The sequence below is a fragment of the Acidovorax sp. LjRoot118 genome (genome assembly GCF_964253575.1).
Taxonomy (GTDB): Bacteria; Pseudomonadota; Gammaproteobacteria; order Burkholderiales; family Burkholderiaceae_C; genus Acidovorax.
Genome location: NZ_CAXURB020000001.1, coordinates 1,493,454 through 1,606,852, shown reverse-complemented (window position 1 = coordinate 1,606,852; position 113,399 = coordinate 1,493,454). Strand labels below are relative to the sequence as shown.

The window sequence follows — 113,399 nt, the reverse complement described above, 5'->3', positions numbered from 1 at the left end:
CACCAGCACCACACCCATGGCGGCCAGCGTCTCGTAGTTGCCCTGCTCGCTCAGGTCCAGCGTGAGCACCGAGACCACGCGCGAGCCCGGCCCGGTGAGGAACACCGCCGTGGACAGCTCCTTGGTGCAGATCACGAACACGAGCACGAATGCACCCAGCAGCGTCTTCTTGAGCAGCGGCGCCACCACCCGGGTGAGCACGGTGATGCGGCTGCCGCCCAGGATGCGCACGGCCTCTTCCAGCTCGGGGTTGAGGGCGCGCACCCCCGCCGAGCTGGCCGCCACCGCGATCGGCAAAAAGCGTGTGGTGAAGGCGATCACGATCAGCACGCCCATGCCGTACAGCGAGAACGGCGGCCCGGCATACGCGGCATAGAGACCGATGGCCAGGATGAGCCCCGGCACGGCCACGGGCGCCAGTGCCAGGAACTGAACGAACACCGGGAACGGCGTGATGCGCCGCTGCGTGGCATAGGCAATGCAGATGCCCATGCCCACGCACACCAGTGCCGTGGCGCCCGAGTACAGCACCGTGTTGAGGATGGCCGCGCGCACGGTGAGCTGCTCGAAGAAGATGCCGTAGAAGTTGTCAAAGGTGAGGTTGTCGAGCGCGAGACCCTTGCCCCATGCCTTGGACACCGATGCCAGCAGGAGGATGGCCAGCGGCATCACCACTGAGAGCAAGGCCACCAGGCCCGAGTAGGCCAGCAGCAGCCACTTCCACCAGCCGATGTCGAAAGGCCGCCGCTCGCCGCCCTTGCCGGACACCGACACATAGCCGCGCCGCGCCAGCAGCCTGCGCTGCAGCATGAGCATGACGATGGTGAGCAGCAGGATGGGCATGGAGAACGCGGCCGCCTGCTCCACCTGCAGCGGGTACTGGAAGAAGGAGACGATCTGCGTGGTGGCCAGGTTGATGCGCGCGGGGATGGCGATCAGCGCGGGCGTGCCGTACAGGGCAATCGCCTCCAGAAAGATCAGGATGGCCGCGCCGATGATGGACGGCAGCACCAAGGGCAAGGTGACGCGCGCCATGGTCTGGAACTTGCCGGCCCCGTGGATCGATGCCGCATCCTCCAGCTCGGTGGACACCAGGTCGAGCGCCGACTTGGTGAACACGTAGATCAGCGGGTAGGTATAGAGCGCGATGACGAAGGCCAGGCCCCAGAAGCTGAAGATGTTGAACGGCCCCTTCTGCAGCCCGGTGAGCTCGACGACCAGGCGGTTGAGCCAGCCGGCGTTCGGCCCGGCCAGCAGGATCCAGGCGATGGCGCCGAGGAAGTTGGGCATGACGAACGCCGCCAGCACGCTCAGGTGCGTGAAGCCGCGGCCCGGCATGTTGGTGCGCGAGACGGCCAGCGCCAGCGGCACGCCCAAGGCCAGCGCGATGGCCGTGACGGCAACACCCAGGTACAGGGAGTTGAGCAGCGCCTGCAGGTTGCGGCCACGGCCCAGTGCCTGCACATAGCTCTGCAGCGACCATTGGCCATCTGCCGTGTGGAAGCTGTCCCACACCAGGCGCAGGATGGGGTTGGCCACCAGCAGGACCAGTACCACGACGAGGGCACCGAACAGCCAGACCGAAGGATCGCCCAGGCGGCCGGAGACCCGGCGCACAGCTGGTGGATGGAGGGCCATGGCGTCAGACACCGAAGGCCTCCCGCCAGGCATCGATCACCTTGGGGATCTGCGCGACCATCTGCGGCGGCGTGGGCGCCAGCAGCGGATTGGCGTCGCCCAGGCCGATCACGCCTGGCGCAGGCTTGGCGTTGGCGCGCAGCGGCACGCTGAACTCCTCGACCGAGATGCGTTCGGTGTCTTCGCTGCCCAGCATCCACTCCATGAACAGCTTGGAGGCATTGGGCCGGCGCGTGTTGGCCAGGATGCCCGTGGGCGAGAGGATCAGCACCGGCCCCTCCTTGGGCACCAGCGTGGCCACCGGGTTGCCCTTGGCGGCTGACCGTGCGGCCAGGCTCATCGGCCCGGCGGAAACAGATGACTCGCCAGAGATCACCGCCGTCACCGCGTCGATGGTCGAGCGGCTCACGTGCGCCTTGTTGGCGGCCAGCTTCTTGAAGAAGTCGTCGCCGTAGAGCTTGCGCATCTCGATGCACCAGGCACCGGCCGCGCCGCTGTAGGCAGGGTGCGCCACCAGGGCAGCACCGCTCCACTTGGGGTCGAGCAGGTCGGCCCAGCTCTTGGGCGCCGCGGCGGCCGACACCTTCTGGGTGTTGTAGACCAGGCCCATCATGAAGCAGCTCGACGCGTGGAAGTAGCCGTCCGGGTCCATGTTCTGCACGCGCTTGTCCTGGCGGGCCACGGCGGCCGGCAGGAACTTGAGCAGCAGGTTGCGGCCCTTGAGGTCCACGTAGTGCGCCAGGTCCGTGGAGGTGAACACGTCGCAGTTGGGCGTGCCGGCTTTGAGGTCCTGGTTGAGCCTCTGGTAGGCCACCTGCGCGGTGGTGCGCACCACGTTGACCCTCACGCCCGGGTAGCGCGCGGTGAAGGTGCGGCCCATCTTCTCGGCCACCTCGGAGGTCTGGGGCACCGTGTACCAGGTGAGCTCGCCCTCCTTGCGGGCGGCATCGTGCAGGGCTGCCAGGGCGGGGGCCTGTGCCCGGACTATCGCGGGAAAGGCCAGCGCGCTGGCCGCCATCACACCGAACTCTCGTCTGCGCAAGAACATGGGTTGTCTCCTGATCGTTGGTGACCGATCGGTGTCGGCCTTTTTTCAGTATGCACAGAAGATTTATAAAAATACACTAATGGTTTGTATGTATTTTTTACAACCGATTCAAAAGCTCTAATGGCGCTGCCATGACAAAAAGCCCCTCCATCCATTTCCACCGCCACGGCGAGGCCGACGTGCTTGAAGCCGTGGAAGTCGACGTTCCCGAACCCGCCGCGGGCGAGGTCCAGATCCGCCAGACGGCCATCGGCCTCAATTTCGCGGACATCTACCAGCGGCGCGGCGGCCACGGCCCGCACTCGGCCACGCCCTTCCCCATCACCCCCGGTGCCCAGGGTGCGGGCGTGGTGCAGGCGGTGGGCCCGGGCGTCACGGCCTTCACCCCGGGCCAGGCGGTGGCCTACCTGCACCCGGGCGCCTACCAGGTCACACGCAACGTGCCGGCGCATCGGGTGGTGGCGCTGCCGGACTGGATACCCGAGGACATTGCGGGCGCCAACCTGCTGCGCGGCCTGACGGCCGAGTACCTGCTGCGCCGCCTGTACGTGGTGTGCCCCGGCGAGGCGGTGCTGGTGCATGCGGCTGCAGGCGGCATGGGGCTCATCCTGTGCCAATGGGCGCGCGCGCTGGGCGCCACGGTGATCGGCACCGTGGGTTCGGCCGCCAAGGCCGAGGTGGCGCTGGCGCATGGCTGCCACCACGTGATCGACTACCGCCGCGAGGACTTCGTGGCCCGCACCCTGGAGCTCACCGGCGGTGTGGGAGTGGGCGTGGTGTACGACGCGGTGGGCAAGGACGTCTTTCTGCCCTCGCTGCAGTGCCTGCGCCCGCGCGGGCTGGCGGTCAACTACGGCACGGCATCGGGCGACGTGGAAGCCTTCGACCTGCAGATCCTGCATGCGAAGTCACTCAGCGTGTGCCGCCCCACCCTGCGCAGCTTCGTGGCCGACCCGGCCGAGCTGCGCGCGTCGGCCCAGGCCTTCTTCGATGCCGTGCGCGACGGCCATGTGCGGCTGGGAATAGGCCAGCGCTACCCGCTGGCCGAGGTGCAGCGCGCACACCGCGACCTCGAAAGCCGCGCCACCACCGGCGCCCCCGTCCTCATCCCCTGACGCACTGGACCCTTCCCATGAGACTCTTCCATGCCTGGCTGTCGAGCGCCTCGCGCCGCGTGCGCCTGTGCCTTGCCGAAAAGAACATCCCCTACGAGAGCGTGGCCGTGGACCTGAGCAAACAGGAACAGCACGCACCCGAATTCCTGGCCATGAACCCCAATGGGGTGGTGCCGGCGCTTGAAATATCGCCCGGCCGCTTCCTGCACGAAAGCTCGACCCTCTGCGAGTACCTGGACGACATTGCCCCAGAGCCCCCGCTGCGCCCCGCCGATCCTTACGAACTGGCACAGATGCGCAACTTCGTGCGCTGGACCGACGAGAAGTCGCTGCCCCACCTGCTGATCCTGAACTGGAGCCTGATGCTGCAGTCCACCGCACAGCAGTGGAGCGATCAGGAACTGCAGGACAAGCTGGCACGCATCCCCACCGCCGAGCGGCGCGAGGCCTGGGTGCGCATTGCCCGCAAGCCTTATACCGAGGAGGAAAAGGCCGAGGCCCTGCGCAAGCTGCTGCTGCTGGTGGACCGCATGGAAGGCATGCTGGCGCCCTCTTCGCCGTGGCTGATGGGCGCAAATTACTCGCTGGCGGACATTGCCGCCGCGCCCTTCATCGCGCGCATTGCGGAGATCGAGCCCGCGGCCCTGGCCGAATCTTCCCACCCGCTCGTGCACCGCTGGTGGCAGGCCATGCAGCAGCGCCCGGCGTTTGCCGCAGCGCGCCTGCAATTGTTTGGCGATGTGCTGCAGGAGCGGCAACGCGCGGCCACCATAAGCACCTGAGCCAGGCCAAGATGCGGCCGCCCGCGCATTATCATTCGGCCTCTACGAACATGGCCACCACTACCACAACACCGCCCCGCGTCAACCTCAGCGACAAGATCCGCGAGGCCCTGGAGGAAGAGATCATCTCCGGCAAGCTCTATGCCGGCTGCAGCATCGACGAGCAGGAGCTGATGGAGCGCTTCGAGGTCTCGCGCACCCCGGCACGCGAGGCCATCCAGCAGTTGGCCACCGCCGGCCTGGTGGAGATGGTGCCGCGCCACGGCGCGGTGGTCGCGACCCTTTCACTGACCGAGTACGTGGCCATGCTGGAGATGCTCACCGAGCTCGAAGGCCTGGCCGCGCGCCTGTCCGCGCGGCGCATGCCGGCGGCGCTGCGCCGGGACCTGCAGGCCTCCTTCCAGGCCTGCGAGACTGCAGCCGCCAAAGACGACTCCGTGGCCTATGAAGAGGCCAACCGCTGGTTCCACCAGACCATCTACGACGGCAGCCTCAACGAGGTGCTGTCGCGCCAGCTGCGCCAGATGCGCCTGCGCATGCGGCACCCGCAGCGCTCGCTGTTCGACCGGCCCAACCGGGTGCGCAACTCGCTGGCCGAGCACCAGGACATCATGAAGGCCATCCTCGATGGCGACGAAGATGCGGCCGACCGCCATATGTGCCGGCACATCTCGAGCGGCGGCAACGTCTACGTGGATGCCGTGGCCCGGGGCAGCGTGCCGCGCGGCTGATCAATCCAGTGTATTGAGCTGCAGCCGGCTGGCGAATTGCCGGCCATCGCCCGTGAGCGGATCGGTGAATGCCAGCGAGCGTGCCAGCAGCTGCAGCGGGCGTGAGTAATCGCCCTCGGGCGGGTCGTTCACCACCGGGTAGAACGGGTCGTTGCGCAGGGGCAGACCCAGCGCCGCCATGTGTACGCGCAGCTGGTGGCGCTTGCCGGTGATGGGCGACAGGCGGTACAGCGCCCAGTCGCCCCTCCTCTCCAATACTTCCATGTGGGTTTGGCTGTTGGGCTCGCCCGGCACCTCGTGCATGCGAAAGAACTGGGGGCTTTCTTCCATGCGGCTTCGGTGCTCGCGCGGAAAGACCAGGTCGTCGCGCCAGGGCGCCACCGCCTCGTAGTGCTTGGTGATGGTGCGGTCACGGAACAGGGCCTGGTAGGCGCCGCGCGTGCGCTGCTGCACCGAGAACAGCACCAGCCCGGCCGTGTCGCGGTCGATGCGGTGCAGGGGCGACAGTTCGGGCAGGCCCAGGCGGCGCTTGAGGCGCACCAGCAGCGTGTGCTGCAGGTAGCGGCCCGAGGGCGTGACGGGCATGAAGTGCGGCTTGTCGGCCACGAGCAGGTGCTCGTCCTGGTAGAGCACGGTTTCTGTGAACGGCACCTCGGGCTCGTCGTCGAGGTGGCGGTAGTAGTACACGCGCAGCCCGCCTTCGAAGGGGCGGGCGGGTTCGACCGGGGCACCGCGCTCGTCCACCACGTCGCCGGCCTGCATGCGGGCCTGCCATGCGGCGCGGTCCACCGCGGGCAGGCGCTCGGCCAGGAAGTCGAGCATGCTGCCTTGCCCGTGGGTGGGCAGCACCACGCAACTCGCACCCACGCCGTCGCGCATGGGCGGGGCGAAATGATGGCGGGGGCTGTGCATGGTGGCGCATTCTAGAAGGCCTTCCCCACCGCCGGCCCGTTACAGCCGCCAGCCTTTTCACGCCATCCAGGCGGAGGCTCGCAGCAGCAAGGCGTCCACGGCCCGCGCAGCCAGCGCCGCGCCAGGGCTGTAGGACAAGGGCTGCAGTTGGTTACACGGGCGCCCTGGCAGGGCTGTTGCGGGCTAGCATCGGCCAAACCGCACCCAACAGGCCGATGGCCTGCAGCAAGTGCTCCGATCTTCGCGCTTTTGGATGACACCTGCCCCCCCATGTCCGCTATGCCATCGACCGACATGCCCACCCCGCCCCCGGCGGGCGGCCGCCCTGCCCGCAAGCCTTTGCACCGGGCGGTGAAGTGGGTGCTTGTGCTGGCAGGTCTGCTCGTGGGCCTGGCCATCCTGATCGGCGTGGTGCTGTCGCTGATGGACTGGAACCGCTACAAGCCTTTGGCCAATGAAAAGGTCAGCGAGGCCACGGGCCGGCGCTTCGAGATCGAAGGCGACCTGTCGGCTGCCTGGCGCTGGCCGCAGCCGCTGGAAGAAGGCTGGCGCCGCTGGGTGCCTGGCGTGACGGTGAAGGCCGAGCGCCTGGTGATGGACAACCCGGCAGGGTTCGAGCCCCCGTTCGGCGGCGATGGCAAGCAGAAAGGCAAGGACAAGGGGGCAAGCACCACTGCGGCACGAGCCCCTGCCAGTGCTGCATCGGAGGGATCGGCATCCACAGCGCCGCCCCCGGCCACCCTGCCCGGCACCGCGACCATGGCCCGCATCGGCAGCGTCAGCGCCTCCATCAGCCTGCTGCCGCTGCTCTCGCGCCACCTGGCCATCGACACCGTGGCCCTCACCGACCCGGAGATCGCCCTGGCCCGCACCAAGGACGGCAGCAACAACTGGACCTTCAAGCACAAGGACGAAGACGCCCCCAAGAGCCGCTGGACCTTTGACGTGGGCCGGCTGGTGGTCAACCAGGGGCTGCTGGCCTATGCCGATGCCCAGAAGGACGTGGACCTGCAGGCGCAGGTGAACACCACGGAGCCGCTTGATCCGGCACATGCAGGCAGCGCTAAGGCGGCCAAGGCATCCATTCTTCCCGCGTCGGCCGCGGCCTCCTCGGCCGAGGCTGCGGCTTCGCGCGATGTGGTAGCCAGCAAAAGCAGTGCGAGCAGCACGGCCGTGCCCTATGGCCTGCAATTCGAGCTGCAGGGCCGCATTGCCAAGGCGCAGGTTAAGGGCCGCGGCCGGGCTGGCCAGGTGATCAGCCTGCGCGACAAGGTGGTCAACTACCCGCTGCAGATCGAAGCCACTGCGGGCAGCGCAGCACTGTCGGCCGAGGGCATCCTGGCCAATCCCGGGGCGCTGTCCGGCATGGACTTCGATGTGATGCTCAAGGCCGACAGCATGGCCGACCTGTACGAGGTAACGGGCCTGGTGCTGCCCAGCACGCCGCCGTTCGAAACGCGCGGGCACCTGACCGGCAGCCTGGAGCCCGAGCGCGCCGTGTGGAGCTACAGCGACTTTCGGGGCAAGGTGGGCCAGAGCGACCTGCAGGGCGACCTCAAGTACACCTCGGGCAAGCCGCGCCCCAAGCTCACGGGCAAGGTCACATCCAGCCAGTTGCGCCTGGCCGACCTGGGGCCGGCGCTGGGAACCGCCAAAGCCAGCAACACCCACCGTGGCAAAACCGATGGCAAGGTGCTGCCGGACGCCAACTTTGCGGCCGAGCGCTGGAGTGCCATGGACATGGACATCGCGTTCAAGGGAGAGCACATCATCCGATCCGAAAGCCTGCCGCTGGAAGACCTGAGCTTGCGGGCGGTGATGGACAACGCGCAACTCAGGCTCGCGCCGCTGACCTTTGGCGTGGCCAAGGGCAAGATCGAATCGGAGGTCATCATCGATGGCCGCACGCCCCCCCTCAAGGCACAGATACGCGGCAAGGTGGAAGGACTTCAGCTGTCCGCACTGTTCCCCAAGGTGGAACTGATGAAAAAAAGCTTTGGTCGCATGGATGGTGCAGTGGCGCTGCGCAGCAGCGGCAACAACGTGGCCGACCTCCTGGGCAAGGGCACGGGAGAGGCGCGCCTGTACGTGCGCGAGGGCACGCTGAGCAAGCAGATGCTGGACCTGGCATCCCTGAACGTGGGCAGCATCGTCGTGGGCAAGCTGTTCGGCGATGACAAGGAGGTACGCCTGCGCTGCGCGGTGGCCGACTTCACCGTGGTCGATGGCCTGGCGCAGACGCGCGTGGTGAAGATGAGCACCGACGACGCGGTGATCGAGGCCACCGGCACCATTGATCTGGGTACGGAAGCGATGAACCTGCGCATCAAGCCCGAGTCGCTGGAGTGGAAGTTTTTCTCGCTGCGCACCCCGCTGTATGTCAAGGGCACCTTTGGCAACCCGGATGTAGGGGTGGAACCCGGACCGCTGCTGCTGCGCGCGGGCGCTGCGGTGGTAGCGGCGGTAGCGGCACCGGTGGCCCTGGCGCTGATACCGGTCACCGTGCCGGCCGCCGATGACGACACCTACTGCAAGCCGCTGCTGGACCTGGCCAAGGAGCCTGTGAAGCCTGGTGCCGAGGGCGCTGCAGGCACGGCATCGCAGCCCGCACGGGATGCCGCCAGCCGGCAGCGACCAGCGCGCTGAGCCAGCCTGCGGTCACTGGACAGGCGCAATGCGGGAATAATCCTCCCTTTTGCCCGCCGGCGCGCTGCATGGTCGATGCGGTGCGCCCCCCTGCATGAAGACTCTCCAATCCGTGGGCCTGGCCCTGCTCGGGCTGTTGCTCATGGGCCTGATCATCCCTGAACGCATCCGCATCCCCGTGGCCGGAGCCTCCACGAAGGACTGGAATGCCCAGTCGTTCTGGTTCGAGCCCTGGGGCACGTCGGGCGTGCACAAGGGCATCGACATCTTCGGCAAGACGGGGACGCCGGTACTCAGCACCACGGACGGCATCGTGCTCTTCACCGGTGAGATCGCCAAAGGCGGCAAGGTGGTGCTGGTGCTCGGCCCCCGCTGGCGGCTTCATTACTTCGCCCACCTGGACCGCATCAGCACCCATGCGCTGGCGCCGGTGGCGTCGGGCAGCCCCATCGGCACAGTGGGCGCCAGCGGCAATGCCCAGGGCAAGCCGCCGCACCTGCACTACTCCATCGTGCGGCTGCTGCCCGCGCCGTGGAAGATCGATGGGGCGACCCAGGGGACCAAGAAGGCCTTTTTCATGGACCCGGGCGCTTATCTGAAAGGGCAGTAGCTGCAGCGCTCATACGGATTTGCATTTGATCGTATGGCAAGGCGAACCAACGACGCTAGACGGTCAAAGGCAAATCCGTCTCAATGGAAGTCCCGGCTGCCATCGAGTGCCCCGGCCATGCGGCCCAGCAGCGGCGTCAGGTCCTTGAAGCGCTGGGCCACCAGGTGGCGCACCACGAAGGCTTCGCCTGCAGCATCCTTTCCTTTTTCTTCATCCTCACCATGCCGGCTGCATTGCCACACCCCCTGCACCGCCAGCAGGCGTGAGCGCAGGATGGCATCGCGCCACTGCTCCACCATCGCTGGCCAGACGATGACGTTGACGGGGCCGGTCTCGTCCTCCAGCGTGACGAACATGGTGCCCTTGGCCGAGCCCGGCCGCTGGCGCACGGTGACGATGCCGCAGGCGCGCACCAGCCGGCCATCGGGCACGTTGCGCAGCTGCAGCGCCGTGAGCAGGCGCCAGCGCGCAAGCCGGTTGCGCAGCAGCGAGAGCGGGTGGCGGCGCAAGGTGAGGTCGGTGGCCGCATAGTCGAACAGAATCTCCTCGCCTTCAGGCGCCTCGGGCAGCTGCAGCGGGACCTCGTGCACGGGCACGTCGCGCAGCAGCGCCGGTGCGGTGTGCTGGGCAGACGCGTCCCACATCTGCTGGCGCCGGTGGCCCGAGAGGCGGGCCAGCGCATCGGCCGCGGCCAGCACCTGCATGTCCTGGTGGTTCAGGCGCGCGCGCAGGGCCAGGTCTTCGGTGCTGGCAAAGGGGCCGCCCTGCACGCGGGCCTCGACCAAACGTTCTGCCGCGGCTGTCTCCAGGCTGCTCACCAGGCGCAGGCCCAGGCGCACTGCGGGCTGGGGCAGCGGTGGTGCGGGCAGGCCTTTGGCGGGTTGCAGCATTTCGGGCGTGCCCTCCAGCGTGCATTCCCAGTCGCTGCAGGTCACGTCGATGGGCAGCACGCGCACGCCATGGCGCCGTGCATCCTGCACCAGTTGCGAGGCGGTGTAGAAGCCCATGGGCAGCGAGTTGAGCAGCGCCGCCAGAAAGCAGGCGGGCTCGTGGCATTTGAGCCAGCTGCTGCTGTAGGCCAGCAGGGCAAAGCTGAAGGCATGGCTTTCGGGAAAGCCGTACTCGCCGAAGCCCAGCATCTGCTTGAAAACGCGCTGGGCGAAATCCAGCTTGTACCCGTTGTCCACCATGCCGTCGATCAGCCGCTTCTCGAAATGGTGTACCCCGCCCGTGCGTTTCCATGCGGCCATGGACCGGCGCAGCGCATCGGCCTCGGATGCGGAAAATTTGGCGGCGATCATCGCGATCTGCATCACCTGCTCCTGGAAGATGGGAATGCCCAGCGTGCGCTCCAATGCCTCACCGAGCTCTTCACTCTCCAGCTTCAAGGGCTCGCCCTTGCGCTGCTTTTCGCGTGCCTGCAGGTAAGGATGCACCATGCCGCCCTGGATGGGTCCCGGCCGCACGATGGCGACCTCCACCACCAGGTCGTAGAACACCTTTGGCCGCAGGCGCGGCAGCATGCTCATCTGGGCGCGACTTTCGATCTGGAAGACTCCCACGGTGTCGGCTGCGCAGATCATGTCGTAGGTGGCAGGGTCTTCGGCCGGCACCTGGGCCAGCGACCAGCGCTCGCCGCGCAGATCGGCGCGCAGGTTCAGGCAGCGGCGCAGGGCGCTGAGCATGCCCAGGGCCAGCACATCCACCTTCATGAGGCCCATGTCGTCCAGGTCGTCCTTGTCCCACTGGATGATGGAGCGGTCGACCATGGCGGCGTTCTCTACCGGCACGATGCGCGTGAGCAACCCCTGCGTGAGCACGAAGCCCCCCACATGCTGGCTCAGGTGGCGCGGAAAGCCCTTGAGCTGCACCGACAACTGCAGCCACAACTCGGCGGTATGCAGGCTGATGGGTTCGCCCATGTCCTGCGCCATCTCCTGCAGGCGGTGCGCCGCGAATTCCTCGTCGAACCAGTGGTGCTCCTTGGCAAACGAATCGACCAGTGCGGCAGGCACGCCCAGGGCCTTGCCCACGTCGCGCAGCACGCTGCGGGTGCGGTAGCTGGTGACCACGGCGGCAATGGCGGCACGGTCGCGGCCGTACTTGGTGTAGACGTACTGGATGACCTCTTCGCGTCGGTTGTGCTCGAAGTCCACGTCGATATCGGGTGGCTCCTTGCGCTCCTTGCTGATGAAGCGCTCGAACAGCAGCTTGGTGCGCTCGGGGTCCACCTCGGTAATGCCCAGGCAGTAGCACACGGCGGAGTTGGCGGCAGAGCCGCGGCCTTGGCACAGGATGCCCTCGCCGCGCGCAAAGCGCACGATGTCGTGCACGGTGAGGAAGTACATCTCGTACTTGCAGTCGGCGATCAGCGCGAGCTCGCGCAATATCTGCGCCACCACCTTGTCCGGCACGCCTTGCGGGTAGCGGCTGCGCGCGCCCTCCCAGGTCAGCCAGGCCAGGCCCTCCGCAGGCGTCATCCCCTCAGGCACAGCCTCCAGCGGGTACTGGTACTTGATCTCGTCGAGGCTGAAGGTGCAGCGCGCCGCAATCTCCAGCGTGGCCGCGAGCAGCTCGGGCGGGTAGATGCCGGCCAGGCGCACGCGCTGGCGCAGGTGGCGTTCGGCATTGGGCTGCAGCGCAAAGCCGCATTCGGCCACGGTGCAGCCCTGGCGCACGGCGGTGATCACGTCCTGCAGCGGCTTGTGCGAGCGCAGGTGCATGTGCACGTCGCCCGCTGCCACCAGGGGCACACCGGTCTGGCGCGACACCTGCTGCAAGGTGGCCAGCCACAGGTCGTCGTCGGGCCCGAGCAGCAGCTCCACCCCCAGCCAGAAGCGCTGGCCGAAGCTCGCCTGCGCCTGTTCCACACAGGCCAGCAGTGCAGCGGTGTCCATCGCATGCTGCACGCTGCGGTCGGGCATGAGCAGCAGCTCGCAGTGCTGCAGCTGGGCCACGTCGGACACCGGCCCCAGCTCGTAGGTGCCCTTGGGCGCGGTGCGCCGCGCGGCGCTGATGAACTCGCACAGATTGCCCCAGCCCTCGATGTTGCGCGGCAGCGCCACCAGCCGAAAGCCGGGGTATACGAACTCGCTGCCCGGTATGAACTGCAGGCCCAGCGCCTTGGCCGGGCCATGGGCCCGTACCACGCCGGCCACCGAGCATTCGTCGGTCAGCGCCAGGGCCCGGTAACCCAGCTCGGCCGCGCGCGCCACCAGATCCTGGGGCTGCGAGGCGCCGCGCTGGAAGCTGAAGTTGGAGATGCAGTGCAGCTCGGCATAGTCCGGCAAGGCCAGCGGTGCGGCGGGACTGACTGGTGGGCGATCAGGAAGGGTATGGGTCATGGTGGGTTTCCATCACGCATACAGGCCTTGCAGGAACCAGCGGTCGCGCGACGCCCCCGCAGGCGCATGCGCCAGCCGTTCGCGAAAGATCCAGACGCGTCCGGCCACAGGGCTCAGGGCCACGAAGTAGTCGCGCTGCACCAGTCCGCTGCGGCTTTCCGGAGGCTGGCTGCCATCGTTCTCACCTGTTGGTTGGGCGCAGGCCCCCTCCTCCCACCAGGCGGCATCGAAGCGGTGCGGCCCGGCCAGCAGGCTCAGCGGGCCCTGGTAGCACGGCCGGTGGCCCCGCATGTCCAGGCGCTGCGGGGTGCGCAGCAGCCAGGTGGGCCACAGCACGGCCTCGGGCGCATGCGCTGCGTGCGGCACCTTGGCCACAGCGGTCCCCGACGCCGTGCTCGCCATGGGCTGCCAGCGCTGCATGCATTCGGGCCGGTGGTCTGCGAGCAGGGTGACGGACTGCACCTGCCCGGCCCCCAGGCGGGCGGAGAGGCGCTCGACCAGTTGGTGCCAGGCCTCGCCCTCCTGGTCACCGGCGGCCGACGATCCGTCGGGCGGCAGCAGGTGGGCACTGGCATGGGGCAAGGGCGCGGTCTCCAGCGCGCGCAGCGTGATCTGGTTGGCCGGCGCAGCCAGGGGCGTGCGCGCCAGGTTCTCGGCCAGCAGGCGGCGCAGGTGGGCCAGTTCGTGCGTGGGCTGGGCGGTGCGCACGGGCAGTGCATGCCAGGGGGCAATGGGCACGCCATCGACCCGGCGCAGGTCGTGCCGCCAGGCCAGCTCCAGCGCCAGCACGCCCTGCTGGCGCGCCTGCAGCCAGGCCTGCAGGGCAGAGAGCAGGCGGCTGGCAGACCACAGCAAGGCGTCGGCCGAGGTGGCGAGCGCGGGCAGCTCGGCCGTCAACTCGAAACGCTCGGGCAACTCCACCCAGGCGTGGTTGTGGGCGATATGGCCGTAAGCCCGGTCCAGCGCCAGCAGCACGGCCGCGCCCAGACGCCGGGCCACGCCGTCGCGCGGCAGCGCGCGCAAGGCGCCCCAGGTGCGGCAGCCCATGCGTGCCAGGCTGGGCAGGTGCGGGTGCAGCGCCGTCAGGGTATGCAGCGGCAGGCCATCGGGCAGGTGCCTGGGCAGGGGCTGGCCTGCCAGCTGCAGGCGCAGCAGGGCCAGGGCCTGCAGCGAGGTGGGCGCCTCGGCAAAAGGGGTTGGGCATCTGGCGGCAGGGCATTCCTGCGGCACAGGTCCATGCGATGGGTTGCCCGTTGCCGCGGGCGGTTCGGCGGGCCATGGCGGGCTGCGCAGCTGCAGTTGTGCCAACAGTGCCTCGCGCCCGCCCCACAGGCGTTCGGTGGCCGAGACCTCCAGCAACAAAGCCTCGCCCTCCACGCTCGCCACGCGCGGCGTGAACTGCAGCGCCCACCAGAGCGCATGCGGGGCCTGCGGCAAGGGCTGGCGCGGCCCGGCTGTGGCCGACAGCAATGCCACGCCAGGGTCGGTATGGCTGTCAGTGGGGGTTGGCGGCAACGGCCATGCGATCCAGTGCATGCTGCACACCTCCTCCTGGCAGGCGATCCCGCCACGCCGCCAATGGCAGCACCACGGCAGGCCGGGCTGGCTGCTGTGGGGCGCGCCGCCCCTCCCCGCGTGCTGCCGACGCGGCCAGCACCCGGGCCAGCGCCGCATGGCTGGCAGGCAGCGCCAGGGGCTGCTCCATGGGCGGCCCACGGCGCTTGAGCACCTGCACCTGCATCTGCGCGCCACCCGAGCCATCGACGGCCTCGACCCACAACCGCAGCGGCGCGGGAGAGGCCTGCTGGCGCGCCCTGGCCGGGCGGAACACCCACAGCAGCTGCCCCATCTGCGCAGCCGCCAGCTGCAGCCGCCTCAGCGATTCGGGTGCCGCCTGGGGCAGCCAGGCCAGCACCGCCTGCACGTCGCGGCAGCGCAGCGCCTGCTCTGCCGCCCACAGGGCCTGCGCTGCAGAGGTGGTCTGCACGCGGCACAGCCGCGCCGCATCCAACCCACCCGCACGCAGGGCCGGTGCAAACGGTTCATAGGGCGGCGCCACCAGCACCACGGCCCCCGGCCGCGCGGCCGTGGCCTGGGCCAGGGCTGGCAGCACCAGTCGCCACACATGCAGGCCCGCCGCCGGCTGCAGCACCTCGGTCATGGCGCCCACAGGCCAGCCCCCGCCCGGCAACTGCGCATCGAGCCCTGCATGCCCCGTGGACTGCACCCGCGCCGCACTGGACGTGCCCAGTTGGTCGGCCAGCCACACGCCTGCCAGGCGCGGCGGTGCGCTGGCAGCCAGGGAACGGAGGGGGACGGCGGACATGAGAGGGGCAAATGAGGGACATGCGCAGAGGTCAGGCGACGGCGGAAAACCGCTGCGGACGCACCAGGGCCCTGGTCAGGGCATGCCTGTGCATGGAGCCCGGGATGAAAGCCGAATACTGTGTTTTCATCCAGTTATCGTACCCGATTCCGGGCCACGTGGTGGCTTTTCAGAGCATTCCTGCAGGTCATTGGCACCCGCCAGAGCTCTGGCCCAGGCTGCGCGGGCTTCATGGCCCACCACGGCAGAAAACTCGGGGGAAAGGATGATGCGGGGGAGATAAGCAATGGCAAGCCGTTGCACCCTCGCTTGCAGCGTCAGCGCGAACACGCTTGCGTGCAATGGCGGCCCGGAAATGACAAAAGGCCTGCAGAATTGCTTCTGCAGGCCCTGCCAATAATGGTCGGAGCGGCGGGATTCGAACTCGCGACCCTCTGCTCCCAAAGCAGATGCGCTACCAGGCTGCGCTACGCTCCGACAGCTCGTATTCTAACCCGGGAAATTTCGGGTTCTGACCAAATGCGCGCTTTTTTTGAATTTTTTGCAGCGACTGCATCGGACCAGGGTTCCATCGGCAGTGCTGTCATGCATCCAGGGCGATGCAAACTGCGGCGATGGGGGAAACTCAATCAATCAACAACCAACGGGAAACTCACAAAGGCGAACCAGCAGCCACCAGCGCACGGCCACCTGCGTGGCCGCATGGCGGCAGGCAATCAACGGCTCGACGGGCCTGGGCCGCGGCCGGCCAGGTGGCGGAAGGTGATGCGGCCCTTGGAGAGGTCGTAAGGCGACATTTCCAGGGAGACCTTGTCGCCCGCCAGGATGCGGATGTGGTGCTTGCGCATCTTGCCGCCGGTGTAGGCAATCAGCTGGTGACCGTTGTCCAGCGTCACGCGAAAGCGCGAGTCGGGCAGCACTTCGGTCACGGAGCCTTGCATTTCAATCAGTTCTTCTTTGGCCATGTTCTCTTGTCTTTTCAAAAATCAAAAAATCTGGTGATCGGCGCCTGAACGCTGGGGCATCCACCACGGCCTATGCAGCGTGGTCGGGCTCGACACACGGTGCATTGCGGGCGGTGGGAGTCGCTGCACCCGGGGCGCAGATCAGGCAGAGGGCCGGGGAGACGGCTTCATACGGATTTGCATTTGACCGTGTAGTCAAGCGGGAGCCGCAGACAGTGCTGTAGCACGGCAAGGCGAACCAACGACGCTACACGGTTAAAGGCAAATCCGTATCAATGGACAGGCAGAGCGCTGTGCATAGCCTGTCGATTGTACCGCGATGTACCGGGGCTTGCCTATGGGACGTGGCGCAGCGGTGTCGCGGGACGGCACCAGAGCCTCTCCAGCGGCCCCCAGAGCCCCTTCAAGCAGCCGTATCCTGGCCCTGCACGGCCACCGCCAGGGTGCGCACCAGGTCGGTCTGGGTGATGATGCCCACCAGGTACCCGCCCTCGTCGACGATGGGGATGTGGTGGTGCCCGCCCTGCGAGAACAGGGGCACCAGGTCCATGGCATGCTGGCCCACCCGGGCCACCTGCACGGGGTGCGACATGATCTCGCCCACGCTGGCGGGCTGGCCGCTGCGGCCCTTGACGAGGGCGCGCAGGCGCTGGCCCAGGCCCTCGTGCAGGTCGAGGTTGGCCAGGCGCATGAAATCGGCCACCGTGACGATGCCAAGCACCTGCCGGCCCGCATCCACCACGGGCAGGGCCTTGATCTTCTCGCTGCGCATCAGGGTCCACGCATCCTTGAGGGAGATGCCCTGCTCCACCGCCATGGCCGGCCGGGACATGATGTCCGCGCAGCGCACCTCGCCCAGCGTGCGCTGGAAGGCCGCGCGGCCCGCCAGTTGCAGCAGGCCTTCCAGGTCGGCGCGGCTCACGTCCAGCACCTGGTTGTAGTGCGCCAGCGCCGCATCCACGTCCGATGCGGCAAAGGCGCCCTTGGCCACGGCGGTGCGCGCAGGCGATTGCTGCGGATGCGGGTAGCTGCGCCCGGTGAGGCTGTTGTAGACCACACCCGCCAACAACAGCACCAGCACATTGAAGAGAACAGGAAACGCCGCCAGGTGCAGGCCGTCGCCCGCCGTGAGCACCACGTACAGCGCCATGGAACCACCGGGCGGGTGCAGGCAGCGCAGCGGCACCATGAGCGCAATGGCAAGGCCCACCGCCAGCGCACCGGCCAGCGCCGGGTCGGGCACCAGTGCGGCACACACCGCCCCCACCATCGCCGACAAGGTGCTGCCGCCCAGCACCGGCCAGGGCTGGGCCAGAGGGCTCGACGGCATGCCGAACACCAGTACGGCACTGGCCCCCAGCGCGCCCAGCATCCAGGGCCCATGGGCATGGCCGCCGCCCGCCCACCAGCGGCTGAGCACCGCCGTCAGGAAGATGCCCAGCACGGCACCCACGATGAAGCGCAGGCGTTCGCGGCCATCGATGCCCAGCGGGGCCGGCCAGAAATGGCGCAGCCAGCGCACGATGCGCACGCGAGGCGGCAACCGTGCCGCCGCGCGCGGAGCGGACGAAGAAGTGGGATCGGGCGCTGGCGCCGGAGATGGGGGGATGGAGGACGGGGGTGGTGCAGACATGCAGCCGGCCATTGTGCCGGGTGGCGATTTGCCGCGCACCAACCGGGTGCAAACCCGCTGCTGCCAAGGTGGGCAAAGGTGTGGACTATGCTCGAAACTACCTAGCGTTCGCCCCCAAACCGCTGCACACAGTCCTAAAAACATGCTCTATACTGCATGTACACCGCATTGAATGCAGTTTACTTCACACTCATTGTCGCCATGGAGGGTCTGAAAACAAGGCCCTCATGGAATACGCCCGCGAGCCCATGAAGGACGCCAGCTGCCAGCGCCGGTACGGGTAAGCCATAGGTTTTCACACGGGGGCTTGGAGTTAAATTACTTTAAGCCTAAACAAAGGAGACACTCCCCATGACCACTCGCCGCCTTGTCATCAGCCGCAGCGCAGCCCTCGTCGGCGCCGCATCCACCGGCCTGCTGCTGCCCTCAATCGTGCGCGCCCAGAGCGGCAAGGTGCGCGTGGGTTTCATGCTCCCCTACACCGGCACCTTTGCCCAACTGGGCGTGGCCATCGAGAACGGCGTGCGCATGGCCATCGACCAGCAGGGCGGCAAGCTCGGCGGGCGCGAGATCGAGTGGTTCAAGGTGGACGATGAGTCCGAGCCCAGCAAGGGCGTCGAAAACGCCAGCAAGCTGGTGCAGCGCGACAAGGTGGACGTGCTGATCGGCACCGTGCACTCGGGCGTGCAGATGGGCATCCAGAAGGTGGCGCGCGACACCGGCGTGCTCAACCTGATCCCCAACGCCGGCGTGCATGCCGCCACCCGTGGGCTGTGCGCGCCCAATGTGTTCCGCACCTCGTTCAGCAACTCCCAGCCCACGCTGGCCCTGGGCAAGGCGATGGTGGACAAGGGCCACAAGAAGGCCGTCTGGATCACCTGGAAGTACGCCGCGGGCGAAGAGGCCTTCGAAGGCTTCAAGCAGAGCTACACCGCGGCCGGCGGCACCATCGTCAAGGAACTGGGCCTGCCCTTCCCGAACGTGGAGTTCCAGGCGCTGCTGACCGAGATCGCCGCGCTCAAGCCCGATGCCGTGGCCTGCTTCTTCGCCGGTGGCGGCGCCGCCAAGTTCATCAAGGACTATGCAGCGGCCGGCCTCAAGGACAAGATCCCGCTGTACGGCTCGGGCTTCCTGACCGAAGGCGTGCTCGATGCGGCCGGCCCTGCGGCCGACGGCATCATCACCACCATGCACTACAGCGATTCGCTGGACACGCCGCGCAACAAGCAGTTCCGACTGGAATACGCCAAGGCCTTCCGCAGCCAGCCCGACGTGTACGCCGTGCAGGGCTATGACACCGGCCTGCTGCTGGTGCAGGGCGCCAACGCCGTCAAGGGCGACCTGGCCGCCAAGCCGGTGCTGTACAAGGCGCTGGAGAGCGCCGTGATCGACAGCCCACGCGGCAAGTGGACCATGAGCAAGGCCCACAACCCGGTGCAAGACATCTACCTGCGCGTGGTCGAGAACAAGGAAAACAAGGTCGTCGGCGTGGCTGCCAAGGCTCTCTCCGACAGCGGCGCCGGCTGCCGCATGGCCTAAGGCCACTACACACCTGGCGCAGCGGCGGGCCCAGGCCTGCCGGGCGGAGCGCTGGCCCTGCTGGTTTTGACACAATGGCAGCGCCTGCCAACGCGGCAGGCCAGTCCTTCGTGCGCCCGGACCTTGCGGCCACCCCCCTTGGATCACCCTCTTCCATGACACTCAGTACCTACTTGCTCTACCTGGCCGCCGTGGCCTTGCTGGTGCTCTCGCCCGGCCCGACCATGCTGATGTGCATGACCACTTCGCTGCAGCACGGCCCGCGCAAGGCCATCGTGGCCGCCGCCGGTAGCCTGACGGCCGTGCTCGGCACCATGCTGCTGTCGGCCCTGGGCCTGGGCGCCCTGCTGGCAGCGTCCGAGACCGCGTTCTGGGTGCTCAAGGCGGCGGGCGCCGCCTACCTGATCTGGCTCGGTATCAAGACCTTCCGCAGCAAGAGCACGGTGTTCGACCAGATGCCCGAGGGCGCCACCGCAGCGCCCGCCGTGCCCGCGCACCGGCTGTTCGTGCAGGGCCTGATCGTGGGCGGCAGCAACCCCAAGGCCATCCTGTTCTTCACGGCCTTCTTCCCGCAGTTCCTGAACCCCACGCTCTCCTTCGCGCCGCAGTTCGCCATCCTGGCCGCGACCTTCGTGGCGTTCGAGTTCACGGTGCTCACTCTGTGCGCTTTGGGCGTGGCGCGCCTGGCCCCGGCCCTGCGCTCGGGCAACCGCATGCGCTGGTTCAACCGCATCTCGGGCGGTCTGTTCACCCTGATGGGCACCCTGCTGCTGGCCACGCGCCGCGCGGCCTGACCCCGCCATATCCACCTGCCGCACGCCATGGACTTCGCCACCTTCCTGATACAGTTGCTCAACGGCGTGCAGTACGGTCTGCTGCTGTTCATGCTGGCGGCCGGCCTCACGCTGATCTTCGGGATCATGGGCGTGGTGAACCTGGCGCACGGCAGCTTCTACATGCTGGGCGCCTACCTGGCGTACTCGCTGTCGGGCTATTTCGGCAGCCTCACGCTGGCCATATTGGGCGGCGCGGTGCTGGCCGTGGCCTTCGGGCTGGCGCTCGAGTGGCTGCTGTTTCGCCACTTCTACCAGCGCGACCACCTGGACCAGGTGCTGCTCACCTTCGGGCTGATCTACATCTTCGAGGAGCTGCGCTCCATCCTCTGGGGCGACGACGTGCACGGCGTGGCCATCCCCCAACTGCTGGACTGGTCGATCCCGCTCACCGACACCCTGTCCTACCCGGTGTACCGCCTGTTCATCTCGGGCGTGTGCATCGTGCTGGCCATCGGCCTGTACCTCCTGATCTCCAAGACCCGGCTGGGCATGAAGATCCGCGCCGGCGCCTTCAACCGTGACATGGCCGAGTCGCTGGGCGTGAACATCAAGCTCATCCACGCCATCGTGTTCGCGCTGGGCGTGGGCCTGGCGGCCATGGCCGGCATGGTGGCGGCGCCGGTCTCCAGCGTCTACCCGAACATGGGCTCCTCGGTGCTCATCATGTGCTTCGTGGTGGTCGTCATCGGCGGCATCGGCTCGGTGCGCGGGGCCCTGATCGCGGCGCTGCTGGTGGGCCTGGTGGACACCTTCGGCAAGGTGCTGCTGCCCTCCGTGGCCGGCATGCTGGTCTACATGCTGATGGCAGCCGTGCTGCTGTGGAAACCCGAAGGTCTTTTCAAACAATGACAGTCGTTCCTGTGATCCTTGCCCTGCCAGCCCCCCGGAGGCCCGCATGAGCGCCCCCCGCACCAACCTGGAGGTGCTGCCGCGCAGCGTGCAGTTCGTGCTGCTGCTCGGGCTGGTGGCGCTGCTGGCGTTTCCGTTCGTGGGCAGCGACTTCTATGTGCAGATGGTCACGCGCATGATGATCATGGCCATCTTCGCGATGAGCCTTGATCTGCTGCAGGGCGTGACCGGCCTGGTCTCGCTGGGCCATGCGGCCTACTTCGGCGTGGCGGGCTATGCGCTGGCCTTCCTGACCCCGGCCGATGCGCCGGTGAGCCTGTGGTGGTCGCTGCCGGCCGCGGTGGCGGGCTCGGCCCTGGTGGCGCTGTTCATCGGCTTCTTCGTGGTGCGCACGCACGGCATCTACTTCATCATGGTGACCATGGCGTTCGCGCAGATGGTGTTCTACCTGTTCTTCGACAACAAGATCCTGGGCGGCTCGGACGGCATCTACATCAACCTGCGCCCCGATGCCTCGGTGTTCGGCTGGCTGCCGTTCGACCTGGAAGGGCGCCGCACCTTCTACTACTTCACGCTGGCGCTGGTGGTGCTGGTCTACGCGGGGCTGCGCCGCCTGCTGTGGAGCCCCCTGGGCCGGGCGCTGGCGGGCATCCGCGTCAACGAGCACCGCATGCGCGCCATGGGCTTTTCCACCCAGGGCTACAAGCTCACGGCCTTCACCGTGGCCGGTGCGCTGGCGGGCCTGGCTGGCTACCTGTGGGGGGCGCAGACGGGCTATGTGAACCCCGAGCTCATGGGCTTTCACATGAGCGCGCACGCCATCATGATGGTCATTCTGGGTGGCATGGGCAATTTCGCGGGGGCCATCGTCGGCGCCTTCGCGTTCGAATATTTGCTGCACGTGTTCAAGGACATCACCAAGCACTGGCAGTTGCTCATGGGCAGCTTCATCGTGCTGGTGGTGCTGGTGGCGCCGCGCGGGCTGCTGGGCATGCTGGTGCGCCTGCGCGCAGCCAAGGGAGGCACGGACCATGGCTGAGCACGAAGTCCTGCTGTCGGCCCACAAGATCACCAAGCGCTTCGGCGGCCTGGCCGCCGTCAACGGCGTCTCGGTGGACCTGTGGCGCGGCCGTATCCATGCGGTGATCGGGCCCAACGGCGCGGGCAAGTCCACGCTGACCAACCTGCTCTCGGGCGACCTGCCCCCTACGGCCGGCCAGATACGGCTGGGTGCCACCGAGGTGACGGGCTGGGCGCCCGAGCGCATCTCGCGCCAGGGCCTGGGCCGCAGCTACCAGAAGACCAACATCTTTCTGCCCTTCACCGTGCACGAGAACGTGCGCCTGGCCGCCCAGTCGCGCGACCCGCAGCAGCCCTGGAACCCGCTGCGCTGGTGGCGCGACACGCGCGACCAGGGTCCGTACAACCGCGCCAGCAGCGAACGCGTGGACCGGGCCATCGAACTGGCAGGCCTGCAGGCGCGGCGCGATGCCGTGGCCGGCACCATGAGCCACGGCGAGCAGCGCCAGCTCGAGATCGCCATGACCCTGGCCACCGAACCCCAGGTGCTGCTGCTCGACGAGCCCCTGGCCGGCATGGGCGTGGCCGAGGCCGAGCGCATGGTGCAGTTGCTGCTGCGCATCAAGCCGGGCCACGCGATGATGCTGGTGGAGCACGACATGGACGCCGTGTTCGCCCTGGCCGACCATCTGACGGTGATGGTCAACGGCGAGGCCATCGCCAGCGGCACGCCGCCCGAAGTGCGCGCCGACGCCAACGTGCAGGCCGCCTACCTGGGTGAGGAACACTGACATGGCACAGCAGCAAAACACTCCCCTCATCGAGGCCCGCGGCCTCAACACCTTCTACGGCGCCAGCCACATCCTGCACGGGGTGGACTTCACCGTGGGCCAGGCCGAGACCATCGGCCTCATGGGCCGCAACGGCATGGGCAAGAGCACGCTGCTCAAGTCGCTCATGGGCTTGGTCAAGCCGCGCTCGGGCAGCGTGGCCGTGGCCGGGCACGACACCACGGGCCGACCACCCTACGAGGTGGCACGCTTGGGGATCGCCTATGTGCCCGAGGGGCGCGGCATCTTCGGCAACCTGAGCGTGGTCGAAAATCTGCAGATGGCCGCCCGCGCCGGCACGCGCGGCCAGCGCGACTGGACCTACGAGCGCGTGCTGGAGACCTTTCCGCGCCTCAAGGAGCGCCTGGGCCACGGCGGACAGCAGCTCAGCGGCGGCGAGCAGCAGATGCTGACCATCGGCCGCGCGCTGATGACGAATCCCGACGTGCTCATCCTCGACGAGGCCACCGAGGGCCTGGCCCCGCTGATCGCGCGCGAGATCTGGCGCATCTGCAGCCTCATCAAGGCCAGCGGCATCAGCAGCGTGATCGTCGACAAGAACTGGAAGCACGTCACCCAGATCACCGACCGCAACGTCATCCTGGTCAAGGGCCAGGTGGTGTTCGAGGGCAGCTCAGAGACCCTGTGCTCCCAGCCGCAGTTGCTGGAGCAGCACCTGGGCGTTTGACACAACCGCCCTCTCCCGGTGCGCGGGACCCGTCTCGTCTTGCCTTAGCATCCGGCGGTCCACCCGCCCCGCCAAGCTGTCCATGTCCCCTGCCCTCGCCGTCTTCCTGTTGCTCCTTGCCGCCCTGGTGCTGACCAACGTCTGGGCCACGCGGCGCGTGCTGCGCAGCCACGAGTTCGGCAACCGCAAGGCGCTGATGGTGATGGGCATCTGGATCCTGCCCTTCCTCGGCGCGTTCATGGCGCGCTACCAGTTTGCGCCGCCAGAGGATTCACGGCCTGCAGCATTGGCCTTGCCGGTCCAGGGCGGCGAACAGCCCCCGGCGCCGCAGGTGCTGCGCATGGCCGGCCTCGAACCCTTCACCGTGCGGGACCACCTGAGCGCCCCCGCCGGCCTGCCCCTGATGGACTGGCAGGCACTCGACCACTGGGCCGGACAAGCCCCCACCCCCGAAGCCACCACAGAGGCCATCGCCCTGGGCCGCCGCGCCTGGCTGCTGCACCTGCGCGATGCGATTGGCCCGCACATGCACCTGCACGAGAGCGCGGACGTGCACATCCTGTCCCCTCTGGAGCCGCCAGTGGCACAGGCCATGGCGGGCTACGTCACCAAAACGCGCCAGCGCATCGCGCGCGTGCTCGATGGCGTGGCCCGCTTCAACCCAGGCGAGAAAAGCGTGCTGCTGGTGCTCGAGAGCGAAGAGCTCTACTACCACTACGTGGGCCAGTTCTACCCCGATGGCGGGGAGTTCGCCTTCAGCGGCGGCATGTTCATCCACAACGGCTGCCCGCACTTCGTGGTGGTGCAGGCCGACCTGTCCACCATCGAGCCCGTGATCGCGCACGAGCTCACGCACAGCGCCCTGTCGTACCTGCGCCTGCCCACCTGGCTCGATGAAGGCTTGGCCGTGAACACCGAGCACCGCCTGACAGGCGCGCGCCGCCCTGCCCAGACGCCGCAGGCCATGCACCAGCGCCACCTGGCATTCTGGAATGCCGAGCGCGTGCAGGAGTTCTGGTCGGGCGACTCGTTCCACCGCACGGACGATGGCAACGCGCTGTCGTATGACCTCGCCCGCATCGCGGTAGAGCAGTTGGCGCGCGACTGGCCCGCATTCAGCCGGTTCGCAACCAGCGCCCGCCGCGGCGATGCAGGCGCCGAGGCTGCGGCCAGCGCACTGGGCATCGACCTGGGCAGTTTCGTCGGCGCCCTGGTGCAGGCATCCGAGGACTGGGCACCGCGCCCCGCTACTTGGCCAACACAGCCCGCACAACAGGCTGCATACCTACATTTTTGAGCGCCCGCCATCAGTAGAATGGCCCGCACCCCTTTCCAAGGATGTTCCCACAGTGTCTGACAGCCTCGCCGTTCTCCCCCAGTACCTGATGCCCAAGCAGGCCATGACCGCCCTGGCGGGAAAATTCGCCTCGGCCCGCCTGGGGGGACTGACCACCGCAGTCATCCGCGGCTTCGTGTCCCACTACCAGGTGAACATGGCGGAGGCGGCCAATCCGGACATCGCGGCCTATGCCTCGTTCAACGACTTCTTCACCAGGGCCCTGCAGCCCGGCGCGCGACCCCTGGCCGATGCCGACCTGGTCTGCCCCGTGGACGGTGCCATCAGCCAGTTCGGCCCCATCCAGAAGGACCAGATCTTCCAGGCCAAGGGCCATTCATACTCCACCACGGCACTGGTGGGCGGCGATTCGTCGCTGGCTGCGCGCTTTGACGATGGCTACTTCGCCACCCTGTACCTGAGCCCGCGCGATTACCACCGCATCCACATGCCCTGCGCAGGCCAGCTCACGCGCATGGTGCATGTGCCCGGCGACCTGTTTTCGGTGAACCCGACCACGGCGCGCGGCGTGCCCGGCCTGTTCGCGCGCAACGAGCGCGTGGTGTGCTTCTTCGATTCGGCCCACGGGCCCTTCGTGCTGGTGCTGGTGGGCGCGACCATCGTGGGCAGCATGGCCACCGTCTGGCATGGCCAGGTGAACCCGCCGCGCACCGGCGTGCTGCGCCACTGGGACTACCCGGCCGGCCAGGTGTCGCTGCAAAAGGGCGAGGAAATGGGCCGTTTCCTGCTCGGCTCCACCGTGGCGATGCTGTTCCCCAAGGGGCCGTTCCAGTTCAACGCCGAATGGGCTCCGGCGCGTCCCGTGCGCCTGGGCGAGGCCATGGCGCAGTACCCAATGGAATAATGCCTCCGCGCAGGCGTGCCTGGCTTGCCCCCAGAGCTGCCGCCTCCTGCGGCTGCACCGGGACGCAAAGCAATCCGGGCAGTGCTTTTCAGATCCTGTCTGGAACGCGCGCGAGATGGAAGGCCGTGGGCGCCAGCCGAAGTGCATCGGGATGCACAGGCGATTCGTGCCCCACAAGGTAGACCATCATGGCGTCGCGGCGCACCACGATGTGGCTCACCGTCTCGCGGCTCAACCCCAGGTGCACGAAGGCGCCGGGCTTGAACAAGGGCATGTAGTAATAGGCCGCTGGGTCCACGAGGGTGCGGCTCCTTCCGCAATGGTGGCCAAGGGGCGCACCTGCGGCCCTGCGAGGACCGCTCGGCCCATGGTAGCACCTATACCCGTTCAACAACGGCCCTGTCGGCGGTAAAGCTGCGCAGCTCAGCCCTTGGCGCGCGCCTGCGCAAAGGCCAGCGCCGCCTCCAGCATGCGTTTCAGGTGCGGCTGCACGCCGGCCGCCACCTCGGGCAGGTAGTCGAAAGGCAGGGCTTCCTGCATGTAGCTGCACTGCGTCATCTCCAGCTGCACCGCATGCACGTTCTGCGCGGGCTGGCCGTAGTGGCGCGTGATGTGTCCGCCCTTGAAGCGGCCGTTGAGCACGGCGGCGTAGCCGGGTGCGGCCTGCGCAATGGCCAGCAGCTCCTGCGCCAGCGCTGGGTCGCAGCTCTCGCCATTGGCCGTGCCCAGGTTCAGGTCGGGCAGCTTGCCTTCGAAGAAGCGCGGCAGCACCGAGCGGATCGAATGCGCATCCCACAGCACGGCCACGCCATGGGCAGCACGGATGCGATCGAGTTCGGCGCGCAGCTGCGCGTGGTACGGCGCCCAGATGGCATCGCGGCGCGCCGCCACCTCGGTGTCGTCGGGCACGTCGCCCCGGGTGTAGATGGGCGTGTCGTCGAAGGTGTCCACCGGGCACAGGCCGGTGACGCTCTGGCCCGGGTAGAGGCTGGCGCCATCGGGCGGGCGGTTCAGGTCCACCACGTAGCGCGAATGCGTGGCCACGAGGATGGATGCGCCCATGCCTTTCGCAAAATCGTACAGGCGCTCCAGGTGCCAGTCGGTGTCGGGCACTTGGCGGCATTCGTCGGTGAAGCGCGCGGCGATGGCCGGTGGCACGTAGGTGCCCACATGCGGCATGGAAATCAGCAGCGGCGCGGTGCCCTGGTGGAAGGTGAAGGCGGGTTGGGTGGTGACGGTCATGGCGTGGGTTTCAAGGGACGCTTTTCAGAATTCTTCATTGTGGCGCGATGGTTGCCGCACGGGCCTTGGCAAAGGCAGCAGCCGCACTCTCATGCAAGGCATGGCGGCCGGCGGCAACCCGCTGCACGCCGCCCACCCACAACTGCTGCAGCGCACTCGTGCGGTGGCTGCCGAACACATGGGCCGAGAGCATGGATTCCACAGGCAGCCCGGCCAGCGCAATGTGCGCCGGGTCCAGCACCGCGAAATCGGCCTGCTGGCCCACGGCCAGGCCCGCCACAGGGCGGCCCGATGCCTGCGCCCCACCCTGCACGGACGCGAGCCACATGGCGGTGCCTACCTGGGGCTGCGCCGCGCTGGCCAGCACATTGCGCTGGCGCAGCGACAGGCGCTGGCTGTACTCCAGCATCAGCAATTCCTCGGCCGCATTCACGCAGGCATGGCTGTCCGAGCCCACACCCCAGGCACCGCCATGGCCCTGCCAGAGTGGCATGTCGAAGATGCCGTCGCCCAGGTTGGCCTCGGTGGTCGGACAGATGCCGGCCACCGCGCCGCTGCTCGCCGCATCCGCGTACTCCTGCGGCGTCATGTGCGTGGCATGCACCAGGCACCAGCGGGCATCCACCGCCACGTTGTCCAGCAGCCACTGCACGGGGCGCTGGCCGCTCCAGGCCAGGCAGTCGTCCACCTCCTGGGTCTGCTCGGCGATGTGGATGTGAATGGGGGCGTGGGCATCGATGGCGGTGAGGCCGTGCACGGCAGCAGCCAGGCTGTCGGACGGCACGGCACGCAGCGAGTGCGGCGCCAGGCCCAGGCCAGCACCCTGCGCCTTCGCCAAGGGGGCCAGGCGCTCCAGCAGCGCCAGCATGTTGTCGGTGCTGCGGATGAAGCGGGCCTGGTCCGCACGCGGCGGCCTGGCGCCAAAGCCGCTGGTCTGGTAGAGCACCGGCAGCAAGGTGATGCCAATGCCCGCATTGCGCGCCGCGCGCAGCAGCGCCAGCGACAGCGTGGCGTCGTCGGCATAGGGCCGGCCATCCCGGTCGTGGTGCACGTAGTGGAATTCGCAAACCGAGGTGTAACCGGCCTCCAGCATCTCCACGTAGAGCCAGGTGGCAATGGCCTCCAGCGACTCGGGCGTGATCTGCGCCGCAAAGCGGTACATGAGGTTGCGCCAGCTCCAGAAGCTGTCCTGGCTTTCTCCGCGGTACTCGGTGAGGCCCGCGAAGGCGCGCTGGAAGGCGTGCGAATGCAGGTTGGGCATGCCTGGCACCACAGGCCCCAGCGCACGCGGTGCGGCGCCGGCCGCACTGCCCGGTGTCACGGACTGCAGCCGGCCCGCAGTGTCCCACTGCAGCAGCACGTCGCGGGCCCAGCCATCGGACAGCAGTGCGTGTTCGGCAAACAGCATGGTGTTGGCGCTCATGCAGCCACCTCCAGGATGGTGGCGAGCGCGTCGGCGAAACGCGTGTTCTCCGCCTCCGTACCGATGGAGACGCGGATGAAGGTCTCGAAGCCCAGCTCCTTCCAGGGCTTGGTGATGAGGCCGCGGGCCAGCAGGGCCTCGTTCACCGGGCCATTGGGCCGGCCGATGTCCAGGAACAGGAAGTTGGTGGCCGAAGGCGCAATGCGAACGCCCGCCAAGGCCTGCAGGCGCCCCAGCAACACGCCGCGCAGGCGCACGGTCTCGGCCACGCTCTGGCGCATGAAGGCCTCGTCGCCCCAGGCCGCCAGCGCCGCAGCCTGGGCCGCGTGGTTCACGTTGAAGGGCGTACGCACGCGGTCGAGCAATTGCACCAGGGCCGCGTCGCTGGCCAGGCCGTAGCCCACGCGCAGGCCCGCCAGGCCCCAGGCCTTGGAGAAGGTGCGCAGCACGATCCATGGCGCGGCACGGCCACGCAGCAGGGCCAGCACGTCGGGGTAGCTCTGCGCATGGCAGGCGTACTCGTAGTAGGCCTCGTCCACCACCAGCAGCGTGTGCGCGGGCGTGGCCGCAAGCAGGCGCTCGAATTCCTGCGCCGTGAACATGCAGCCCACGGGGTTGGAGGGGTTGGCCAGCATGGCGATCTTGGGGCCGCGCGCCAGGGCGGCGCACCAGGCATCCACGTCGAAGCCGAGTTCGGGCGTGAGCGCCAGCAGTTCGACCTGCGCGCCCATCATGCGCGGGTAGATCTCGTGCAGGCCGAAGGCCGGGCGTTGGGCCAGCACCCGGTCGCCCTGCGACAGAAAGGACTGGCACAGCATCTGCAGGATGTCTTCGGAGCCATTGCCGACGACGATGCCCTCGGGCGCCACGCCCGTGCGCGCCGCGATGGCGGCGCGCAGCGCGGTGCAGTTCGCGTCGGGGTAGGTGCCCACGCGCGCCGCCAGGTCCACCAGCGCGCGCGCCACGGCGGGGCTGGCGCCATAGGGGTTCTCGTTGCTGGCCAGGCGCGCGATCTCGGTCACGCCATAGCGCTGGCGCACGGCCTCTGACGAGAGGCCGGCGTTGTAGGCGGGCAGCGGGGGTACCTCGGGGCGGGCCAGGGCCAGGGTGGCGGAGACAACAGCAGCGTTCATAGGTCGAATACCTTGCCGGGGTTCATGAGATGGAGGGGGTCCAGCGCCTGCTTGATGGCGCGCATGGCGGCCAGCTCCGCCGGGGTGCGGCTGGCTTGGAGGTAGGGCTTCTTGTGCAGGCCGATGCCATGCTCGGCAGAGACGCTGCCGCCAAAGGCCGCCACCTGGGCGTACACCAGTGCCTCGACCGCAGCCTCGTCACCGCCCACGGTGGAGGCGTCGGTGGACAGGTGCAGGTTGCCGTCACCGATATGGCCGAAGAACACGGTAAGGTGACCAGGCCAGCGTGCGGACAGCGCGGCACGGCATTCCTCGGCGAAACGGCCGATGTCGGCCTGCGGCAGGCTCACGTCGAAGTTGATTGGGGGGTGCATGTGCGCGGGCAGCTCGGCCGTGGCCTCGCGGATCTTCCACAAGGCTTGCGCCTGGGCCTGCGACTGGGCGATGGCGGCATCAATCGCCTCGCCCGCCTCCATGGCCTCGCCGAGCACTTCTTCCAGTGCGTCGCGCAAACCGGCTTCGTCCTGGCCGCCGACGTCGATGAGCGCAGCAAACGGGTGCGGCGCCTCGAACGGCTCGCGCAGCGTCTGCCAGCGCAGCGAGGCCTCGACGAAATCGCGCCACATGAGTTCGAAGGCCGACAGCGCGCCCGGAAAGCGACCCTGCAGCCGGGCCAGCAGCGCCAGCGCCGCATCGAAATCCGGCAGCGCCACCAGCGCGGTCGCCTTGAAGCGCGGCAAGGGCCGCAGGCGCAGCAGCGCGCGCGTGACCACACCCAGCGTGCCCTCGGCGCCGATGAACCACTGCTTGAGGTCGTAGCCCGTGTTGTTCTTGAGCATGGGCCGCAGCATGGGCAGCAGCGTGCCGTCGGCCAGCACCACCTCCAGGCCCAGCACCTGCTCGCGCACCATGCCGTGCTGCAGCACGCCGTTGCCGCCGGCATTGGTGGACACGGCCCCGCCCACCTGGGCCGAACCGCGCGCACCGAAGTCCACGCCGAACTGCAGGCCCACGGCGAGCGCGGCCTCCTGCACCGCCTGCACGGTGGCACCGGCCTGCACGGTGAGCGTGGCAGAGCGTGCATCCACCGCCTCGATGGCGTTCATGCGGTCCAGCGACAGCGCCACCCCGCCCGCACAGGGCACGGCCGCCCCGGCCAGCCCCGTGAGGCCGCCCTGCGGCACCACGGGCACGCGGTGGGCATGGCACAGGCGCAGCAGGGCCGAGACCTCCTCTGTGCTGCGCGGGCGCACCAGCGCCAGCGGTGGCACGGGGGCGGTGCCGCTCCAGTCGGTGTGGTGGCGCGGGGGCACGGCAGCGCCCACCTGCACGCGGTCGGCGCCGAGCGCATCGACCAGCGCTGCCAGGAATTCGCTGTGGGTAGCCATGGGCTCAGGCCCCTTTCACGATGCGCCCCTGGCGCACGATGGTGCGCGCGGGCTTGTGGCCGAACCAGTAGGCCAGCTCCGCCGCATCGGCAAACGGCCAGAGCACGAAATTGGCCGGACGGCCCGATGCGATGAGGCCATGCGTGTCCTGCAGGCCCAGCGCGCGCGCACCATGGGTGGTGATGCCGGCCAGCGCCTCGGGCACCGTCAGGCGGAACAGCGTGCAGGCCATGTTGGCCATGAGCAGCAGGCTCAGCGCGGGCGAGGTGCCGGGGTTGTGGTCGGTGGACACGGCCATGGGCACGCCGGCCTCGCGCAGCGCGGCGACGGGCGGCAGGTGCGTGTCGCGCAGGGTGTAGTACGCGCCGGGCAGCAGCACGGCCACGGTGCCCGCCTGTTTCATGGCATCGATCCCTGCCTGCGAGAGGTGCTCGATGTGATCGCACGAGAGCGCACCGTAGCGCGCGGCCAGCGCGGCCCCGCCCATGTCCGAGAGCTGCTCGGCGTGCAGCTTGACCGGAATGCCCAGCGCGCGCGCGGCCTGAAAGACCTGCTCCGTCTCGGCCAGCGTGAAGGCGATGCGTTCGCAGAACACGTCCACCGCGTCCACCAGGCCCTCGGCGGCCAGCGCGGGCAGCATCTCGTTGCAGACCAGGTCGGTGTAGTCCTGGCTGCGGCCCGCGTACTCGGGCGGCAGCGCATGCGCGCCCAGGAAGGTGGTGCGCACGGCCACGCCCAGCGCCTCGCCCAGGCGGCGCGCCACGCGCAGCTGCTTGCGCTCGTGCTCCAGTGCCAGGCCGTAGCCCGACTTGATCTCGATGGCGCAGACACCCTCGTCCAGCAGCGCCTGCAGGCGCGGCAAGGCCAGGGCGAAAAGTTCATCCTCGCTGGCCTCGCGGGTGGCGCGCACCGACGAGACGATGCCGCCGCCGGCCCGGGCCACCTCTTCGTAGGTGGCGCCCGCCAGGCGCATGGCGAATTCGTTGGCACGCTGGCCGCCATAGACCAGGTGGGTATGGCAATCCACCAGGCCTGGTGTGGCCAGGGCGCCCCGCGCGTCAAAGCGCGGCAGGGCATTCCAGGCGGCGGGCCATGCGTCCTGCGGCCCCACCCATTGCACGGTTCCGCCCTGCACCACCACGCAGGTGGTGGCACCCTGGGGAACAGGCACATCGGCTATGCACAGCTCGGGGGCCGGGCGCATGCCGATCCAGATGCCATCGGCCGAAGGATGGCTTTGAGGGGTGGGGATGGTGGTGGGTGTCATGGGCAAAAGTCAGTCGGAGGGTTCCATATCCAGGTCGATCCAGGCCAATGCGGGATCGGCATCCAAAGGCTCCAGCGCATTTTCTGCGGTGCCATCGCTCCACCACAGCCCCTGGCCGGGCTCCAGCACCTCTTCACCGCAACGCCAGCGCCCGCGCAGCACCATGCACAGGCCGGCGCGCGTGCGCCCTGCCACACGCGCATGGCGGGTCACCTGCAAGCCGCCATGCCAGCGGCCCCGGCGCACCATGAGGTTGAAATCAGTCGACGGTCCGCCCAGCATGTCGCAGTCCACGGCGACGTCGCCCTTGAAGGCCAGCGGCTGCCAGGGCTGATCGAGGTCGTGGTCCAGCTGGCCGTCGTTCGAGCGCAGGTGCACCCCGTCGCCGTCGAGCAGCATGATCTGCCGGTCCACCCCCGGAAAGGCCGAGAACGGGCCCGCTGCGGCAATCGTGGCCACGCTCACGCGCCACTCGAAGCCATCCATGCCCGCGCCCTGCGGCCAGCAGGCCAGCTCGCGGGTGCTGCCGCCACCGTTCTTCCAGGGCACGCTGGGGGTACAGGCCAGGTCGAAGAACTGGACCATGTTCAGGCCTCCTGCCCAGGGATGGGGAACAGCAAGGCTACGGGGAGTGAGGCGGTCATCGGAAAAATCACTTGTCGTCGTTGTCAGTCAATGCAGAACCAGTTGGCGCGAGATGCGCGCGGCGGCCACCACGGCCATACGGATCAGGGCTTCTTCCTGGCCGCTGGCACGCACGATGGGTGCCATCAGCGTGATGGCACCCACAGACTGGCGCGAGGCGCCGAACAGGGGCACGCTGCAGCCCCAGACGCCGGGGTCCACCTCGCCGGCGGTCATGGCAAAGCCCGCCTTGCGGATGGCATCGCTCTCGCGCTGCGCGGCATCGCGCTCGGGCGTGCCTGCGCCCCATTGGCTATCGAGCACGGCAGCGCGCACCGCCTCGGGCAGGTGGGCCAATACGCACTTGGCCGAGGCCCCTGCGCGCAAGGGCACGCTGCGCCCCTTCTCGAAAGAGCAGCGCAGCGAATGCTGGCTCTCCACCATGTCCAGGCAGATGGCCTGGTCGTTCACGGCGACGATCAGGCCCACGCTCTCCTGCGATTGCTGGGCCAGCTCCACCATGTCGGGCCGGGCCTGGCGCACCAGGTGCGAGGCCAGGTCGAACCCCAGCGCCAGTTGCAGGCTCAGCGGCCCAGGGGCATAGCAGCCATCGCTTTCGAGCACGAAGCCCCAGCGCTTGAGCCGCGCGAGCTGGCGGTACAGCGTGCTGCGCGCTAGGCCCGTGCGCTCCATGAGTTCGGCCGCAGGCATGGACTTGCCCTGCTGGGCCAGCACGGCCAGCACCTGCAGCACCCGGTCGGCCGTGGGCACGGCGGGAAGCATTGGCGCGTCCTTGGGCATGTCTCAGGGCCTTGGTGCGGATGCTGTATGGCCTGCGCTCAGCGCACCATGGGCAATTTGAGGCCCTGCTTCTTGGCAGTGGCCACGGCCAGGTCGTAGCCTGCATCGGCGTGGCGCATCACGCCGCTGCCGCTGTCGTTGACCAGCACGCGCGCCAGGCGCTCGGCCGCGGCATCGGTACCGTCGGCGACGATGACCATGCCCGAATGCTGCGAGTAGCCCATGCCCACGCCGCCGCCGTGGTGCAGGCTGACCCAGGTGGCACCGCCCGCAGTGTTGAGCAGCGCGTTGAGCAGCGGCCAGTCGCTCACGGCGTCGGTGCCGTCCTTCATGCTCTCGGTCTCGCGGTTGGGGCTGGCCACCGAGCCGGTATCCAGGTGGTCGCGGCCGATCACGATGGGGGCCTTGAGCTCGCCGTTCTTCACCATCTCGTTGAAGGCCAGGCCGGCGATGTGGCGCTCGCCCAGGCCCAGCCAGCAGATGCGCGCTGGCAGGCCCTGGAAGCTGATGCGCTCGCGCGCCATGTCCAGCCAGCGGTGGGTGTGGGTGTTGTTCGGGAACAGCTCCTTGATCTTGGCGTCGGTCTTGTAGATGTCTTCCGGGTCGCCCGAAAGCGCGACCCAGCGGAACGGACCCTTGCCTTCGCAGAACAGGGGTCGGATGTAGGCCGGCACAAAGCCCGGGAAGTCGAAGGCGTTCTTCACGCCCTGATCGAACGCCACCTGGCGGATGTTGTTGCCGTAGTCCACCGTGGGCACGCCCATGGACTGGAAGTCGAGCATGGCCTGCACGTGCACGGCGCAGCTCTGGGCGGCAGCGGCAGTGAGGGCCGCGTGGCGCGCAGGGTCCTTCATGGCGGCCTGCCACTCGGGCACGGTCCAGCCGCTGGGCAGGTAGCCGTTGACCAGGTCGTGGGCCGAGGTCTGATCGGTCACCAGGTCGGGCTTGATGCCGCCGGCCTGGGCGCGGCGCACCAGTTCGGGCAGCACGTCGGCGGCATTGCCCAGCAGCGCGATGGAGACGGCTTCCTTGCGCTCCGTGTGGTGCTCGATGAGGGCGATGGCGTCGTCGATGTCCTTGGCCTGCTTGTCCACGTAGCGGGTGCGCAGGCGAAAGTCGATGCTGCTTTGCTGGCACTCGATGTTGAGCGACACGGCACCGGCCAGCGTGGCGGCCAACGGCTGCGCGCCACCCATGCCGCCCAGGCCGGCCGTGAGGATCCACTTGCCTGCCAGGCTGTTGCCGTAGTGCTGGCGGCCGGCCTCGACGAAGGTCTCGAACGTGCCCTGCACGATGCCCTGGCTGCCGATGTAGATCCAGCTGCCGGCGGTCATCTGGCCGTACATGAACAGGCCCTTCTGGTCGAGTTCGCTGAAATGCTCCCAGGTGGCCCACTTGGGCACCAGGTTGGAGTTGGCCAGCAGCACGCGCGGCGCGTTGGCATGGGTCTTGAACACGCCCACGGGCTTGCCCGACTGCACGAGCAGGGTCTCGTCATCGTTCAGGTCCTTGAGCGAGGCCAGGATCTGGTCGAAGCACTCCCAGTTGCGCGCCGCACGGCCGATGCCGCCGTAGACCACCAGGTCCTGCGGGCGCTCGGCCACCTCGGGGTCCAGGTTGTTCTGGATCATGCGGTAAGCCGCTTCGATGAGCCAGTTCTTGCAGGTGAGTTCGGTGCCGCGCGGCGCGCGGATCACGCGCGTGGGATCGTGGCGAGGATCGGCGGAGGTGGCGGACAGGATGGCGTCGTTGGCGTTCATGGTGATCTCCTGGTCAACGTGGGTGCGAAGAAAACGGGTGAATGGACAAGCTCAGGCGTGGCTGGGCAGGCACTGGGTCAGGGGCGCAGGCCAGGCGGATTCGAGCGCCCACAGGCGCATGGCTTCGATGTCGGGTGCCAGGTAGCGGTCCTGCTCCAGGAAGGCCACGCGCTGGCGGATGGCGGCGAGTTGCGCTTCGATGAGCGCGGAACTCTTGAGCCAGGGGGCTGCTGCGGCGCCCGGTGCCGGCACGCGCTCGAAGTCGATGCCCTGCGCGGCGGCCATGGCCTCGATGCCGACGATGACGGCGGTGTTGCGCACCATGTCACCGAGGCGGCGTGCGCCGTAGGTGGCCATGGACACATGGTCCTCCTGGTTGGCCGAGGTGGGCAGGCTGGTGACGCTGCTCGGGTGGGCCAGGCACTGGTTCTCGGCCGCCAGCGCGGCGGCGGTGACCTGGGCGATCATGAAGCCCGAGTTCACGCCGCTGTCGCGGATCAAAAAGGCCGGCAGGCCGGACAGACCGGTGTCCAGCAGCAGCGCCATGCGGCGCTCGGAGATGGCTCCGATCTCCGACACGGCCAGCGCAATGATGTCCGCCGCGAAGGCCACGGGTTCGGCGTGGAAGTTGCCGCCCGAGATCACCTCGCCCGTGTCGGTGAACACCAGCGGGTTGTCGGACGCGGCATTCGCCTCGATGCGCAGCACGCGCGCGGCGTGGGTGAGGTTATCGAGGCACGCGCCCATCACCTGGGGCACGCAGCGGATGGAGTACGGGTCTTGCACCCGGCCGCAGTTCGGGTGCGAGGGATCGATCTCGCTGCCTTCGAGCAGCCCGCGCACGGCGGCCGCCACGGCGATCTGCCCGGCCTGGCCGCGCGCCTCGTGGATGCGAGCATCGAACGGCTTGACCGAACCCTTGATGGCTTCGAGCGACAGCGCACCCGACACCAGGCCGCCGGCCAGCACGCTCTCGGCCCCGAACAGGCCGGCCAGCGCCAGCGCGGTGGACACCTGCGTGCCGTTGAGCAGCGCCAAACCTTCCTTGGGGCCGAGCACGAAGGGATCGAGGCCCACGGCGGCCATGGCTTCGCGGCCGGAGACCACCTGGCCGTTGACCTTGGCCTGGCCTTCGCCGATGAGCACGCAGGCCATGTGGGCCAGCGGCGCCAGGTCGCCCGAGGCGCCGACCGAGCCCTTGGCCGGGATCACGGGCAGCACGTCGGCATTGGCCAGCGCCAGCAAGGCATCGACCAGTGCCGGGCGCACGCCCGAGTGGCCGCGCGCCAGGCTCACGGCCTTGGTGGCCAGCACCATGCGCACCACCGGATCGGGCAGCGACTCGCCCGTGCCCACGCTGTGCGAGAGCACCAGGTTGCGCTGCAGCTCGGCCAGGCGGTCATGGGCGATCTTGGTGCTGGCAAGCTTGCCGAAGCCGGTGTTGATGCCGTAGACCACTTGGTCTTCGTCCACGATGCGCTGCACGGTGGCTTCGGAGGCCTGCATGCCGGCCAGGGCCGCAGGGTCGAGCGCCAGGCGCAGGCCACCGGCGCTCAGGCGGCGCAGCTCGGCCAGGCTCACCTGTCCGGGGCGCAGCAGCAGGGTGCTTGGGGATACAGAGGTTGCAGTGGTCATTGGTTAATCCTGTATATACAAGTTGGCATGAGCGAAAAAAACGGGATGCCGCCGTCTGGCTGCGCCCTGGCTATCTATTCAAAAACCGGGTTGCCGTCCGCCCGGAAGCGGCTCCCCAGCCGGTAGCGCGACGACGGGTGCAGGCAGCGCACCATGGTCACGGGCACACCCCGGCTCCAGGTGCGCCGCGTGAGCAGCAGGCAGGGCTGGGCCGGGTCCATTTCGAGCAGCAGGGCCTGGTCGGCCGTGGGCAGCACGGCGTCCACCACATGCTCGACCTGGTCGAAAGGCACGTTGCGCACCAGGAATTCAGAAGGCTGCAGCAGCGTGAAATCCTGCTGCGCGAACTGCGGCACGACGCGCGGGTTCACGTAGCGGTCTTCGAGCTGCACGGGCAGCCCGTCCTCCAGGTGTACGCACACGGCGTGGAACACCGACTCGCCGGTGCGCATGTCCAGCGCCGCCGCCACTTCCATCGTGGCCGAGACGCGCTCCACGGTCAGCACCTTGCAGCGGTAGTCATGCCCGCGCTGGCGGATCTCGCTGGCCAGGTTGGCGATCTGCAGCAAGGTGGATTGGGGCTTGTCCTCGGCCACGAAGCTGCCCACGCCGGCCACGCGCACGATGCGGCCCTGCTCGGCCAGTTCGCGCAGGGCGCGGTTCACCGTCATGCGCGACATGCCGAACTGGGTCACCAGGTCGTTCTCGGACGGCAGGCGGTCGCCGGCCTTCCAGGATCCATCCTGGATCTTGCGCGCGATGTGGTCCTTGATCTGCTGGTACAGGGCCAGCGCAGACACCTCGGGCTGCACCGCAGGTTGCGATGAAGCTTTGGGGCGCGGAGCGCGGGCGGTGGAGGCGACTGGCATGGCGAAGGGTCGGCCCTGGTGGCTCAATGGGCGTCCGCAGCCATGGATTCGGCGCGGATCTCTTCGGTCAGGCGCGCCTTGAGGTCCATGAACTCGGGCGAGGTCTTGATCGTGTAATGGCGCGGGTGCGGCAGGTCCACGGCCAGCTCGGTCTTGATGCGGCCGGGCCGGGCACTGAACACCGCCACGCGGTTGGCCATGAAGATGGCTTCGTCGATGTCGTGGGTCACGAACATCACGGTCTTGCGCTCGGCCTCCCAGATGCCCAGCAGCAGCTCCTGCATGAGCACGCGGGTCTGGTTGTCCAGGGCGCCGAAGGGCTCGTCCATCAGCAGGATCTTGGGGTCGTTGGCCAGCGCGCGGGCAATCGCCGTGCGCTGCTGCATGCCGCCCGAAAGCTGCTTGGGGAAATGCTGCTCAAAACCGCGCAGGCCCACCTTGGCGATGAAGTAGTCGGCGCGCTCCTTTTGCTGCGCCTCGGGCATGCCGCGTTCGCGCAGGCCGAAGCGGATGTTCTGCTCGATGGTGAGCCAGGGGAACAGGGTGTAGCTCTGGAACACCATGCCGCGGTCGGCACCCGGCCCTTCGACGGGGCGCCCGCCCAGCAGCACACGGCCCGAGGTGGGGTGGTCCAGGCCCGCCACGATGCGCAGCATGGTCGATTTGCCGCAGCCCGAGGGGCCGAGGATGGTCACGAAGTCGTTTTCCTGCACGTCGAAATCGACGGGCAGCAAGGCCTGGGTCACCTGCCCCTTGGGGCTGACGAAGGTGCGCGAAACACCTTGGATGGACAGCAGCGGGCTCATCGCAGGGCACTCCACGCAAACAGACGGCGGTTGACGAATTTGAAGAAGGAATCCGACACCAGCCCGATGAGGCCGATGACGATGATGCCGAAGATGATCTGGCCGGTGTTGAGCAGCGCCTGGCTGTCGGTGATCATGTGGCCGATGCCCGAGGACGAGCCGATCAGCTCGGCTACGATCACATAGGTCCAGGCCCAGCCCAGCACCAGGCGCAGGGTCTCGGCGATGTCGGGTGCGGCACCCGGGATGAGAACACGGCGCACGATGCCGGTGGGCGTGGAGCCCAGCGTGTAGGCCGCCTCCACCAGGTCCTTGCGGGCGTTGCCGACGATGACGGCCACCATCAGGATGATCTGGAACACCGAGCCGATGAAGATCACCAGCAGCTTCTGCATCTCGCCCAGGCCCGCCCACAGGATCAGCAGCGGAATGAAGGCCGAAGCCGGCAGGTAGCGGCAGAACGACACAAAGGGCTCGAGGAAGGCTTCCACCCCCTTGTGCGCGCCCATCGCGATGCCCAGGGGCACCGCCACGATGGCAGCCAGGATGAAGCCGCCGAGAACGCGCCACACGGTCATGCCGATGTCGTGCAGGAAGCCGAACTCGGTGAACAGCAGCCAGCCTTCCTTGGCCATGGTGACCGGGCTGGCCAGGAACGTGGGCGACACGAAGCCCCCCAGCGTGAACACCGACCAGACGGCGAAGAACAGAATGAAAAACGCCACTCCCAGGACCAGCCGCGTGCGGGTGCTCACAGGTTCTAGCGGGGCCAGGGCCCGGCGGCGAGGCCGCTCTGGCTCCAGCGCAGGTGCAACACCCATCACGCGACTCATGGTTCTATCCTTTGGTGGTTGCTTACTTGATGAAGCTGTCGTCGAACATCGCGGGGAAGTTCTCGGGCGCCTTGCGGATCACGCCGGCTTCCAGCAGGATCGCGCCGGCGTCCTTCATGAAGGAAGTCAGCTCACCCGCGAAGAACTTCTGGTTCGCGGCCTTGTCCTGCCAGCGCAGGAAGGCCGAGGACTTGGCGAAGGCCTCGCCCGTCTGCTTGACGGCGGCGCCCATGATCTCGTTGGACTTGGTCGGGTCGGCCTTGATCATCTCCAGCGCATCGAAGTACGAATTGGCCAGCGCCTGTGCGGCCTTGGGGTTGGCCTTGAGCCACACGGGGTCGCAACCCACGGTGTCCATCACCATCGGGTATTCGATGGTGGTGGCCAGGATCTTGCCGGCTGCGGGGTTGGCGCGCACGGTGGACAGGTAGGGCTCATAGGTCATCGCAGCGTCGTTCTGGCCCGACACGAAGGCTTGCGCAGCAGGCTGGGGCTCCAGCGAGACGATCTTCACGTCCTTGAGGCTCATGCCGTTCTTGGACAGCATCCAGGCCAGGCCGAAGTACGGGGCCGTGCCCGGCGCACTCACGCCGATGGTCTTGCCCTTGAGGTCGGCAAAGTTTTTGACGTCGTTGCGCACGGCCAGGCCGTCGGCGCCGTAGGATTTGTCGAGCTGGAAGATCTGCACGATGGGCACGCCGTTCGTGTTCCAGGCGACATGGGTCTCCACCGTGGTGGCCGCGCACTGGATGGCCTTGGAGGCCAGTGCCAGGTGGCGGTCCTTCTGAGGAATCATCTTCAGTTCCACGTCCAGGCCGTTCTTCTTGAAGATGCCGGCCTTGTCCGCCAGCGTCAGCGGGGCGAAGCCCGTCCAGCCGGACATGCCCAGAACCACCTTGGTCTCCTGGGCCTGGGCCGGTGCGGCCAGCCCCACCACACACGCAACCGCCGCTGCCAGCGACGCCATCTTCACAACCGTTCGGCTCATCATCAGCTCCTGTAGGGGAAAAAAGTACTTTTATGCATCCGGAGGAAAGCAGGCCTTGCTTCCTGGGTCCGATGATGGAGGTTCTATCGTACCTGTCTATACAGGGTAAACGCTAGGAAACCGGACCCTCGGCCCCAAGAAACCGCCCTGCTTCCCGTCTCTTGGGAACGCCTCGCGGCACCTCCCATGGTCGGGCCCGCTCGGGGCGCTGGCCGGTGCTTTACCGGCACAGCGATTTAGCAAATTGCGGGCCAGTGCCAGGCGCCCCGGTTGCACCAGAAAGGTGCAACCACCCGCACTCAGCCCAGCAGCGTGCGTGCAATGATGTTGCGCTGCACTTCCGAGGAGCCCTCGTAGATGCGCAGGATGCGGGCATCGCGCACATAGCGCTCCAGCGGCATTTCGCGCGTGTAGCCATAGCCGCCGTGGATCTGCAGCGCCGCATCGGCCACGAACCCGACCATCTCCGAGGCATGCAGCTTGGCCATTGCCGACTGCAGCGTGAAGGGCTGGCCGGCCTGGCGCAGCGCCAGCGCCTGCAGGGTCAACGCCCAGGAGGCCTCCAGGCGCAGCTTCATGTCGGCCAGCATCCACTGCAGGCCCTGCTTGCTGGCAATGGGTTCGCCGCCCACCAGGCGGTCTTTCATCCAGCGCGTGGCGTCGGCCAGCGCTGCCTCGGCAATGCCCAGGGCCGTGGCCGCCACGTCCAGGCGGCTGTTGTCCAGCACCTTCATCGCCGTCTTGAAGCCCGACCCCTCGGCCCCCAGGCGGTGGCTGGCCGGCACGCGCACACCATCGAACGCGACCTCGAAGGCATGCGCGCCCTGGATGCCCATGAGTTTCTCGGGCGAGGAGATGCGGATGCCAGGGATGTCCATCTCCACGATGAAGGCGCTGACACCGCGCGCACCGGCATCCAGGTCGGTCTTGGCGAAGACCACGAGGAACTGCGCCTCGCGCGCGTTGGAGATGAAGTGCTTGACGCCATCGATGCGGTAGCCGTCGCCCTCGCGCACGGCGCGGGTGCGCAGGTCCGCTGGGTGCGATCCGCCGCGCGGCTCCGTGAGCGCAAAGCCCGCCAGCCATTCGCCGCTGGCTGCGCGCGGCAGGAAACGCTGGTGCTGTTCCGGGCTGCCGCCGATGAGGACCGCATCGGTCCCCAGGTAGTGCGCGCCTATCATCGACGAGGTGGCCGCGCAGGCGCGCGCGATCTCCACCAGCGAGAGCAGCATGGCCGTGGGCGTGACGCCCGCGCCGCCCAAGTGCTCGGGCAGGTTCATGCCCATCACGCCCAGGGCGGCGAGTTGCGGCACGTGGCAGGTGACGGACAAGGCCTGCTCGTCGATTTCGCGCGCGCGCGGCGCCAGCACCTCGGCGGCGAAACGGGCAACGGCGTCGGCAATGCCCTGGTCATCGGGGGTCACACCCAGTCGGTTCATCGTGGTCATAAAAAGCTCCTTGCGGTGTCAATGGGAGGTGGCGGCAGCCTGCGCCGGGCCGAAGAGCCCGGCCTCGCGCAGCGCCGCGAGCCGCTCGCCGCTGCAGTGCAGCAGCGCGGCGATGAGTTCGTCGGTGTGCTCACCCAGCGCCGGTGCAGGCTCGGCGCGGTTGGGCGCGGCGCCACCGAACTTGACCGGCTGTGTGGGCACGCGCAGGCCGGGCAAACGCGGGTCGTGTACCTCGCGCAACAGGCCGCGCGCCCTGCCCTGTTCGGATTCGAGCGCCTGGGCCGTGGTCCACAGCGGGCCCCCGGGCACGCCGGCTGCCTCCAGTGCGGCCACCACCTCGGACACCAGCAGTTGACCGGCCCAGGCCTCGATGGCGGCAGCAAGCACCGGCTCGTTGGCATGGCGCAGCTCGTCGCTGGCAAAGCGTGCCTCAGTGGTAAAGCCGGGTTCGCCAATGAGGACCGCGAGCGATGCGAACAGCTTGTGGTTGAGCACGGCCAGCGCAAAATGCCCGTCCCTGGCCCGGTACACGCCAAAGGGGGCCGAGAACGCATGCCGGTTGCCGCTGCGCTGCGGGCTCTGGCCGGTGAACAGGTAGCGCCCCACGCCCGTGACGAGAAAGCTCAAGGTGGCATCGAACATGGCCACGTCCACATGCTGGCCCTCGCCCGTGCGCCGCTGCTGCAGCAGTGCCGCCAGCGTGGCCCAGGAGGCGAACAGGCCGGCGATCACATCGGACACGGCCTCGCCGACCATGGTGGGGGTGCCTTCTGGATCGCCCGTGGACTCCATCAGGCCGCTCATGGCCTGCACGATGATGTCGTAGGCCGGCAGGTGCGCCAGCGGCCCGGTCTGGCCGAAGCCGGAGATGCTCACGTACACGAGCTTCGGGTTCACGCGGCGCAGGGCCACCGGGCCCACGCCCAGGCGCTCGGCCACGCCGGGACGGAAATTCTCGACCACCACATCGGCCGTGGCGGTCAGGGCCGCGATGGTCTGCGCGGCACCGGGGTGCTTGAGGTCCAGCACCAGGCTCTTCTTGTTGCGGTTGAGCGCCGTGAACAGGCTGCTCATGCCTTCGCGCATGGGGCCGATGTGGCGGTAGTCGTCGCCCGTGGGCGGCTCGACCTTGATGACCTCGGCACCCAGGTCGGCCAGCAAGGCCGTGGACAGCGGGCCCGCGAGCACGCGGCTGAAGTCGAGGATGCGCACGCCATCGAGCGGGCGGGTGGTTGGGGTCATGGCGGGAATCTCCAGGCAATGGAAAGGAAGTGCCATGTTTGCCCATTCCTGCATCAAAATAAAATATTCAATCTTGATGCAATGGATCAACTATCTTGATCAATCTCAGCCTGCGACAGCTCGAATACTTTGTGGCCGCAGCCCAGCATGGCGGCGCGGCGCGTGCCGCGCACGCGCTGAGCGTCTCGCAGCCCTCCATCTCCAAGGCGATCGCCGACCTGGAGGCGCTGTGGAACGAAGCCCTGTTCGTGCGCCGCCACGCGCGCGGCCTGGACCTGACGGCGGCAGGCCGTCTGCGCCAGCGCGAGGCACAGGTGCTGCTGGAGAAGGCCCGCGCCCTCGAAGGGCCGCGGCGTGAGGAAGAGGCAGGGCTGCTGCGCGTGGGCTGCCTGTCCACGCTGGCACCCCGCTATCTGCCGGAAATCCTGGTGCGCATGCGCGCGAAGCACCCGCAGGTGGAGATCGAGATGCATGAGGCCGACACCGAAACCCTGGTGCAGATGCTCGAGCGCGGCGCGCTCGACACCGCCCTGCTCTACGACCTGGGCTTGGCGCGCGCCGTGCGGCTGGAAGCAGTGACCTCCTTCGCGCCCTATGCGCTGCTGCCGGCCGGCCATGCGCTCGCCACCCGCAGCAGCCTTCAGTTGTCCACGCTGGCGCAGGAGCCCTTCATCCTGATCAACCTGCCGCACAGCCGCGAGTATTTTCTCTCGCTGTTCCGGCAGGCGGGCGTCACGCCGCGCATCGCGCATCAGACGCCCTCGATCGAGATGGTGCGCTCGCTGGTGGCCAACGGCCTGGGGGTGTCCGTACTCACCACGCGGCCGGTACGCGATTGGAGCTATGACGGCAAGCGCCTGGCCTGCCGGCGCCTGCGCGGGCCGCTCGCGGCCCAGTCCGTGGTACTGGCCACCCCGGGGCAGCAGGGCCCCGAGAACCCGCGCTCGGCGCTGTTCGCGCGCATGGCCAAGGCGGCCTTCGCGCAGCAACGCGACGCGATGACCACTCCCGCGCCAGGCCAGCGGTAACGGCGGCCTCAGCCCTTGGTGGGCGTCACCTGCGCGGGCTCGCCTGGCAGCGTGATACGCACCGACAGGCCCGGTGAGGCATTGCGCAGCTCGAACTGCCCGCCATGGGCCTGCGCCACCAGGCGGCACAGGTACAGCCCCAGCCCCACACCACCGGTGGCGCGCTGGCGTGCGACGTCGGGGCGGTAGAAAGCCTGGGCCATGCGCGCCAGGTGCTCGGGCGGCACGCCGGGGCCGTGGTCGCGCACCTCCAGCTCCACACCCGTGGGGGTGCTGCGCAGGTGCAGCTCGGGCGGTGATGCCGTGGGCTCGCAGTGGCGCAGGCTGTTGTCCAGCAGGTTGCGCAGCACCAGGCGCAGGCGCCCGCGGTCCAGCGCCAGCACGGGCAAGGCGGGGTCGGCGATGACCACGATGTCGTGGGCGCAATCGTGCCGCACCTCCAGCTCGGCGATTACCTCGCGCGCCAGCTCGGGCAGGTTGGTGGGCTCGCGGTGCAGGGCCGCATGCCGGCCAGCCAGGCGCTCGCTCTCCAGCAGGTCGGAGATCAGGTGGGCCATCTCGCCAAGGTCGCGCATCAGCGCCTCGCGCTGGGGCCCCACTTCTGGGCCTTCGGGCAACAGCTCGGTGTTCAGGCGCGCACGGGTCAGCGGGCTGCGCAGCTCGTGGCTCATGGCCAGCAGCAGGGCGCGCTTGGCCTCCAGCATCTGGTGGATGTCCTCGCCCATGGTGTTGATGGTCACGGCCAGCTGGCCCAGCTCATCGGGCCGGTGGGCATGGCGCACCGGGATGGGTTCGCCAAAGTCGCCCTCGCCAAAGCGCCGGGCGCCACGGCGGATGTCGTCGAGCGGGCGCAGCAGGTGGCGCACGTAGACATACGACAGGCCCGTGAGCAGCAGCAGCACCGACAGCGTGACCCAGGCCACGCGCGGCTTTTGCTCCCACGTCATCGCATTGAGGCCGAACTCGATGGAATGGCCATCGGCCGTGGTGCGCTGCAGCAGGCGATGGCCATCATCGCTGTCGCCCAGCCAGTGCCGTTCGGCCCGATCCTTGTCCTTGTCACGGCCCAGGCGGTCGCGCATCCAGTCGGGGCGCGGAATATCGGGGTGCGATACCCAGTTGACCACCGGCCCCTGGATGCGCAGGTGGATGGGCAGGCGCTGCACGATGGCCTGCGCACGCTCCACGCTGGGCGGGGTGCCGATCTCGCCGGCAAGGCGGTCCACATAGTCCATCAGCAGCGGCCGCGCCGCCTCGCGCCAGCCGACCGACAAGGCCTTCTGCACGCCCCCCACGAAGGTGATGGTGGTCATGCAGGCCAGCACCAGGAACAGCAGCACCAGGCGGATGCGCAGCGAGTGCCCGACGGCATCGCGCGCGCGCCGGTGCCACGGGCAGGGCTGGCCATCCTCGCCATGGCGATGGTGGTGGCGCCACCAGCCGCGCCGCTCAGTTTGCGGCGCCCCCCCGGGGAGCTGTGCCGCTGCGCTGCGGCCCCAGCGCCTCATGGTGCTGCCTTTCGCAGCGCCAGCGAGTAGCCGGCATTGCGCAGCGTCTTGATGCAGTCCAGCGGCTCGAGCTTCTTGCGCAGGCGGCTGACCACGATGTCCACCGCACGGGTGTAGAGCTCGGCCTCGTGGCCACGCAACTGGTTCAGGATGTCGTCGCGGCTGAACACCCGGCCCGGCTCGCGTGCCAGCAGGTGCAGGAGGTCGAACTCGGTACCGGTCAGCTCCACCGGCTCGCCCTGGCGCAGCACGCTGCGGCGGGCGGCATCGATGTGCAGGCCTTCGAATTCCAGCGGCCCATGGGCCTGCCCGTTGCCCGGCCCATCGCTGCGCCGCCGGCGCAGCACCGTCTGCAAGCGCGCGACCAATTCGCGCGGTTCAAACGGCTTGGGCAGGTAATCGTCGGCCCCCAGCTCCAGCCCCACCACCCGGTCCATCACATCGCCGCGCGCGGTGAGCATGACGATAGGCAGATCACCCTGCTTGCGGATGGTGCGGCACAGCTCGAAGCCATCCATCTCGGGGAGCATCACGTCCAGGATGGCGGCATCAAAGCCGCCCGCCGCGAGCTGCGCCAGCCCCTCGCTGGGCCTGAGCGCATGCGTGAGCTCCAGCTCGAAGCGCTGGAAATAGATCGCCAGCGGGGGGCCGAGCTGGGCGTCGTCATCGATGAGCAGGATCCGGTGCATGGGGCCGATTCTTACATTGACAGCGATTCGCCCAGGGCACGGTGCCGAACGATCAATTGGCGCAGGCGGTGCTTGGCGCCCGTGTGCAGGGCGTCGAAGCGGTCGGCCGCGTCCAGCAGCGCAGGCAGCGTCAGGGCGGCATGCTCGGGTTGCCGGGCCACCAGGCCCATGGCGTGCTCGCGGTCGAAGCGCGGCCCCCAGACCAGCGACATCAGCTCGTCATGGGGGTCCGGCACGCCCGCCAGGAGGCGGGGGCCATGCATGCGCATACGCTGGGTGAGCGTGTGGATGGGTTCCAGCGTGGGTGACATGCGTGGCTCCCTGCGCTCAGCCGTGGGACATCCAGCCGCCGCCGTGGCGGCCGCGCCTGTCCATCATGTCGCGCACCTTCTGCTGCTGCGCGGGGTTCAGGCTGTCGTAGAAGTCGGCCATGGCGGCGATCACCTCGGGGCTGGCGGTCTGCACGGCACGGGTCTTCTCTTCCATCAGGGCCTGGGCGCGGGCACGGTCGAAGGTGGCGCCTGCGACGATGGCCTGCACCTCGGCGCGCGGGTCGGGGGTCTTGCCCTTGAACGCAGCACGCTGGGCCTGCAGGGTGTCGGCCAGGGCGTTGAGCTTGAGCTTCTGCGCGTCATTGAGGTCCAGCTTGCTGCTCACGCGGTTGACGACCTTGCCACGGATTTCGGCGATCTTCTCGGGGCCCATCTCGCCATGGCGGTGGCCGCCTGCACAAGCGGTCAAACCGCCCAGGACGATGGTGGCGCCGAACACGCCGGCCAGGGTTTTCTTGATCCAGGGTTTCATGGTGCAGTCCTTTCATGGACGGTGTTGAACATGGGTCCTATGGTGCGCCTGGACGGCTTTTTGGGGGTCTCGGGGCAGTTTCGGTTTATTTCGGAATGTATCTACGAGAGGTTGCAGGGAATCGTTGACGCATTGGGGTCTATGCAGACGGCTTGCTTTTGCAGAGGGCGGAGGCCGGGGTGTGCGCCCGGCGGCGCACCTACCTTCTTTTGCTTCGTCAAAAGAAGGTAGGCCAAGAAAAGACGACCCCGCTGCCCGTGTCCCCCTCGCACTGCGTACGAGGGGGCAGCCTGCGATGCTCGGTCCTGGGGTGACGCCGAAAAACTCCCTGCGCTGCCTCTGCGAGGCAGCTCCGGTCAAACAGCTTCGGCGAGCCAGATGACGATGCGCGTGTCCTTCGGCACGCGCTCACCCCAGGCCCTGCGCTTCTCGGCACGGTCAGAAGGGGGTGGGAGCGGGCTCCACTCGGACCATCGCCTCGCTCGGCCTGTGGTCCTTCGCTGCGCTCGGCTCGCCAGGGCGACTGCGTCCAGGACGTCGGCAGCGCGCAGCGCGTACCCGACCCCAGGCGCAGCTGCTAAAGCAGCAGCCGTGTGGTAACCGCTCCCCACCCCTGCTGGCTGCGCCGAGAAGCGCAGGGCCTGGGGTGGGTGCGTGTGCCGAAGGACACACGCACTTCGTGATCTGGCTCGTCGCTGCTGTCTGAGTGGAGTTCACCCGCAGGGGGAACGCAGCGAGTTCAGCGACGCCACCCCAGGACCGAGCATCGCAGGCTGCCCCCGTTCGCCCGACAGGGCGAACGGGGGACGCAGACTGGGGGTCGCCTTCTCTTTGGTGACTTTCTCTTGGCGACGCAAGAGAAAGTTACTGCGCCGCCGGGCGCACATCCCGGCTCCCGCCCTTTGAACACAACAGACACCCCTACAGCCACCAGCAGCAGTGAACCCCAGTCGCGCTACGATCCACCCACTGACACGCCAGCGATCTACAGCGCATTCGCCCCGAATGAACCCACTCTCAAACCCATCCACCGCCCCTCGCTACGAAGCCGTCGACGCCCTTCGTGCGCTGGCCATGGTCTGGATGGCCGCCTTCCACTTCTGCTTCGACCTGGCCCATTTCGGCCTGTGGCCCCAGGACTTCCGCACCGACCCGGTCTGGACCACGCAACGCACCCTGATCCTGAGCCTGTTCCTGTTCTGCGCGGGCCTGGGCCAGGCCATCGCGCTGCACCAGGGGCAGAGCCTGGAGCGCTTCGCACGCCGCTGGCTGCAGATTGTCGGCTGCGCCCTGCTGGTGAGCCTGGGCTCGTTCTTCATGTTCCCGCGCAGCTTCATCTACTTCGGCGTGCTGCACGGCATGGCGGTGATGCTGTTGATCGCCCGCTTCACGGCCGGCTGGGGCGCATGGCTGTGGCTGTGCGGCCTGGTGGCTCTGGCACTACCCGTGGCGGCCACCCACCTGCTGACAGGGGCCTTCAGCGAGCTTGCGCCGGCTTTCAACGCCCGCACGCTCAACTGGCTGGGGCTGGTGGGGCGCAAGCCCTTCACCGAGGACTATGTGCCGCTCTTTCCCTGGCTGGGCGTGCTCTGGTGGGGCCTGGCCGCTGGCCAGTGGGCCCTGCGCCGGCCAGGTGGGCCGCAGCTGCTGCAGGTGCGCCTGCCGACCGCCCTCCAACCCATGGCCGTGCTGGGCCGCTGGTCCCTGAGTTTCTACATGGTGCACCAGCCGGTGCTGATCGCAGTGGTGATGGCCTTGGCCTGGATGTTCAAACCCTGATCCGAACAGACCCCACCATGAAAAAACGCGGCCGAGGCCGCGTTTTTGCTGGCAGGCACGCGCAATGGCGTGCCGTCACAAAGCCGATTACTCGACCTTAGCCTTGGAGCGCAGCTCTTCCTGGTACTTGGCCAGCTTTTGCTGTTGCAGTTGCTGGGCCACCTGGGGCTTCACGTCTTCGAGCTTGGGCAGCTCGGCCTGGCGCACGTCGTCCAGGCGGATGATGTGGTAGCCGAACTGGCTCTTGACGGGCGTCTGCGTCATCTTGCCCTTTTCGAGCTTGATCATGGCTTCGGTGAATTCCGAAACGTAGCTCGAAGGGTTGGCCCAGTCCATGGCGCCGCCGTTGGCGCCGGAGCCTGGATCCTTGGACTGCTTCTTGGCGATCTCTTCGAACTTGGCGCCCTTGTTGATGGCGGCAATGGCAGCCTTGGCGTCGGCTTCCTTTTCGATCAGGATGTGGCTGGCCTTGTATTCCTTGCCGCTGTTGGCGGCGACGAACTTGTCGTACTCGGCCTTGACTTCCTCGTCCGTCACGGGGTTGTTCTTCTGGAAATCCATGAACAGTTCACGGATCAGGATGGTCTGGCGCGCCAGTTCCATCTGGACCTTGAAGTCACCGGAGGTTTCCAGGCCGCGCTTCTGGGCTTCCTGCATGAACACTTCGCGGGTGACCAGCTCGTCCTTGATCTGGCCTTCGACTTCTGGCGTCAGGGGACGGCCAGAACGCACCAGTTGCTGCTTGAGCACTTCAGCACGTTCCTTCGGAATGGCCTTGCCATTGACGATGGCGATGTTCTGGGCGGAAACGGGGAGGGCCATCGTGCCCAGCACGGCAGCGGCCACGAGGCCGGACAGGAGCTGTTTCTTCATGCGGAATCCAAAAAATGAGAAAGTAATTGCCAGCTGAAATCCGGCAGATGAGGACAATGGGGCCGGTTCAGAGGATTTCAATAGCGAGGGCGTGGACGCCCGCATCCAAAAATTCCTGCAGCGCATCATACACAAGGCGATGGCGCGCCACCCGGCTCTTGCCTGTAAGCAAAGGTGAGGCAATCCGCACCCGAAAATGGGTGCCAAAGCCCGTGCCATTGGCCCCCACATGCCCGGCGTGGTCGGCGCTTTCGTCGATCACTTCGAGCGCTGTGGGCGCCAGGCGTTCGGCCAGGCGCTCGTGCATCTGCCGGGCCAGGCTGGGCACCGTTGTCGTGTCGGTCGTGTCCATGGTCATGCGGCAGGCTCGTCGTTCTTGAGGTGGGGCGCGATGTAGATGCCCTGCGCCACCAGGAAGACCAGCGGGAATGCATAGCCCCAGAGCTTGAACTCCACCCAGGCCTCGGTGCTGAAATTGAGCACCACGTAGGCGTTGATGGCCGACATGAAGGCGCAATAGATCACCCAGGCAACGTTCAGGCGCATCCACACGCCATCGGGCAGCTCCATCTGGCTGCCCAGCAGCAGCTTGAGGTAGTTCTTCTTGAGGATCCACAGCGCCACGGCGAGCGCAATGGCCATGGCCCCGTAGAGCACCGTCGGCTTCCACTTGATGAAACGGTCATCCTGCAGCACCAGCGTGAGCGTGCCGAACAGCAGGATCAGCGCCAGCGTCACCTTCTGCATGGTCTGCAGACGCCGGTCGATCAGGTAGACCAGGGCCATCTGCACCACCGTGGCCGCCATCAGCACGCCGGTGGCCACATAGATGTTGTAGAACTTGTAGGCGGCGACGAACAGGACGATGGGAAGGAAGTCGAGCAGGATTTTCATGGGGGCGGGGTCAGGGGGCCTTGTCGTCGAAGTCGAGCGAGGCCGAATTCATGCAGTAGCGCAGGCCGGTGGGCTGGGGGCCGTCTTCGAACACATGGCCCAGGTGGGCCCCGCATTGTGCACACACCGTCTCGGTGCGCGACATGCCATGGCTGTGGTCCACGATTTCCTTTATGGCGCCGGGCACGGCTTCAGAGAAGCTGGGCCAGCCGCAGCCCGCGTCGAACTTGGTGTGCGAGTCGAACAGCTTGGCACCGCAGCAGATGCAGTGGTAGCTGCCATCGGCCCAATGGGCCTCGTACTTGCCGGTGAAGGGGCGTTCGGTGGCGGCAAAGCGCGTCACCTGCAGGGCGCCGGGCTCAGCGCCCTTTTCCTGCAGCACGGCCTGCCATTGGGCATCGGTCTTGTGGACGGGATAGGTCATGATGAACAGCTGATCTCGATGGAAGAAGCCCATGCGGGCGGGAAGGCAGCGTAGGACTCGTGCCCGGGATGCTCCTCAAATGGGCTCTCGAGCAGCTGCTGCAAGGTTTGGAGTGGCCCGAAGTCGCCAAGTTTCGCTGCGCGGATGGCTTCTTCGCACAAATGGTTGCGCAGCACGAACTTGGGGTTGGTGGCCAGCATGGCCTCGGACGCCTGCGTGCGATCCGCCAGCCGGGGCTGCGCCAGGTAGCTGGTCAGCCATTCGTCCCAAGCAGCCTGGTCGGGCACCATGCCGCGGACGGGCTCGAATTCGCCCGAGCCCACGGCGTGGGAGAGGCGGCGCCAGAAGATCGGGTAGTCCACCCCGCCCTTGGCCAGCAGCACCAGCAGGCCGTCGATCAGTTCGGCATCGCCCTCCCCGGCTACCGCCCCCAGACCCAGCTTGGCGCGCATGCGGGCCATGAACTCGGCGGGAAAGACGGTCTTGTACGACTCCAGCGCGGCCATGGCCAGTTCCTGCTCGCCGATCAGCGGCAGCAGCGCCTGCGCCAGGCAGAAAACATTCCAGTAGGCCACATTGGGCTGGCGGTTGTAGGCGTAGCGCCCCTGGGTATCGCTGTGGTTGCAGACATGGCCGGGCACGAAGGAATCGAGGAACTGGAACGGCCCGTAATCGATGGTCAGACCCAGGATGCTCATGTTGTCGGTGTTCATCACGCCGTGGCAAAAGCCCACGGCCTGCCAATGCGCCATGAGCCTCGCGGTGCGCTCGCTCACCGCCTGCAGCAGCGAGGCATAGGGGTTGCCGCCGAATTGGGTCGATCCCCTGCACTCCGGGTAGTAGCGGTCGATCACGTAGTCGGCCAGCGCCTTGAGTTCCTCGTCCATGTCGTTGGCCGAGAAATGCTCGAAATGGCCGAAGCGCAGGAAGCTCGGCGCCACGCGGGTCACCACGGCCGCCGTTTCGATCTCTTCGCGGCGCACCGATGCGGGCGACCCGGTGATGCACAGCGCACGCGTGGTCGGTACGCCCAGGCCCTGCATGGCCTCGCTGCACAGGAATTCGCGGATGCTGGAACGCAGCACCGCCCGACCGTCGCCCATGCGCGAATACGGCGTGCGGCCTGCGCCCTTGAGCTGGATCTCGAGCCCTGCAGCGGTCTCGCCAAGCAGAATGGCCCGGCCATCGCCCAATTGGCCCGCCCAGATACCGAACTGGTGCCCGCTGTACACGCTAGCCAAGGGGCGCGAGCCCGGGAGCAAGGCATTGCCCGTGAAGGCCTGCAACGCCGCATCGCTGCGCAGCCAGGCCCCATCGACCCCCACCAAGCGCGCCACGCTGGCGCTCGTACCCACCCAATGGGGGTCAGGCAACGGCGTGGGCTGCAGTTCGGTGAAGAAAGCCGGGCCCAGGGCGGCAAAGCCCTGCTGCCAGGCCAGTCCGGATGCGGCGACCGCCTCGCTGTCGGAAGACATGTTCATGCACGGATTGTCTCCCAGGGGTGATGCCCCGCTGGCAGGCGGGGCATGCCGCTCGGCCAGTCACCTGCTTTGTGACCAGTCGTTTCAATCGTTGCAATGATGCAGCCTGATCGGCAGGCAGCCTCATCCCGGCTTCACGGCATTGAAAATTGCCATTATTTCTATAACAGTAAAGACTTTTTTGCTATCTTTTTTGAACAATTGCAGCCATATGGAATACGGGTAAACCCAGCCCTTCTACCCCATTTATTATTTCTAAAACTGGAACAGTTAGTTCGCGACTGGGTGGTTTTTCTTTGATCACCTGCGGCGTACAGTTCAACCCATCGATGAGCCGAACCCGCAAGGCGACTCACCGAACCCGGTTCGAAGTTGTTTTTGTCCCGGTTTTTATGAGCCGCTTCTTTTATTCAAGGATTTCATCATGAACACGACCGCACGCTTCCTCTCCATCGCCGCTGTTGCCGCTTTCGCTTCTTTCGGTGCCCAAGCCGACGAAGCCGATGCTTCGCAATTCGCCACCAAGTTCGAAACCAACCGCACCCGCGCCGAAGTGGCCGCTGAAGCCGCTACCGTGGCACAGACCCGCAGCATCGAGCCCGCTGGTTCGCGTGTGGTGACCTACAAGTCCACCGCCGACCGCGCTGCCGTGCGTGCCCAGGCTGCCGATGCCGTGCGCACCGGCCAGATCTCTTCCGGCGAAATCGGCGCTCTGTAAGCCGCCCCGGATTGAACTGACCCCCTACCCCCAATCAAATCAAGAATCGAGATCATCATGAACAAGACCGCACGTTTCCTCTCCCTGGCCGCTGTTGCCGCTTTCGTTTCCTTCGGTGCCCAGGCTGACGAAGCCGACGCTTCGCAGTTCGCCACCAAGTTCGAAACCCAACGCACCCGTGCCGAAGTGGCTGCTGAAGCCGCCACCGTGGCACAGACCCGCAGCACCGAACCCGCTGGTTCGCGCGTCGTGACCTACAAGTCGACGGCTGACCGTGCTGCTGTGCGTGCAGCAGCCGCAGAAGCTGTGCGCCTGGGCCAGATCCCTTCGGGCGAAATCAGCTCGATGTAAAAGTTGCGGGCCTTCCCATGGTGGTGGTATCTCACGGTCGTGGGTGCCGCCACCATGTGGAAGTGTTTCCCCTCTCTGCCCGGAAACGGGCGACATTGAAAAGGGCTCCTGTGCAGGAGCCCTTTTTCCTTTGGGGTCGGCCCCTGGGGGCTTCACGTCGTGGTTTGCACGTGCAGGCGGCTCGACTTGCAGCGGTGCAAGGCGCTGTAGTACTCCAGGCGCCGGCCATTGGCACCGTAGGCGATGGACTCGATGCGCAAGAGCGGCTCGGGCGTTGCCAGTTGCAGCAGTTCGCAGGTCTCGGCGTCGGGCAGCACGGCGTCGATCCAGCGCTCGGCGCGCACCAGGCGCACGCCGTACTGGCGGCGCAGCACGTCATACAGCGAACGGTCATCGAGGCGCATGCGGTGCAGGCCGGGCGCCAGGTCTGCGGGCACCACGGTTTCCACCAGCAGGCGCAGCTCGCCGTCCACGCTGCGCAGCCGCTTCAAGGCCACCACCTGGGTGTCGTCCGTGAGCCCCAGCGCACTGATCTCCTGCGGCGTGGGGTCACGCAGCTGCTGCACAAGGACCTGGGTTCGCACCGAGCGGCCCTTGCGCTCCATCTCGTCGGAGAAGCCGAGCACGGTGGAGACAAAATCCTCGTCGCGCTCGCGCGCCGCGACGAAGGCACCGCGGCCCTTGATCTTGTAGATCAGGTTGTTGCGCACCAGGTCGGCCAGCGCCTCGCGCACCACGATGCGCGAGATGCCGAACTGCTCGCCGAGCTCGGCCTCGGAAGGCAGCTTGGCGCCAATGGCCAGCTCGCCCTGCAGTATCTGCAGGCGCAGGGCATCGCGGAACTGCGCCCACAGGGGCGATTCGGAGTTGCGGTCGAGCAGGGGCTGGAGTTCGGTCGGTGAATTCACGTCAGGACGGGCTCAGGGCCGGATGGATGGTCAATGGTGCATGGAAGGCCGGCGCTGCCGCATCGGTATCGGGCGCTGACGTGGCCAGGCGCACACCATGGCGTTCGCGCAGCGCGCTGGCGCAATTGTGCAACTCCTGCCGTTCGCGCCCTGCATCCCAGCCCAATGCCTGCCCGGCAATGCCGGCCATTTCGGCCAGCGCCGCGTCCGTGACGAGACCGCGAATGGCCAGCAGCGTGCGGCGGATCACCAGGTCGTCGAGGTGGATCACGCCGGTTTCGGTGCACAGCCAGGCCACCTCCGCCACCGAGTAATCGGGCGCATGCTGCAGCGGCTCGTCGCCTGCCACCTTGAAATGCTGGGCCATGCGCAAGGCCTGGGAGCCGTAGCGGCGCAGCAGCGCATGGGCGCGGCCGCGCGCCAGGCCGGCGTCCTGGACGATGCGGTCGATGAAGCGTTCGGTCGCCTGTGCGCCCTGCGGCATGTCGGTGCCGCCGCCAATAGGCAATTGCCGGGTCGAGGCAGTGCGCCCGCGCCCCAGCAGGCGCAGCACCTCGTCGGTGGCCTCTTCGGCCAGGGCGCGGAAAGTGGTCCATTTGCCGCCCACCAGCCCCACCACCGGGATATCGCGCGATGGGGACGGTGCATCGACCACCACCGAATGGTCGCGCGAGATCTGCCCCGGCTTGTCGGCGTCCGAGCGAGCCAGCGGCCGCACCCCCACGTAGGTGTAGACCACGTCACGCCGGTCGAAGGCCAGGTTGGGGAACACCTCGCCCAGCACATCCAGCAGGTAGTCCACCTCGGCCGGCTCCGTGGCGATCTGGTCGGGGTCGTCCACCGGGATGTCGGTGGAGCCCACCAGCACCCGGTCCAGGAAGGGGTAAACGATGCACACGCGCCCGTCCAGCGCCTCAAAGTAAGCCATGCGCCCGCCCAGCGCGTCGCGCAGCAGGGGGTGGTCGAGCACCAGGTGCGAGCCCTTGGTGCCCATCACGCGCGGCCCCGCGCCGCCCAGCAGCTCGGTGCTGCGGTCCAGCCAGGCGCCGCTGGCATTGACCACGGCATCGGCCGTCACCTGCACCACCTCGCCCGTGACTTCGTCGCGCAGCGTGAGGGTCTTGCCCGCACAGCCCATCACGCGGCAGTGGTTGGCGGCCGCTGAGCGGGGCTGGTCGCGGCAGGCATCGCGCACCAGCTCCAGCACCAGCCATTCGGGGTGGCTGATCCAGGCGTCGAAGAAGGTCGCAGTCCAGCGCACGGCAGTTCGGAACAGCAGCCGGTCGGCGGGCTGCACGCGGCTGATGTGGTGGTTGGGCATCACGCGCTGGCGCCGGCCCAGCAGGTCGTACAGGCGCAGCCCCGCGGCCACGGCCAGCAACCCGCGCGTGCGCTGGGGCGGCGTGCGGCCCAGGAACTTGAGCGCGCTGCTCATCAGCCCGCCGAAGAAGCTCGACAGCGGCACCACGGTCTTGAGCGGCTGCACCAGGTGCGGTGCGTTGCGCAACAGCAGGTTGCGCTCGCGCGTGGACTCGGCCACCAGCGAGAAGCTGCCGCTCTCCAGGTAGCGCAGGCCCCCGTGGATCATGCGCGAGGGCGCGCTGCTGGCACCGGCGCTGAAGTCGCCCTTGTCCACGATGAGGCAGTCCACGCCCTGCAGCGCAAGGTCGCGGAACACGCCCACGCCGTTGATGCCGGCGCCCACGATCACGGTGGAGAAATGGCGGCCTGCCACGGCGGCCGGGCGCACGAAAGGCAATGGTGAAAGCGGGCTCATGGCAAGGCCTCCACGCTCTGCGCGGGTGTGGTGGCAGGGGTGCAGGCAAGCGCTGGCAGTGGCGGGGCAGTGTCTGGCGATGTGCCTGCCAGATGGCCGAAGACAGGGGACATGGTGGCTATCAGTTCGTTGAAGGCGGCGTTGAAGTCCGCATGGGCCCGCGCCTGGCCGGCATCGGGTTCGACCGTGTCGCAGGGCGCGCGCAAGGGGTGGGTATCGATGCCCTGCGACATCGCGGCGTAGATCGCCGCACCGCGCGCACCGGTCTCATCATCGGCACAGCGCTCCACCGGATGCCCGAGCAGGCCCGCGAGCAGGCGCACCAGGCGCGAGTCGCTGGCACCGCCGCCCAGCACGGTGGAGGCCGACACCGGCAGCCCCCCTGCCGCCAGGCGGGCCGTATGGCGCGCATGCAGCGCCGCGACCGCATCGACCACGGCGCGCGCCATGTCGCCGCGCGTATGGTGGCTTTGCAGGCCGACAAAGCCGGCCGACACGCCGGCGCCGCCATTCACGAACGGCAAAAAGCGCAGCCCCCCGGCCCCGAACGGCACCGACATCGCCAGATCGACCACGGCCCGCGCGTCGGGCAGGCCGAGCACCCCGGCCAGCCAGGCGATGTTGGCCATCGACGAGGGGCTGTTCTCCATGTACAGGCGCCGCTCGCGCGGCCCGAAATTGACGACCGCCACCACGTCGGGCCGGGGCTCCACCACCGGACCGATGACGGCATTCACGCACCAGGTGCCCAGCACCGACACCGCGCGGCCACGCTCTTCGGCGCGGATGGCCGTGATCGACGCCAGCAGGTCGATGGCGCCCATGGCCACGGGGATGCCTGCGGGCAGGCCGTGCGCCTCGGCAGCCGAGGGCTGCAGCCTGCCGATCACCTCGCCACTAGGCACCAGCGGCCCGAAGGCCTGCGGCGACAGGTCGGCGATGCCCGAGGCCGCAAAGGCCAGCGGCGACCAGGTGCCCGTGGCCACCGAGAGCAGGCCCGCCGTGCTGGCATCGCTGGCGTCGGTGGCGATCTCCCCCGTGAGCAGAAAGCCCACGTAGTCCTTGGCGAACATCAGGCGCCGCAGGGCGCCGCTGCGCACCGCGCCGCTGCCCAGCAGTTCGGCCGCGATCACGGTGGGCTGGCCCGGCCAGGGCTGGCAGCCGACGTCGGCGCGCAATTGCGGGCCATGGCTCTTTGCCAGGAACTCTGCCCGCGCGCCAGCGCGCTGGTCGGTCGAGGCCACGGCGCGGCCTCCGGCCAGTTCATTGCGGGCATCCAGCGCATACAGGCCCGCACCGTGCCCGGTGCAGCCGATGGCACGGACATCTGCCACCCGGTTGCCAAGCTGGTGCGCCACGTCGCGCAGCACGGCGGACAGGGCCAAGCGGATCATGGATGCGCCCACCTCGCAGCCGCCACCGGGCAAGCGGTCGTGCTGCAGGGGCAGGCGGGACAGGGCCACGGTGCGGCCGCTCGCGGCCTCCAGGGCCAGGGCTTTGAGGCTGCTCGACCCGAGGTCGATGCCGATCAGTAGTTGGGTTTTCATGTCATAACAGCTTCCGCCGAACCAGACGGCATATCCAGTAGTGTTTCCCCTAACTATCTGGCGATTCGATCCAAGATTACATTCTACCTGTCATAACAACTGTCGTGACATCAAGCACCCCATCGCAGCCCTGGAGAAAGCAGCACCCCATGCTGCACCGTTCAACAAGAGGAGACAAAAAATGAGGCGTAATTTCCTGAAGTCCGCAGCCGCCGCCGGTATCGGCCTGGCCGGCACCAGCGCATTCGCGCAGCAACCCGCAGCAGCCCCCGCTGCCGCAGGCGGCCTGCGCGGCAACCAGAACGACGTCTACGTGATGAACGTGATGGTGTCGGGCGTGGAATATTGGTTTCCGGTCTACGAGATGATGAAACAGCTGGGCCGTACGCTGGGCGTGCGCACCCGCTACACCGGCACGCCGGAGTACGACGTGAACAAGCAGTTGGCCTCGTTCGAGCAGGAGCTGGCACGCAAGCCCGCCGGTATCCTGCTGCACCCCATGAACCCCGACCCGTTCATCGAGCCCATCAACCGCGCAGCGGCCATGGGGATCCCGGTGGTCACCTTCGCGGCCGATTCGCCCAACTCCAAGCGCACTTCGTTCATCACCTCGGACAACGAGCGTGAAGGCGCGCAGGCGGCCGACGCCATTGCCGCATCGCTGAACGGCAAGGGCGAATTCGCCGTGCTGGAGAACCCCGGCCAGGACAACCACGACCGCCGCATCGCTGCCTTCATCAACCGCATGAAGACCAAGCACCCCGGCATGAAGCTGGTGGGCCGCGCCGCCAGCAACCAGGACCCGAACAAGGCCTACCAGGCGGTGCAGAGCCTGGCGCAGGCGAACCCCAACCTGGGCGCCCTGTTCATGCCCGAGGCCAACTCGGCCCTGGGCGCGGCACAGGCCAAGGTGGAGACCAAGAAGAACATCAAGGTGATGTGCTGCGATGTGAACGCCAAGATCCTGGACATGATCAAGTCCGGCGACGTGTTCGGCGCCATCAACCCCAACCAGGGCATGCAGGGCTACATGGGCATGATGATGCTGTTCCTGGCCAAGAACCCCGGCCTCATCGATCCGATGAACGATGCCAAGCGCAACGGCACCAACCCCATGGCCGTACCCTTCCTGGACAACGGCCTGGCCGTGGTCAGCAAGGCCAACGCCGACGACTTCTACTGGGACAAGTACCTCGCGCGCCGCGGCACCAAGGGCATCAGCGAGTGAGCAGCAGCGCCATGGGTCCCACCTTGCTCGCGCTGCGCGGCATCAGCAAGCGCTTTGGCGCTTCGCATGCGCTCTCGGGCGTGGACTTCTCGCTGCAGGCGGGCGAGATCCACGCCCTGTGCGGCGAGAACGGCGCGGGCAAGTCCACGCTGATGAACATCATCGATGGCATCCACCAGCCGGACGCGGGCGAGATATCGCTCAACGGCCGCACGGTGGCCATCGATGGTCCGGCCCAGGCCATGCGCCTGGGCATCGGCCTGGTGCACCAGGAGATTGCCCTGTGCGCCGACGCCACCGTGGCCGAGAACATCTTCATGCCGGAGATCAACGCGGGCCGGCAGACCTTTATGGACTACGCCGACATCAACGCACGCGCCGCCAAGGTGCTGGCACGGCTGGGCCAGGACATCGACCCCGCCGTGCGCGTGGGCGAGCTCCCCATCTCCAGCCAGCAGCTGATCGAAATCGCCAAGGCGCTCACGCTCGACTGCAAGGTGCTGATCCTCGACGAGCCGACCGCCGCCCTCACCGACAACGAGTCGGCCGCCCTCTTTCGGGTGCTGCACGACCTCAAGGACCAGGGCATCGGCATCATCTACATCAGCCACCGCATGGCCGAGATCTTTGCGCACTGCACGCGCGTGACCGTGCTGCGCGACGGGCGCAACGTGCATTCGGGCCCGCTGGCCGAACTCGATGCCGATGGCCTGGTGCGGCGCATGGTCGGGCGCGACCTGGGCAACTACTACCCACCCAAGCAGCAGGATGCAGACTGCGGCGAACACGTGCTCGAAGTGGAGGGCCTGGCCGACGGCGAGCGCGTACATGGTGTCTCGTTCACCGTGCAGCGCGGCGAGATCCTGGGCATTGCCGGGCTCATGGGCGCGGGGCGCAGCGAACTGGCGCAGACCCTGTGCGGCCTGCGCCCCGCCACCGGCGGTAGCGTGCGCCTCAACGGCAAGGCGCTCTCGATCCGCAAGTACAGCGATGCGCTGCGCGAAGGCATCGCCTACCTCAGCGAAGACCGCAAGGCCGCAGGCGTGTACCTGGACCTGCCCATTGAGCAGAACATCGCCTCCATGGCGCTCAAGCGTGTGAGTTCGCGCTTCGGCCTGCTGCAGCGTGCAGCCGAGCACCGGCTGGCGCAGGAGTTGGGCGCTCGCCTGAAGCTCAAGTCCGACGGCGTGCAGATCGAGGTGGCCAGCCTGTCGGGCGGCAACCAGCAGAAGGTGGCCATTGCCAAGCTGCTGGCCACCAACCCGGCAGTGCTGCTGATGGACGAGCCCACGCGCGGCGTGGACGTGGGCGCCAAGTCGGAGATCCACCACATCCTGCGCGACCTGGCCTGCCAGGGCGTGGGCGTGGTGGTGATCTCCTCGGAGCTGCCCGAGATCATCGGGCTGTGCGATAGGGCCCTCGTCATTCGCGACGGCCGTGTCGCGGGCGAGGTGCAAGGCAAGGACATGACGGAAGAGGCCCTGCTGCGGCTGGCCTCGGGACTGAAACGACGACAAGAGGAGACGGCATGAATCACCCCGCACAACTGAACGCCGGCAGCATGGCCGGCCTGCATCCGCCGCGCCAGGCGCCGGGAGGGCCCGGCAAACCCGGTGGCACCAAGCTCACCAGCATGCGCGAGATGGGCCTGCTGGCCATCATCCTGGTGCTCTGCGTGGGCATGAGCTTTGCCTCGCCCTACTTCCTGACCTGGGACAACATCCGCGCCATGCTGCTGTCGTTCTCCATCGAGGGCATCGTGGTCGTGGGCATGACCATCTTGCTGATCGTGGGCGGCATCGACCTGTCGGTGGGCTCGGTGGTGTGCTTTGCCATGGTGGTCACGGGCAAGCTGTTCCTGCTGGGCTTTGATCCCTGGACGGCCGGGCTCATCGCCATTGCCGCCAGCGCGCTGATCGGGGCCATGATCGGCGGCTGCGTAGTGCGCATCGGGCTCAACCACTTCATCGCCTCGCTGGCCTTCATGGTTATCGTGCGCGGGCTGTGCCTGGCGCTCACGCAGGGCACGCCGCAGTCGCTGTTCTCGCTGCCGGCCTCGTTCAAGTTCATTGGCCAGGGCACGGTGCTCGGCATCCCGGCGGTGATCCTGATCTTCCTGACCATCGTGGTGGTCAGCGACTTCGTGCTGCGCCGCGCCAGCCTCCTGCGCCGCGTGTTCTACACCGGCAGCAACGAGAAGGCAGCGCTGTACTCGGGCATCCGCGTGGGCCACGTGAAGTTCTGGGTGACGGTGCTGTGCGCGGCCTCGGCCGGCCTGGCGGGCGTGATCTACACCGCGCGCTTCGGTGCGGCCACGCCGACCTTCGGCGTGGGCATGGAGCTCAACGTGATTGCCGCCGCCGTGATCGGCGGCGCCAGCTTGAAGGGCGGCTCGGGCACGGTGCTCGGCGCCGTGCTCGGCCTGGCCCTGCTCTCGGTGGTGACCAGCTCGCTGATCCTGCTGGACGTGTCGCCCTACTGGCAGGACGTGATCAAGGGCCTGATCCTGCTTGCCGCCGTGACCATCGACCACCTCATGAACACCCGAAAGACCAAGCGATGAATGCCGTGATGAATGCAGCCATGAAGACCACCACCCTCGGCCCCTCGGGCATCGAGTGCTCGGCCATTGGCCTCGGTACCTGGGCCATGGGCGGCTGGATGTGGGGCGGCCAGGACAGCGCCGCCGCCACCGACGCCATTGCCGCCTCGCTCGACGCCGGGGTGACGCTGATCGACACCGCGCCGGCCTATGGCCTGGGCGCCTCCGAGAGCATCGTCGGCGCCGCCCTCAAGGGCCGCCGCCACGAGGCGGTGGTCGCGACCAAGTGCGGGCTGGTGTGGCACACGCAAAAGGGCACGCACTTCTTCGACGAAGACGGCCACCCGGTGTACCGCTACCTGGGCCGCGAATCGATCTTCCATGAAGCGGAGGAAAGCCTCAAGCGCCTGCAGACCGACTACATCGACCTGTACATCACCCACTGGCAGGACAGCACCACGCCGGTCGAGGAGACCATGGATGCCCTGCTCACGCTCAAGCAGCAGGGCAAGATCCGCGCCATCGGTGTGAGCAACGCGAGCCCCGAGACGCTGGCCGAGTACCTGCAGTACGGCCCCGTGGACGCGGCGCAGGAGCGCTACAGCCTGATCGACCGCGAGATCGAGCAGACGCTGGTACCCCTGTGCACCCGCCACAACGTGGCCATGCTCGGCTACTCCTCGTTGGCGCTGGGCCTGCTGGCCGGCCCCATCGACCCGGCGCGCGAGTTCACGGGCGACGACCAGCGTGCCAGCAACCCGCGCTTCGGCACCGCCAACCGCGCCAGGCTCAAGGCCTTCTTCGACGAGCTCGAACCGGTGCGCCGGCAGCTCGGCTGCTCCTTCGGCCAACTGATGATTGCCTGGACGCTGGCCAGCGGCAATGTGTCGGTGGCGCTGTGCGGCGCGCGCGTGCGCGTGCAAGCCATCGAGAACGCGACCGCTGGCGCGCTGGACCTGCCCGAGGAGGCCGTGCAGCGCATTGACGAGGCCGCCGCCCGGCACCTGAAGGCACTGGCCTGACCCCGTTTTCCACACACAACCCCAACACAAGGATTTCTTCGTATGTCGAAAGACAAGACCGCGCGCCTGAACCGCCTGCTGACCAACGGGCGCTGCCTGGACATCGCGATCGACCATGGTGTTTGCAACGAGCCCAGCTTCCTCAACGGCCTGGAGGACATGCCCCAGGTGATGGACAGGCTCGTGGCCGCCGCGCCCGATGCCATCCAGCTCAACTACGGCCAGGCCGACCTGCTGCAGGACCGTGCGGGCCGCAGCAAGCCGGCGCTGGTGATGCGCATCGACATGGGCAACCCCTACAACGCCACCGCCCACCGCGTGATGTGGGCCCTGCTGCAGAACGAGCACGACCCGGTGCTGCCGGCCGTACAGCGCGATGCGGCCTGTGTGGTGGTCAACCTGTTCATGCTGCCCAATGAACCCGACCTGTTCCGCCAGTGCGTGCAGAACATCGCACGCGTGCGCGCCGACTGCGACCGCTACGGCATGCCGCTGATGATCGAACCGCTGGTGATGCGCCCGCACAACGAGCAAGGCGGCTACATGGTCGATGGCGATGCAGAGAAGATCGTCACCCTGGTGCGCCTGGCGCGCGAGATGGGGGCCGACATCGTGAAGGCCGACCCGACCACCGACCCCACCGACTTCCATCGTGTGGTGCAGGCCGCGCGCTGCCCGGTGCTGGTGCGCGGCGGAGGCCGCGAGGACCTGCAGCAGGTGTTCGCGCGCTCGCGCGTTCTGCTCGACCAGGGGGCCGTGGGCATGGTCTACGGGCGCAACGTGTACCAGCACGCCAACCCTTCGGCGGTGGTCGATGCGCTGATGGCCATGATCCACCGCGGCGCCAGCGCTGCGGCGGCCTGGGACATCTACACGACCGCGCAAGCGCAGGCCTGATCCCGCCGACGCTGCAGACGACAAGAAGAGAGAGGGGAGCAGGAGAAAACGAGCCCTGCGGCCGGTGGCAACTGTGCCACCGGCCGGCGTGCCTGCGCGCGCCTGTGGCAGCGCCGTCGGATGGATCGAAGAAGAGAGTTTTCCGAGAACTTCAAACAACCTGGAGGCGACGATGAAAATCCGGTATTACCTGATGGCGCTCCTGCTGCCGTTCGTCACACTGCTGACGCATGCAGCGATCACGGGGGTCAACCCGATGACCACCCTTACCACCATGGCGGCCGCAGTCACGCAGGCCGCCGAGGTCCCGCTCCCGCTGCAGGGGCCGGGCCTGGGCAACCTCACCTACACCTCGGCCGAGCTGTTCAAGCCGGTCTCCATGATCACACGCGCCTCTGGCGACGTGCCGGCCACCTACCCCGGCCGCAAGGACTACGGGCTGAACGTGGGCATCATGCTCAACGGCTATTTCCTGACCTCGTTCGCGCCGGACAGCGGCCTGGGCCCCGGCGGCTTTCTGCTGTACGACGTGTCCAACCCGCGCGCCATCGTGCTCGCCAAGAAGATCTACGAGCCCGAGGGGCGCACCAAGGAGTTCCGCGAGGCCCACGCCTTCGGTACCGCGAAGATCGGCGGCAAGCAGTATGTGGTGGTGCCCAGCATCAAGGGCATCGAGTTCTGGGACTTCACCGACATCAACAACATTCAGCAGGTCAAGAAACTGGCGCTGCCCACCGTCAATGGCGGCGACTATGCCAACGTGGCCTGGCAGCTGTGGTGGCAGGCCCCTTATGTCTACGTGGCTTCGGCCAACGACGGTGTCTACATCGTGGATGCGAGCGACCCGGCCAATGCCGTGATCGCCAACCGCGGTGTGGGCAAGCCCAACCCCGTGCCCACCGGCGAGCTCGGGGGCTTTCGCGTCGGGCCCATCTTCACCATGGGCAACCACATGGTGCTCTCCTCGATGGACAACACCGATGGCTTTGCCAGCCTCGATATCTCCGACCCGCTCAACCCCAAGGTGCTGGACACCGTGGGCTCCAACCCCAACTACTATGCCACCTGCTTCGACGGCAGGAACCTGCACGCCTCGGCACGCGGCGGCGGTGCCCGCATGTACAGCTACGACCTCGCGGACCGCACCCAGTTCGTTGCGGAAGACAACCGGCTGGTCATCGATGAGCAACTGTACTGCGGCACGCAGGACCACTACGTGTTCCAGGGCGCGCAGTTCAAGGTGCACAAGGTGGACGTGAGCAACCCGCTCAACCATGTGGAGGTGGGCCAGGGCAGCCTGTTCGCCACCAGCGACCCCGAGTACACACACTCCGACCACGGCCAGGTGGCGCCCATGGGCAACCTGCTGTTCATCGGCAACGACCACGGCTCGGGCAGCGGCTTCATCGTGCACCAGACCGCGCCCGACACCACGCCACCAGCCGTCAAGCAGACCTCGCCCACCAATGGCGCCAGGCAGCAGGCGCTGACCTCGCGCATCGGCGTGGGCCTGACCGACAGCATCCGGCCCGAGAGCGTGAGCGCCAGCACCTTCATCGTGCGCCCGGTCAACGGCAATGCGCTGGCCGGCACCTACAGCGTGCAGCTAGGCATCATCAACTTCCACCCCACGCAGCCATTGGCGGCCGGCACCAGCTATGAGATCGTGCTCACGGCCGGCGGCGTGAAGGACTATGCGGGCAACGGCATCGCGGCGGAGTACAAGGCCGTGTTCCACACCGGCAATGCCACCGACATCAGCCTCATGAACCACTGGCCGCTGTCGAGCACCCTGACCGACGAGATCGGAGCCAACAACGGCACGGCCTCGGCGGCCGACCAGTTCAGCAGCATCGGCCTGAACTTCGCGCAGCGCACGGGCGGCGTGCCGCTCAAGAACGACAGCGTGGCCACCGCGCTGGGCGGCACGGCCTCGCTGGCCTTCTACATGAAGACCACGCAGGCCGGCTCGGCCAACGCCTGGACGGCGCCCGGCCTCTTCGGACGCGACCAGTCGGGCGGTGCGGACGACGTGTTCTGGGGCTGGATCGACAACACCGGGCGGCTCAACCTCTCGGTGGGCAATGTGGCGGCCAACAACCCGGGCACCCGCTCCACTGCGGCCGTGAACGACGGCAACTGGCACCACGTGGTGATGACGCGCGACGCGGCCTCGGGCGCACAGACGCTGTACATCGACGGCACCAAGACCAGCTCCACCGGGCTCACGGGCACCAAGGGCCTGTCGAACAAGTTCGCGCTGCTGGGGCAGATCCAGGGCAACACCGACTTCTTTCGCGGCAGCCTGGCCGATGTGCGCGTCTACGGGCGCGTGCTCAGCGATTCAGACGTCACGCAGCTGAGGTCGCAGGCCATCATCGGCGATGCCGGCGTGAGCGGCGGGCCGCAGCTGGTGAACGGGCAGTTGAGCTTCGACCCCACCCGCCTGGGTGGTGGCAGCGGCGTCACCTACCGCTGGAATTTCGGCAACGGCACGCAGACCGCCTTCTCGGCCCAGGCCAACACCACCTACAGCTACAACCGCCCCGGCCACTACACGGTGACCCTGACGGTGCGCAACGCGGCGGGCCAGGAGACCTTCTACACCTACAACGTGACCGTGATCTTCCCGACAACGGCCACGGCGCCCACGCATTCGAGCAACATCGTCGGCGACGCCAACAGCGTCTATGCCGTGAACCCGGACAGCGGCACGGTGGCCGCCATCGATGCGCTGGCCCTGACCAAGCGCTGGGAGACGCGCGTGGGCGACGAGCCCAAGACCCTGGCGCGTGCCCCCGATGGCCGCATCTGGGTCACCGTGCAGGGCGAGGACAAGCTCGTGGCGCTGAATCCGGCCGATGGCAGCATCGCGGCCACGGTGGCCCTGCCCTACGGCAGCGGCCCCTACGGCGTGGCCTTCACGCCCAACGGCAGCAAGGGCCTGCTGACACTGGAAAGCAAGTCCACGCTGATCGCGTTCGACCCGGCCAATGGCAGCACCACGGGCACGCTGGCGCTGGAGGGCGACCTGCGCGGCATCGCGGTGGCGGCCGATTCGCAGACCGTCTACGTCACGCGCTTCAAGTCCAAGATGACGGGCGGGCAGTTGCACAAGGTGGGCCTCAGTTCCATGGGCCTGTTGTCCACCATCGCCCTGCCGGTGGACACGACCACGGTGGACACCGAGAACAGCGCGCGCGGCGTGGCCAACTACCTGAGCCAGGTGGTGATCTCACCCGATGGCAGCCGCGCCGTGCTGCCAGGCAAGAAGGACAATATCGTGCGCGGGCGCTTTCGCGACGGTGGCGACCTGCTGCACGACCAGACGGTGCGCTCCATCCTCTCGCAGGTGGACCTGGCGCAGGCCACGCACCTGCTGCCCGAGCAGATCGACTTCGACGACCGGGCACCGGCGCGCGCCGCCCTCTTCTCCCCTGCGGGCGACTATCTGTTCGTGGCGCAGATGGAGGGCAACAACATCGCCATCGTCGATGCCTACACCCGCGCCGTGCGCGGCGAGATCAACGCCAGCAGCGCGCCCCACGGCCTGTACCTGGACGCTGCGCGCAAGCGGCTGTACGTGAACAACTTCCTGGCGCGCTCGGTCACCGTGCACGATGTGGCCGACGTGCTGGCCTCGCGCAGCGCGGCGGCGGTCTTCCTGCAGAACGTGGCCACGGTGGCGCAGGAGCCCATGGCGGCTGCGGCGCTGCGCGGCAAGCTGGTGTTCTACAACGCGGCCGATAGGCGCATGAGCAAGGACAACTACATGTCCTGCGCCAGCTGCCACGCCGATGGCGGCGACGACGGCATGGTCTGGGACTTCACCCAGCGCGGCGAGGGCCTGCGCCGCACCATCAGCCTGCAGGGCCGGCGCGGCACCGGCCACGGCAAGCTGCACTGGAGCGCCAACTTCGACGAGGTGCAGGACTTCGAGAACGACATGCGCAGCGCTTTCGGCGGCACGGGCTTCCTGAGCGACGCGGACTTTGCCGCAACCAGCGATCCGCTGGGCGCGCCCAAGGCCGGCCGCAATGCCCAACTCGACGACCTGGCGGCCTACCTCGCCTCGCTCAACAAGTACATGCGCAGCCCGGCGCGCGCCGCCGACGGCAGCCTGACGGTGGAGGCCGCGCGCGGGCAGACCCTGTTCGCCAACGCCAACTGCGCCAGTTGCCATGCGGGCGGCACCTTCCAGGACGGCCTGCGGCACGACGTGGGCAGCATCCAGGCATCCTCTGGCAAGGGCGCCAACCAGCCGCTGGCCGGCGTGGGCTTCGACACGCCCACGCTGATCGGCAGCTGGGCCGCCAAGGCCTACCTGCACAACGGCCAGAAGGCCAGCGTGCTGGACGTGATCGCGGGTGGCCACGGCAATGCCGCAGGCCTGCCGGCAGCGGACCGGCTGGCGCTGGCCGACTACGTGCGCTCGCTGGACACGGGCTCGGACATCACGGCACGGCTGCGGTCCAACCAGAGCACGATGTGCATCAACATCCGGGGGGCCTCGGCGGCCAGCGGGGCCGTGGCCATCCAGTGGCCCTGCGGCAGCGCGGACAACGAGACCTTCACCTTGCGCAACATCACCGGGGGCTATGTGCAACTGGTCGCCAAACACAGCAACCTGTGCCTGGCGCAGGACAGCGCTGCAGCCAGCGGCGCCGGTGTGGTGCAACTGGCCTGCAGCACCGGCAACACAGCGCAGTGGAGCCTCGTGGGCTCGACCATCCGCAACCGGGCATCGGGCGCCTGAATCGACGTACCCAACAACTCGACGGTGCAGGACACGCCCCTGCTCACCTGGACCTGCAACGGCGGCAACAACCAGAACTGGAGCCAGTTGCCCTAAGCCCCTGAGAAGTTCTTCATCGGCCTGCGGCTGCAATGCAGCCGCGGGCTTTTTTCATGCCTGTCGCTCGCGCAACTGTTTTCAAAACTGGAACAGTCAGTTCGCGACTGGGTGGTTTTTCCATGAACACACCAGGCGTACAGTTCAACCCATCGATGAGCCGAACCCGCAAGGCGACTCACCGAACCCGGTCCGAAACAGTTTTGTACCGGTTTTCGAGACGCTTTTTATCTTTCAAGGATTTTCATCATGAACACGACTGCACGCTTTCTCTCCATCGCCGCTGTGGCCGCTTTTGCATCGTTCGGCGCCTATGCCGACGAGGCCGATGGCTCGCAATTCGCCCTCAAGTTCGAAACCAACCGCACCCGCGCCGAAGTGGCTGCCGAAGCGGCCGTGACGGCCCGCACGCACAGCATGGAACCCGCTGGTTCCCGCGTGGTGACCTACCAATCGACGGCCGACCGTGCCGCCGTGCGTGCCGAGGCTGCACAAGCCCTGCGCACCGGCCAGATCTCGTCGGGCGAAGCTGGTTACCTGTAATCCGCACCGCCCTGCAGCAAGCCCCCTACCCCCATTTGATCGGAGAATCACCATGAACAACACCGCACGTTTCCTGTCCATCGCCGCCGTCGCCGCTTTCGCGTCTTTCGGTGCCTACGCCGATGAAGCCGACAGCTCGCAGTTCGCCCTCAAGTTCGAAACCAACCGCACCCGCGCCGAAGTGGCTGCCGAAGCCGCTGTGGAGGCCCGCAAGCACAGCATGGAGCCTGCCGGTTCCCGCGTGGTGACCTACCAATCGAAGGCCGACCGCGCCGCCGTGCGTGCCGCTGCTGCCGAAGCCGTGCGCACCGGCCAGATCCCTTCGGGCGAGATCGGCGTTCTGTAATCCGCACCAGTGCAAGGCTGCAGACCGCAACTGCGGCCAGCATGCAAAAAAGGCCGGTGCCCCTCGCGGGGCCCCGGCCTTTTTCGTGTTGCCCATGGGGCCACGGCATGTGCCTTGCCTTATTGCAGCACGGTCACGCCGGTCTTGGCCTGCAGGGTCTCGAAGCTCACGCCAGGGGCCAGCTCGATGAGCTTCAGGCCTTCGGGCGTCACGTCCAGCACAGCCAGGTCGGTGATGATGCGGTCGACCACGCCCACGCCCGTGAGGGGCAAGGTGCACTGCGGCAGGATCTTCAAGTCTTCGGTGCCGTCCTTCTTCTTCGCCACATGCTCCATGAGCACGATCACGCGCTTGACGCCGGCCACCAGGTCCATGGCGCCGCCCATGCCCTTGACCATCTTGCCCGGGATCATCCAGTTGGCCAGGTCGCCCTTTTCGCTGACCTGCATGGCGCCCAGGATGGACAGGTTGATCTTGCCGCCGCGGATCATGGCGAACGACTGGTCGCTGCCGAAGATGGACGAGCCTTTGATCGTGGTCACGGTCTGCTTGCCGGCATTGATCAGGTCGGCGTCCACCGCGTCTTCGGTCGGGAAAGGGCCGATGCCCAGCATGCCATTTTCGGACTGCAGCCACACTTCCTTGTCACCCGTGAAATTGGCCACCAGCGTGGGGATGCCGATGCCCAGGTTCACGTAGAAACCGTCTTCGAGTTCTTGCGCCGCACGTGCGGCCATCTGGTCTTGGGTCCACGGCATGGTCAGGCTCCTGCTTTCTCTGTGATGGTGCGTTTTTCGATGCGTTTCTCGGGGTTGGCGTTGTGCACGATGCGGTGCACGTAAATACCGGGCAGGTGGACCTGGTCGGGCTCCATGGCACCGGTTTCCACGATCTCTTCCACTTCGACGATGCAGACCTTGCCGGCCGTCGCGGCCGCAGGGTTGAAGTTGCGCGCCGTGAGGCGGAACTGCAGGTTGCCGGACTTGTCGGCACGCCAGGCCTTGACCAGCGACACGTCGGGCACCAGCGAGCGCTCCATCACATAGGTTTCGCCGTCGAACTCGCGCAACTCCTTGCCCTCGGCCACGATGGTGCCCACACCGGTCTTGGTGAAGAAGGCCGGGATGCCCGCGCCGCCGGCACGCAGCTTCTCGGCCAACGTGCCCTGGGGCGTGAATTCGAGCTCCAGCTCGCCCGCCAGGTACTGGCGCTCGAACTCCTTATTCTCGCCCACGTAGGACGAGATCATCTTCTTGATCTGGCGCGTCTCGAGCAGCTTGCCCAGGCCGAAGCCATCGACGCCCGCATTGTTGGAGATCACGGTGAGGTTCTTCACGGCCGAATCACGCAGCGCGTCGATCAGGGCCTCAGGGATACCGCACAGCCCGAAACCGCCGACAGCCATCAACTGGCCATCTGCAACCACGCCTTCCAGCGCTTTGGCTGCGGAGGGAAATATCTTGTTCACCACGATCTCCTTGCGAATGTTGGATGCGCTACGATACTACGTACAGACATAAGTAGTACCCCGTAAAGATTTGCACTATGGACGCCACCGATGGACGTTGATTACAAACTCGCGTTTGACATGGCCCCCGTGGGATTGGTGCTCTCGCGCAACCGCACCATGGTGGACTGCAACCGGCAGGTCTGCGAGATGTTCGGCGCCTCGCGCGAGCTGCTGATCGGCCAGTCGTTCCAGGTACTCTATCCGAGCGCCGACGAGTACGAGCGCCTGGGCGCGCACATGGAGCCCATCCTCAACGCCAAGGGCCACTACGCCGACAACCGCATCATGAAGCGTGCCAACGGCGAGGTGTTCTGGTGCCATGTGTCAGGCCGCGCCCTGAACCGCGAAGACCCCCACGCCTCGGGCATCTGGAGCTTCGAGGACCTGAGCTCGCAGCGCCCCGTGAAGGCCGAGCTGACCGGCCGCGAACGCGAAGTGGCCGCGCGGCTGCTCGAAGGCCTGACCTCCAAGGAGATCGGGCGCACCCTGGACATCAGCCACCGCACGGTGGAGATCTACCGCGCGCGGCTCATGCGCAAGTACAACGCGTCCACAGCCGCCGACCTGGTGCACAAGCTGCTGGCGGGCTGACAGCCCTATTTTTTCGGCCCGTCGATCACCTCGGCGGCCGTGCGAAAGGCATCGACTGCTGCGGGAAGGCCGCAGTAGATGCTGGCGTGCAGCAGCACTTCCTGGATCTCGGCCGCCGTGGCGCCGTTGTTGAGCGCGCCGCGCACATGGCCATTGAGCTCGTGCTGCTTGCCAAGCGCGGTGAGAAAGGCCACGGTGACCAGGCTGCGCGTCTTCAGGTCCAGCCCCGGGCGCTGCCAGACATCGCCCCAGGCATTGCGGGTGATGAACTCCTGGATGGGCTGGGTGAACTCGGTGGCGTTGCCGAAGGCATTGGCCACGAAGTCCTCGCCCATGACCTGCTTGCGCGTGGCCAGGCCTTTGTCGAAGTCTTTGGAGGATGGGGGTTGGGTCATGCGGGCGCTCCAATACGGTTGGGGCCGCCATGTTAGCCGGCTCGCCCCTGCGGAAAGCAGAACGCCACCGGCCCTGCCCCGCGAAGGGAAAGGACGGTGGCGTTGTCAGCTCACTCAGGCGTCGGCGGTTGCGCCAGCGAGGTCAAAACGGTCCAGGTTCATGACCTTGGTCCAGGCCTTCACGAAATCCTGCACGAACACCGCCTGCGCATCGCTGCTGCCATATACCTCGGCCAGCGCACGCAGCTGCGAGTTGGAGCCGAACACCAGGTCGGCCACGGTGCCCGTCCACTTCGCTGCACCGGTAGTGCGGTCCACCCCTTCAATGACACCGGCAGCCGAGCCGGATTTCTGCCACCGCGTGCGCATGTCCAGCAGGTTCACGAAAAAGTCATTCGTGAGCGCGCCGGGCTGCTGGGTGAACACGCCATGCGAGCCCTGGCCCGCATTGGCGCCCAGGACGCGCAAGCCGCCCACCAGCACCGTCATCTCGGGGCCCGTCAGGGTGAGCTGGTTGGCGCGATCGATCAGCAGCTCGGCCACGGCTTCCTCCAGGCCGGGGCGCACATAGTTGCGAAAGCCATCGGCCAGCGGCTCCATGACCTCGAACGAGGGCACGTCGGTCTGCTCTTGCGAGGCGTCCATGCGGCCCGGGGCGAAGGGTACGCTGACCTCCTGGCCGGCGCTGCGGGCAGCGGACTCGACGGCCGCAGCGCCGCCCAGCACGATGAGGTCGGCGATGGAGATCTTCTTGCCGCCGGTCTGCGCGGCATTGAAGTCCTGCTGGATCGCTTCGAGCTTGCCCAGCACCTTGGCCAGTTGCGCCGGCTGGTTCACTTCCCAGTCCTTTTGCGGCGCCAGGCGGATGCGGGCACCGTTGGCGCCGCCGCGCTTGTCGCCACCGCGGTAGGTGGAGGCCGACGCCCAGGCGGTGGACACCAGTTCCGCAACCGACAGGCCCGAGGCCAGGATCTTTGCCTTGAGCACCGTCACGTCCTGCGCATCCACCAGGGCGTGGTCCACCTCGGGGATCGGGTCCTGCCAGATCAGTACTTCGGCCGGCACCTCAGGGCCCAGGTAGCGCACGCGCGGACCCATGTCGCGGTGCGTGAGCTTGAACCAGGCGCGCGCAAAGGCATCGGCGAACTGTTCAGGGTGCTCCAAAAAGCGGCGCGAGATCTTCTCGTAGGCCGGGTCCTGGCGCAGCGAGAGGTCGGTGGTGAGCATGGTGGGCACACGCTTCTTGGAGGGGTCGTGCGCATCGGGGATGGTCGCCTCGGCGCCCTTGGCGGTCCACTGGTGGGCGCCGGCCGGGCTTTTGGTCAGCTCCCATTCAAAGCCGAACAGGTTCTCGAAGAAGTTGTTGCTCCACTGCGTGGGGGTGGTGGTCCAGGTGACTTCCAGGCCGCTGGTGATGGCGTCGCCGCCAAAGCCGCTGCCGTGCTTGCTGATCCAGCCAAAGCCCTGGTCCTCGATGCCGCCGCCTTCGGGCTCCTTGCCCACCAGGGCGGCGTCGCCCGCGCCGTGGGTCTTGCCGAAGGTGTGGCCGCCGGCGATCAGCGCCACGGTTTCCTCGTCGTCCATGGCCATGCGCGCAAAGGTGTCGCGGATGTCGCGCGCTGCAGCGATGGGGTCGGGGTTGCCGTTGGGGCCTTCGGGGTTCACGTAGATCAGGCCCATCTGCACGGCGGCCAGGGGCTTGGCCAGGTCGCGCTCGCCGCTGTAGCGCTTGTCGCCACCCAGCCAGGTGGTCTCTGCGCCCCAGTACACGTTTTCATCGGGTTCCCACACGTCGGGGCGGCCACCGGCAAAGCCGAAGGTCTTGAAGCCCATGGATTCGAGCGCCACGTTGCCGGTGAGGATCATCAGGTCGGCCCAGGAAATCTTGCGGCCGTACTTCTGCTTGATGGGCCACAGCAGGCGGCGCGCCTTGTCCAGGTTGGCGTTGTCGGGCCAGCTGTTCAGGGGCGCAAAGCGCTGCTGCCCGGCCCCCGCACCGCCCCGGCCATCGGCCAGGCGGTAGGTGCCGGCGCTGTGCCAGGCCATGCGGATGAACAGCGGGCCGTAATGGCCGAAGTCGGCCGGCCACCAGTCCTGCGAGTCGGTCATCAACGCATGCAGGTCGGCCTTCACGGCGGCGAGATCGAGGCTCTTGAACTCCTCGGCGTAGTTGAACCCGTCGCCCATGGGGTCGACCAGTGGCGAGCTTTGGTTGAGGGGGCGCAGGTTGAGCTGGTTGGGCCACCAGTCGGCGTTGCCGCGGCCCTTGGGCGCGGCAGCCTTGCTGTGGTCGAAGGGGCACTTGGCTTCTGTTGTCATGGGTCTCTCCTTGTAAGTGGTTCAGGCACTTGGCAAGACCCATGGTAGGAAACAATCCATGGCGCGTAAACTGAATCGATTGAATTTCCCCGATAGTCAATATTTATCGAAATGCCACAGCCATTGCCAAACAGCGTGCTAACTCAGAGACCGCGCGCCAGCGGCAGGCCTGGCGCGTCGAGCTGCGCCCGCAGGATGTGCCCGTGGGTCGAATCGGTGACAAACACCGTCTGCCCGCACTCCCCGCCAAAGGCCAGGTTGGTCGTCGACGCGCCCGCTGGCCCGCGCAGCACCAGCTCGGGCTCGGCCCGGTGGTTGAGCACCCACACATAGCCCAGGCCAGGATTGGCCACGAGCAGCCGGCCTTGGGCGTCCACGGCCAGCCCGTCCGGGCCGCTCGGGCCGTAGGAGGTGAAGAACTGTCCCACCTTGGCCACGCTGCCATCGGGCAGCAGCGGTACGCGCCAGACGCAGTTGCCGCGCGTGACGGCCAGGTAGAGCACGCGCCCGTCGGGCGACAAGGCCACGCCATTGGGGCTGGGCACATTGGCCAGCAGCAGATCGAGCTGGCCATTGGGGCGCAGGCGGTACAGGCGCCCGCTTGGATCGTGCAGCCCGCTCTGGCCCTGGTCGGTAAAGTAGAGATTGCCCTCGGCGTCGAAGACCAGGTCGTTCACGCCCTTGAAGCGCTCGCTGTTGCGCCGCTCCAGGTACGGGGTGACCCGCCCGCTCGCCACGTCCAGTCGCATGAGGCCGTTCTTGTAGTCGGTGATCAACAAAGTGCCGGCATCGAGGAACTTCATGCCGTTGGGCTCGCCGTCGTATTCGGCAACGAGTGTCCAGGAACCTGCGGGGTCGACGCGCAGGATGCGGCCCCAGGGGATGTCGGTCACGTAGAGATTGCCGGCAGCGTCGAACACCGGGCCTTCGAGAAACGAGTCGGTGATGGCACCTGCCCGGTTGGCATCGGCCCAGGCGCTGCGCTCGCGCCGGCGCAGCGACTCGGGCATGGCGGTGAAGAGTTCGAGGTCGCGCACTTGGGGGGCTTGCAGCAGAAACATGGGATGGCTTTCGTTGGCTCTGATCTTCACGCGGCAGGAAATCCGTACAGCCGCGCAGGGTTGTCCACCAGGATGCGGTCCATCGCAGCATCCGTCACGACCCAGGCCTGCAGCAGGTCCACCAGATCGGCATCGTTCACGGTGCCGGGCGGCTCGGTGGTGTGCGGCCAGTCGCTGCCCCACACCAGGCGCTCGGGAGCGGCCTGCACCAGCGCGCGGCCCAGGGGCAGCGTATCGGCGTAACCCGGAACCTGCACCGTGGAGCGCATGTAGGCGCCGGAGAGTTTGACCCAGGTGTTGCCCCCGTCAAGCAGGCGTTGCAGCGTAGCCCAGGCCGGGGCCGATGGCCCCTCGGCCGGGTCGATGCGGCCCAGGTGGTCGATCACCAGCGGCACCGGCAAGGCCTGCAGCACCGCTTCGAGCGCCACGATCTGCTCCGGGTGCGCGAACACCTGGATGTGCCAGCCGCCGCAGTCCGCATGGCGCGCCAGCTTGCCCGCCAGGGTGGTCAGCATCTCTTCTGTGGTCATGCCCCAGGATTGGGGCGAGACGAAGTTCACACGCAGCCCGCGCACGCGCCGTGCGGCCAGGCGGCCCAGCTCCACATCGCCGACCTGCTGGTCCACCACGGCCACGCCGCGTGCGCTGTCGCCCAGTTGGTCCAGTGCATCCAGCGTGCAAGCGTTGTCGATGCCGTAGGTGGAGGGCGTGACCACGACCGTGCGCGCGGTGCCCAGGCGCTGCTGCAGCTGCCGGTAGGCGGCCACGGGTGCCTCGGGCGGTGTGCGCGGCCAGTGCGGCGACGGCGCAAAGCGCGTGTCGAAGATGTGCATGTGGCTGTCGCACGCCAGGGCGGGCAGCGCGCGCAACGGGCGGTTCAGGCCCAGCGAATGCGGCACGGGATCCAGAAGGGGTGGCAGGCCCATGGCAGGTCAATCCAGCTTGATGCTGCCCTTGCGCACCACCTCGCCCCACTTGGTGTCTTCCTTCTTGAGGAAGGTGGCGAACTCGGCGGGTGTGGAGCCGACGGCCTGGGCGCCCATATCGGCCAGGCGCTGTTTCACCTCGTCCTCCTTCATCACGTCCTGCACTGCCTGGCGCAGCCTGGCGGCAATGGGCTCGGGCGTCCCGGCGGGCAGGAACATGCCGTTCCATTCAAAGGCCTCGTAGCCGGGGATCACCGTCTCGGCCACCGTGGGCACATCGGGCAGGCGCCTGGAGCGCTCGGGCGCCGACACGGCCAGTGCGCGCAACTTGCCGCCCGCTATGTGGGGATAGGTCGCGGCCACGGTGCCGAACATGAAGTCCACTTGGCCGGCCATCACGTCGGTGATGGCCGGGCCGCCGCTCTTGTAGGGCACATGCACCATGTCCAGGTCGAGCTGCTGGCGCATCAGCTCCGCAGCCAGGCGCTGCACCGTGCCGCTGCCGCCCGAGGCGAAGTTGAGCTTGCCCGGAGCGGCCTTGGCCTTGGCGACCAGGTCGTTGATGTTCTTGAGCGGCGAGTCCGCCTTCACGATCAGCACGTTAGGTGCCAGCAGCACCAGCGACAGCGGCTGCAGCGCGTTGGCCGCATACGGCATCTTGGGGAACAGGTGCGGGTTGATAGAGTACGGCGTGGCGTCGTACAGCAGGGTATAGCCGTCGGCATTGGCCTTGGCCACGTAGCTGGCGCCGATGGTGCCGCTGGCACCGGCCTTGTTGTCCACGATCACGCTGGTGCCCAGCCTGGCGCCCAGGCGCGTGGCCAGCACGCGCGCCACGGCATCTGCCGCCCCTCCCGGCGCATAGGGCACGACGATGGTGATGGGACGATCAGGGAACGCAGCATGGGCCATGCCGACGGCCAGGGCGCAGGCAGCGATCAGGGGTTTGAGAAAACGCAACATGTCATGTCTCCGATCATTCACTCAGCTTTGAGGTCCAGGTCCTTGGCAATCTGCGTGTAGGTGGCGACCTCGCGCTCGACCTGCGTGGCAAATGCCTTGCCGCAGGTGGAATCCGCATCCAGCCCCATGCCGCGCAGCTTCTCCACCGCCGCGGCGCTTTTCGCGAAATCTGCCGCCACGCGCTCCAGTTGCCGGGCCACGGCCTCGGGCACACCTGCAGGAGCCAGCACGCCGTACCAGGCATCGGCCGAGTAGTTGCCGCCACCGGCTTCGGCAAAGGTGGCGACATCGGGCAGCAGCGGAGAGCGCTTGGCCGATGCCACGGCCAGGGCCGCGAGCTTGCCGCTGCGGATCTGCGGCAGCACCGAGCCCAGGGTAGCGAACGAGCTGTCGAGCTGGCCGCCCATCAGGTCCGTCACCACCGGCGCAGCGCCCTTGTAGGGAACGTGGTTGAGCTGCAGGCCATTGGCCCGGGCGAACATCTCGGTGGCGAAGTGGCCTGAACTGCCCACGCCCGCTGTGCCAGCCGTAGTGCGGCCCGGCTCCCTGCGCGCACGCGCCAGATAGTCGGCCAGCGATTTCACCGGCAGGCCCGGCCCCACCACCAGCACGGTGGGGCTGGTGGCTACCGTGCACAGTGGCTTGAACGACTTCACCGCATCGAACTTCACCCGGTTGCTGTACAGCCCCGGGATCATCGTGTGGTTGGTGGCACCGAACAGCAGCGTGTAGCCATCGGCCGGTGCGCTGGCCACCGCCTGCGCGGCCAAGATGGTGTTGGCGCCCGGTTTGTTGTCGATGACGAAGGGCTGGCCCAGCGCACGGCTGGCGTGGTCGGCAAAGGCCCGCGCCACCACGTCGGTGGGGCCCCCCGCCGCAAAGCCCACCACCAGCTTCACCGGCTTGGACGGATAGCCGGCGGCCTGCGCGAAGCAGGTGGCGGATGCCAGGGTCAAAGTGGCCAGCATCGCCTTTCTCGCGAGCGCTGGAAGTCGTATGTGCCTGTTCATTGCTTGTGTCTCCTCATCGTGATCCTGTGGATGTACCGCCCCTGCTCCCTCACGCGGCCGTTGGGGCAGGGGTGCGCGCCAGGACCTGCAGCAGGTTCTTCGCCGCGCCCACGCCCATGTTCACATAGGCATCGCTGGTCACGCCGCCGATGTGCGGGGAGAGGATGAAATTCGCCTCGCCCTGGAAGGGGTGGCCGGCGACCATGGGCTCGACCGCAAAGCTGTCCAGCCCCGCAGCCATCACCTGGCCGCTGCGCACGGCCGCAAGCAAGGCCGGCTCGTCGATGAGGCCACCACGCGCAGTGTTCACCACAATCACCCCGCGCTTGCACTGCGCCAGAGACGCTTCACCCAGCATGCCGCGGTTCTCGTCGGTCAGAGGGCAGTGCAGCGAGATCGCGTCCGAGTCACGCCAGATGGTAGCCAGGTCCACGCTCTCGACATACACCGGCAGGTCCTTCGCGAAGGGGTCGAAGCCGAGCACGCGCATGCCCAGCGCGTCGGCCAATTTGGCAAAGCGCAGGCCGATGGCGCCCAGGCCGACCACGCCCACGGTGCGGCCACCGAGCTCCAGGCTCTTGTGCGTGGCCTTGTCCCAGTGGCCGGCGTGCATGCGCGCATCGAGCGCCACGACAGACTTGGCGCAGGCCAGCAGCAAGGCCAGCGCCTGCTCGGCCACAGCCGCGGCATTGGCGCCCACGGCGGCCACCACCTCGATGCCACGCGCCTTTGCTGCCACCTTGTCGATGGTGTCGGTGCCGCTGCCATGCTTGGAGATGACCTTGAGCGAAGGCGCGGCATCCATCACGGCCGCACCGACCTTGCCGTAGCGCACGATGATGGCCACGGGGTCGTGCGTGCGGCACAGGGCCACCAGGTCGTCCTCGGTGGGGGCCTTGCCGGCATAGACGATATGGAAGTCTTCCAGCAGGGCCAGGGCCTGTGCGGCCAGGTCGGCCCCGGTCACGATGATGGCAGGGCGGCTCACAGCGATTCCCCTTCCTTGAGCACGCCGGCGGCGCGCAGGGCCGCAGGCAGCCACTTCGATGCCGTGTCGCCGCGGGCGATGGCCTCGATGCGGGCGGCCTCGTCGGCCACCTTCTTGTCGGCCAGGGCCATCATCGCGGGAGCCTTGGCGCGCTCGATCACCACCACGCCGTCGGCATCGCCCACGATCAGGTCTCCCGGGTGGACGGTGGCGCCGCCGGCCGAGATCGAGTGGTTGATACGGCCGGGCACGTACTTGGTGGGGCCGGCGGGGTTGAAGCCCGCGCTGAAGACCGGGAAGCCCAGGTCCAGCAGTTCCAGCTTGTCACGGATCGCGCCGTCGACGACCACGCCGGCCAGGCCCCGCTTTTTGCAGGCGCTGAGCATCAGCGTGCCCATCAGGGCGGCGGTCTGGTCGCCCTTGCCGTCGATCACCAGCACGTCGCCGGGCTGGGCCAAGGCAATGGCGGCGTGGATCATGAGGTTGTCGCCCGGGCGCACCTCGACGGTGAAGGCCGGGCCTGCGACCTGCATGTCCTGGTGTACCGGGGCCACGCGGGCGTGCATGGTGCCGCGGCGGCCCGCCACGTCGGCGAGGATGGCAGCCTGGAAGGTGGCGGCTTTTTGGACGACCTCGGCGCTGACGCGTTCGATGTCACGGATGATTTCGGGAAGCTGGCTCATGGTGCGGTCCTTGTTGGGTTGGTAGTGCGGAGAAAAGTGCGGCGCCTGTCTGCGACCAAGGAACTACTCGGCGGTGATGTTCCCGTCCTTGATGACCTTGGCCCACTTGGCGGAGTCGGCCTTCTGCAGGTCGCCGAGCTGGCGCGGCGTGCCGCCCACCAGGGTCACGCCGAGCTTGTCGGCCAGGGCCACGACGGCAGGGTCCTTGAGGGCCTTGCCGATCTCATCGTTCAGGCGCTGCACAACGGGTGCGGGGGTTTTGGCGGGCGCGAACACGGCCTGCCACTGCTCGACGACGAAGTCCTTGAGCCCGGCCTCTCCCATGGTGGGCACGCTGGGCAGGGCCTTCAGGCGCTGGGCCGACGTGACCGCCAGCGCGCGCAGCTTGCCGGACTGCACATGGGGCAGCGCGGCGGCGGCCGGCGCAAACATGAACTGCACCTGTTCGGCCAGCGTGTCCTGCAGTGCCGGGGTGTCGCCCTTGTAGGGCACGTGAATGAAGCGCGTGCCGCTTTGCTGCTGCAGGAGCTCGCCCTGCATCTGCAGGATGGTGCCGTTGCCGCCCGAGGCGAAGGCGAGCTTGCCCGGCTGGGCCCGGGCCGCGGCCAGCAGATCGGCGACCGACTGGAACGGCTGTTTGGCCCCCACCACCAGGATGTGCGGAATGGTGCCGATGGTGATCACGGGCTCGAAGCCCGCGATGGGGTCGTAGGGCAGCTTGCCCATGAGGTGAGGCGCAATCGCCTGCGGGCCGATGGACGTGCCCAGCAGGGTATAGCCATCGGGCGCGGCCTTGGCCACGAAGGCGGCGCCGATGGTGCCCGTGGCGCCGGCCTTGTTGTCGACGATGACGTTGGTGCCCAGAGAGGACGCCACGCGCAACGCCAGGTTGCGGCCCAACACGTCGGTGCTGCCGCCGGGCGGGTACGGCACGACCCAGGTGATGAGCTTGCCGGCGGGCCAGTCGCCCTGCGCGAACGCAGAGCCTGTGGCCAGCGTGGCAGCCAGGGCCGCAAGAACGCTGCGGCGGGAAGTGGAAATGGTCATGGCATGGGCCTCTTCAGGTCGTCGTCAGAAAGGGGGGATGCAGGAGTGGCTGCGGGCGCAGCGAAGCCGTAGAGCGCCTGCGGGTTGTCCACCAGCACGCCGCGCAGGGTCGCGCCGCTGTTCGGCGCCTGGTCGATCCATTGCGCGAGGCGGTCCATCTGGCGCGCGTCGTCGGGCAGGGGCTGCACGCCGGCCGTGGCGGTGGCATGGGGCCAGTCGCTGCCCCAGAGCACATAGTCGGGCGCACAGCGCAGGTAGCCCTGGGCCAGCGCGTCGAGGGCGGGGTCGTCCACCGTGTGCAGCGGGCTGACGATGTAGCCGCCGGAGAGCTTGATCCAGGCCTTGCCGTCTGCCAGCAGCTGCAGCAGCAATGCGTGGGCGGCATGCGTGCCGGCTTGCGCAGGTGCGATGCGCCCGAAGTGGTCGAACACCAGTGGCACCGGCAGGCGCCGCAGCACCGGGCCCAGCGACGCCAGCAGGTCGGGCGCCATCAGCAGTTGCAGGTGCCAGCCCAGCGGCGCGATGCGCGCGGCCAGCGGCTCCAGCAGATCGGCGGTGCCCGACACACCCAGCGAGAGGTTCAGGCGCACACCGCGCACACCCTGGATACGGAGTTGCTGCAAGGCTTCGTCGCTCTCGCTGCCGTCGATCACCGCGACCCCACGCGCCTGCTCACCCAGTGCGGCAAGCCCTTCGAGCATGCAGCGGTTGTCAGTGCCATAGGTCGATGGCGTGACCAGCACGGTGCGCGTGGTGCCGATGCGCCGCTGCAATGGCCCATAGTCGCTGGCCGAGGCATCGGGCGGCAGCAGCCGGGCACCGGGGGCCAGGGCAAATCGGCTGTCGTACACATGCACGTGGCAGTCGCAGGCCCCGGCGGGTACGGCCACTGCGGGCTTTTCGGTGCCGGCCGAGAAAGGTACGGGCGTGACAAGGCAATCGCGGGTCATGGCGATGGTCCGGTGGGCGTGGGCTCAGCTGGGGGTCTGCAGGCTCAGTCGAGGCTTGCGCCGGAGTCCTTGACGATCTTTCCCCAGCGCGGCACCTCAGTGCGCAGCAACTGGCCGAACTGCTCGGACGTGCCGCCCATCACATCGCCGCCTTCGCTGCGCAGCTTGTCGGCCACGTCGGGCTGCTGCAGGGCCTGGTTGATGGCCTTGTTGAGCTGGGCCACGATGGGTGCGGGCGTGCCGGCCGGTGCCAGGATGCCGAACCAGGTCACGGCGTCGAAGCCCTTGTAGCCCGACTCGGCCAGCGTGGGCACGTCGGGCAGTTGGCTGGCACGCTTGGCCGAGGTGATGGCGATGACCTTGAGCTTGCCGTTGCGCACCTGGCCCAGCAGCGTGGGCACGGAGGACATGTACAGGTCGATCTGCCCGCCCACCAGGTCGGTCATGGCCTGGGCCGCGCCTTTGTAGGGGATGTGGCGCAGCTGGATGCCGGCAGCGTTCTCGGCCAACTCGCCGGCCAGGTGGGCGACGGTGCCGTTGCCTGAGTAACCCAGGGTGAGCGCATCGGGCTTGCCCTTGGCGGCAGCCACCACGTCGGCAAAGCTCTTGTAGGGCGAGTTGACGGGCGCGGCCATCACGATGGGCGAGGACGACACCAGCGCCACGGGCACCAGGTCCTTGAGCGGGTCGTAGGGCAGCTTGGGGTAGAGCGTGGGGTTGATGGCCAGGTTGCTGGTCTGGCCCATGACCAGCGTGTAGCCGTCGGGTGCGGACTTGGCTGCGGCATCCACGCCCAGGTTGCCGCCCGCACCGGGGCGGTTGTCCACGATCACGTTCCACTTGTTCTGGTCGGTGAGCTTCTGGGCCACGGTGCGGGCGATCATGTCTGTGCCGCCGCCGGGCGGGAAGGGCACGATCAGGCGGATCGGCTTGCTGGGATAGGCTGCCTGCGCGAAAACCGTGCCGGCCGGCATGGCAGCGGCGGCGAGGCCGAGGAAGGCAGCGCACAGGTGTGCACCGGCAGAACGCGAAAGCGATGGAAGCACTGGCATGGATTTGTCTCCGTTGTGATGGTTCGTCACGCCGGCCTGCATGGCCCGGCGCCGTGGATGCGACTTTACGCAGACGTTTCAACCCATACAATGGAGTTGCACACCATGAAACGAATTGCGCCATGAGCAACACCCCTGAAAAGCCCCTGGCCCCTGCCGCACCGCTGGCCGCCGACACCACCGGCGGAGTCATCGCCGTCACCCGCGCCCTGCAGGTGCTGGAGGCGTTTGCGCTGGGCGAATCGAGCCTGCCCCTGGCCGAGCTGAGCCGGCGCTGCGGCCTGCACAAAACGACGGTGCTGCGCCTGGCGCGCACGCTGGCGCAGTCGGGCTTCATGGTGCAGCGCGAAGATGGCGACTGGCGCCTGGGCCCTGCTGCCGGCTGGCTGGGCGCGCGCTACCAGGCGGGCTTCGACGTGCAGAACGTGCTGGAGCCCGCGCTGCGCGAGCTCACCCATGCCACGGGCGAGAGCGCCGCCTTCTACGTGCGCGAAGGCCAGGTGCGCACCTGCCTCGTGCGCGTGGAGGGGCCGCAGGCACTGCGCCACCATGCGCGCATGGGCGAAGGCCTGCCGCTGGACAAGGGCTCGCCGGGCCGCGTGATCCTGGCCTTCTCGGGCGAGCCGGGCAAGGCCTACGAAGCCATCCGCCAGAAGGGCTACCACTGGTCCATCGGCGAGCGCGAACAGGGCGTGGCCACGGTGTCGGCGCCGGTGTTCGGCATGCACTGGCGGCTGATGGGCTCGGTGTGCATCTCGGGCCCGGCTTCGCGCCTGCCGGCAGAAATGCTCGAAGCCCTTGCACAGACGGTGATGGCCGCCGCCACGCAGCTGTCCTATGCGCTAGCGGGCAACACCGCAGCGCCCTCGCACAGTCCGGTACGCGCCACCCATTGGCATCCTTGAATCCCCGATACTGGTGCCATCAGAAAAGACAAGGAGACCGACGTGACCCGCTACCCCGCCCCATCGCTCGACAGCCTGCCCGAGGACATCCGTGCCCGCATCCTCGAAGTGCAGGAGAAAGCCGGCTTCGTGCCCAACGTATTCCTGGGCTTTGCCCGCCGCCCGGCCGAATGGCGCGCATTCTTCGCCTACCACGACGCCCTGATGCTCAAGGAGGAAGGCAGCCTGACCAAGGGCGAGCGCGAGATGATCGTCACCACCACCAGCGCGGCCAACCAGTGCCTGTACTGCGTGGTGGCGCATGGCGCCATCCTGCGCATCTACGAGAAAAAGCCGCTCGTGGCCGACCAGGTGGCGGTGAACTACCGCAAGGCCGAGATCAGCCCGCGCCAGCGCGCCATGCTCGACTTTGCGATGAAGGTCTGCGAGCACTCGCACGAGATCGAAGATGCCGACTTCATTGCGCTGCATGCGCACGGCTTCGACGATGAGGACATCTGGGACATCGCGGCCATCACCGCCTTCTTCGGGCTCAGCAACCGCATGGCCAGCTTTGCCGGCATGCAGCCCAACCCCGAGTTCTACCTGATGGGCCGCGTGCCCAAGGCAAAACCTTCGGCTTGAAGCACGCCATGCACACGGGCATGTCCAATCGTTCGATGGCAGCATGGTGGTGTGCGGCATTGGTTTGCCTGGCTGGCACCCATGCTGTTGCCAGCGGCTTTGCACCGGGCAACGGCACGCTGGATGCACAACCCCTGGCAGTGCAAGTCCCACCGGGCACGCTCTCGCCCCTGTCGAGCACCCAGCCGCCCCTGTTGCTGCTGCGCCAGGATGTCACCGGACCGACGTACTACCTGGCGGTGGGCCTGGGTGTGCCGCGCTACGGCATTGCCGACCTGCCCGGTGCCGGCGCCTGGCGCGTGGAGCCCGATGCCGACTGCGCCCGCCTGGTGCCCGTGGCACTCGACGAGGTCAAGCAGCCGGCCGTGCAGCCCGTCACCGTGCAGCAGAACGCCCTGCCCCTGCACTGCGCCGCAGCGTTCGAGGGCAGCTGCACCAGCCGTGACCAGCGCTTGCGCGTGGGCACCGCGTTCCTGGGAACCCGGCGCACGGCGCGCACGGGCGGCGGCTTCTTCGGTACCGAAGGGCAGATCACCAGCACCTTCTACACCGGCGTGCGCACACTCACCATCGAGCACCTGCCCTCCGGCCGCTACTGGCGCATGGACGAGGCACTGCAGGACTCGGCCGGGTACAGCGCGCCGCAGACGGCTATCCGCTACCTGCCGCAGTTGCAGCGGGTGCTGTTGCTTGGGCTGGGCAATGGCCCGGAAGGCCCGCAGGGTCGCTGCATCGCCCTGCCACCGGGCTGAACCAAGCCGCGGCAGCGCTCAGGCGAAGTTGCCTTGCGTTTCGGTGGGGCTTGTGCGCTGCACGAGCAGCGCCGTCGCAGCCTCCACGGGCATCGGCCGGGCATACAGATAGCCCTGCACCTCATCGCAGCCATGGTCCTTGAGGAAATCGCGCTGCTCGGGGGTTTCCACGCCTTCGGCGATCACGCGCAGCTTCAGGCTCTTGGCCATGGCGATGACGGCCGAGGCGATGGCCTCGGCTTCCTCGTTGCCGTGCCTGCCCAGGTCCAGGATGAAGGAGCGGTCGATCTTGAGCTTGCTCACCGGAAAGCGGCGCAGGTAGCTCAGGCTGGAGTAGCCCGTGCCGAAGTCGTCGATGGCGATCTGGATGCCCATGTCCACCAGTTGGCGCAGGATATCCACCGCTGCGTCCATGTTGGCCATCAGCGTGCCTTCCGTCAGTTCCATCTCCAGCGCACCGGCGGGCAGGTCGAACTCCGAAAGGACACGGCCCACCTCGTGCAGGAAGTCAGGCGCCTGGAACTGCACCGCTGAGAGGTTCACGGCAATGGGCAGGGGCACCAGCCCCTCGCCGCGCCAGCGTGACCAGATGTGCGCAGCCTCGCGCAGCACCCAGGCGCCGATTTCCGCGATCATCCCCGAGGATTCGGCAATCGGGATGAAGCGCGCCGGGGACACCGGGCCCCGCGTCCGGTGCGTCCAGCGCAGCAAGGCCTCCATGCCCACGGGCTGGCCATGCGCCAGCGTGAACTGGGGCTGCAGGTGCAGCTCGAGGTCACCGACATCGATGGCCTGGCGCAGGTCCACCGCGAGCAGCATGTCATCGTAGGCCGAGGCGTTCATCTCGGGCGCATACAGGCGCCAGGTGTTGCGCCCCTGGGCCTTGGCGATGCGCATGGCGGCTTCGACATTGTGCAGCAGCTCCTCCGCAGTGCGCGCATGCTCGGGGCTGCTCGCAATGCCAATGCTGGCGGTGGGGGACACCGGGTGCTCCTGCGCGCCAAGGCGGATGGGCGGTGCCAGCAGCGCACGCACCTGGCTGATCAGCAGTGCATGGGTGACGGGGTTGCCCGCCAGCACCAGCATGAATTCATCGCCCCCATAGCGGTACAGGCCCTTGAGGTCCGCGCTGAGCCCCCGCAGGCGCTCGGCCACCTCGACCAGGAAAACATCGCCCTGCGCGTAGCCAAACGATTCGTTGACGCTCTTGAACCGGTCCAGATTGACCAGGGCCAGCGACAGACTGTTGTGGGGCGCTGCACTCTGGACATTCAGCGCAGCGATGTACTGCGGCAGGTCCTGCTCAAGCCTGGCGCGATTGGGCAGCCTGGTCACGGGGTCGTGCACCGCCAGGTACTCGGCCTGGCTTTCGGCCTGTTTGAGGCGGGTCAGGTCCGTGAACAGATCCACATGCTGCTCCACCTGGCCATCGGCACCGCGGTGCGCGCAGACCAGCAGGCGCGCCGGGAAGACCGTGCCGTCCTTGCGGCGGATATGCATCTCGCCCTCCCAGAAGCCCTCGGCCTTGAGGATGGCGCGCGCACGCTCGACCCCTGCGGGGTCGAGCCCGGCATTGAGCAGCACCGTGGGCTGCCCCTGCAGATCCTCGAGCGTGTAGCCGGTGATCTTGGTGAGGTGGGGGTTGATCGAGACGACGCGCTTGTCACGGTCGCCGACCACGATGGCAGCAGCGGAGCGGTCGAAGAAGCTCGCGGCCACACGCAGCTGCGTTTCCACTTCGGCTTGGCGAGTGATGTCGCGGCCCATGCCCACGTAGTAGCGCATGCCCTCCGATTCGAAGCAGCCGACGGTGCCCTCCAACAGGAAGGTGCTGCCATCGGCACGCAGCCGGGGAATGCGAACGTGTCGCGACTCGCCAGGCTGCATGGCCTCCAGGATGGCCGCCTGCTCTGTGGCGTTGGCCGGCGGCCGCAGGCGCTGCGCGTTCATGCCGATGAGCTGCTCGCGCGGGTAGCCGTACACATCGACGGCCGTCTGGCTCACGTCGAGGATGATGCCGTCGTTGTCGGTCAGGAAAAAGATGTCGGTCGAGCCACGCATCACCTGCTCATAGTGCCGGCGCAGCCCGGCCTCGCGCGCGGCGTGGCGGTGGTGGTCGCCCCGGCGCCAGGCTGCGTAGAGCAGCGAGCCGAGGAGGAGGAGAACCGCCACCCCGAGAACCAGGAGCTTGCTGCGGTCCTGCACCGCCGCATACACCGCCTTGTCAGGCATCAGGCTGAGCACCATCCACGACGGCAGCAGGATGTTCTCGCGCCGCGCCATCACCGCCACACCATGGCGGTTAAACCCCTGCACCACGGAAACCCCGGGCTCGGTCAGCAGGGACTCGACCACGGGCCCGGGCCCGCCAAGGGGCTGCAGCCCGGGCCCGCCGGCCGGTGCAAGGATCTGCAGGCCCCGTGCATCGCGGTGCACCAGGATGGTTTCGCCACCCCAGTTCGGCAGCTTGGCCTTGGCCAGCGTATCCACCAGCCACTGGAGGTCCATTTCCATGTAAAGCACATGGCCCGTTCCCCGGGTGGTGTCGGCAATGCTGCGCGCCAGGGCCAGGCGCAGCCCTGCGCCATTCTCCGCAGGCAGCTCGATCCACCGCGGGTACGCACCCGTTCCAGCCTGCGCCAAGCGGCTGCGTTGCTGCGCGTCCAGAGGGGCTCCGCTGCTGAACACCGCCCTGTCCGTACCCACATCGACGACCGCAATGCTCCGGTAGCCGTAGACGCGCCGGATGCCCTCGAGATGCTGCTGGATGAAGGGGGTGTACTCGGCGCGTTGCGCATCGCCCTGCCACCAGTGGTCGAGCGCCTTGACCAGCAGGGGATTGGAGCCGATGGCCTCGGCATCGCCAGAGCGCTCCGTGAGCCAGGTGTCCAGCGAATGGGCCGACAGTTCGGAGGTGACCCGCAGGGTCTCGGATGCAATCTGTTCGGCAGCCCGCTGACCCTGCAAATGCAGGGCAATCCCCAGCGCAATGACGCCAGCCACAAAGGCCGCAAAGGCCAATGGCACCGCCCAGCCAGGCAGCCAGGCGCCAGGTTGCGCACCATCGCGCGCGGGACTGCTCTCTGTGGCCATGGCCGAAAACCCTCGTGACCGGGAAAAGCGGCGTGGCCAGGACGTCGCCAGCCTTCCCCCCATTTCTTCAATGAACCCGTGCGACCCCCATCAGCCGCCCGAGCCCTGTGATCGGCCCATTTAGTCCGATTCACCCAGAGGTGTCAAGCGCCGCAAATTCAGTCCTGAACGATGGCCAGCATCCATTCCGGCAGGGCCACCGCCTTCTTCTGCGGAAAATCGACCCAGATCGTGGTGGCACCGCCAGCGGCATAAACCACGCCCGGCCGGTCCACCCGCTCCATGGTGCCCCAGGTCTCGAAGGTGGTGCGGCCCGGGTCGCTCACATAGAGCTTGAGCAGCACGTCGGCCGGGTACTCGAGCTGTTGGTAGAAGTTGCAAAAGGCGTTGACGATGACCGGCCCCTGGCCTGTGGGGTCGGGGTTGCAGCCCACCGACACCAGCCAGTCGATGCGCGCCGTCTCTAGATACCGAAAATACACGGTGTTGTTCACATGGCCCATGGCGTCCATGTCGCCCCAGCGCACGGGAAACCGCATCTCGTGCACCAGCTTCTTCTTTTCGGGGATTTCAATCTTCATCGGTGTGCCTTGATGGAAGCGAGGATGCCCAGAGTGAACAGCCCCACGGCCGCCCACTGCGCGGGCGAGGGCCAGCGCCCCTCCCACGCGAACGAATATACGAGAGCGAACAAAGTCTCGCTCACGATGAGCTGCCCGCACAGGCTGGCAGACAGGCGCTGGCTGGCGATGTTCCACAAAATGGTGGCCAGCCAGCTCGAACCAAAACCGAGCGCCAGGCACACGGCCACCAAGACGCCGCACGCCGGTTGCGCCGCCAGGGCGGGCAGGCTGGAGCCGCCCACCAGCCACAGCAGCAGGCCGCCCAGCCCCGTGGCCACGCCCAGCCAGTTGGCCCAGTCGGTGGCGCGCACCTCGGGGTGGCGCTTGAGCCATGCGGAATTGAGGATGGCGAAGGCCGTCCAGAACACCAGCGCCACCAGCGCGATGGCGATGCCGCGCCAGTAGCTGCCGGCGCCGGATGCCGCTGCATCGCCGTGCGGAACCTCGGCCATCAGCGCGAGGCCGGCCACGGTGAGCACCAGCCCGGGCACCAGTGCGGCCCAGCGCAGGCCCTGGGGCTTGCCCAGCAGCATGACCCAGACCGGAATGGTGCCGATGATCAGCGCCGGCATCTCGGCCCCCGCATCGCGGATCGCCCAGACCAGCAGCAGGTAGTAGCCCGTGAATCCCAGCACGGACAGCCACAGCGCCGCCCAGGCCTGGGCGGGGGTGGGCCGGCGCGGCTTGCCCTTGAGGCCCCACAGCAGCATGCCCACGGCCACTGCGCCGTAGGCCACGAAGCGGCCCGCCGTCAGATCCACCGAGGCAAACGTGCCCGCCATGTAGGGCGCCACGAACACCAGCCCCCAGAGCGCGCCTGCAGCGAGCCCGGCCAGGATTCCGGTCAGCATCGGGTCAAGCGGCGCGGGCTACACCGCAAAGCCATCGTCTGCCGCAATCACGGCCCCGTTGATGAAGTGGCTCTGGTCGCTGGCCAGCATGATGATCAGCGCATCGAGGTCCTCGGGGCTGCCCACGCGCTTGCGCGGCAGCATGTCGATGAGCTTGCGGCCCTGTTCGGTCTGCCAGTGGCGGTGGTTGATTTCGGTGTCGATGTAGCCCGGGCAGATGGCATTGGTGTTGATGCCGAATCGGCCCCATTCCATGGCCATGGCCTTGGTCATCTGCACCACGGCGGCCTTGCTCATGCAGTAGGCGCCGATCTGCGGCAGCACCTTCAAGCCCGCCATGGAGGCGATGTTGATGATGCGCCCGCCGGTGAAGCTGCCCGGAGCCGCCCCGCGCGAGCGCGCCAGCATGCGCTTGCCCACCTCCTGTGCGACGAAGAAGGCGCCCTTGACGTTGGTGTCGAAGATGAAGTCGTAGTCCTGGGGCGTCACATCCTGTAGGCGCTGGGTGGTGCTCACGCCCGAGTTGTTCACCAGGATGTCGATGGAGCCCATCTCGGTCTCGGCATGGGCCACCGCCGCCTTGATCGACATGTGGTCGGTCACGTCCAGTTCGATCACGTGGGCGTCACCGCCCTCCCCCTCGATGCGGGCACGCAGCTCCTTGAGCTTTTCAACGCGGCGGCTGGCCAGCACCACCCCGGCTCCTGCGCGCGCGAGGGTCCGCGCGAACTGGGCGCCCAGCCCGCTGGACGCTCCGGTGATGAACGCCACGCGGCCGGATAGATCGATGCTGTATGCCATTTAGAGAGCCTCCACTGCAGAAAAAAGAACGGTCGTTCGATTGTCCGAAATCCATGAATACAATCAGTCTCCAGGCAGACAGGAACCAGGGTCCTGTCCGAAGACAATCCACACGATATCAAACGCCCGACGAGAAACCCATGACGAACGAAGAAATCCTCGCCCAGTATGGTCCCCGTGAAGCAATGGAATACGACGTGGTCGTAGTGGGCGGCGGCCCCGGCGGCATGGCCACCGCCATCCGGCTCAAGCAGATGGCAGCCATCCATGGCAAGGACATCTCCGTCGTGGTGCTCGAAAAAGGCTCCGAGCCCGGCGCGCACATCCTGTCGGGCGCCATCATGGATCCCAAGGCCCTGACCGAGCTGATCCCCGACTGGAAGGCCAAGGGCGCGCCCCTGAATCAGCCCGTGACCGACGACGCGATGGTCTTCCTGGGCGAGAAATCGTCCTTTCGCGTGCCCAACGTGTTTTTGCCCCACAATTTCCAGAACCACGGCAACTACGTGGTGCGCCTGGGCAACGTGGTCAAGTGGATGGGCGAGCAGGCCGAAGCCCTGGGCGTGGAGATCTTCCCGGGCTTTCCGGCCGCCGAAGTGCTCTACAACGACAACGGCTCCGTCAAGGGCGTGGCCACCGGCAACATGGGCATCGGCAAGGAAGGCGAGCCCACGGCCGACTTCCAGCTGGGCATGGAATTGCACGCCAAGTACACCATCTTCGCCGAGGGCTCGCGCGGCCACCTGGGCAAGCAGCTGATCTCGCGCTTCAAGCTCGATGCGCATTCCGACCCGCAAAGCTACGCCATCGGCATCAAGGAACTGTGGGAGATCGACCCGCAGCGCCACCAGCCCGGCTTCGTGATGCACACCGCCGGCTGGCCCATGGAGAACGACACCTACGGTGGCGCCTTCCTGTACCACCTGGACGACAACAAGGTCACGCTGGGCTTCATCACCGGCCTGGGCTACTCCAACCCCTACCTCAGCCCGTTCGAGGAATTCCAGCGCTGGAAGACGCATGCCAACATCCGCTGGTACCTGGAGGGCGACGAGTCCAAGGGCATCAAGCCGGCCAAGCGCATCAGCTACGGCGCGCGCGCCATCACGGCCGGCGGCCTGCTGAGCCTGCCCAAGACCATCTTCCCCGGCGGCGCACTGATCGGCTGCGACGCGGGCTACCTCAACGTGGGCCGCATCAAGGGCAGCCATGCCGCCATCAAGTCCGGCATGCTGGCCGCCGAGGCTGCCTACGATGCCGTGGTGGCCGGGCGCCAGCACGATGAACTGAGCGCCTACCCCGAGGCCTTCGAGAAGAGCTGGCTGCACACCGAGCTCAACAAGGACCGCAACTTCAAGAACTGGTTCAAGAAGGGCCTGGTCACCGCAACGATCATGAACGGCCTGGAGCAGTTCGTGCTCAAGGGCAATATCCCCTGGACGCTGCACCGCGACAAGCCCGACCATGTGCACCTCAAACCCGCGTCCGAGTGCAAGCCCATCATCTACCCCAAGCCCGATGGCAAGCTGACGTTTGACCGGCTCTCCAGCGTGTTCATCAGCAACACCAACCACGCCGAGAACCAGCCGGCCCACCTGACGCTCAAGGACGCCAGCGTGCCCGTGAACATCAACTTGGCCAAGTACGCCGGCCCCGAGGCGCGCTACTGCCCGGCCGCGGTGTACGAGTTCATCAAGACCGACGCTGGCGAGGACAAGCTGCAGATCAACGCGCAGAACTGCGTGCACTGCAAGACCTGCGACATCAAGGACCCCACGCAGAACATCGTCTGGGTGACGCCAGAAGGCGGCGGCGGCCCGAACTACTCGGGCATGTAAGAGCGGCCAACAAAACTCTTCTGGCGTCGTTGCCGCGTCTTGTCGTACTACTCGTACTGCCTGCGACGCAGCGCCTAGCCAGAACCGCTTCGCTGAGTTTTGTTATCCGCTCCAAGCACGGGGGGCCTGCATTGCAGGCCTTTTTCATGGCGCAGCGGATCGTAGTCACGCCATCGCGGCGCCTGCCGTCAACTGGAACTGCCCCATCGCACCCGCCAGGCGGTTGGCCTGGTCCTTGAGGCTCTGGGCCGCAGCGGCGCCTTCTTCCACCAGCGCGGCGTTCTGCTGGGTCATGTGGTCGAGCTGGTCCACGGCCTGGCTCACCTGGCCGATCTGGCTGCTCTGCTCGCTGCTGGCGGCGTTGATCTCGGACATCAGCGTGGTGACCTGCTGCACGCTGGTGACGATGTCCTGCATGGTCGAGCCGGCGGTGACCACCAGGCGCGCACCGTCACTCACCTTGTCGACACTGGTGGCGATCAGGGCCTTGATCTCCTTGGCGGCGTTGGCGCTGCGGCCCGCCAGGTTGCGCACCTCGCTGGCCACCACGGCAAAGCCCCGGCCCTGCTCGCCCGCACGGGCGGCCTCCACCGCGGCATTGAGCGCCAGGATATTGGTCTGGAAGGCAATGCCGTCGATGATGCCCACGATGTCGGCGATCTTCTTGCTGCTGGCGTTGATCTCGTCCATGGTCTTGACCACCTGGCCGACCACTTCGCCGCCCTTCTTCGCCACCTGGGCGGCGCTGTGGGCCAGGGTGTTGGCCTGGCGGGTGCTGTCGGCATTGGCGGCCACGGTCTGCGCCAGTTGGGCAATGCTGGCGGCCGTCTGCTGCAGGCTGCTGGCCGTGTGCTCGGTGCGTGCGCTCAGGTCGGTGTTGCCGGCCGCGACCTCGGAGCTGGCGACGTGGATGGATTCACCCGAATCGCGCACCTCGGTCACCACGTAGTGCAGCGATTCCACCATGCTGTTGAGCGCGGTGAGCAGCTCGCCGATCTCGTCGGTGCGGTCCGTGACCATGCGCACCGTGAGGTCGCCCTGCGCCACCAGGGCCGCCGCGTCCGACGCCTGGCGCAGCGGCAGCACGATGGAGCGGCGCAGCAGCCAGCCGAACAGCGCCGACAGGCCCACCACGAAGGCCACGGCCAGCGCGCTGACCCACTGGGCACGCGAGGCATCGGCAATCATCGCATCGGCGGCCGCCACCGAGGACTTTTCGGATTCGGCCAGCAACTGGTCGATGGTTTTCAGGTACTGGGCCAGCGCTGCGGCATGCTCCTGCAGCTCCTTCTGGCTGATGACCTTGGATTCGAGTGCGTTCTGCACCAGGGTGTCGCGCAGGGCTGCGTACTGCTGGCGCTGCGTCTGGGTCTGCTTCCACGCGGGCACGGTGCTTGCAGCCGCAGCCGATGCCGCCAGCGCTTCGTCGATGCGCTTGCGCATGCCCTCCTCGGCGGCCAGTTGGGTGCGCATCTCGGCCACCAGGGGGAACACGTCGGTCGAGCTGGTGGCGCGCAGCGCGATCTGGCCGATGTGCACCGACTGGGTCTTCCACTCGCGCACCGAGCGCTCGATGGGCAACTGCTCCGCCGTGAGCAGCGTGGCCTGGCGCGTCGTGTCCTGGCCGGTGAGCCAGGTGGTGGAGCCCAGCAGCGCCACTGCCACGCCCAGCAGGCCAAAGGCCGCTGCCAGTTTCTGGCCCACGGTCAGGGTGCGCTTGCCGCGCGGGGACGGCGACGAAGACGGTTGGGATGCCGCCAGGGGTGCAGCAGCAGGAAAGGCCGTGACGGCGGGGCTGCGGATGGCACCGGCCGTGGCGGGAAGGTAGTTCATGGCTTTCTCCGTGGTGTTGCGTGTCTTTCGACCCATCGGGCGCGATGGGTAGGTATGCCCTTGCAATGCAATCCCTGTGCCAAAACGCGGGGACTGCACCGCAAACGTCAGGTGAGGCTCAGCCTGCAGCCACGCATTCGCCAAAGCCCCCGCCGCCGGGCGTGGAAATCTCGAACACGTCGCCCGGCTCCATGAGCGCCGCGCCGATGTGCGCAAGGTCTTCCACCTGGCCGTTGGCACGCAGCACACGGTTGAGCCCGGTGCGCCCGGCCTGCCCGCCGGCCATGCCGAAGGCGGGCTTGACGCGGCCGTTGGACAGAATGCTCGCCGTCATCTGCTCCAGAAAGCGTACGCGGCGCACGCCCCCATTGCCCCCGGCCCAGCGGCCGCTGCCGCCCGAGCCCTCGCGGATCTCGTAGCTGTCGAGCACCACGGGGAATCGGAACTCCAGGATCTCGGGGTCCGTCAGGCGCGAGTTGGTCATGTGCGTCTGCACCACGCTCGTGCCGTCGAAGCCGCGCACCACCCGACCCTCCCCATCGAGCACCGCACCCGCACCACTGCCGCCCGCGATGGTCTCGTAGTACTGGTACTGCGCGTTGCCGAAGGTGAAGTTGTTCATCGTCGGCTGGCTGCCTGCCATGACACCGAGCGCACCGAACAGCGCATTGGTGATGCAGGTGGAGGTCTCCACATTGCCCGCTACCACCGAGGCCGGCGGGTTGGGGTTGAGCATGGAGCCCTGGGGGATGATGACCTGCAGGGGCTTCAAGCACCCGGCATTGAGCGGGATGTCGTCGTCCACCAGGGTGCGGAACACGTAGAGCACCGCCGCCATGCACACCGCGCGCGGGGCGTTGAAGTTGTTCACCTGCTGGGCGCTTGTGCCGGCAAAATCGATCACCGCACTGCGCTCGGCCACGTTGACCTTGACCGAAACGCTGATCTGCGCGCCATTGTCCAGCGGCAGGGTGAACTGGCCGTCCTTGAGGTGCGTGATGACGCGGCGCACCGATTCCTCGGCGTTGTCCTGCACGTGGCGCATATAGGCCTGCACGACATCGAGGCCGAACTGCTCCACCATCTTCGAGAGCTCCTGCACGCCCTTCTCGTTGGCGGCGATCTGCGCGCGCAGGTCGGCCAGGTTCTGGTGCGGGTTGCGGCTCGGGTACGGCGTGGTGCCGCCACCGGTGGCCAGCAGGTGGCGCACGGACTCCTCCTGCAACACACCGCGGTCCACCAGCTTGACGTTGTTGATCTGCACACCCTCTTCCTCGATGCGCGTGGAGAACGGGGGCATCGACCCTGGCGTGGTGCCGCCGATGTCGGCATGGTGGCCGCGCGAACCCACGTAGAAGGTGGGCTCCTTGCCGCCCGCCACGTACACCGGTGTGATCACGGTGACGTCCGGCAGGTGGGTGCCACCGTGGTAGGGGTCGTTGAGCATGTACACGTCGCCCGGCTGCATGCTGCCGGTGTTTTCGCGGATCACGGTCTTGATGCTCTCGCCCATGGACCCGAGGTGCACCGGCATGTGCGGGGCATTGGCGATCAGGTTGCCGGTGGCATCGAACAGCGCGCAGCTGAAATCCAGGCGCTCCTTGATGTTGACCGAGTAGGCCGTGTTCTGCAGCTGCAGGCCCATCTGCTCGGCGATGTTCATGAACAGGTTGTTGAAAACCTCCAGCAGCACCGGGTCCACCGTGGTGCCGGCCGCGTACTGCACGCTGCGCGCCGTGACACGGTCGAGCACCAGGTGGTCCACGTCGGTCAGGCGGGCCAGCCAGCCGGGTTCGACCACGGTGGTGGTGTTCTTCTCGGCGATGATGGCAGGGCCGGGGATCACGTCGCCGGGTTGCAGGTCTTCGCGCACCACCAGGGCGGCATCGTGCCACTGGCTGCCCGAGTACATGCGCACGGTGTCGCGCCGCGGATGCACGCGCTCGGCATGCAGCGGCAGACGCGGCTCGTCCGGTGCGTCACCGGCGATCACGGCCTCGACCGATACCGCCTCGACCACCAGCGATTTGCCCACCATCAGGAAGGCGAAGCGCTGGCGATAGGCGGCCTCGAAGGCCGTCTGCACGGCCGCCATGTCGCCGAACGGCACCACGAGGGCCGAGTCCGTGCCCTCGTAGCGAACGTGCACGTTGTAGCGCACCTGCACCGGGTGCTGGCTGACCTGCTGGCGTTCCAGCTCGGCCTGGGCGGCTGCGCCCAGCGCATCCAGGCGCTCGGCGATCAGGGGCAGCGAGGCCTCGGCCAGCGGCAGCTCCACCGCCTGCTCTCGGATCACGGTCTGGTCGGCCAGGCCCATGCCGTAGGCGCTGAGCACACCGGCCAGCGGGTGCACGAACACGCGCGTCATGCCCAGGGCATCGGCCACCAGGCAGGCATGCTGGCCGCCTGCGCCGCCAAAGCACTGCAGGGTGTAGCGCGTCACGTCGTAGCCGCGCGCCACCGAGATCTTCTTGATCGCATTGGCCATCTGCTGCACGGCGATCTGGATGAAGCCCTCGGCCACCTCCTCGGGCTGGCGATTCGTCTGCAACGCCAGTTCCCCAAAGCGCGCACGCACGGCCTGCGCGTCCAGCGTCTCGTTGGCCGCAGGGCCGAACACGCTGGGGAAGTAGCCCGGCTGCACCTTGCCGACCATCACGTTGGCATCGGTCACGGCCAGCGGGCCGCCGCGGCGGTAGCTCACCGGGCCCGGGTTGGCGCCAGCGCTCTCCGGCCCCACGCGAAAGCGCGCACCGTCATAGCTCAGCACCGAGCCGCCGCCAGCGGCCACGGTGTGGATGCTCATCATCGGGGCGCGCATGCGCACGCCGGCCACGTGGGTCTCGAACTCGCGCTCGAATGCACCGGCGTAGTGGCTCACGTCGGTGGACGTGCCACCCATGTCGAAGCCGATCACGCGCTCCTGCCCGGCCAGGCCGGCCGTGCGCGCCATGCCCACAATGCCGCCGGCTGGCCCGGACAGGATGGCGTCCTTGCCCTGGAAGGTGTTGGCATCGGTGAGGCCGCCCGAGGACTGCATGAAGAACAGCTTGACCCCGGGCATCTCGCTGGCCACCTGCTCCACATAGCGGCGCAGGATGGGCGAGAGGTAGGCGTCCACCACCGTGGTGTCGCCCCGGCTCACGAACTTCATCATGGGGCTGGTCTCGTGCGAGGTGCTGATCTGCGTGAAGCCCACCTCCTTCGCGATGCGCTGGGCCGCCTGCTCGTGCTCCGTGTAGCGGTAACCGTGCATGAAGACGATGGCCACGCTGCGCAGGCCGCGCCCCCAAGCCGCCAGCAAGTCGCCGCGCAGGGTGGCTTCGTCCAGCGGCTGCATCACGTTGCCGTGCGCACCGGTACGCTCGCGGGCTTCGATCACCTCGGTGTACAGCAGCTCGGGCAGCACGATGTGGCGGTCGAACAAGCGTGGACGGTTTTGGTAGGCGATGCGCAGCGCATCGCGAAAGCCGCGCGTGGTGACCAGCAGCGTGGGCTCGCCCTTGCGTTCGAGCAGCGCATTGGTGGCCACTGTGGTGCCCATCTTCACGCATTCCACCAGGGCCGGCGTCACCGCTTCACCGGGTGCCAGGCCCAGCAGGTGGCGGATGCCGGCCACGGCCGCATCCTTGTACTGCTCGGGGTTCTCGGAAAGGAGCTTGTGCGTGACCAGCGTGCCGTCGGGGCGCTTGCCGACGATGTCGGTGAAGGTGCCGCCCCGGTCGATCCAGAACTGCCAGCGGGGAATCTGTACTTGGGGTGTCATTGAGGTCATGGTGGTTTCGATGGGATAGAAATGGGGTGAAATCCGCGTCAGGCCAACGCTGCGCTGGCAGGGGCCAGGCGCTGCATCACCTGGCGCAGGGCCGGAATGGGGGGTACGGTTGCCAAGGCCTGGTCCAGGGGGCACCAGGGCCCGCCGAGCGCCGTGGCCCAGGCCATCACGGGCAGGATGTCGGCAGGCGGCAGGGTCTGCATCGCCTCGATCACGATGCGCAGCTCCTGCGCCAGCCGGTTGCCGGGCGCAAAGCGCCAGTGGTACTGGCCGCAGCCCACGCGCACGGCGCGGCTGTCCTTCTCGGTCATGAGCACGAGCCAGTCGCAATGGAAGTCGGCACAGTCCGGCGGGGGTGGATCGGCCAGGCAGAACGTGTAGACGTTTTCGTAGCTGCGTGCGAAGTTGCGCACCAGGGTCTCGGCAATCGCCTCGCGCCCCTGGGCCGAGGGCGGGAAGACCATGCCGCCTTGGCGCATCTCCATCTGCAGCAGCGCGCCGCCGGCAAAGGCCTGGGCGATCAGGTGCGGGCGGTTACCGTCCTTGGCGCGCAGGTACATCTCGATGGTGTCGGTGGGGGTATGCATGGTGCTTCTCCTGGAATGGGGTTGGGAAAGCTCAGCGCTGTGTGTAGTAAGGGATGAAGATCTGGTTGGCCTCGCCCCCCACGGAGCGCACCCACTCGCGCGAGAAGCGCTCACCCAGGCGCTTGAGCTCGGTGTCCAGCTCGGCGGAGGCGCGGTCCACCTTGATGCCCTTGCGCTGCAGCTCGCCCACCGACTCGTCGGCCACGGCCTGGCTCATGGCCCAGCCGCGCACTTCGGCCTCGCCAGCAGCATTCGTCACTGCCTGGCGCACCGCCGGCGGCAGCGCCTCGAAAGCCTGCAGGTTCACGAACACGATGTTCTTCGGGAACCAGGCGTTGATGCCGTAGTAGTACCGGATCTGGCCCCAGACCTGGTTCTCGACCCCCGTGAGGGCCGAGGTGATCATGGAGTCGAGCTGGCCCGCAGACAGGGCCTTGTTGACCTCGACCATGGGCACGTCCACCGTGGCGGCGCCCAGCATCTCGGCAATGCGCACGGTGGCCGGGTTGTAGGTGCGCATGCGCGTGCCCTTGAAATCGGCCGACGAGCGCACGGGTGCAATCGAGAACAGCCCCTGCGGCGGCCAGGGCACGGCATACAGGGCCTTGAGCCCCTTGCGTGCGAAGTGCCCTTCGATCAGCGGGCGCTGCAGGTCCCACATTCGCCGTGCGTCCGCGTAGCTGCGCACCACGAAGGGGATCGCGTCGGCACCGGCGATCGGCATGCCCTTCACCAGGCTGGTCATGATGGTCTCGCCCGCCTGGGCCTTGCCCTCCTGCACCGCCTGGGGAATGTCGCCGAGCTTGAACAGGGCGTTGTTGGCGTGCACCTCGATGCGCAGGGCGCCCGAGGAGGCACGCTCCACGTCCTGCGCAAACTGCACCACGTTGCGCGTGTGGAACGACTCGGCGCGGTAGCCGGTGGCCAGTTTCCACTGCGTCTGGGCGTGCACCATCGGGGCCACGGTAAACGCAGCCAGCAAGAAAGCTCTGATCATGATCTGCTCCAGCAAGGGAAATGGACGACAGGCGTTGCAGGCTCGTGCGCTTCAACCCTGCATTCGGTTGGGCAGCCAAAGGACGATGTCAGGCACGAAATACGTGGCAATAACCGCCGCGATCATCAGCATGAACAGCGGCAAGGCCGTGCGGGCGATCCACATGATTTCCCGCCGCGTGAGCCCCTGTATGACGAACAGGTTGAAGCCCACTGGCGGCGTGATCTGCGCCATCTCCACCACCAGCACGATGAAGATGCCGAACCAGATCAGATCGAAGCCCGCAGCCTCCACCGTGGGCAGCAGCACGGCGATGGTCAGCACCACCATCGAGATGCCATCCAGGAAGCAGCCCAGTGCGATGAAGAACACGATGAGCAGCAGCATCAGCGAGAACGGAGCCAGGTGCAGCGACCCGATGAACTCCGCCAGGTGCCGAGGCAGGCCGATGAAGCCCATCGCCAGCGTGAGGAACGCGGCGCCGGCGAGGATCAGGCCGATCATGCAGTACACGCGGCAGGCGGCCACCAGACCTTCCTTGAACAGCGTCCAGTTCAGCGAACCCTCGATCCGGGCCAGGAGCAGTGCTCCGCCCACTCCCAATGCCGCAGCCTCAGTGGCGGTGGCGATGCCGCTGTAGATTGCACCCAGCACCAGGGCGATCAGGGAGACCACCGGAATCAGGTGGCGCGAGGCGTACACCATCTGCGGGAAACTCATCTTCACGTCGGGCGCGGGAACCTTGTCCTTGTTGAGCAGGCCCCAGACGATGATGTAGCCCATGAACAGCGCAGCCAGCATCAGCCCCGGAATCACGCCAGCCAGGAACAGCTTGGAGATGGACACGTTGGCAGCGACTCCATACACGATCATGATGATCGAAGGAGGAATCAGCAGCCCCAGCGTACCCGCACCGGCCAGGGTGCCCACCGAGATGTCGTCGGGGTAGCCCCGCTTCTTGAGCTCGGGCAGCGTCATCTTGCCGATGGTGGCGCAAGTGGCTGCGGACGACCCGGAGATGGCGGCGAAGATGGTGCAGCCCACCACGTTCACGTGCAACAGGCGGCCCGGCAGTCGCTCCAGCCAGGGAGCCAGGCCCTTGAACATGTCGCTGGACAGCTTGCTGCGAAACAGGATCTCGCCCATCCACAGAAAGAGCGGCAACGCGGTCAGCGTCCAGCTGGAGGTCGAGCCCCAGATGGTCAGCATCATGCTGTCGCCCACGGGGCGGCTCGTGAAGAACTCCATGCCCAGCAGCGCCACCGCCAGCAGTGACAGCCCGATCCACAGACCTGATCCAAGCACTGCGAACAGCACCACGATCAGTCCGAATGCAATGATGACATCCATGATTTTTCTACTTTGATGGTTATTCGGACCGAGCGGTCTCGCTCACTGCGATGAGGTTCTCGCCGCGGGCCCGAAGGATGAGGGCATGGGCAAATGCGACGGCAAAGCCGATGCTGCCCACGGCCATGCTGATCTGGGGAATCCACAGCGGCGAGGCGTCAGCTGCGGGGGAAATATCGTGCGTAGCGTAGGAAATCCAGACAGAACGGGCTGCATACCAGGCCACATAGACCGTCAGCACGAGCGCGGCAATCAGGCAGAACCATTCAAAGGCCGAACGCCAGCGCGCTGGCAGGCGGTCGAGCAGCAAGGTGACACGGATGTGGTCGCCGTTTTGCAAGGTGCCGGGCAGTGCGAAGAACAAGGCTGCGGCAATCGCGTAGCCCGCATAGGCGTCCAGGCCCTGGATCTCGATGAACGACACCTGGCGTGACAGAACGCCCAGCATCACGATAAGGAACGCAGCCACCATCGATACGCAGGAAAGGCCGGTAAGCAAGCGGTAGAAATTTCGGACGAACTGGTCCATGGCGATCTCCCGGAGGTCGCTGACAAAAAAGAAGGGGATGGCAGGGTGGTGGCCGGGCCGCAGGGGTCGGCACCCTGGTAACCGCCCGCGAGTGGCCTCGCGGGCAGTTGCGCGAGCGCGCCTTACTTGCGGTAGGCGTCGATGATGGCCTTGCCTTCAGGCCCGGCGGACTTGATCCATTCTTCCGTCATCGTGTTCCCGATCGAGGCGAACTCCTTCTTGAGGGCATCCGATGGCTCGGCAATCGTCATGCCCTTGGCGCCCAGTTCCTTGAGGAACTCCTTGTCTAGGCGCTCGCTGGCTTCCCAGCCGCGCTTTTCTGCCGCAGCAGCGGCCTTGAGCACGGCGTCCTGGGTGGCCTTGTCCAGGCTGTCAAAGGCCTTCTGGTTGACCACCGTGGCATTGCGCGGCTGCCATGCGGCCACGGGGTAGAAGTACTTGACCTGCTCATACAGCTTGCTCTCGACACCGCTGGCCGTGGAGGTGAGGAAGTTGTTCACCGTGTTGGTGGCCAGCGCCTGGCCGAGTTCCGTGAGCTGGATGGTGACCGGCTGGGCCTTGAGCAATTGCGCGATGCGCGTCGTTGCCGGGCTGAAGGAACGCATCTTCGTACCGGCCAGATCGGCAGGGCTCTGCACCGGCTTGGTGGAGTACAGCGACTGCCCAGGCCATGGCACGCTGAACAGCAGCTTCATGCCCTGCGAAGCCAGCAGCTTTTCCTGCGCGGGCTTGGCCACCTGGTACAGCTTCAGGGACTCGGCGTACGACTTGGTGAGGAAGGGGATCGAGTCGACCCCGTACAAGGGGTTTTCGTTGGCCGCACCCGAAAGGATGAACTCCGCTGAAGGCACCTGCCCGGTTTGCACGGCGCGCTTGAGTTCGTTGGCCTTGTAGAGCGATCCGCCGGGGTGCAGCGTGATCTTCAGCTTGCCAGCGGTCAGCTCATCCACCTCCTTGGCAAACTGCTGGACGTTGACCGTCTGGAAGGTGTTGGCGCTGTAGCCGGTTGGCAGGTCCCATTTGACTTGCGCATGGGCACCTGCAGCACAGACGGTGATGGCGGCGAGGGCGATGGCGATGCGTTTCATGGTGGAGGCTCCTTGAGGTTAAAAGCTGGCGAGTTGGTGGTTCAAGAGGTCGGAAATCAGCATGCAGCCCGGGGCATGCGTGATGCAGAACGCCGGCTGGGCGTGCAGGATGGCGGACTGGGGCGTGACACCGCAGGCCCAGAAGACGGGGATCTCGCCGGGCATCAGCGCCACGGCGTCGCCGTAGTCGGGCTTGTCCAGGTCGGCAATGCCGATCAGGGAGGGATCGCCGATGTGCACCGGTGCACCGTGCACATTGGGGAAACGCGAGGTCACCTGCACGGCACGTATCACGTCGGCCGCCGGCATGGGGCGCATGGTCACCACCATCGGGCCGCCGAAGGGGCCTGCGGTCTCGGTCTGCACATTGGTGCGAAACATGGCAACGTTCTTGCCTTCATCGATGTGGCGCAGGCGGATGCCAGCCTCGATCAGTGCGGATTCAAACGAGAACGAGCAGCCCAGGATGAAGGTCACGAGGTCGGGGCGCCAGAACGCAGCAATGTCCGTCACCTCTTCGGCCATCTCGCCATGGCGCCATACGCGGTACAGCGGCACGTCGCTGCGGATGTCGATGCCCTCGCCCAGCGAGGGCAGCGCGAACTGGCCGGGCTCGCTGACCGCCAGCACCGGGCAGGGCTTGGGGTTGCGCTGGCAAAAGCGCAGGAAGTCGCCCGCCTGCACCTCGGGCAGGATGACCAGGTTGCCCTGCACATGGCCATCGGCAAGGCCACTGGTGTGCGAGGTCCACAGGCCCTGGCGAATCACGCTGCGTACATGCGCGGCGTTACTGCTGCCTGCTGAACCAAAGACCTCGGGAGTGTTGTTGTGTGTGGAGTCCACCGTGGCTTCCTTGCGTTGCGAAATGTCAGATGCATGACGATGGATGGATTGTGTTGGCGGTCCACTGCCACTGGCAAATTCAAAAAATTTCTCTCAGGTCATCGATTTTTTCGATGCACTACGCTGGAGCACACTTCACCCAACTTGGTGCTAAGTGGAAACCCTAGGAATCCGAAAGACGTGCCTTTGGGGCCTTGCGGACATGCATGGATGCGGCGCAAAACAAGGCTCCACGACGGCGGTGGAAGGGAGCAGCCGGGGGCAGACGGGCGCGCTCTCCTGCCTGAATGGCACAGGCACGGGGCTTCCATGCGGCCGCCAGACTGCACCAACAACAGGCATGGCCGGGCGAAGGGTGCTGTCCAGGGCATGTGTTCTGCCCGAAAAGCGGAAGGCAGCCCGCTGCGCGGCCGCGCAGCTGCATGCGCCGAGGCAGCACCCGATGCACCTTGTCAGCCAGATTTCAGCTTTTGGCGCGGCCCTTGGTACGCTCGGCCTGCAGTTCGACAAAGGCCAGGGCGGAACGCACCACGCCTTCCACAGCCGGGGAAGACGGGTCTTCGCGGTAGCTCAGGTGGATGGGCAGCGGCCGCAGCTCGGCCTCGCAGGCCAGCGGGCGCAGGTCGGGAAAGGCCAGCAGCCGCTGCACGGCTTGGCGCGGCAGCGTGGCCACGCCAAAGCCGCCCTGCACCAGTTGCACCATGGCCGAGATGGAGGAGATGGTGTGCACGCAGCGTGGCTCCACCTGCGCCTGGCGCAGCACATCGAGCAGGGTCACGTGCGGCTGCGAGCCGCGCTGAAAGGTCAGGATGTCCGTCTCGGCGAAATCCGCGAGCGCATAGCGCCGCTTGCGGTGCAGGGTGCTGTTGCCCACGAAGACCATCTCCATCGGCGTGAGCGCCTGGGTGCGTATGCCCTCGGCCGACGCGGGCAGCGCGGCGAACACGGTGTCCAGCGCGCCGCGGCGGATCTGGTCGAGCAGCACGGGGGTCGTCTCCACCGTGAGTTCAAGCTCCAGCAGCGGGTTGTCCTTGCGCAGTTGCTCGATCCACGGGATCAGCCAGGAGTGCAGCACCGATTCGATGGCACCCAGGCGGATCGAGACCTCCATGGGCCCGCCCGACCCCATCTCGGCCTTGAGCTGGCGCTGCAGTTCCAGCATGCGCTTGGCGTAGGTCAGAAAGCGCGTGCCCGCCACCGTGAGCTTGAAGCGCTTGTCGCTGCGGTCGAGCAGCAGCACGCCGAGCTCCTCCTCCAACGCGGCCACGCGGCTGGACATGGCCGACTGGGTGAGGAACAGCTTTTCGGCCGCGCGCGTCACGCTGCGCAGGGAGGCTACCCAGTAGAAGGCTTCGACGAAACGCAGGTTCATGGTTTTTCCGTGGGGCGGCGCCGCCAGGATTGTGCGCCTGCCAGCGGGCTGCGGAGCACCAGACGTGCCAGCGGCGCAGCGGCCGGCCCTATTCCGCGAACAACGGCAGGTCTGCCTTCTTGAGCGTGCGCAGCACAAAGCTCGAACGGCTGTGGCGTATGCCCTTGATCTTGTAGAGCTTCTCGCGCAGCAGGCGCTCGTAGTCGCGCGTGTCCTTGACCACCACGCGCAGCAGGTAGTCGTAGTCGCCCGAGACCAGGTGCGCCTCGATCACCTCGGGGATGCTGGCCAGCGTCTCGCCGAATTTTTCGAGCGTGTTGTCCGAGTGGCTGTCGAGCGTGACCTGCACCAGAACCGTGTCGGACAGGCCCAGAGCCTGCGGATTGAGCCGCACGGTGTAGCCCTGGATGACCCCGGCCTCCTCCATCTTCTTGATGCGGCCCCAGCACGGCGAGGGGCTCAGGCCCACCGCCTGGCCGATTTCCTGCAGGCTGGCGCGCGCGTCACCCTGCAGCACAGCGAGAATTTTTCTGTCGAGACGGTCCATGGCTGCAATTATTCATGAATTTCTATATTTGCAGCAAATTTTTCTGCAAAATCTCCAATTTAAAAGAAAATTAGAAGGAACTGCTGCCCTCTGCAGGGCATACTTTGGACATCAAGGCGCTCTTACCGGAGCGCACAAACTGACAGGGCCCCGGACTGGTTACCGCCAGACCGGGGCACTTGGCAAGCAGGGGCGCAACCAGCCCCGTATCCCCTGCACCCCTCCCCTTTTGCGCACCCTTTGCCACTCCCTGTCGCCCTGGCGACCAGGCACGGGCATGGTCTGTTCGTACGCACACTTACCAGCACAAACCCCGATGCCCCCAGCCATGCTGCAACGCCATAATTTGGCACTGGCGTGGAGCGAACGCTCCATTGCTTGCGAGGGGACATGGCACCCCGGCAGCCAGCCCAAAAATCAACAGGAGACACCATGCAATTGACCAGACTCGTCGTCGGCCTGAGCCTCGCGCTCGGCTTTGTGGCCACCGCTGCTGCGCAGACCACCATGCGCATCAGCATTTCCACGGCGCAGAACTCCCACCAGGGCGTGGCCATCGACACCTTTGCCAAGGAAGTGGAAAAGCGCACGGGCGGCCGCTACAAGGTGCAGACCTTCTACAACGGTGCACTGGGCGGCGAGCGCGAGTCGATCGAGGCGGTGCAATTGGGCACGCAGGAGCTGGCCTTCAGCTCCACCGGCCCCATCCCGAATTTCGTGCCCGAAACCAAGATCCTGGACGTGCCCTTCCTGTTCCGCGACAAGGCCCATGCCCGCGCCGTGCTCGATGGTCCCATCGGCCAGGAGATGCTGACCAAGTTCGACAGCAAGGGCTTCAAGGCCCTGGCCTGGGCCGAGAACGGTTTCCGCCACATGACCAACAGCAAGCGCGATGTGAAGGAGCCCGGCGACCTGAAGGGCCTGAAGATGCGCACCATGGAGAACCCCGTGCACATCGCCGCCTACAAGGGCTTTGGCATCATCACCACGCCCATGGCCTTCCCGGAAGTCTTCACTGCCCTGCAACAGGGCACCGTGGATGGCCAGGAGAACCCGCTGCCGGTCATCATCTCGGCCAAGTTCGACCAGGTGCAAAAGCACCTGACGCTGACGGGCCACGTCTACTCGCCCTGCATCTTCGTGATGAACAAGGCCTCGTTCGACAAGCTCAGCGCGGCGGACAAGCAGGCCTTCCTCGACGCCGCCAAGGAAGGCACCAAGGCCAACCGCGCCCGCGTCGATGAAGACGATGCCAAGGGTGTGGCAGACCTGCGTGCCAAGGGCATGACGGTGATCGACAATGTGGACAAGGCCAAGTTCGTCGCCGCACTGGCCCCGGTGAATGCCGAGTTCGAAAAGCAGTTTGGCAAGGCCACGCTCGACAAGATCCGCGACGTGAAGTAATCCTGCGCGCTGCGCACCCCGGAACCAAACGCCCGTAGCACCCTTGCTACCGGGCGTTTGGTTCTTGCCTTTTACCGACCCACTATTTCCTGTGGTTGGCCCTGCCCCATGAAAAATGCTTTTCTGACTTTTGAGCGCTGGACGACCTCCATCGCGATGCTGGCCGCCTGCGCCATGCTGGCCGTGGCCTCGTCGCTTGGCATGTTCCAGATCATCACGCGGTTCGTGCTGGAGCAGCCCGCAGAATGGACCGAGGTGCTGATCCGCTTCAGCCTGATCTGGATGGTGTTCCTGGCCATCCCTGCCGCCTTTCGCCAGGGGGCGATGGTGAGTGTGGACGTGCTGTATCGCTGGAGCCCGCCCAAAATGCGGCGCGTGCTCGACTGGGTGGTGTCGCTCGCAGCCCTCGCGCTCATCGGCGTGATCGTCTGGTGGGGTTGGGACTATTCGGTGCGCGGCGGAGTGCAGAGCATGGCCGGGCTGGAGTCGGTATCGATGTTCTGGGCCTACCTGGCCATGCCTGTCGGCGGCCTGTTCTGCGTGGTCGGCATCATCGGCAACCTGATCGATCCCCTGCGCATGGAACTGGAGACGGCCCAATGAGCCTGGTCATGATTTCAACGATGGTGCTGTGCTTTGCACTGACCATCTCGGTAGCGGTTTCCATCGGCCTGGCGTCCATCCTGGGCATCCAGGCCTCCAATGCCAACATGCTCATTTCCGTCAAGGAGATGTTCGCCTCGATCAACAAGTTTCCGCTGGCGGCCATCCCCTTCTTCATCCTGGCGGGCAACCTGATGGAAACCGGCGGGATCTCGCGCCGCCTGGTCGAGTTTGCCAAGAGCATCGTGGGCGGCGTGCAGGGCGGCCTGCCCATGACCTGCGTGCTCACTTGCATGATCTTTGCCGCGGTGTCGGGCTCGTCGGTGGCCACCACCTTCGCCATCGGCGCCATCCTGATCCCGGCCCTCATCAAGCACGGCTACCCCACGAGCTATGCCGCAGCGCTGCAGGCCACCAGCGCCGAACTGGGCGTGATCATTCCGCCCTCCATCCCGATGATCCTCTACGGCGTGAGCGCCGAGGTGTCGATCGGCGAGCTGTTCATCGCCGGTTTCGGCCCCGGGCTGCTGATCAGCTGTGCGCTGATGCTCTTCGTCTGGGCGTACTGCAAGTGGAAGGGCTGGGGCAAGACCGATGGCGAAGGCCGCATGCCCTTCGGCAAGGCCACGCTGCAGGCCGGCTGGGCGCTGCTGATGCCGGTGATCATCCTGGGCGGCATCTATGGCGGCGTGTTCACCCCCACCGAGGCATCGGCCGTGGCAGTGTTCTACGCCCTCGTCGTGGGCGTCGTGATCTACCGCGAAATCAAGATCCAGAACCTGTTCGCCATCCTGCGCAAGTCGGCCATCTCCTCGGCGGTGATCATGTTCATCATCGCCAACGCCGGGCTGTTCGCCTTCCTGATCACCCGCGCGGGCGTGCCCGATGCAATCGGCCGCTGGCTGGAGTCGGTGCTGCAATCGCCCACCCTCTTCCTGCTGGGCGTGAATGCGGCCCTGTTCGTGATCGGCATGTTCATCGAAACCAGTGCCGCCATCATCGTGCTGGCCCCCATCCTCGCGCCGGTGGCCATGCACTTCGGGGTGGATCCCGTGCATTTTGGGCTGATCATGGTGGTGAACCTGGCGCTGGGCATGATCACCCCGCCCTTCGGCGTGAACCTGTTTGCGGCCTGCACGGTAGCGCGCATCTCGCTGGACCGGATCATCAAGCACCTGCTGCCCTTCGTCGGCGTGATCCTGGTGTGCTTGATGCTCATCACCTATATCCCAGGCATTTCGCTCGCGCTGCGCGATCTGGTGTATTCAAAGTAGTTAGAATTCACACGGTCAGGAGAGAGCCTTCCTTCGAGAAGGCCGCCGAAGGCGCAGGGACACCCCGAACGCTCAGGCAAAAGGACTGGCAACCGCCTGCAGGGATGCAGGCGTTCCCTTGCTGGAGAGAGGTGGCCGCGCAGCACAGCGCGCAGGCCATCCACCGAAGGAGCAAGCCGCAGCCGCCAGCCAGGGCGGTGCGGTGAATCTCTCAGGTAAAGCGGACAGCAGGGCAAATCCCGCGACCTCATTGAGGGTCGCGGCCCCCATTTGCCCGGAGTCCGCCCCATGTCTGCCCCTGCCGCCAACGCTGCCCCCCTGCTCACCACGCCCCTGAACGCCCTGCACCTGGAGCTGGGCGCCCGCATGGTGCCGTTTGCCGGCTACTCCATGCCCGTGCAGTACCCCGCCGGACTGATGGCGGAGCACCTGCACACACGCCAGGCCGCCGGCCTGTTCGACGTCTCGCACATGGGCCAGCTCCAACTCATCGGCCCGGATGCCGCAGCCGCCTTCGAGACCCTGGTGCCGGTGGACGTGATCGACCTGCCGGTGGGCAAGCAGCGCTACGGCCTGCTGTTGACGGATGAAGGCACCATCATCGACGACCTGATGTTCTTCAACCAGGGCAACGATACGCTGTTCGTGATCGTCAACGGTGCCTGCAAGGTGGAAGACATCGCGCATATCCAGGCGCGCATCGGCCAGCGCTGCGAAGTTGCACCCATGCCCGACCACGCCCTGCTGGCGCTGCAGGGCCCGCAGGCCGTGACCGCCCTGGCCCGCCTGGCCCCGGGCATCGAAAAACTGGTGTTCATGACCGGTGGCAGCTACACCATTGCCGGCTGCGACTGTTTCGTGACGCGCAGCGGCTACACGGGCGAAGACGGCTTCGAGATATCGGTGCCGGCCGCCCAGGCCGACACCCTGGCCCGCGCCCTGCTGGCGCAGCCCGAGGTCAAGCCCATCGGCCTGGGCGCGCGCAACTCGCTGCGCCTGGAAGCCGGCCTGTGCCTGTACGGCAACGACATCGACACTACCACCACCCCGCCCGAGGCGGCGCTCAACTGGGCGATCCAGAAGGTGCGCCGCACCGGCGGTGCGCGCGCGGGCGGCTTCCCCGGTGCCGACAAGGTGCTGGCGCAGATCGACAACCCCGCCAGCCTGGCGCGCAAGCGCGTGGGCCTGGTGGCGCTGGAGCGTGTGCCCGTGCGCGAGCACACGCCCCTGCAGAGCACCGACGGCCAGGCCATCGGCGAGGTCACCAGCGGCCTGCTCGGGCCCACGGTGAACGAACCCGTGGCCATGGGCTACGTCACGCCCGCATTTGCCGCCATCGGCACCCGCGTGAACGCCATCGTGCGCGGCAAGGCCGTGCCCATGGAGGTGCGCGCCATGCCGTTCGTGCCCGCCAACTATTTCCGCGGCTGAATTAATTCACGCCGCCAGCGGGCTGGGCCCGCTACATTGCAGATTCCTTCATTTTCAAGAGCCACAGGAGCTTTCCCCATGACCGTCAAATTCTCCAAAGACCACGAATGGATCAACGCCGCCGACGCCGCTGCTGCCGTGGTGGGCATCACCGTGCACGCCCAGGACGCCCTGGGTGACGTGGTGTTCGTGGACCTGCCCGAGGTCGGCAAGACCTTTGCCCAGGGCGAAGTGGCCGGCGTGGTCGAGTCTGTCAAGGCCGCAGCCGACGTGTACATGCCCGTCTCGGGCGAGATCGTCGAGGTCAACGAAGCCCTGCGCGCCGACCCCTCGCTGGCCAATTCCGATCCCCTGAACGCCGGCTGGTTCTTCAAGGTCAAGCTCAGCGATGCCGGCCAGCTCGACGCCCTCCTGAGCGAGACCGACTACACCGAGTTCGCGAAAAACGCATAACTGCAACCGCCCCTGCCTGAGACCTGCCCCATGTTGATGCAATCCGCCCTGCCGCTCGGCGCGCTCGAAAACGCCACCGAATTCCTGCCCCGCCATATCGGCATCGATGCGGCCGACGAAGCGCACATGCTGTCGGTGATCGGCGAGGCCTCGCGCCGCGCCCTCATCGAAAGCATCGTGCCGCGCTCGATTGCACGCAGCACGGCCATGGACCTGCCGCTGCCCGTGACGGAAGCAGCGGCCCTGGCGGAGCTCAAGGCCATGGCAGGCAAGAACCAGGTCCTGAGGAGCTTCATCGGGCAGGGCTACTACGGCACGCACACGCCGGGCGTGATCCTGCGCAACGTGCTCGAGAACCCGGCCTGGTACACGGCCTACACGCCCTACCAGGCCGAGATCTCGCAGGGCCGCATGGAGGCGCTGGTCAACTTCCAGACCATGGTCTGCGACCTGACCGGCATGCCGATCGCCAACGCCTCCATGCTCGACGAGGCCACGGCCGCGGCCGAGGCCATGACCTTGGCCAAGCGCTCGGTCAAGAGCAAGAGCAACCGCTTCATCGTCGCCGGTGACGCGCACCCGCAGACCATCGAGGTCATCCAGACCCGTGCCAAACCGCTGAACATCGAGGTGGTGCTGGCCAATTCCGCGCCCGAGTGGCACGCCGCTCTGGACGGCGACTACTTCGCCGTGCTGGCCCAGTACCCCGCCACCAGCGGCCGCATCGACGACCTGCGCGCCGACGTCGAAAAGACCCATGGCAAGCAGGCCGCCTTCATCGCCGCGGCCGACCTGCTGGCGCTGACCCTCATCACCCCGCCCGGCGAATGGGGCGCCGACATCGTGGTCGGCACCACCCAGCGCTTTGGCATGCCCATGGGCGCGGGCGGCCCGCACGCCGCCTACATGGCCTGCCTCGACGAATTCAAGCGCTCCCTGCCCGGCCGCCTGGTCGGGGTGAGCGTGGACGTGCACGGCAAGCCCGCCTACCGCCTGGCTCTGCAGACGCGCGAGCAGCATATCCGCCGCGAAAAGGCCACTTCCAACATCTGCACGGCCCAGGTGTTGCCCGCCGTGGTGGCCAGCATGTACGCCGTGTACCATGGCCCCGAGGGCTTGAAGCGCATTGCCCAGCGCGTAGCCAGCTACACCGCCATTCTGGCCAAGGGGCTGGAGCAACTGGGTGCACCCGTGCGCCCGCAGGCCACGTTCGACACCCTGAGCCTCAAGACCGATGGCGCCACCGCCGCCATCGCCGCGCGCGCGGTGCAGATGGGCGCCAACCTGCGCGTGTACTTCGAGCACTACCTGTGCATCTCGCTCGACGAGACCACCACGCGCGCCGACATCTCGCTGTTGTGGAAGATCTTCGCCAAGGACGGCCAGGCCCTGCCCACCTTCGACGCCTTCGAGAAGGGCGTGGAGCCGCTGATCCCCGCCGAATTGCGCCGTACCAGCGCCTACCTCACGCACCCGGTGTTCAACACCCACCACAGCGAAACCGGCATGCTGCGCTATATCCGCCAGCTGTCCGACAAGGACCTGGCGCTGGACCGCAGCATGATCCCGCTGGGCAGCTGCACCATGAAGCTCAATGCCACGAGTGAGATGATCCCCATCACCTGGCCCGAATTCGCCCAGGTGCACCCCTTTGCCCCGGCCGACCAGCTCGAAGGCTACCGCGAGCTTGACGAGCAGTTGCGCGCCTGGCTGTGCCAGGCCACGGGCTACGCCGGCATCAGCCTGCAGCCCAATGCAGGCTCGCAGGGCGAGTATGCGGGCCTCTTGGCCATCAAGGCCTACCATGAGGCCCAGGGCCATGGCCACCGCAACATCTGCCTGATCCCCAGCAGCGCGCACGGCACCAACCCCGCCAGCGCGCAGATGGTGGGCATGCAGGTGGTGGTGACGGCCTGCGACGCCAACGGCAACGTGGACATGGCGGACCTGCAGGCCAAGTGCGAGCAGCACAGCGCCAACCTGGCGGCGGTGATGATCACCTACCCCAGCACGCACGGCGTGTTCGAGACCCAGGTCAAGGAGCTGTGCGCCCTGGTGCACCAGCACGGCGGCCGGGTCTACGTGGACGGTGCCAACATGAACGCCCTGGTGGGCGTGGCCGCCCCCGGCGAGTTCGGCGGCGACGTGAGCCACCTGAACCTGCACAAGACCTTCTGCATCCCCCACGGCGGTGGCGGCCCTGGCGTGGGCCCCGTGTGCGTGGTGGCCGACCTCGTGCCCTACCTGCCTGGCCATGCCACGGCCGGCGTGCCCGGCGGCGTGGGCGCCGTGTCGGCCGCGCCCCTGGGCAATGCCGCCGTGCTGCCCATTAGCTGGATGTACTGCCGCATGATGGGCGCCGAGGGCCTGCAGGCCGCGACCGAGACGGCCATCCTCTCGGCCAACTACATCAGCGCGCGCCTGAAGGACCACTACCCCACGCTGTACGCCAGCGCCAACGGCCATGTGGCGCACGAGTGCATCCTGGACCTGCGCCAGTTGAAGGACACCAGCGGCGTGATGGCCGAGGATGTTGCCAAGCGCCTGATCGACTACGGCTTTCACGCGCCTACGCTGAGCTTCCCGGTGCCCAACACGCTGATGGTGGAGCCCACCGAGAGCGAGACGCTGTTCGAGATCGACCGCTTCATCGACGCGATGATCGCCATCCGCGAAGAGATCCGCCAGATCGAGGCGGGTGCCTGGCCGCAGGACAACAATCCATTGAAGAACGCACCGCACACGGCGGAGAGCCTGCTCACCGGCGAGTGGACACGTCCGTACTCGCGTGAGACGGCGGCCTATCCTGTGGCTGCTCTGCGCAGTGCCAAATACTGGTCGCCTGTGGGGCGGGTGGACAATGTGTGGGGGGATCGCAATCTGTCTTGCAGTTGCATTCCGGTCAGCGATTACGCTTGATCTTTCGCGGCAGGGCTGTGGTTGCGTCC

Annotated in this window: 99 protein-coding genes, 1 tRNA gene and 2 riboswitches (1 of these 102 only partly in view); of the genes, 36 read left to right on the top strand and 64 right to left on the bottom strand. The window is 67.2% G+C overall.

The window, feature by feature from the left end:
• Both ACSQ9E_RS07465 and ACSQ9E_RS07460 read right to left on the bottom strand, forming a co-directional pair.
• Window positions 1-1,638: the 5' portion of an ABC transporter permease gene (locus ACSQ9E_RS07465; protein ID WP_436217331.1), read on the bottom strand. 72 nt of this gene lie to the left of the window's left edge; the window shows 1,638 of its 1,710 coding nt (coding positions 1-1,638); the start codon lies at window positions 1,636-1,638; the stop codon falls past the left edge of the window.
• 4 nt (window positions 1,639-1,642) lie between these two features.
• Window positions 1,643-2,686 carry an ABC transporter substrate-binding protein gene (locus tag ACSQ9E_RS07460; RefSeq protein WP_436217330.1) on the bottom strand — a complete coding sequence of 348 codons (1,044 nt, stop codon included), beginning with the start codon at window positions 2,684-2,686 and terminating at the stop codon, window positions 1,643-1,645.
• Between the two features lie 131 nt (window positions 2,687-2,817).
• On the opposite strand from ACSQ9E_RS07460, the gene ACSQ9E_RS07455 reads away from it, so the two are divergent.
• The 3 genes from ACSQ9E_RS07455 to ACSQ9E_RS07445 are packed head-to-tail and all read left to right on the top strand — an operon-like array spanning window position 2,818 to window position 5,314.
• Window positions 2,818-3,801, top strand: a complete 984-nt coding sequence (locus ACSQ9E_RS07455; RefSeq protein WP_436217329.1) for a quinone oxidoreductase family protein — start codon at window positions 2,818-2,820, stop codon at window positions 3,799-3,801.
• A 17-nt stretch (window positions 3,802-3,818) separates the two neighbouring features.
• Window positions 3,819-4,583 (top strand): glutathione S-transferase family protein, encoded by a 765-nt coding sequence (locus tag ACSQ9E_RS07450; protein WP_436178982.1) that lies wholly within the window; start codon window positions 3,819-3,821, stop codon window positions 4,581-4,583.
• 50 nt (window positions 4,584-4,633) lie between these two features.
• Complete coding sequence (locus tag ACSQ9E_RS07445) at window positions 4,634-5,314, top strand: GntR family transcriptional regulator (RefSeq protein WP_436217328.1); 681 nt, start codon at window positions 4,634-4,636, stop codon at window positions 5,312-5,314.
• Here ACSQ9E_RS07445 and ACSQ9E_RS07440 read toward each other — a convergent pair whose 3' ends face one another.
• Window positions 5,315-6,226 (bottom strand): RluA family pseudouridine synthase, encoded by a 912-nt coding sequence (locus tag ACSQ9E_RS07440; RefSeq protein WP_436178984.1) that lies wholly within the window; start codon window positions 6,224-6,226, stop codon window positions 5,315-5,317.
• A gap of 270 nt (window positions 6,227-6,496) precedes the next feature.
• Here ACSQ9E_RS07440 and ACSQ9E_RS07435 point away from each other — a divergent pair, with 270 nt between their 5' ends.
• The gene (locus ACSQ9E_RS07435; RefSeq protein ID WP_436217327.1) at window positions 6,497-8,872 is read left to right on the top strand and encodes an AsmA family protein; all 2,376 of its coding nucleotides are present in this window, start codon (window positions 6,497-6,499) and stop codon (window positions 8,870-8,872) included.
• A gap of 94 nt (window positions 8,873-8,966) precedes the next feature.
• Complete coding sequence (locus ACSQ9E_RS07430) at window positions 8,967-9,482, top strand: M23 family metallopeptidase (protein WP_428000111.1); 516 nt, start codon at window positions 8,967-8,969, stop codon at window positions 9,480-9,482.
• A gap of 80 nt (window positions 9,483-9,562) precedes the next feature.
• On the opposite strand, the gene ACSQ9E_RS07425 is transcribed toward ACSQ9E_RS07430, so the two are convergent.
• The 6 genes from ACSQ9E_RS07425 to ACSQ9E_RS07400 all read right to left on the bottom strand — a co-directional run bounded on the left by ACSQ9E_RS07425 (window position 9,563) and on the right by ACSQ9E_RS07400 (window position 17,750).
• Window positions 9,563-12,826 carry an error-prone DNA polymerase gene (locus ACSQ9E_RS07425; protein WP_436217326.1) on the bottom strand — a complete coding sequence of 1,088 codons (3,264 nt, stop codon included), beginning with the start codon at window positions 12,824-12,826 and terminating at the stop codon, window positions 9,563-9,565.
• A 12-nt stretch (window positions 12,827-12,838) separates the two neighbouring features.
• A complete protein-coding gene (locus ACSQ9E_RS07420; protein WP_436217325.1) occupies window positions 12,839-14,362 on the bottom strand; it encodes a Y-family DNA polymerase in 1,524 nt (507 codons plus the stop codon).
• The gene (imuA, locus tag ACSQ9E_RS07415) at window positions 14,322-15,152 is read right to left on the bottom strand and encodes a translesion DNA synthesis-associated protein ImuA (protein WP_436217324.1); all 831 of its coding nucleotides are present in this window, start codon (window positions 15,150-15,152) and stop codon (window positions 14,322-14,324) included. Before imuA ends, ACSQ9E_RS07420 begins: the two co-directional genes overlap by 41 nt.
• A gap of 400 nt (window positions 15,153-15,552) precedes the next feature.
• Window positions 15,553-15,629 (bottom strand) — tRNA-Pro (locus tag ACSQ9E_RS07410).
• Between the two features lie 239 nt (window positions 15,630-15,868).
• Entirely contained in the window at window positions 15,869-16,117 is a 249-nt protein-coding gene (infA, locus tag ACSQ9E_RS07405) for a translation initiation factor IF-1 (RefSeq protein ID WP_007856902.1), read from the bottom strand.
• 403 nt (window positions 16,118-16,520) lie between these two features.
• A complete protein-coding gene (locus ACSQ9E_RS07400; protein ID WP_436217323.1) occupies window positions 16,521-17,750 on the bottom strand; it encodes an HPP family protein in 1,230 nt (409 codons plus the stop codon).
• Window positions 17,751-18,101: 351 nt separating this feature from the next.
• On the opposite strand from ACSQ9E_RS07400, the gene ACSQ9E_RS07395 reads away from it, so the two are divergent.
• From ACSQ9E_RS07395 to asd, 8 genes are all read left to right on the top strand, one after another.
• The gene (locus ACSQ9E_RS07395) at window positions 18,102-19,289 is read left to right on the top strand and encodes an ABC transporter substrate-binding protein (protein WP_436217322.1); all 1,188 of its coding nucleotides are present in this window, start codon (window positions 18,102-18,104) and stop codon (window positions 19,287-19,289) included.
• A 155-nt stretch (window positions 19,290-19,444) separates the two neighbouring features.
• Window positions 19,445-20,083: a LysE family translocator gene (locus ACSQ9E_RS07390; protein WP_436217321.1), complete on the top strand. Its 639-nt coding sequence runs from the start codon at window positions 19,445-19,447 to the stop codon at window positions 20,081-20,083.
• A 27-nt stretch (window positions 20,084-20,110) separates the two neighbouring features.
• The gene (locus tag ACSQ9E_RS07385; RefSeq protein WP_436217320.1) at window positions 20,111-20,974 is read left to right on the top strand and encodes a branched-chain amino acid ABC transporter permease; all 864 of its coding nucleotides are present in this window, start codon (window positions 20,111-20,113) and stop codon (window positions 20,972-20,974) included.
• 46 nt (window positions 20,975-21,020) lie between these two features.
• Complete coding sequence (locus ACSQ9E_RS07380; RefSeq protein ID WP_436217319.1) at window positions 21,021-22,013, top strand: branched-chain amino acid ABC transporter permease; 993 nt, start codon at window positions 21,021-21,023, stop codon at window positions 22,011-22,013.
• On the top strand, window positions 22,006-22,785 hold the full coding sequence (locus ACSQ9E_RS07375; RefSeq protein WP_436217318.1) for an ABC transporter ATP-binding protein: 780 nt from the start codon (window positions 22,006-22,008) through the stop codon (window positions 22,783-22,785). The genes ACSQ9E_RS07380 and ACSQ9E_RS07375 overlap by 8 nt, the downstream gene beginning before the upstream one ends.
• A 1-nt stretch (window position 22,786) precedes the next feature.
• On the top strand, window positions 22,787-23,512 hold the full coding sequence (locus ACSQ9E_RS07370; protein WP_436217317.1) for an ABC transporter ATP-binding protein: 726 nt from the start codon (window positions 22,787-22,789) through the stop codon (window positions 23,510-23,512).
• Between the two features lie 82 nt (window positions 23,513-23,594).
• Window positions 23,595-24,809, top strand: a complete 1,215-nt coding sequence (locus ACSQ9E_RS07365; RefSeq protein WP_057203810.1) for a hypothetical protein — start codon at window positions 23,595-23,597, stop codon at window positions 24,807-24,809.
• A gap of 52 nt (window positions 24,810-24,861) precedes the next feature.
• The gene (gene asd / locus ACSQ9E_RS07360) at window positions 24,862-25,713 is read left to right on the top strand and encodes an archaetidylserine decarboxylase (RefSeq protein ID WP_436217316.1); all 852 of its coding nucleotides are present in this window, start codon (window positions 24,862-24,864) and stop codon (window positions 25,711-25,713) included.
• Window positions 25,714-25,801: 88 nt separating this feature from the next.
• On the opposite strand, the gene ACSQ9E_RS07355 is transcribed toward asd, so the two are convergent.
• The 16 genes from ACSQ9E_RS07355 to ACSQ9E_RS07280 all read right to left on the bottom strand — a co-directional run bounded on the left by ACSQ9E_RS07355 (window position 25,802) and on the right by ACSQ9E_RS07280 (window position 43,172).
• Window positions 25,802-26,011, bottom strand: a complete 210-nt coding sequence (locus tag ACSQ9E_RS07355) for a hypothetical protein (RefSeq protein ID WP_057203812.1) — start codon at window positions 26,009-26,011, stop codon at window positions 25,802-25,804.
• A 125-nt stretch (window positions 26,012-26,136) separates the two neighbouring features.
• A complete protein-coding gene (gene hutG, locus ACSQ9E_RS07350) occupies window positions 26,137-26,955 on the bottom strand; it encodes an N-formylglutamate deformylase (RefSeq protein WP_436217315.1) in 819 nt (272 codons plus the stop codon).
• Between the two features lie 34 nt (window positions 26,956-26,989).
• Window positions 26,990-28,378, bottom strand: coding sequence for a formimidoylglutamate deiminase (locus tag ACSQ9E_RS07345; RefSeq protein ID WP_436217314.1), 1,389 nt, complete (start codon window positions 28,376-28,378; stop codon window positions 26,990-26,992).
• Window positions 28,375-29,511 carry a histidinol-phosphate transaminase gene (locus ACSQ9E_RS07340; protein WP_436217313.1) on the bottom strand — a complete coding sequence of 379 codons (1,137 nt, stop codon included), beginning with the start codon at window positions 29,509-29,511 and terminating at the stop codon, window positions 28,375-28,377. Before ACSQ9E_RS07340 ends, ACSQ9E_RS07345 begins: the two co-directional genes overlap by 4 nt.
• The gene (locus tag ACSQ9E_RS07335; RefSeq protein WP_436217312.1) at window positions 29,508-30,899 is read right to left on the bottom strand and encodes an FAD-binding oxidoreductase; all 1,392 of its coding nucleotides are present in this window, start codon (window positions 30,897-30,899) and stop codon (window positions 29,508-29,510) included. Before ACSQ9E_RS07335 ends, ACSQ9E_RS07340 begins: the two co-directional genes overlap by 4 nt.
• 4 nt (window positions 30,900-30,903) lie before the next feature.
• Window positions 30,904-32,166 (bottom strand): imidazolonepropionase, encoded by a 1,263-nt coding sequence (gene hutI, locus ACSQ9E_RS07330; RefSeq protein ID WP_436217311.1) that lies wholly within the window; start codon window positions 32,164-32,166, stop codon window positions 30,904-30,906.
• 9 nt (window positions 32,167-32,175) lie between these two features.
• Entirely contained in the window at window positions 32,176-32,751 is a 576-nt protein-coding gene (locus ACSQ9E_RS07325) for a HutD/Ves family protein (RefSeq protein WP_057203818.1), read from the bottom strand.
• A gap of 87 nt (window positions 32,752-32,838) precedes the next feature.
• Complete coding sequence (locus tag ACSQ9E_RS07320; protein ID WP_436217310.1) at window positions 32,839-33,573, bottom strand: IclR family transcriptional regulator; 735 nt, start codon at window positions 33,571-33,573, stop codon at window positions 32,839-32,841.
• A gap of 56 nt (window positions 33,574-33,629) precedes the next feature.
• A complete protein-coding gene (hutU, locus tag ACSQ9E_RS07315; RefSeq protein ID WP_057269689.1) occupies window positions 33,630-35,351 on the bottom strand; it encodes a urocanate hydratase in 1,722 nt (573 codons plus the stop codon).
• A 51-nt stretch (window positions 35,352-35,402) separates the two neighbouring features.
• On the bottom strand, window positions 35,403-36,986 hold the full coding sequence (gene hutH / locus ACSQ9E_RS07310; protein WP_436217309.1) for a histidine ammonia-lyase: 1,584 nt from the start codon (window positions 36,984-36,986) through the stop codon (window positions 35,403-35,405).
• Between the two features lie 74 nt (window positions 36,987-37,060).
• Window positions 37,061-37,855 carry a histidine utilization repressor gene (gene hutC / locus ACSQ9E_RS07305; protein ID WP_057203822.1) on the bottom strand — a complete coding sequence of 265 codons (795 nt, stop codon included), beginning with the start codon at window positions 37,853-37,855 and terminating at the stop codon, window positions 37,061-37,063.
• A gap of 23 nt (window positions 37,856-37,878) precedes the next feature.
• Window positions 37,879-38,661 (bottom strand): ABC transporter ATP-binding protein, encoded by a 783-nt coding sequence (locus ACSQ9E_RS07300; RefSeq protein WP_057203823.1) that lies wholly within the window; start codon window positions 38,659-38,661, stop codon window positions 37,879-37,881.
• Window positions 38,658-39,494: an ABC transporter permease gene (locus tag ACSQ9E_RS07295; RefSeq protein WP_428000093.1), complete on the bottom strand. Its 837-nt coding sequence runs from the start codon at window positions 39,492-39,494 to the stop codon at window positions 38,658-38,660. Before ACSQ9E_RS07295 ends, ACSQ9E_RS07300 begins: the two co-directional genes overlap by 4 nt.
• A 22-nt stretch (window positions 39,495-39,516) precedes the next feature.
• Window positions 39,517-40,482 carry an ABC transporter substrate-binding protein gene (locus tag ACSQ9E_RS07290; RefSeq protein WP_436217308.1) on the bottom strand — a complete coding sequence of 322 codons (966 nt, stop codon included), beginning with the start codon at window positions 40,480-40,482 and terminating at the stop codon, window positions 39,517-39,519.
• Between the two features lie 299 nt (window positions 40,483-40,781).
• Window positions 40,782-41,930, bottom strand: a complete 1,149-nt coding sequence (locus tag ACSQ9E_RS07285; protein ID WP_436217307.1) for an acyl-CoA dehydrogenase family protein — start codon at window positions 41,928-41,930, stop codon at window positions 40,782-40,784.
• Between the two features lie 18 nt (window positions 41,931-41,948).
• Window positions 41,949-43,172, bottom strand: coding sequence for a CaiB/BaiF CoA transferase family protein (locus ACSQ9E_RS07280; protein ID WP_436217306.1), 1,224 nt, complete (start codon window positions 43,170-43,172; stop codon window positions 41,949-41,951).
• A gap of 95 nt (window positions 43,173-43,267) precedes the next feature.
• On the opposite strand from ACSQ9E_RS07280, the gene ACSQ9E_RS07275 reads away from it, so the two are divergent.
• A complete protein-coding gene (locus ACSQ9E_RS07275) occupies window positions 43,268-44,200 on the top strand; it encodes a LysR substrate-binding domain-containing protein (protein ID WP_436179002.1) in 933 nt (310 codons plus the stop codon).
• Between the two features lie 8 nt (window positions 44,201-44,208).
• Here the strand turns inward: ACSQ9E_RS07275 and ACSQ9E_RS07270 are convergent, their stop codons facing one another.
• Genes ACSQ9E_RS07270 through ACSQ9E_RS07255 form a run of 4 tightly spaced genes read right to left on the bottom strand, consistent with a single transcriptional unit; the run spans window position 44,209 to window position 47,201 of the window.
• Window positions 44,209-45,708, bottom strand: a complete 1,500-nt coding sequence (locus ACSQ9E_RS07270; protein ID WP_436179003.1) for a HAMP domain-containing sensor histidine kinase — start codon at window positions 45,706-45,708, stop codon at window positions 44,209-44,211.
• On the bottom strand, window positions 45,705-46,397 hold the full coding sequence (locus ACSQ9E_RS07265) for a response regulator transcription factor (protein WP_428000088.1): 693 nt from the start codon (window positions 46,395-46,397) through the stop codon (window positions 45,705-45,707). Before ACSQ9E_RS07265 ends, ACSQ9E_RS07270 begins: the two co-directional genes overlap by 4 nt.
• 11 nt (window positions 46,398-46,408) lie before the next feature.
• Window positions 46,409-46,708: a hypothetical protein gene (locus ACSQ9E_RS07260; protein WP_057203830.1), complete on the bottom strand. Its 300-nt coding sequence runs from the start codon at window positions 46,706-46,708 to the stop codon at window positions 46,409-46,411.
• A gap of 16 nt (window positions 46,709-46,724) precedes the next feature.
• Window positions 46,725-47,201: a Spy/CpxP family protein refolding chaperone gene (locus ACSQ9E_RS07255; protein ID WP_057269682.1), complete on the bottom strand. Its 477-nt coding sequence runs from the start codon at window positions 47,199-47,201 to the stop codon at window positions 46,725-46,727.
• A gap of 1,005 nt (window positions 47,202-48,206) precedes the next feature.
• Between ACSQ9E_RS07255 and ACSQ9E_RS07250 the strand changes: the two genes are divergently transcribed.
• The gene (locus ACSQ9E_RS07250; protein ID WP_436217305.1) at window positions 48,207-48,980 is read left to right on the top strand and encodes a DUF1624 domain-containing protein; all 774 of its coding nucleotides are present in this window, start codon (window positions 48,207-48,209) and stop codon (window positions 48,978-48,980) included.
• Between the two features lie 87 nt (window positions 48,981-49,067).
• Here the strand turns inward: ACSQ9E_RS07250 and ACSQ9E_RS07245 are convergent, their stop codons facing one another.
• The 5 genes from ACSQ9E_RS07245 to ACSQ9E_RS07225 all read right to left on the bottom strand — a co-directional run bounded on the left by ACSQ9E_RS07245 (window position 49,068) and on the right by ACSQ9E_RS07225 (window position 52,652).
• On the bottom strand, window positions 49,068-49,853 hold the full coding sequence (locus tag ACSQ9E_RS07245; RefSeq protein ID WP_057206175.1) for a peptidylprolyl isomerase: 786 nt from the start codon (window positions 49,851-49,853) through the stop codon (window positions 49,068-49,070).
• A gap of 67 nt (window positions 49,854-49,920) precedes the next feature.
• Window positions 49,921-50,205: a BolA family protein gene (locus tag ACSQ9E_RS07240; protein WP_428003816.1), complete on the bottom strand. Its 285-nt coding sequence runs from the start codon at window positions 50,203-50,205 to the stop codon at window positions 49,921-49,923.
• Between the two features lie 2 nt (window positions 50,206-50,207).
• A complete protein-coding gene (locus ACSQ9E_RS07235) occupies window positions 50,208-50,747 on the bottom strand; it encodes a septation protein A (protein ID WP_057206173.1) in 540 nt (179 codons plus the stop codon).
• Window positions 50,748-50,757: 10 nt separating this feature from the next.
• Window positions 50,758-51,171, bottom strand: a complete 414-nt coding sequence (msrB, locus tag ACSQ9E_RS07230; RefSeq protein WP_305744052.1) for a peptide-methionine (R)-S-oxide reductase MsrB — start codon at window positions 51,169-51,171, stop codon at window positions 50,758-50,760.
• A complete protein-coding gene (locus tag ACSQ9E_RS07225; protein ID WP_436217304.1) occupies window positions 51,168-52,652 on the bottom strand; it encodes a protein adenylyltransferase SelO in 1,485 nt (494 codons plus the stop codon). Before ACSQ9E_RS07225 ends, msrB begins: the two co-directional genes overlap by 4 nt.
• Before the next feature lie 424 nt (window positions 52,653-53,076).
• On the opposite strand from ACSQ9E_RS07225, the gene ACSQ9E_RS07220 reads away from it, so the two are divergent.
• Window positions 53,077-53,370 (top strand): DUF4148 domain-containing protein, encoded by a 294-nt coding sequence (locus ACSQ9E_RS07220; RefSeq protein WP_145699468.1) that lies wholly within the window; start codon window positions 53,077-53,079, stop codon window positions 53,368-53,370.
• Window positions 53,371-53,427: 57 nt separating this feature from the next.
• Entirely contained in the window at window positions 53,428-53,721 is a 294-nt protein-coding gene (locus ACSQ9E_RS07215; RefSeq protein WP_436179006.1) for a DUF4148 domain-containing protein, read from the top strand.
• A gap of 152 nt (window positions 53,722-53,873) precedes the next feature.
• Here ACSQ9E_RS07215 and ACSQ9E_RS07210 read toward each other — a convergent pair whose 3' ends face one another.
• From ACSQ9E_RS07210 to ACSQ9E_RS07200, 3 genes are read right to left on the bottom strand one after another with little or no spacing between them, the layout of a single operon-like run.
• Window positions 53,874-54,629, bottom strand: a complete 756-nt coding sequence (locus ACSQ9E_RS07210) for a GntR family transcriptional regulator (RefSeq protein ID WP_057206168.1) — start codon at window positions 54,627-54,629, stop codon at window positions 53,874-53,876.
• 1 nt (window position 54,630) lies between these two features.
• Window positions 54,631-56,406: a glycerol-3-phosphate dehydrogenase/oxidase gene (locus ACSQ9E_RS07205; protein ID WP_436217303.1), complete on the bottom strand. Its 1,776-nt coding sequence runs from the start codon at window positions 56,404-56,406 to the stop codon at window positions 54,631-54,633.
• The gene (locus ACSQ9E_RS07200) at window positions 56,403-57,953 is read right to left on the bottom strand and encodes an FGGY family carbohydrate kinase (protein ID WP_436217302.1); all 1,551 of its coding nucleotides are present in this window, start codon (window positions 57,951-57,953) and stop codon (window positions 56,403-56,405) included. The genes ACSQ9E_RS07205 and ACSQ9E_RS07200 overlap by 4 nt, the downstream gene beginning before the upstream one ends.
• A 181-nt stretch (window positions 57,954-58,134) precedes the next feature.
• Between ACSQ9E_RS07200 and ACSQ9E_RS07195 the strand changes: the two genes are divergently transcribed.
• The 8 genes from ACSQ9E_RS07195 (at window position 58,135) to ACSQ9E_RS07160 (ending at window position 69,383) form a co-directional block, all read left to right on the top strand.
• On the top strand, window positions 58,135-59,181 hold the full coding sequence (locus ACSQ9E_RS07195) for a substrate-binding domain-containing protein (RefSeq protein WP_057206162.1): 1,047 nt from the start codon (window positions 58,135-58,137) through the stop codon (window positions 59,179-59,181).
• Window positions 59,182-59,192: 11 nt separating this feature from the next.
• On the top strand, window positions 59,193-60,713 hold the full coding sequence (locus ACSQ9E_RS07190; RefSeq protein ID WP_436217301.1) for a sugar ABC transporter ATP-binding protein: 1,521 nt from the start codon (window positions 59,193-59,195) through the stop codon (window positions 60,711-60,713).
• Entirely contained in the window at window positions 60,710-61,744 is a 1,035-nt protein-coding gene (locus tag ACSQ9E_RS07185) for an ABC transporter permease (RefSeq protein ID WP_436217300.1), read from the top strand. Before ACSQ9E_RS07190 ends, ACSQ9E_RS07185 begins: the two co-directional genes overlap by 4 nt.
• A gap of 20 nt (window positions 61,745-61,764) precedes the next feature.
• Window positions 61,765-62,745, top strand: coding sequence for an aldo/keto reductase (locus tag ACSQ9E_RS07180; RefSeq protein WP_436217299.1), 981 nt, complete (start codon window positions 61,765-61,767; stop codon window positions 62,743-62,745).
• Between the two features lie 42 nt (window positions 62,746-62,787).
• Window positions 62,788-63,642 (top strand): class I fructose-bisphosphate aldolase, encoded by an 855-nt coding sequence (locus tag ACSQ9E_RS07175; protein ID WP_436217298.1) that lies wholly within the window; start codon window positions 62,788-62,790, stop codon window positions 63,640-63,642.
• 172 nt (window positions 63,643-63,814) lie between these two features.
• Window positions 63,815-68,398, top strand: a complete 4,584-nt coding sequence (locus ACSQ9E_RS07170) for an Ig-like domain-containing protein (protein ID WP_436217297.1) — start codon at window positions 63,815-63,817, stop codon at window positions 68,396-68,398.
• Window positions 68,399-68,743: 345 nt separating this feature from the next.
• Window positions 68,744-69,037 (top strand): DUF4148 domain-containing protein, encoded by a 294-nt coding sequence (locus ACSQ9E_RS07165; RefSeq protein WP_436179014.1) that lies wholly within the window; start codon window positions 68,744-68,746, stop codon window positions 69,035-69,037.
• Between the two features lie 52 nt (window positions 69,038-69,089).
• Window positions 69,090-69,383 (top strand): DUF4148 domain-containing protein, encoded by a 294-nt coding sequence (locus ACSQ9E_RS07160; protein WP_436217296.1) that lies wholly within the window; start codon window positions 69,090-69,092, stop codon window positions 69,381-69,383.
• Between the two features lie 119 nt (window positions 69,384-69,502).
• On the opposite strand, the gene ACSQ9E_RS07155 is transcribed toward ACSQ9E_RS07160, so the two are convergent.
• A complete protein-coding gene (locus ACSQ9E_RS07155; RefSeq protein ID WP_428000074.1) occupies window positions 69,503-70,141 on the bottom strand; it encodes a 3-oxoacid CoA-transferase subunit B in 639 nt (212 codons plus the stop codon).
• A gap of 2 nt (window positions 70,142-70,143) precedes the next feature.
• On the bottom strand, window positions 70,144-70,851 hold the full coding sequence (locus ACSQ9E_RS07150; RefSeq protein ID WP_436217295.1) for a CoA transferase subunit A: 708 nt from the start codon (window positions 70,849-70,851) through the stop codon (window positions 70,144-70,146).
• A gap of 90 nt (window positions 70,852-70,941) precedes the next feature.
• On the opposite strand from ACSQ9E_RS07150, the gene ACSQ9E_RS07145 reads away from it, so the two are divergent.
• Window positions 70,942-71,484: a PAS and helix-turn-helix domain-containing protein gene (locus ACSQ9E_RS07145; RefSeq protein ID WP_057206148.1), complete on the top strand. Its 543-nt coding sequence runs from the start codon at window positions 70,942-70,944 to the stop codon at window positions 71,482-71,484.
• A gap of 5 nt (window positions 71,485-71,489) precedes the next feature.
• Here ACSQ9E_RS07145 and ACSQ9E_RS07140 read toward each other — a convergent pair whose 3' ends face one another.
• From ACSQ9E_RS07140 to ACSQ9E_RS07090, 11 genes are all read right to left on the bottom strand, one after another.
• Window positions 71,490-71,879 carry a carboxymuconolactone decarboxylase family protein gene (locus ACSQ9E_RS07140; protein ID WP_436217294.1) on the bottom strand — a complete coding sequence of 130 codons (390 nt, stop codon included), beginning with the start codon at window positions 71,877-71,879 and terminating at the stop codon, window positions 71,490-71,492.
• Between the two features lie 114 nt (window positions 71,880-71,993).
• Window positions 71,994-74,198, bottom strand: a complete 2,205-nt coding sequence (gene katG / locus ACSQ9E_RS07135) for a catalase/peroxidase HPI (protein ID WP_436217293.1) — start codon at window positions 74,196-74,198, stop codon at window positions 71,994-71,996.
• 143 nt (window positions 74,199-74,341) lie between these two features.
• Window positions 74,342-75,259 (bottom strand): SMP-30/gluconolactonase/LRE family protein, encoded by a 918-nt coding sequence (locus tag ACSQ9E_RS07130; protein ID WP_436217292.1) that lies wholly within the window; start codon window positions 75,257-75,259, stop codon window positions 74,342-74,344.
• 26 nt (window positions 75,260-75,285) lie between these two features.
• The gene (locus tag ACSQ9E_RS07125; RefSeq protein ID WP_436217291.1) at window positions 75,286-76,185 is read right to left on the bottom strand and encodes an amidohydrolase family protein; all 900 of its coding nucleotides are present in this window, start codon (window positions 76,183-76,185) and stop codon (window positions 75,286-75,288) included.
• A gap of 6 nt (window positions 76,186-76,191) precedes the next feature.
• On the bottom strand, window positions 76,192-77,148 hold the full coding sequence (locus ACSQ9E_RS07120; RefSeq protein WP_436217290.1) for a Bug family tripartite tricarboxylate transporter substrate binding protein: 957 nt from the start codon (window positions 77,146-77,148) through the stop codon (window positions 76,192-76,194).
• Between the two features lie 17 nt (window positions 77,149-77,165).
• Window positions 77,166-78,158 carry a Bug family tripartite tricarboxylate transporter substrate binding protein gene (locus ACSQ9E_RS07115; protein ID WP_436217289.1) on the bottom strand — a complete coding sequence of 331 codons (993 nt, stop codon included), beginning with the start codon at window positions 78,156-78,158 and terminating at the stop codon, window positions 77,166-77,168.
• Window positions 78,159-78,207: 49 nt separating this feature from the next.
• The gene (locus ACSQ9E_RS07110) at window positions 78,208-79,146 is read right to left on the bottom strand and encodes an NAD(P)-dependent oxidoreductase (RefSeq protein WP_436217288.1); all 939 of its coding nucleotides are present in this window, start codon (window positions 79,144-79,146) and stop codon (window positions 78,208-78,210) included.
• Window positions 79,143-79,829, bottom strand: coding sequence for an RraA family protein (locus ACSQ9E_RS07105; protein ID WP_436217287.1), 687 nt, complete (start codon window positions 79,827-79,829; stop codon window positions 79,143-79,145). Before ACSQ9E_RS07105 ends, ACSQ9E_RS07110 begins: the two co-directional genes overlap by 4 nt.
• A gap of 63 nt (window positions 79,830-79,892) precedes the next feature.
• The gene (locus ACSQ9E_RS07100) at window positions 79,893-80,876 is read right to left on the bottom strand and encodes a Bug family tripartite tricarboxylate transporter substrate binding protein (protein ID WP_057206130.1); all 984 of its coding nucleotides are present in this window, start codon (window positions 80,874-80,876) and stop codon (window positions 79,893-79,895) included.
• The gene (locus tag ACSQ9E_RS07095; RefSeq protein WP_436217286.1) at window positions 80,873-81,826 is read right to left on the bottom strand and encodes an amidohydrolase family protein; all 954 of its coding nucleotides are present in this window, start codon (window positions 81,824-81,826) and stop codon (window positions 80,873-80,875) included. The genes ACSQ9E_RS07100 and ACSQ9E_RS07095 overlap by 4 nt, the downstream gene beginning before the upstream one ends.
• A 44-nt stretch (window positions 81,827-81,870) precedes the next feature.
• Window positions 81,871-82,878: a Bug family tripartite tricarboxylate transporter substrate binding protein gene (locus ACSQ9E_RS07090; protein ID WP_436217285.1), complete on the bottom strand. Its 1,008-nt coding sequence runs from the start codon at window positions 82,876-82,878 to the stop codon at window positions 81,871-81,873.
• A gap of 122 nt (window positions 82,879-83,000) precedes the next feature.
• Here ACSQ9E_RS07090 and ACSQ9E_RS07085 point away from each other — a divergent pair, with 122 nt between their 5' ends.
• From ACSQ9E_RS07085 to ACSQ9E_RS07075, 3 genes are read left to right on the top strand one after another with little or no spacing between them, the layout of a single operon-like run.
• Window positions 83,001-83,783: an IclR family transcriptional regulator gene (locus ACSQ9E_RS07085; RefSeq protein WP_436217284.1), complete on the top strand. Its 783-nt coding sequence runs from the start codon at window positions 83,001-83,003 to the stop codon at window positions 83,781-83,783.
• Window positions 83,784-83,825: 42 nt separating this feature from the next.
• Window positions 83,826-84,407: a peroxidase-related enzyme gene (locus ACSQ9E_RS07080; protein WP_436217283.1), complete on the top strand. Its 582-nt coding sequence runs from the start codon at window positions 83,826-83,828 to the stop codon at window positions 84,405-84,407.
• Window positions 84,408-84,427: 20 nt separating this feature from the next.
• Complete coding sequence (locus ACSQ9E_RS07075) at window positions 84,428-85,159, top strand: hypothetical protein (RefSeq protein ID WP_436217282.1); 732 nt, start codon at window positions 84,428-84,430, stop codon at window positions 85,157-85,159.
• Between the two features lie 18 nt (window positions 85,160-85,177).
• Here ACSQ9E_RS07075 and ACSQ9E_RS07070 read toward each other — a convergent pair whose 3' ends face one another.
• The 4 genes from ACSQ9E_RS07070 to ACSQ9E_RS07055 all read right to left on the bottom strand — a co-directional run bounded on the left by ACSQ9E_RS07070 (window position 85,178) and on the right by ACSQ9E_RS07055 (window position 90,527).
• Complete coding sequence (locus ACSQ9E_RS07070; protein WP_436217281.1) at window positions 85,178-88,252, bottom strand: EAL domain-containing protein; 3,075 nt, start codon at window positions 88,250-88,252, stop codon at window positions 85,178-85,180.
• A 158-nt stretch (window positions 88,253-88,410) separates the two neighbouring features.
• Window positions 88,411-88,833, bottom strand: a complete 423-nt coding sequence (locus ACSQ9E_RS07065) for an acyl-CoA thioesterase (RefSeq protein WP_057269780.1) — start codon at window positions 88,831-88,833, stop codon at window positions 88,411-88,413.
• Entirely contained in the window at window positions 88,830-89,726 is an 897-nt protein-coding gene (locus ACSQ9E_RS07060; protein ID WP_436217280.1) for a DMT family transporter, read from the bottom strand. Before ACSQ9E_RS07060 ends, ACSQ9E_RS07065 begins: the two co-directional genes overlap by 4 nt.
• 18 nt (window positions 89,727-89,744) lie before the next feature.
• Entirely contained in the window at window positions 89,745-90,527 is a 783-nt protein-coding gene (locus ACSQ9E_RS07055) for an SDR family oxidoreductase (RefSeq protein WP_057206117.1), read from the bottom strand.
• A gap of 140 nt (window positions 90,528-90,667) precedes the next feature.
• Between ACSQ9E_RS07055 and ACSQ9E_RS07050 the strand changes: the two genes are divergently transcribed.
• Entirely contained in the window at window positions 90,668-92,365 is a 1,698-nt protein-coding gene (locus ACSQ9E_RS07050; protein WP_057269782.1) for an electron transfer flavoprotein-ubiquinone oxidoreductase, read from the top strand.
• A gap of 165 nt (window positions 92,366-92,530) precedes the next feature.
• Here the strand turns inward: ACSQ9E_RS07050 and ACSQ9E_RS07045 are convergent, their stop codons facing one another.
• The 10 genes from ACSQ9E_RS07045 to ACSQ9E_RS07000 form a co-directional block, all read right to left on the bottom strand.
• The gene (locus ACSQ9E_RS07045) at window positions 92,531-94,198 is read right to left on the bottom strand and encodes a methyl-accepting chemotaxis protein (protein ID WP_436217279.1); all 1,668 of its coding nucleotides are present in this window, start codon (window positions 94,196-94,198) and stop codon (window positions 92,531-92,533) included.
• A 118-nt stretch (window positions 94,199-94,316) separates the two neighbouring features.
• Complete coding sequence (locus ACSQ9E_RS07040; RefSeq protein WP_436217278.1) at window positions 94,317-97,973, bottom strand: hydantoinase B/oxoprolinase family protein; 3,657 nt, start codon at window positions 97,971-97,973, stop codon at window positions 94,317-94,319.
• Between the two features lie 38 nt (window positions 97,974-98,011).
• Window positions 98,012-98,560, bottom strand: coding sequence for a hypothetical protein (locus ACSQ9E_RS07035; protein WP_057206111.1), 549 nt, complete (start codon window positions 98,558-98,560; stop codon window positions 98,012-98,014).
• A 31-nt stretch (window positions 98,561-98,591) separates the two neighbouring features.
• Window positions 98,592-99,557: a TRAP transporter substrate-binding protein gene (locus ACSQ9E_RS07030; RefSeq protein ID WP_428000058.1), complete on the bottom strand. Its 966-nt coding sequence runs from the start codon at window positions 99,555-99,557 to the stop codon at window positions 98,592-98,594.
• Between the two features lie 51 nt (window positions 99,558-99,608).
• Window positions 99,609-100,907, bottom strand: a complete 1,299-nt coding sequence (locus tag ACSQ9E_RS07025) for a TRAP transporter large permease (RefSeq protein ID WP_200964011.1) — start codon at window positions 100,905-100,907, stop codon at window positions 99,609-99,611.
• A 19-nt stretch (window positions 100,908-100,926) separates the two neighbouring features.
• The gene (locus ACSQ9E_RS07020) at window positions 100,927-101,436 is read right to left on the bottom strand and encodes a TRAP transporter small permease (protein WP_082608326.1); all 510 of its coding nucleotides are present in this window, start codon (window positions 101,434-101,436) and stop codon (window positions 100,927-100,929) included.
• A 122-nt stretch (window positions 101,437-101,558) separates the two neighbouring features.
• Complete coding sequence (locus ACSQ9E_RS07015) at window positions 101,559-102,524, bottom strand: TRAP transporter substrate-binding protein (RefSeq protein WP_057269788.1); 966 nt, start codon at window positions 102,522-102,524, stop codon at window positions 101,559-101,561.
• Between the two features lie 18 nt (window positions 102,525-102,542).
• Entirely contained in the window at window positions 102,543-103,367 is an 825-nt protein-coding gene (locus tag ACSQ9E_RS07010) for a putative hydro-lyase (RefSeq protein ID WP_436217277.1), read from the bottom strand.
• 463 nt (window positions 103,368-103,830) lie between these two features.
• Window positions 103,831-104,739: a LysR family transcriptional regulator gene (locus ACSQ9E_RS07005; protein ID WP_057269790.1), complete on the bottom strand. Its 909-nt coding sequence runs from the start codon at window positions 104,737-104,739 to the stop codon at window positions 103,831-103,833.
• A gap of 88 nt (window positions 104,740-104,827) precedes the next feature.
• Entirely contained in the window at window positions 104,828-105,286 is a 459-nt protein-coding gene (locus ACSQ9E_RS07000) for an Lrp/AsnC family transcriptional regulator (RefSeq protein ID WP_007860247.1), read from the bottom strand.
• 432 nt (window positions 105,287-105,718) lie between these two features.
• On the opposite strand from ACSQ9E_RS07000, the gene ACSQ9E_RS06995 reads away from it, so the two are divergent.
• The 6 genes from ACSQ9E_RS06995 to gcvP all read left to right on the top strand — a co-directional run bounded on the left by ACSQ9E_RS06995 (window position 105,719) and on the right by gcvP (window position 113,370).
• On the top strand, window positions 105,719-106,690 hold the full coding sequence (locus tag ACSQ9E_RS06995) for a TRAP transporter substrate-binding protein (protein WP_057206097.1): 972 nt from the start codon (window positions 105,719-105,721) through the stop codon (window positions 106,688-106,690).
• 108 nt (window positions 106,691-106,798) lie between these two features.
• A complete protein-coding gene (locus ACSQ9E_RS06990) occupies window positions 106,799-107,293 on the top strand; it encodes a TRAP transporter small permease (protein ID WP_436217276.1) in 495 nt (164 codons plus the stop codon).
• Window positions 107,290-108,567, top strand: coding sequence for a TRAP transporter large permease (locus tag ACSQ9E_RS06985; RefSeq protein WP_436217275.1), 1,278 nt, complete (start codon window positions 107,290-107,292; stop codon window positions 108,565-108,567). The genes ACSQ9E_RS06990 and ACSQ9E_RS06985 overlap by 4 nt, the downstream gene beginning before the upstream one ends.
• 6 nt (window positions 108,568-108,573) lie before the next feature.
• Window positions 108,574-108,665, top strand: a riboswitch (glycine riboswitch).
• Between the two features lie 13 nt (window positions 108,666-108,678).
• Window positions 108,679-108,805, top strand: a riboswitch (glycine riboswitch).
• Between the two features lie 50 nt (window positions 108,806-108,855).
• Window positions 108,856-109,998: a glycine cleavage system aminomethyltransferase GcvT gene (gene gcvT, locus ACSQ9E_RS06980; protein ID WP_436217274.1), complete on the top strand. Its 1,143-nt coding sequence runs from the start codon at window positions 108,856-108,858 to the stop codon at window positions 109,996-109,998.
• Between the two features lie 78 nt (window positions 109,999-110,076).
• Window positions 110,077-110,451 carry a glycine cleavage system protein GcvH gene (gene gcvH, locus ACSQ9E_RS06975; protein ID WP_057269794.1) on the top strand — a complete coding sequence of 125 codons (375 nt, stop codon included), beginning with the start codon at window positions 110,077-110,079 and terminating at the stop codon, window positions 110,449-110,451.
• Window positions 110,452-110,481: 30 nt separating this feature from the next.
• Window positions 110,482-113,370, top strand: coding sequence for an aminomethyl-transferring glycine dehydrogenase (gene gcvP, locus ACSQ9E_RS06970; RefSeq protein WP_436217273.1), 2,889 nt, complete (start codon window positions 110,482-110,484; stop codon window positions 113,368-113,370).
• The last annotated feature ends 29 nt before the right edge of the window (window positions 113,371-113,399 follow it).

Bases quoted from the DNA above. Each gene is read 5' to 3' on its own strand.
- ACSQ9E_RS07385 (WP_436217320.1), top strand. From the start codon at position 20,111: ATGGACTTCGCCACCTTCCTGATACAGTTGCTCAACGGCGTGCAGTAC.
- ACSQ9E_RS07285 (WP_436217307.1), bottom strand. From the start codon at position 41,930: ATGACCACGATGAACCGACTGGGTGTGACCCCCGATGACCAGGGCATT.
- ACSQ9E_RS07240 (WP_428003816.1), bottom strand. From the start codon at position 50,205: ATGGACACGACCGACACGACAACGGTGCCCAGCCTGGCCCGGCAGATG.
- katG (WP_436217293.1), bottom strand. From the start codon at position 74,198: ATGACAACAGAAGCCAAGTGCCCCTTCGACCACAGCAAGGCTGCCGCG.
- ACSQ9E_RS07205 (WP_436217303.1), bottom strand. From the start codon at position 56,406: ATGAGCCCGCTTTCACCATTGCCTTTCGTGCGCCCGGCCGCCGTGGCA.
- ACSQ9E_RS07025 (WP_200964011.1), bottom strand. From the start codon at position 100,907: ATGGATGTCATCATTGCATTCGGACTGATCGTGGTGCTGTTCGCAGTG.
- ACSQ9E_RS07395 (WP_436217322.1), top strand. From the start codon at position 18,102: ATGACCACTCGCCGCCTTGTCATCAGCCGCAGCGCAGCCCTCGTCGGC.
- hutG (WP_436217315.1), bottom strand. From the start codon at position 26,955: ATGACCGTCACCACCCAACCCGCCTTCACCTTCCACCAGGGCACCGCG.
- msrB (WP_305744052.1), bottom strand. From the start codon at position 51,171: ATGACCTATCCCGTCCACAAGACCGATGCCCAATGGCAGGCCGTGCTG.
- ACSQ9E_RS07220 (WP_145699468.1), top strand. From the start codon at position 53,077: ATGAACACGACCGCACGCTTCCTCTCCATCGCCGCTGTTGCCGCTTTC.
- ACSQ9E_RS07000 (WP_007860247.1), bottom strand. From the start codon at position 105,286: ATGGACCGTCTCGACAGAAAAATTCTCGCTGTGCTGCAGGGTGACGCG.
- ACSQ9E_RS07370 (WP_436217317.1), top strand. From the start codon at position 22,787: ATGGCACAGCAGCAAAACACTCCCCTCATCGAGGCCCGCGGCCTCAAC.
- ACSQ9E_RS07250 (WP_436217305.1), top strand. From the start codon at position 48,207: ATGAACCCACTCTCAAACCCATCCACCGCCCCTCGCTACGAAGCCGTC.
- ACSQ9E_RS07195 (WP_057206162.1), top strand. From the start codon at position 58,135: ATGAGGCGTAATTTCCTGAAGTCCGCAGCCGCCGCCGGTATCGGCCTG.
- ACSQ9E_RS07015 (WP_057269788.1), bottom strand. From the start codon at position 102,524: ATGAAACGCATCGCCATCGCCCTCGCCGCCATCACCGTCTGTGCTGCA.
- ACSQ9E_RS07145 (WP_057206148.1), top strand. From the start codon at position 70,942: ATGGACGTTGATTACAAACTCGCGTTTGACATGGCCCCCGTGGGATTG.
- ACSQ9E_RS07200 (WP_436217302.1), bottom strand. From the start codon at position 57,953: ATGAAAACCCAACTACTGATCGGCATCGACCTCGGGTCGAGCAGCCTC.
- ACSQ9E_RS07030 (WP_428000058.1), bottom strand. From the start codon at position 99,557: ATGATCAGAGCTTTCTTGCTGGCTGCGTTTACCGTGGCCCCGATGGTG.
- ACSQ9E_RS07075 (WP_436217282.1), top strand. From the start codon at position 84,428: ATGTCCAATCGTTCGATGGCAGCATGGTGGTGTGCGGCATTGGTTTGC.
- ACSQ9E_RS07375 (WP_436217318.1), top strand. From the start codon at position 22,006: ATGGCTGAGCACGAAGTCCTGCTGTCGGCCCACAAGATCACCAAGCGC.
- ACSQ9E_RS07455 (WP_436217329.1), top strand. From the start codon at position 2,818: ATGACAAAAAGCCCCTCCATCCATTTCCACCGCCACGGCGAGGCCGAC.
- ACSQ9E_RS07125 (WP_436217291.1), bottom strand. From the start codon at position 76,185: ATGGGCCTGCCACCCCTTCTGGATCCCGTGCCGCATTCGCTGGGCCTG.
- ACSQ9E_RS07170 (WP_436217297.1), top strand. From the start codon at position 63,815: ATGAAAATCCGGTATTACCTGATGGCGCTCCTGCTGCCGTTCGTCACA.
- ACSQ9E_RS07005 (WP_057269790.1), bottom strand. From the start codon at position 104,739: ATGAACCTGCGTTTCGTCGAAGCCTTCTACTGGGTAGCCTCCCTGCGC.
- ACSQ9E_RS07185 (WP_436217300.1), top strand. From the start codon at position 60,710: ATGAATCACCCCGCACAACTGAACGCCGGCAGCATGGCCGGCCTGCAT.
- ACSQ9E_RS07295 (WP_428000093.1), bottom strand. From the start codon at position 39,494: ATGAGTCGCGTGATGGGTGTTGCACCTGCGCTGGAGCCAGAGCGGCCT.
- ACSQ9E_RS07040 (WP_436217278.1), bottom strand. From the start codon at position 97,973: ATGACCTCAATGACACCCCAAGTACAGATTCCCCGCTGGCAGTTCTGG.
- ACSQ9E_RS07065 (WP_057269780.1), bottom strand. From the start codon at position 88,833: ATGAAGATTGAAATCCCCGAAAAGAAGAAGCTGGTGCACGAGATGCGG.
- ACSQ9E_RS07085 (WP_436217284.1), top strand. From the start codon at position 83,001: ATGAGCAACACCCCTGAAAAGCCCCTGGCCCCTGCCGCACCGCTGGCC.
- ACSQ9E_RS07090 (WP_436217285.1), bottom strand. From the start codon at position 82,878: ATGCCAGTGCTTCCATCGCTTTCGCGTTCTGCCGGTGCACACCTGTGC.
- ACSQ9E_RS07390 (WP_436217321.1), top strand. From the start codon at position 19,445: ATGACACTCAGTACCTACTTGCTCTACCTGGCCGCCGTGGCCTTGCTG.
- ACSQ9E_RS07345 (WP_436217314.1), bottom strand. From the start codon at position 28,378: ATGAGCGCCAACACCATGCTGTTTGCCGAACACGCACTGCTGTCCGAT.
- ACSQ9E_RS07140 (WP_436217294.1), bottom strand. From the start codon at position 71,879: ATGACCCAACCCCCATCCTCCAAAGACTTCGACAAAGGCCTGGCCACG.
- ACSQ9E_RS07255 (WP_057269682.1), bottom strand. From the start codon at position 47,201: ATGAAACCCTGGATCAAGAAAACCCTGGCCGGCGTGTTCGGCGCCACC.
- ACSQ9E_RS07420 (WP_436217325.1), bottom strand. From the start codon at position 14,362: ATGCACTGGATCGCATGGCCGTTGCCGCCAACCCCCACTGACAGCCAT.
- ACSQ9E_RS07035 (WP_057206111.1), bottom strand. From the start codon at position 98,560: ATGCATACCCCCACCGACACCATCGAGATGTACCTGCGCGCCAAGGAC.
- ACSQ9E_RS07070 (WP_436217281.1), bottom strand. From the start codon at position 88,252: ATGGCCACAGAGAGCAGTCCCGCGCGCGATGGTGCGCAACCTGGCGCC.
- ACSQ9E_RS07020 (WP_082608326.1), bottom strand. From the start codon at position 101,436: ATGGACCAGTTCGTCCGAAATTTCTACCGCTTGCTTACCGGCCTTTCC.
- ACSQ9E_RS07120 (WP_436217290.1), bottom strand. From the start codon at position 77,148: ATGTTGCGTTTTCTCAAACCCCTGATCGCTGCCTGCGCCCTGGCCGTC.
- ACSQ9E_RS07400 (WP_436217323.1), bottom strand. From the start codon at position 17,750: ATGTCTGCACCACCCCCGTCCTCCATCCCCCCATCTCCGGCGCCAGCG.
- ACSQ9E_RS07325 (WP_057203818.1), bottom strand. From the start codon at position 32,751: ATGGTCCAGTTCTTCGACCTGGCCTGTACCCCCAGCGTGCCCTGGAAG.
- ACSQ9E_RS07215 (WP_436179006.1), top strand. From the start codon at position 53,428: ATGAACAAGACCGCACGTTTCCTCTCCCTGGCCGCTGTTGCCGCTTTC.
- ACSQ9E_RS07440 (WP_436178984.1), bottom strand. From the start codon at position 6,226: ATGCACAGCCCCCGCCATCATTTCGCCCCGCCCATGCGCGACGGCGTG.
- ACSQ9E_RS07050 (WP_057269782.1), top strand. From the start codon at position 90,668: ATGACGAACGAAGAAATCCTCGCCCAGTATGGTCCCCGTGAAGCAATG.
- ACSQ9E_RS07460 (WP_436217330.1), bottom strand. From the start codon at position 2,686: ATGTTCTTGCGCAGACGAGAGTTCGGTGTGATGGCGGCCAGCGCGCTG.
- ACSQ9E_RS07175 (WP_436217298.1), top strand. From the start codon at position 62,788: ATGTCGAAAGACAAGACCGCGCGCCTGAACCGCCTGCTGACCAACGGG.
- hutC (WP_057203822.1), bottom strand. From the start codon at position 37,855: ATGCCAGTCGCCTCCACCGCCCGCGCTCCGCGCCCCAAAGCTTCATCG.
- ACSQ9E_RS07190 (WP_436217301.1), top strand. From the start codon at position 59,193: ATGGGTCCCACCTTGCTCGCGCTGCGCGGCATCAGCAAGCGCTTTGGC.
- ACSQ9E_RS07225 (WP_436217304.1), bottom strand. From the start codon at position 52,652: ATGAACATGTCTTCCGACAGCGAGGCGGTCGCCGCATCCGGACTGGCC.
- ACSQ9E_RS07300 (WP_057203823.1), bottom strand. From the start codon at position 38,661: ATGAGCCCGCTGCTGTCCATCCAAGGTGTTTCGCGCACCTTCGTCAGC.
- ACSQ9E_RS07425 (WP_436217326.1), bottom strand. From the start codon at position 12,826: ATGACCCATACCCTTCCTGATCGCCCACCAGTCAGTCCCGCCGCACCG.
- ACSQ9E_RS07045 (WP_436217279.1), bottom strand. From the start codon at position 94,198: ATGAACTACCTTCCCGCCACGGCCGGTGCCATCCGCAGCCCCGCCGTC.
- ACSQ9E_RS07450 (WP_436178982.1), top strand. From the start codon at position 3,819: ATGAGACTCTTCCATGCCTGGCTGTCGAGCGCCTCGCGCCGCGTGCGC.
- ACSQ9E_RS07335 (WP_436217312.1), bottom strand. From the start codon at position 30,899: ATGGCTACCCACAGCGAATTCCTGGCAGCGCTGGTCGATGCGCTCGGC.
- ACSQ9E_RS07060 (WP_436217280.1), bottom strand. From the start codon at position 89,726: ATGCTGACCGGAATCCTGGCCGGGCTCGCTGCAGGCGCGCTCTGGGGG.
- ACSQ9E_RS06985 (WP_436217275.1), top strand. From the start codon at position 107,290: ATGAGCCTGGTCATGATTTCAACGATGGTGCTGTGCTTTGCACTGACC.
- ACSQ9E_RS07270 (WP_436179003.1), bottom strand. From the start codon at position 45,708: ATGAGGCGCTGGGGCCGCAGCGCAGCGGCACAGCTCCCCGGGGGGGCG.
- ACSQ9E_RS07095 (WP_436217286.1), bottom strand. From the start codon at position 81,826: ATGACCCGCGATTGCCTTGTCACGCCCGTACCTTTCTCGGCCGGCACC.
- ACSQ9E_RS07245 (WP_057206175.1), bottom strand. From the start codon at position 49,853: ATGAAGAAACAGCTCCTGTCCGGCCTCGTGGCCGCTGCCGTGCTGGGC.
- ACSQ9E_RS07280 (WP_436217306.1), bottom strand. From the start codon at position 43,172: ATGACCCCAACCACCCGCCCGCTCGATGGCGTGCGCATCCTCGACTTC.
- hutI (WP_436217311.1), bottom strand. From the start codon at position 32,166: ATGACACCCACCACCATCCCCACCCCTCAAAGCCATCCTTCGGCCGAT.
- ACSQ9E_RS07100 (WP_057206130.1), bottom strand. From the start codon at position 80,876: ATGACCATTTCCACTTCCCGCCGCAGCGTTCTTGCGGCCCTGGCTGCC.
- ACSQ9E_RS07430 (WP_428000111.1), top strand. From the start codon at position 8,967: ATGAAGACTCTCCAATCCGTGGGCCTGGCCCTGCTCGGGCTGTTGCTC.
- ACSQ9E_RS07130 (WP_436217292.1), bottom strand. From the start codon at position 75,259: ATGTTTCTGCTGCAAGCCCCCCAAGTGCGCGACCTCGAACTCTTCACC.
- ACSQ9E_RS07380 (WP_436217319.1), top strand. From the start codon at position 21,021: ATGAGCGCCCCCCGCACCAACCTGGAGGTGCTGCCGCGCAGCGTGCAG.
- ACSQ9E_RS07105 (WP_436217287.1), bottom strand. From the start codon at position 79,829: ATGAGCCAGCTTCCCGAAATCATCCGTGACATCGAACGCGTCAGCGCC.
- ACSQ9E_RS07365 (WP_057203810.1), top strand. From the start codon at position 23,595: ATGTCCCCTGCCCTCGCCGTCTTCCTGTTGCTCCTTGCCGCCCTGGTG.
- imuA (WP_436217324.1), bottom strand. From the start codon at position 15,152: ATGTCCGCCGTCCCCCTCCGTTCCCTGGCTGCCAGCGCACCGCCGCGC.
- ACSQ9E_RS07160 (WP_436217296.1), top strand. From the start codon at position 69,090: ATGAACAACACCGCACGTTTCCTGTCCATCGCCGCCGTCGCCGCTTTC.
- gcvP (WP_436217273.1), top strand. From the start codon at position 110,482: ATGTTGATGCAATCCGCCCTGCCGCTCGGCGCGCTCGAAAACGCCACC.
- ACSQ9E_RS07115 (WP_436217289.1), bottom strand. From the start codon at position 78,158: ATGAACAGGCACATACGACTTCCAGCGCTCGCGAGAAAGGCGATGCTG.
- ACSQ9E_RS07165 (WP_436179014.1), top strand. From the start codon at position 68,744: ATGAACACGACTGCACGCTTTCTCTCCATCGCCGCTGTGGCCGCTTTT.
- ACSQ9E_RS07265 (WP_428000088.1), bottom strand. From the start codon at position 46,397: ATGCACCGGATCCTGCTCATCGATGACGACGCCCAGCTCGGCCCCCCG.
- ACSQ9E_RS07320 (WP_436217310.1), bottom strand. From the start codon at position 33,573: ATGCTTCCCGCCGTGCCCACGGCCGACCGGGTGCTGCAGGTGCTGGCC.
- ACSQ9E_RS06990 (WP_436217276.1), top strand. From the start codon at position 106,799: ATGAAAAATGCTTTTCTGACTTTTGAGCGCTGGACGACCTCCATCGCG.
- gcvH (WP_057269794.1), top strand. From the start codon at position 110,077: ATGACCGTCAAATTCTCCAAAGACCACGAATGGATCAACGCCGCCGAC.
- ACSQ9E_RS07340 (WP_436217313.1), bottom strand. From the start codon at position 29,511: ATGAACGCTGCTGTTGTCTCCGCCACCCTGGCCCTGGCCCGCCCCGAG.
- ACSQ9E_RS07290 (WP_436217308.1), bottom strand. From the start codon at position 40,482: ATGAGCCGAACGGTTGTGAAGATGGCGTCGCTGGCAGCGGCGGTTGCG.
- ACSQ9E_RS07180 (WP_436217299.1), top strand. From the start codon at position 61,765: ATGAAGACCACCACCCTCGGCCCCTCGGGCATCGAGTGCTCGGCCATT.
- ACSQ9E_RS07260 (WP_057203830.1), bottom strand. From the start codon at position 46,708: ATGTCACCCACGCTGGAACCCATCCACACGCTCACCCAGCGTATGCGC.
- ACSQ9E_RS07445 (WP_436217328.1), top strand. From the start codon at position 4,634: ATGGCCACCACTACCACAACACCGCCCCGCGTCAACCTCAGCGACAAG.
- ACSQ9E_RS07155 (WP_428000074.1), bottom strand. From the start codon at position 70,141: ATGCCGTGGACCCAAGACCAGATGGCCGCACGTGCGGCGCAAGAACTC.
- ACSQ9E_RS07235 (WP_057206173.1), bottom strand. From the start codon at position 50,747: ATGAAAATCCTGCTCGACTTCCTTCCCATCGTCCTGTTCGTCGCCGCC.
- hutH (WP_436217309.1), bottom strand. From the start codon at position 36,986: ATGACCACTGCAACCTCTGTATCCCCAAGCACCCTGCTGCTGCGCCCC.
- hutU (WP_057269689.1), bottom strand. From the start codon at position 35,351: ATGAACGCCAACGACGCCATCCTGTCCGCCACCTCCGCCGATCCTCGC.
- infA (WP_007856902.1), bottom strand. From the start codon at position 16,117: ATGGCCAAAGAAGAACTGATTGAAATGCAAGGCTCCGTGACCGAAGTG.
- ACSQ9E_RS06995 (WP_057206097.1), top strand. From the start codon at position 105,719: ATGCAATTGACCAGACTCGTCGTCGGCCTGAGCCTCGCGCTCGGCTTT.
- ACSQ9E_RS07055 (WP_057206117.1), bottom strand. From the start codon at position 90,527: ATGGCATACAGCATCGATCTATCCGGCCGCGTGGCGTTCATCACCGGA.
- ACSQ9E_RS07435 (WP_436217327.1), top strand. From the start codon at position 6,497: ATGTCCGCTATGCCATCGACCGACATGCCCACCCCGCCCCCGGCGGGC.
- gcvT (WP_436217274.1), top strand. From the start codon at position 108,856: ATGTCTGCCCCTGCCGCCAACGCTGCCCCCCTGCTCACCACGCCCCTG.